112 protein-coding genes, 3 pseudogenes and 1 riboswitch (2 of these 116 only partly in view) are annotated in these 113,809 nt (G+C 59.4%); of the genes and pseudogenes, 29 read left to right on the top strand and 86 right to left on the bottom strand.

Features of this window, described 5'->3' with window-relative positions:
- On the bottom strand, positions 1–102 hold the beginning of the coding sequence (locus tag HP062_RS11500; protein ID WP_172791428.1) for a cobyrinate a,c-diamide synthase. 1,296 nt of this gene lie to the left of the window's left edge; only the first 102 of its 1,398 coding nucleotides appear in the window; its start codon is at positions 100–102; its stop codon lies beyond the left edge, outside the window.
- Between the two features lie 10 nt (positions 103–112).
- Positions 113–724 (bottom strand): cob(I)yrinic acid a,c-diamide adenosyltransferase, encoded by a 612-nt coding sequence (gene cobO / locus HP062_RS11505; protein WP_077749787.1) that lies wholly within the window; start codon positions 722–724, stop codon positions 113–115.
- A gap of 79 nt (positions 725–803) precedes the next feature.
- A riboswitch (cobalamin riboswitch) is annotated at positions 804–1,037 on the bottom strand.
- 155 nt (positions 1,038–1,192) lie between these two features.
- On the opposite strand from cobO, the gene HP062_RS11510 reads away from it, so the two are divergent.
- On the top strand, positions 1,193–1,777 hold the full coding sequence (locus HP062_RS11510) for a hypothetical protein (RefSeq protein WP_077749786.1): 585 nt from the start codon (positions 1,193–1,195) through the stop codon (positions 1,775–1,777).
- 67 nt (positions 1,778–1,844) lie between these two features.
- A complete protein-coding gene (locus HP062_RS11515) occupies positions 1,845–3,158 on the top strand; it encodes a sorbosone dehydrogenase family protein (RefSeq protein ID WP_077749785.1) in 1,314 nt (437 codons plus the stop codon).
- A 102-nt stretch (positions 3,159–3,260) separates the two neighbouring features.
- Here the strand turns inward: HP062_RS11515 and HP062_RS11520 are convergent, their stop codons facing one another.
- The 6 genes from HP062_RS11520 to HP062_RS11545 form a co-directional block, all read right to left on the bottom strand.
- Positions 3,261–3,914 (bottom strand): O-methyltransferase, encoded by a 654-nt coding sequence (locus HP062_RS11520; RefSeq protein WP_077749784.1) that lies wholly within the window; start codon positions 3,912–3,914, stop codon positions 3,261–3,263.
- A 22-nt stretch (positions 3,915–3,936) separates the two neighbouring features.
- Positions 3,937–4,473, bottom strand: coding sequence for a C40 family peptidase (locus tag HP062_RS11525; protein ID WP_172791429.1), 537 nt, complete (start codon positions 4,471–4,473; stop codon positions 3,937–3,939).
- A 219-nt stretch (positions 4,474–4,692) separates the two neighbouring features.
- Positions 4,693–5,319, bottom strand: a complete 627-nt coding sequence (locus tag HP062_RS11530; RefSeq protein WP_010456802.1) for a C40 family peptidase — start codon at positions 5,317–5,319, stop codon at positions 4,693–4,695.
- A gap of 214 nt (positions 5,320–5,533) precedes the next feature.
- A complete protein-coding gene (gene hda, locus HP062_RS11535; protein ID WP_010456804.1) occupies positions 5,534–6,238 on the bottom strand; it encodes a DnaA regulatory inactivator Hda in 705 nt (234 codons plus the stop codon).
- A gap of 230 nt (positions 6,239–6,468) precedes the next feature.
- Entirely contained in the window at positions 6,469–7,542 is a 1,074-nt protein-coding gene (locus HP062_RS11540) for an AI-2E family transporter (protein WP_010456806.1), read from the bottom strand.
- 38 nt (positions 7,543–7,580) lie between these two features.
- Positions 7,581–8,639, bottom strand: coding sequence for a DUF2066 domain-containing protein (locus HP062_RS11545; RefSeq protein WP_102595119.1), 1,059 nt, complete (start codon positions 8,637–8,639; stop codon positions 7,581–7,583).
- 383 nt (positions 8,640–9,022) lie between these two features.
- On the opposite strand from HP062_RS11545, the gene purM reads away from it, so the two are divergent.
- Genes purM through HP062_RS11560 form a run of 3 tightly spaced genes read left to right on the top strand, consistent with a single transcriptional unit; the run spans position 9,023 to position 11,453 of the window.
- Positions 9,023–10,081: a phosphoribosylformylglycinamidine cyclo-ligase gene (gene purM, locus HP062_RS11550; RefSeq protein ID WP_010456810.1), complete on the top strand. Its 1,059-nt coding sequence runs from the start codon at positions 9,023–9,025 to the stop codon at positions 10,079–10,081.
- Positions 10,081–10,731 (top strand): phosphoribosylglycinamide formyltransferase, encoded by a 651-nt coding sequence (gene purN, locus HP062_RS11555; protein ID WP_077749781.1) that lies wholly within the window; start codon positions 10,081–10,083, stop codon positions 10,729–10,731. Before purM ends, purN begins: the two co-directional genes overlap by 1 nt.
- A gap of 8 nt (positions 10,732–10,739) precedes the next feature.
- The gene (locus HP062_RS11560) at positions 10,740–11,453 is read left to right on the top strand and encodes a DUF3108 domain-containing protein (protein ID WP_077749780.1); all 714 of its coding nucleotides are present in this window, start codon (positions 10,740–10,742) and stop codon (positions 11,451–11,453) included.
- Between the two features lie 64 nt (positions 11,454–11,517).
- On the opposite strand, the gene HP062_RS11565 is transcribed toward HP062_RS11560, so the two are convergent.
- From HP062_RS11565 to HP062_RS11575, 3 genes are all read right to left on the bottom strand, one after another.
- Complete coding sequence (locus tag HP062_RS11565; protein ID WP_172791430.1) at positions 11,518–12,696, bottom strand: PLP-dependent aspartate aminotransferase family protein; 1,179 nt, start codon at positions 12,694–12,696, stop codon at positions 11,518–11,520.
- Positions 12,693–14,069 carry a pyridoxal-phosphate dependent enzyme gene (locus tag HP062_RS11570; RefSeq protein ID WP_010456817.1) on the bottom strand — a complete coding sequence of 459 codons (1,377 nt, stop codon included), beginning with the start codon at positions 14,067–14,069 and terminating at the stop codon, positions 12,693–12,695. Before HP062_RS11570 ends, HP062_RS11565 begins: the two co-directional genes overlap by 4 nt.
- 149 nt (positions 14,070–14,218) lie before the next feature.
- Complete coding sequence (locus HP062_RS11575; RefSeq protein WP_172791431.1) at positions 14,219–15,229, bottom strand: amidohydrolase family protein; 1,011 nt, start codon at positions 15,227–15,229, stop codon at positions 14,219–14,221.
- 142 nt (positions 15,230–15,371) lie between these two features.
- Here HP062_RS11575 and HP062_RS11580 point away from each other — a divergent pair, with 142 nt between their 5' ends.
- Complete coding sequence (locus tag HP062_RS11580) at positions 15,372–15,788, top strand: OsmC family protein (RefSeq protein WP_010456822.1); 417 nt, start codon at positions 15,372–15,374, stop codon at positions 15,786–15,788.
- Positions 15,789–15,849: 61 nt separating this feature from the next.
- The gene (locus HP062_RS11585) at positions 15,850–16,710 is read left to right on the top strand and encodes a pirin family protein (RefSeq protein ID WP_083376012.1); all 861 of its coding nucleotides are present in this window, start codon (positions 15,850–15,852) and stop codon (positions 16,708–16,710) included.
- 135 nt (positions 16,711–16,845) lie between these two features.
- On the opposite strand, the gene HP062_RS11590 is transcribed toward HP062_RS11585, so the two are convergent.
- The 4 genes from HP062_RS11590 to HP062_RS11605 all read right to left on the bottom strand — a co-directional run bounded on the left by HP062_RS11590 (position 16,846) and on the right by HP062_RS11605 (position 20,552).
- Positions 16,846–17,574 (bottom strand): dienelactone hydrolase family protein, encoded by a 729-nt coding sequence (locus HP062_RS11590; RefSeq protein ID WP_172791432.1) that lies wholly within the window; start codon positions 17,572–17,574, stop codon positions 16,846–16,848.
- A gap of 66 nt (positions 17,575–17,640) precedes the next feature.
- Complete coding sequence (gene htpG, locus HP062_RS11595; RefSeq protein ID WP_172791433.1) at positions 17,641–19,545, bottom strand: molecular chaperone HtpG; 1,905 nt, start codon at positions 19,543–19,545, stop codon at positions 17,641–17,643.
- 81 nt (positions 19,546–19,626) lie between these two features.
- Positions 19,627–20,079, bottom strand: coding sequence for a PaaI family thioesterase (locus HP062_RS11600; protein WP_172791434.1), 453 nt, complete (start codon positions 20,077–20,079; stop codon positions 19,627–19,629).
- On the bottom strand, positions 20,076–20,552 hold the full coding sequence (locus HP062_RS11605) for a PaaI family thioesterase (RefSeq protein WP_077749774.1): 477 nt from the start codon (positions 20,550–20,552) through the stop codon (positions 20,076–20,078). The genes HP062_RS11600 and HP062_RS11605 overlap by 4 nt, the downstream gene beginning before the upstream one ends.
- A gap of 157 nt (positions 20,553–20,709) precedes the next feature.
- On the opposite strand from HP062_RS11605, the gene HP062_RS11610 reads away from it, so the two are divergent.
- Positions 20,710–20,967, top strand: a complete 258-nt coding sequence (locus HP062_RS11610) for a hypothetical protein (protein ID WP_010456834.1) — start codon at positions 20,710–20,712, stop codon at positions 20,965–20,967.
- 68 nt (positions 20,968–21,035) lie between these two features.
- Here the strand turns inward: HP062_RS11610 and HP062_RS11615 are convergent, their stop codons facing one another.
- On the bottom strand, positions 21,036–21,437 hold the full coding sequence (locus HP062_RS11615; protein WP_010456836.1) for an MAPEG family protein: 402 nt from the start codon (positions 21,435–21,437) through the stop codon (positions 21,036–21,038).
- Positions 21,437–22,174 carry a DUF599 domain-containing protein gene (locus tag HP062_RS11620; protein ID WP_010456838.1) on the bottom strand — a complete coding sequence of 246 codons (738 nt, stop codon included), beginning with the start codon at positions 22,172–22,174 and terminating at the stop codon, positions 21,437–21,439. Before HP062_RS11620 ends, HP062_RS11615 begins: the two co-directional genes overlap by 1 nt.
- A 262-nt stretch (positions 22,175–22,436) precedes the next feature.
- On the opposite strand from HP062_RS11620, the gene HP062_RS11625 reads away from it, so the two are divergent.
- Positions 22,437–23,708, top strand: a complete 1,272-nt coding sequence (locus tag HP062_RS11625; RefSeq protein WP_172791435.1) for a hypothetical protein — start codon at positions 22,437–22,439, stop codon at positions 23,706–23,708.
- A 90-nt stretch (positions 23,709–23,798) separates the two neighbouring features.
- Here the strand turns inward: HP062_RS11625 and brnQ are convergent, their stop codons facing one another.
- The 10 genes from brnQ to sdhC all read right to left on the bottom strand — a co-directional run bounded on the left by brnQ (position 23,799) and on the right by sdhC (position 36,950).
- On the bottom strand, positions 23,799–25,112 hold the full coding sequence (brnQ, locus tag HP062_RS11630; protein WP_010456842.1) for a branched-chain amino acid transport system II carrier protein: 1,314 nt from the start codon (positions 25,110–25,112) through the stop codon (positions 23,799–23,801).
- Between the two features lie 464 nt (positions 25,113–25,576).
- The gene (sucD, locus tag HP062_RS11635) at positions 25,577–26,458 is read right to left on the bottom strand and encodes a succinate--CoA ligase subunit alpha (RefSeq protein WP_008148605.1); all 882 of its coding nucleotides are present in this window, start codon (positions 26,456–26,458) and stop codon (positions 25,577–25,579) included.
- Positions 26,458–27,624 carry an ADP-forming succinate--CoA ligase subunit beta gene (gene sucC, locus HP062_RS11640; RefSeq protein WP_008148602.1) on the bottom strand — a complete coding sequence of 389 codons (1,167 nt, stop codon included), beginning with the start codon at positions 27,622–27,624 and terminating at the stop codon, positions 26,458–26,460. The genes sucD and sucC overlap by 1 nt, the downstream gene beginning before the upstream one ends.
- Before the next feature lie 196 nt (positions 27,625–27,820).
- On the bottom strand, positions 27,821–29,257 hold the full coding sequence (gene lpdA, locus HP062_RS11645) for a dihydrolipoyl dehydrogenase (RefSeq protein ID WP_077749772.1): 1,437 nt from the start codon (positions 29,255–29,257) through the stop codon (positions 27,821–27,823).
- Positions 29,258–29,364: 107 nt separating this feature from the next.
- Complete coding sequence (gene odhB, locus HP062_RS11650) at positions 29,365–30,585, bottom strand: 2-oxoglutarate dehydrogenase complex dihydrolipoyllysine-residue succinyltransferase (RefSeq protein ID WP_010456848.1); 1,221 nt, start codon at positions 30,583–30,585, stop codon at positions 29,365–29,367.
- Positions 30,586–30,627: 42 nt separating this feature from the next.
- Complete coding sequence (locus tag HP062_RS11655) at positions 30,628–33,459, bottom strand: 2-oxoglutarate dehydrogenase E1 component (protein WP_077749771.1); 2,832 nt, start codon at positions 33,457–33,459, stop codon at positions 30,628–30,630.
- A gap of 259 nt (positions 33,460–33,718) precedes the next feature.
- The gene (locus tag HP062_RS11660) at positions 33,719–34,423 is read right to left on the bottom strand and encodes a succinate dehydrogenase iron-sulfur subunit (RefSeq protein ID WP_010456852.1); all 705 of its coding nucleotides are present in this window, start codon (positions 34,421–34,423) and stop codon (positions 33,719–33,721) included.
- Positions 34,424–34,434: 11 nt separating this feature from the next.
- A complete protein-coding gene (gene sdhA / locus HP062_RS11665; protein WP_008032662.1) occupies positions 34,435–36,210 on the bottom strand; it encodes a succinate dehydrogenase flavoprotein subunit in 1,776 nt (591 codons plus the stop codon).
- 3 nt (positions 36,211–36,213) lie between these two features.
- On the bottom strand, positions 36,214–36,582 hold the full coding sequence (sdhD, locus tag HP062_RS11670; protein ID WP_007945134.1) for a succinate dehydrogenase, hydrophobic membrane anchor protein: 369 nt from the start codon (positions 36,580–36,582) through the stop codon (positions 36,214–36,216).
- Positions 36,576–36,950, bottom strand: a complete 375-nt coding sequence (gene sdhC / locus HP062_RS11675) for a succinate dehydrogenase, cytochrome b556 subunit (protein ID WP_010456855.1) — start codon at positions 36,948–36,950, stop codon at positions 36,576–36,578. Before sdhC ends, sdhD begins: the two co-directional genes overlap by 7 nt.
- 363 nt (positions 36,951–37,313) lie before the next feature.
- On the opposite strand from sdhC, the gene gltA reads away from it, so the two are divergent.
- Positions 37,314–38,603, top strand: coding sequence for a citrate synthase (gene gltA, locus HP062_RS11680; protein ID WP_010456856.1), 1,290 nt, complete (start codon positions 37,314–37,316; stop codon positions 38,601–38,603).
- A gap of 998 nt (positions 38,604–39,601) precedes the next feature.
- Here gltA and HP062_RS11685 read toward each other — a convergent pair.
- From HP062_RS11685 to HP062_RS11695, 3 genes are all read right to left on the bottom strand, one after another.
- Positions 39,602–41,260: a cation acetate symporter gene (locus tag HP062_RS11685; protein ID WP_010456858.1), complete on the bottom strand. Its 1,659-nt coding sequence runs from the start codon at positions 41,258–41,260 to the stop codon at positions 39,602–39,604.
- Positions 41,257–41,568: a DUF485 domain-containing protein gene (locus HP062_RS11690; protein WP_010456859.1), complete on the bottom strand. Its 312-nt coding sequence runs from the start codon at positions 41,566–41,568 to the stop codon at positions 41,257–41,259. Before HP062_RS11690 ends, HP062_RS11685 begins: the two co-directional genes overlap by 4 nt.
- Before the next feature lie 272 nt (positions 41,569–41,840).
- Entirely contained in the window at positions 41,841–42,692 is an 852-nt protein-coding gene (locus HP062_RS11695) for a glycine betaine ABC transporter substrate-binding protein (protein WP_010456861.1), read from the bottom strand.
- 299 nt (positions 42,693–42,991) lie between these two features.
- On the opposite strand from HP062_RS11695, the gene HP062_RS11700 reads away from it, so the two are divergent.
- Positions 42,992–44,587 (top strand): beta (1-6) glucans synthase, encoded by a 1,596-nt coding sequence (locus HP062_RS11700; protein ID WP_172791436.1) that lies wholly within the window; start codon positions 42,992–42,994, stop codon positions 44,585–44,587.
- Between the two features lie 121 nt (positions 44,588–44,708).
- Here HP062_RS11700 and HP062_RS11705 read toward each other — a convergent pair whose 3' ends face one another.
- Positions 44,709–45,077, bottom strand: coding sequence for a hypothetical protein (locus HP062_RS11705; protein ID WP_010456864.1), 369 nt, complete (start codon positions 45,075–45,077; stop codon positions 44,709–44,711).
- Between the two features lie 224 nt (positions 45,078–45,301).
- Here HP062_RS11705 and HP062_RS11710 point away from each other — a divergent pair, with 224 nt between their 5' ends.
- Together HP062_RS11710 and HP062_RS11715 are read left to right on the top strand one after the other, a co-directional pair.
- The gene (locus HP062_RS11710) at positions 45,302–46,600 is read left to right on the top strand and encodes a serine/threonine protein kinase (RefSeq protein ID WP_077748649.1); all 1,299 of its coding nucleotides are present in this window, start codon (positions 45,302–45,304) and stop codon (positions 46,598–46,600) included.
- On the top strand, positions 46,593–47,381 hold the full coding sequence (locus HP062_RS11715) for a VacJ family lipoprotein (RefSeq protein ID WP_010456868.1): 789 nt from the start codon (positions 46,593–46,595) through the stop codon (positions 47,379–47,381). The genes HP062_RS11710 and HP062_RS11715 overlap by 8 nt, the downstream gene beginning before the upstream one ends.
- A gap of 189 nt (positions 47,382–47,570) precedes the next feature.
- Here HP062_RS11715 and HP062_RS11720 read toward each other — a convergent pair whose 3' ends face one another.
- A complete protein-coding gene (locus HP062_RS11720) occupies positions 47,571–48,485 on the bottom strand; it encodes a DUF808 domain-containing protein (RefSeq protein ID WP_010456870.1) in 915 nt (304 codons plus the stop codon).
- Positions 48,486–48,619: 134 nt separating this feature from the next.
- Here HP062_RS11720 and HP062_RS11725 point away from each other — a divergent pair, with 134 nt between their 5' ends.
- A complete protein-coding gene (locus HP062_RS11725; protein ID WP_083376004.1) occupies positions 48,620–49,228 on the top strand; it encodes a TetR/AcrR family transcriptional regulator in 609 nt (202 codons plus the stop codon).
- Positions 49,229–49,329: 101 nt separating this feature from the next.
- Here the strand turns inward: HP062_RS11725 and HP062_RS11730 are convergent, their stop codons facing one another.
- A complete protein-coding gene (locus tag HP062_RS11730) occupies positions 49,330–49,788 on the bottom strand; it encodes a transposase (protein ID WP_010456874.1) in 459 nt (152 codons plus the stop codon).
- A 209-nt stretch (positions 49,789–49,997) separates the two neighbouring features.
- Positions 49,998–50,438: a heme-binding protein gene (locus HP062_RS11735; RefSeq protein ID WP_010456876.1), complete on the bottom strand. Its 441-nt coding sequence runs from the start codon at positions 50,436–50,438 to the stop codon at positions 49,998–50,000.
- A gap of 267 nt (positions 50,439–50,705) precedes the next feature.
- On the opposite strand from HP062_RS11735, the pseudogene gcl reads away from it, so the two are divergent.
- The 8 genes and pseudogenes from gcl (at position 50,706) to HP062_RS11775 (ending at position 60,331) form a co-directional block, all read left to right on the top strand.
- A pseudogene (gene gcl, locus HP062_RS11740) lies at positions 50,706–52,480 on the top strand (glyoxylate carboligase).
- A 174-nt stretch (positions 52,481–52,654) separates the two neighbouring features.
- On the top strand, positions 52,655–53,437 hold the full coding sequence (gene hyi, locus HP062_RS11745; protein WP_010456880.1) for a hydroxypyruvate isomerase: 783 nt from the start codon (positions 52,655–52,657) through the stop codon (positions 53,435–53,437).
- A gap of 172 nt (positions 53,438–53,609) precedes the next feature.
- Complete coding sequence (locus tag HP062_RS11750; protein ID WP_010456882.1) at positions 53,610–54,500, top strand: 2-hydroxy-3-oxopropionate reductase; 891 nt, start codon at positions 53,610–53,612, stop codon at positions 54,498–54,500.
- A 153-nt stretch (positions 54,501–54,653) separates the two neighbouring features.
- The gene (locus HP062_RS11755; protein ID WP_102593828.1) at positions 54,654–55,934 is read left to right on the top strand and encodes a glycerate kinase; all 1,281 of its coding nucleotides are present in this window, start codon (positions 54,654–54,656) and stop codon (positions 55,932–55,934) included.
- Entirely contained in the window at positions 55,924–57,339 is a 1,416-nt protein-coding gene (pyk, locus tag HP062_RS11760) for a pyruvate kinase (protein WP_010456886.1), read from the top strand. The genes HP062_RS11755 and pyk overlap by 11 nt, the downstream gene beginning before the upstream one ends.
- 139 nt (positions 57,340–57,478) lie before the next feature.
- Positions 57,479–58,393, top strand: coding sequence for an urea transporter (locus tag HP062_RS11765; RefSeq protein WP_172792570.1), 915 nt, complete (start codon positions 57,479–57,481; stop codon positions 58,391–58,393).
- 21 nt (positions 58,394–58,414) lie between these two features.
- The gene (locus HP062_RS11770; RefSeq protein ID WP_010456890.1) at positions 58,415–59,239 is read left to right on the top strand and encodes an ion transporter; all 825 of its coding nucleotides are present in this window, start codon (positions 58,415–58,417) and stop codon (positions 59,237–59,239) included.
- A gap of 93 nt (positions 59,240–59,332) precedes the next feature.
- The gene (locus HP062_RS11775; RefSeq protein WP_172791437.1) at positions 59,333–60,331 is read left to right on the top strand and encodes a sulfate ABC transporter substrate-binding protein; all 999 of its coding nucleotides are present in this window, start codon (positions 59,333–59,335) and stop codon (positions 60,329–60,331) included.
- Between the two features lie 191 nt (positions 60,332–60,522).
- Here HP062_RS11775 and HP062_RS11780 read toward each other — a convergent pair whose 3' ends face one another.
- Complete coding sequence (locus HP062_RS11780) at positions 60,523–61,152, bottom strand: DUF5666 domain-containing protein (protein ID WP_172791438.1); 630 nt, start codon at positions 61,150–61,152, stop codon at positions 60,523–60,525.
- Positions 61,153–61,399: 247 nt separating this feature from the next.
- Between HP062_RS11780 and HP062_RS11785 the strand changes: the two are divergent.
- Positions 61,400–62,604: pseudogene (locus HP062_RS11785) on the top strand (MFS transporter).
- A gap of 113 nt (positions 62,605–62,717) precedes the next feature.
- Here the strand turns inward: HP062_RS11785 and HP062_RS31065 are convergent.
- Positions 62,718–62,869, bottom strand: a pseudogene (locus HP062_RS31065) (type II toxin-antitoxin system HicB family antitoxin); the annotation flags it as partial.
- A gap of 185 nt (positions 62,870–63,054) precedes the next feature.
- Here HP062_RS31065 and HP062_RS11790 point away from each other — a divergent pair.
- Entirely contained in the window at positions 63,055–63,774 is a 720-nt protein-coding gene (locus HP062_RS11790; RefSeq protein WP_172791439.1) for an SDR family oxidoreductase, read from the top strand.
- A gap of 52 nt (positions 63,775–63,826) precedes the next feature.
- Positions 63,827–64,714: a LysR family transcriptional regulator gene (locus HP062_RS11795; RefSeq protein ID WP_172791440.1), complete on the top strand. Its 888-nt coding sequence runs from the start codon at positions 63,827–63,829 to the stop codon at positions 64,712–64,714.
- A gap of 63 nt (positions 64,715–64,777) precedes the next feature.
- On the opposite strand, the gene HP062_RS11800 is transcribed toward HP062_RS11795, so the two are convergent.
- From HP062_RS11800 to ccmA, 10 genes are all read right to left on the bottom strand, one after another.
- On the bottom strand, positions 64,778–65,182 hold the full coding sequence (locus tag HP062_RS11800; RefSeq protein ID WP_010456904.1) for a hypothetical protein: 405 nt from the start codon (positions 65,180–65,182) through the stop codon (positions 64,778–64,780).
- Between the two features lie 14 nt (positions 65,183–65,196).
- Positions 65,197–66,399 (bottom strand): c-type cytochrome biogenesis protein CcmI, encoded by a 1,203-nt coding sequence (gene ccmI / locus HP062_RS11805; RefSeq protein ID WP_010456906.1) that lies wholly within the window; start codon positions 66,397–66,399, stop codon positions 65,197–65,199.
- Positions 66,392–66,865, bottom strand: coding sequence for a cytochrome c-type biogenesis protein (locus tag HP062_RS11810; RefSeq protein ID WP_010456908.1), 474 nt, complete (start codon positions 66,863–66,865; stop codon positions 66,392–66,394). Before HP062_RS11810 ends, ccmI begins: the two co-directional genes overlap by 8 nt.
- The gene (locus HP062_RS11815; RefSeq protein ID WP_083375996.1) at positions 66,862–67,398 is read right to left on the bottom strand and encodes a DsbE family thiol:disulfide interchange protein; all 537 of its coding nucleotides are present in this window, start codon (positions 67,396–67,398) and stop codon (positions 66,862–66,864) included. The genes HP062_RS11810 and HP062_RS11815 overlap by 4 nt, the downstream gene beginning before the upstream one ends.
- A complete protein-coding gene (locus HP062_RS11820; protein ID WP_145305782.1) occupies positions 67,395–69,383 on the bottom strand; it encodes a heme lyase CcmF/NrfE family subunit in 1,989 nt (662 codons plus the stop codon). Before HP062_RS11820 ends, HP062_RS11815 begins: the two co-directional genes overlap by 4 nt.
- 3 nt (positions 69,384–69,386) lie before the next feature.
- Positions 69,387–69,842, bottom strand: a complete 456-nt coding sequence (gene ccmE / locus HP062_RS11825) for a cytochrome c maturation protein CcmE (protein WP_010456913.1) — start codon at positions 69,840–69,842, stop codon at positions 69,387–69,389.
- The gene (ccmD, locus tag HP062_RS11830) at positions 69,839–70,015 is read right to left on the bottom strand and encodes a heme exporter protein CcmD (RefSeq protein ID WP_010456915.1); all 177 of its coding nucleotides are present in this window, start codon (positions 70,013–70,015) and stop codon (positions 69,839–69,841) included. The genes ccmE and ccmD overlap by 4 nt, the downstream gene beginning before the upstream one ends.
- Positions 70,012–70,767 carry a heme ABC transporter permease gene (locus tag HP062_RS11835; protein ID WP_010456917.1) on the bottom strand — a complete coding sequence of 252 codons (756 nt, stop codon included), beginning with the start codon at positions 70,765–70,767 and terminating at the stop codon, positions 70,012–70,014. Before HP062_RS11835 ends, ccmD begins: the two co-directional genes overlap by 4 nt.
- Before the next feature lie 76 nt (positions 70,768–70,843).
- Positions 70,844–71,512 (bottom strand): heme exporter protein CcmB, encoded by a 669-nt coding sequence (ccmB, locus tag HP062_RS11840; RefSeq protein ID WP_010456919.1) that lies wholly within the window; start codon positions 71,510–71,512, stop codon positions 70,844–70,846.
- Positions 71,509–72,144: a cytochrome c biogenesis heme-transporting ATPase CcmA gene (ccmA, locus tag HP062_RS11845; RefSeq protein ID WP_010456921.1), complete on the bottom strand. Its 636-nt coding sequence runs from the start codon at positions 72,142–72,144 to the stop codon at positions 71,509–71,511. The genes ccmB and ccmA overlap by 4 nt, the downstream gene beginning before the upstream one ends.
- Positions 72,145–72,341: 197 nt before the next feature.
- On the opposite strand from ccmA, the gene HP062_RS11850 reads away from it, so the two are divergent.
- Together HP062_RS11850 and HP062_RS11855 are read left to right on the top strand one after the other, a co-directional pair.
- Positions 72,342–73,916: a flagellar hook-length control protein FliK gene (locus tag HP062_RS11850; protein ID WP_077748637.1), complete on the top strand. Its 1,575-nt coding sequence runs from the start codon at positions 72,342–72,344 to the stop codon at positions 73,914–73,916.
- On the top strand, positions 73,913–74,242 hold the full coding sequence (locus tag HP062_RS11855) for an EscU/YscU/HrcU family type III secretion system export apparatus switch protein (RefSeq protein WP_010456924.1): 330 nt from the start codon (positions 73,913–73,915) through the stop codon (positions 74,240–74,242). The genes HP062_RS11850 and HP062_RS11855 overlap by 4 nt, the downstream gene beginning before the upstream one ends.
- Positions 74,243–74,358: 116 nt before the next feature.
- On the opposite strand, the gene HP062_RS11860 is transcribed toward HP062_RS11855, so the two are convergent.
- The 14 genes from HP062_RS11860 to flhA all read right to left on the bottom strand — a co-directional run bounded on the left by HP062_RS11860 (position 74,359) and on the right by flhA (position 88,699).
- Complete coding sequence (locus tag HP062_RS11860; protein WP_010456926.1) at positions 74,359–74,751, bottom strand: DUF2802 domain-containing protein; 393 nt, start codon at positions 74,749–74,751, stop codon at positions 74,359–74,361.
- Entirely contained in the window at positions 74,752–75,237 is a 486-nt protein-coding gene (locus HP062_RS11865) for a chemotaxis protein CheW (RefSeq protein WP_010456928.1), read from the bottom strand. It abuts the gene before it with no gap.
- An 89-nt stretch (positions 75,238–75,326) separates the two neighbouring features.
- Positions 75,327–76,223, bottom strand: coding sequence for a CheW domain-containing protein (locus tag HP062_RS11870; RefSeq protein ID WP_010456930.1), 897 nt, complete (start codon positions 76,221–76,223; stop codon positions 75,327–75,329).
- 1 nt (position 76,224) lies between these two features.
- Complete coding sequence (locus HP062_RS11875) at positions 76,225–77,013, bottom strand: ParA family protein (RefSeq protein WP_010456932.1); 789 nt, start codon at positions 77,011–77,013, stop codon at positions 76,225–76,227.
- Positions 77,014–77,056: 43 nt separating this feature from the next.
- Positions 77,057–77,947, bottom strand: a complete 891-nt coding sequence (gene motD / locus HP062_RS11880) for a flagellar motor protein MotD (protein WP_010456934.1) — start codon at positions 77,945–77,947, stop codon at positions 77,057–77,059.
- A gap of 15 nt (positions 77,948–77,962) precedes the next feature.
- The gene (locus tag HP062_RS11885; RefSeq protein WP_010456935.1) at positions 77,963–78,703 is read right to left on the bottom strand and encodes a flagellar motor protein; all 741 of its coding nucleotides are present in this window, start codon (positions 78,701–78,703) and stop codon (positions 77,963–77,965) included.
- The gene (locus HP062_RS11890; protein WP_083375993.1) at positions 78,703–79,854 is read right to left on the bottom strand and encodes a chemotaxis response regulator protein-glutamate methylesterase; all 1,152 of its coding nucleotides are present in this window, start codon (positions 79,852–79,854) and stop codon (positions 78,703–78,705) included. The genes HP062_RS11885 and HP062_RS11890 overlap by 1 nt, the downstream gene beginning before the upstream one ends.
- 50 nt (positions 79,855–79,904) lie before the next feature.
- Positions 79,905–82,136 (bottom strand): chemotaxis protein CheA, encoded by a 2,232-nt coding sequence (locus tag HP062_RS11895; RefSeq protein WP_083375992.1) that lies wholly within the window; start codon positions 82,134–82,136, stop codon positions 79,905–79,907.
- Positions 82,137–82,189: 53 nt separating this feature from the next.
- Positions 82,190–82,978 carry a protein phosphatase CheZ gene (locus HP062_RS11900; RefSeq protein ID WP_010456938.1) on the bottom strand — a complete coding sequence of 263 codons (789 nt, stop codon included), beginning with the start codon at positions 82,976–82,978 and terminating at the stop codon, positions 82,190–82,192.
- 22 nt (positions 82,979–83,000) lie between these two features.
- Positions 83,001–83,372, bottom strand: coding sequence for a chemotaxis response regulator CheY (locus HP062_RS11905; protein ID WP_003183998.1), 372 nt, complete (start codon positions 83,370–83,372; stop codon positions 83,001–83,003).
- A 167-nt stretch (positions 83,373–83,539) separates the two neighbouring features.
- Entirely contained in the window at positions 83,540–84,280 is a 741-nt protein-coding gene (gene fliA, locus HP062_RS11910) for an RNA polymerase sigma factor FliA (RefSeq protein WP_007894214.1), read from the bottom strand.
- Positions 84,277–85,107, bottom strand: a complete 831-nt coding sequence (fleN, locus tag HP062_RS11915; protein ID WP_003222917.1) for a flagellar synthesis regulator FleN — start codon at positions 85,105–85,107, stop codon at positions 84,277–84,279. The genes fliA and fleN overlap by 4 nt, the downstream gene beginning before the upstream one ends.
- Positions 85,108–85,223: 116 nt before the next feature.
- Positions 85,224–86,558, bottom strand: a complete 1,335-nt coding sequence (gene flhF, locus HP062_RS11920) for a flagellar biosynthesis protein FlhF (protein ID WP_083375991.1) — start codon at positions 86,556–86,558, stop codon at positions 85,224–85,226.
- An 11-nt stretch (positions 86,559–86,569) separates the two neighbouring features.
- Entirely contained in the window at positions 86,570–88,699 is a 2,130-nt protein-coding gene (gene flhA / locus HP062_RS11925; protein WP_010456941.1) for a flagellar biosynthesis protein FlhA, read from the bottom strand.
- A gap of 231 nt (positions 88,700–88,930) precedes the next feature.
- On the opposite strand from flhA, the gene HP062_RS11930 reads away from it, so the two are divergent.
- Positions 88,931–89,569 (top strand): hypothetical protein, encoded by a 639-nt coding sequence (locus HP062_RS11930; protein ID WP_172791441.1) that lies wholly within the window; start codon positions 88,931–88,933, stop codon positions 89,567–89,569.
- Positions 89,506–90,276: a YncE family protein gene (locus HP062_RS11935; RefSeq protein ID WP_172791442.1), complete on the top strand. Its 771-nt coding sequence runs from the start codon at positions 89,506–89,508 to the stop codon at positions 90,274–90,276. The genes HP062_RS11930 and HP062_RS11935 overlap by 64 nt, the downstream gene beginning before the upstream one ends.
- 139 nt (positions 90,277–90,415) lie before the next feature.
- Here HP062_RS11935 and HP062_RS11940 read toward each other — a convergent pair whose 3' ends face one another.
- The 26 genes from HP062_RS11940 to HP062_RS12065 form a co-directional block, all read right to left on the bottom strand.
- Positions 90,416–91,078 carry a hypothetical protein gene (locus HP062_RS11940; protein WP_042933033.1) on the bottom strand — a complete coding sequence of 221 codons (663 nt, stop codon included), beginning with the start codon at positions 91,076–91,078 and terminating at the stop codon, positions 90,416–90,418.
- 175 nt (positions 91,079–91,253) lie between these two features.
- A complete protein-coding gene (gene flhB / locus HP062_RS11945; RefSeq protein WP_083375988.1) occupies positions 91,254–92,393 on the bottom strand; it encodes a flagellar biosynthesis protein FlhB in 1,140 nt (379 codons plus the stop codon).
- 3 nt (positions 92,394–92,396) lie between these two features.
- Positions 92,397–93,182 (bottom strand): flagellar biosynthetic protein FliR, encoded by a 786-nt coding sequence (fliR, locus tag HP062_RS11950; protein ID WP_077748632.1) that lies wholly within the window; start codon positions 93,180–93,182, stop codon positions 92,397–92,399.
- A gap of 3 nt (positions 93,183–93,185) precedes the next feature.
- Positions 93,186–93,455, bottom strand: coding sequence for a flagellar biosynthesis protein FliQ (fliQ, locus tag HP062_RS11955; RefSeq protein ID WP_010456946.1), 270 nt, complete (start codon positions 93,453–93,455; stop codon positions 93,186–93,188).
- Positions 93,452–94,210 (bottom strand): flagellar type III secretion system pore protein FliP, encoded by a 759-nt coding sequence (fliP, locus tag HP062_RS11960; protein WP_010456947.1) that lies wholly within the window; start codon positions 94,208–94,210, stop codon positions 93,452–93,454. The genes fliQ and fliP overlap by 4 nt, the downstream gene beginning before the upstream one ends.
- On the bottom strand, positions 94,210–94,650 hold the full coding sequence (gene fliO / locus HP062_RS11965; protein ID WP_172791443.1) for a flagellar biosynthetic protein FliO: 441 nt from the start codon (positions 94,648–94,650) through the stop codon (positions 94,210–94,212). The genes fliP and fliO overlap by 1 nt, the downstream gene beginning before the upstream one ends.
- On the bottom strand, positions 94,651–95,109 hold the full coding sequence (fliN, locus tag HP062_RS11970) for a flagellar motor switch protein FliN (protein ID WP_042933032.1): 459 nt from the start codon (positions 95,107–95,109) through the stop codon (positions 94,651–94,653).
- Between the two features lie 65 nt (positions 95,110–95,174).
- Entirely contained in the window at positions 95,175–96,143 is a 969-nt protein-coding gene (gene fliM / locus HP062_RS11975; protein WP_010456950.1) for a flagellar motor switch protein FliM, read from the bottom strand.
- A 9-nt stretch (positions 96,144–96,152) separates the two neighbouring features.
- On the bottom strand, positions 96,153–96,650 hold the full coding sequence (fliL, locus tag HP062_RS11980; RefSeq protein ID WP_077748629.1) for a flagellar basal body-associated protein FliL: 498 nt from the start codon (positions 96,648–96,650) through the stop codon (positions 96,153–96,155).
- A gap of 209 nt (positions 96,651–96,859) precedes the next feature.
- Positions 96,860–98,236, bottom strand: coding sequence for a flagellar hook-length control protein FliK (locus tag HP062_RS11985; protein ID WP_172791444.1), 1,377 nt, complete (start codon positions 98,234–98,236; stop codon positions 96,860–96,862).
- A gap of 105 nt (positions 98,237–98,341) precedes the next feature.
- On the bottom strand, positions 98,342–98,689 hold the full coding sequence (locus HP062_RS11990; protein WP_169856641.1) for an Hpt domain-containing protein: 348 nt from the start codon (positions 98,687–98,689) through the stop codon (positions 98,342–98,344).
- 30 nt (positions 98,690–98,719) lie between these two features.
- A complete protein-coding gene (locus HP062_RS11995) occupies positions 98,720–100,426 on the bottom strand; it encodes a fused response regulator/phosphatase (protein ID WP_172791445.1) in 1,707 nt (568 codons plus the stop codon).
- Between the two features lie 5 nt (positions 100,427–100,431).
- A complete protein-coding gene (locus HP062_RS12000) occupies positions 100,432–100,737 on the bottom strand; it encodes an STAS domain-containing protein (RefSeq protein ID WP_172791446.1) in 306 nt (101 codons plus the stop codon).
- A gap of 210 nt (positions 100,738–100,947) precedes the next feature.
- Positions 100,948–101,397, bottom strand: a complete 450-nt coding sequence (fliJ, locus tag HP062_RS12005; protein WP_010456956.1) for a flagellar export protein FliJ — start codon at positions 101,395–101,397, stop codon at positions 100,948–100,950.
- A 6-nt stretch (positions 101,398–101,403) separates the two neighbouring features.
- Entirely contained in the window at positions 101,404–102,762 is a 1,359-nt protein-coding gene (gene fliI, locus HP062_RS12010) for a flagellar protein export ATPase FliI (RefSeq protein WP_077748627.1), read from the bottom strand.
- On the bottom strand, positions 102,752–103,552 hold the full coding sequence (fliH, locus tag HP062_RS12015) for a flagellar assembly protein FliH (RefSeq protein ID WP_010456958.1): 801 nt from the start codon (positions 103,550–103,552) through the stop codon (positions 102,752–102,754). The genes fliI and fliH overlap by 11 nt, the downstream gene beginning before the upstream one ends.
- Before the next feature lie 7 nt (positions 103,553–103,559).
- On the bottom strand, positions 103,560–104,579 hold the full coding sequence (fliG, locus tag HP062_RS12020) for a flagellar motor switch protein FliG (RefSeq protein WP_007894195.1): 1,020 nt from the start codon (positions 104,577–104,579) through the stop codon (positions 103,560–103,562).
- The gene (fliF, locus tag HP062_RS12025; protein ID WP_169856637.1) at positions 104,572–106,359 is read right to left on the bottom strand and encodes a flagellar basal-body MS-ring/collar protein FliF; all 1,788 of its coding nucleotides are present in this window, start codon (positions 106,357–106,359) and stop codon (positions 104,572–104,574) included. The genes fliG and fliF overlap by 8 nt, the downstream gene beginning before the upstream one ends.
- Positions 106,360–106,373: 14 nt before the next feature.
- Positions 106,374–106,703, bottom strand: a complete 330-nt coding sequence (fliE, locus tag HP062_RS12030; protein ID WP_010456962.1) for a flagellar hook-basal body complex protein FliE — start codon at positions 106,701–106,703, stop codon at positions 106,374–106,376.
- A gap of 130 nt (positions 106,704–106,833) precedes the next feature.
- Positions 106,834–108,213: a sigma-54 dependent transcriptional regulator gene (locus HP062_RS12035; protein WP_010456964.1), complete on the bottom strand. Its 1,380-nt coding sequence runs from the start codon at positions 108,211–108,213 to the stop codon at positions 106,834–106,836.
- Between the two features lie 5 nt (positions 108,214–108,218).
- Positions 108,219–109,424, bottom strand: a complete 1,206-nt coding sequence (locus HP062_RS12040) for a PAS domain-containing sensor histidine kinase (RefSeq protein WP_172791447.1) — start codon at positions 109,422–109,424, stop codon at positions 108,219–108,221.
- Positions 109,425–109,552: 128 nt separating this feature from the next.
- Positions 109,553–111,028 (bottom strand): sigma-54 dependent transcriptional regulator, encoded by a 1,476-nt coding sequence (locus tag HP062_RS12045; RefSeq protein WP_010456968.1) that lies wholly within the window; start codon positions 111,026–111,028, stop codon positions 109,553–109,555.
- 173 nt (positions 111,029–111,201) lie between these two features.
- Positions 111,202–111,498, bottom strand: coding sequence for a flagellar protein FliT (locus HP062_RS12050; protein ID WP_077748624.1), 297 nt, complete (start codon positions 111,496–111,498; stop codon positions 111,202–111,204).
- A gap of 10 nt (positions 111,499–111,508) precedes the next feature.
- On the bottom strand, positions 111,509–111,904 hold the full coding sequence (gene fliS, locus HP062_RS12055) for a flagellar export chaperone FliS (RefSeq protein WP_010456972.1): 396 nt from the start codon (positions 111,902–111,904) through the stop codon (positions 111,509–111,511).
- A gap of 128 nt (positions 111,905–112,032) precedes the next feature.
- The gene (gene fliD / locus HP062_RS12060) at positions 112,033–113,463 is read right to left on the bottom strand and encodes a flagellar filament capping protein FliD (protein ID WP_077748623.1); all 1,431 of its coding nucleotides are present in this window, start codon (positions 113,461–113,463) and stop codon (positions 112,033–112,035) included.
- A gap of 82 nt (positions 113,464–113,545) precedes the next feature.
- On the bottom strand, positions 113,546–113,809 hold the 3' portion of the coding sequence (locus HP062_RS12065; protein ID WP_010456977.1) for a flagellar protein FlaG. 102 nt of this gene lie beyond the right edge of the window; only the last 264 of its 366 coding nucleotides appear in the window; its start codon lies beyond the right edge, outside the window; the stop codon is at positions 113,546–113,548.

The raw sequence follows: 113,809 nt of genomic DNA on the forward strand, positions 1-113,809 counted from the left end.
ATTGCGGTGCAAACGGGCCAGCGCGGCGGTGACGGTGGTCTTGCCCTGACCGGAGGCCGGCGCGGCAATCAATACCGCCGGGCAATGACGATGACTATTCATAAAGTGCGGCTCACAACTCGACGCCTTTTTGCGCTTTGATGCCGGCCTGGAACGCGTGCTTGATCACGCCCATGTCGGTGACTGTGTCGGCCAGTTCGATCATCTCTGGCTTGGCGCCGCGACCGGTGACCACCACGTGCTGCATCGGCGGACGCGCCTGTAAATCACTGAGAACCTGATCGAGGTCGAGGTAGCCGTGCTTGAGGGCGATGTTCAACTCATCCAGCACCACCAGACCGATCGACGGGTCACGCAGCAGTTCCTGGGACACCGCCCATGCGGCCTCGGCGGCGGCGATGTCACGCTGGCGGTCCTGGGTTTCCCAAGTGAAGCCCTCGCCCATCACATGAAAACGCACCTGCTCCGGGAAGCGGCGGAAGAACAGCTCTTCGCCGGTGCTGTTACGGCCCTTGATGAACTGCACCACGCCGCACTGCATGCCGTGGCCCATGGACCGGGCGAGCATGCCGAAGGCCGAGCTGCTCTTGCCTTTGCCGTTGCCGGTCAGCACCAGCAGCAGGCCGCACTCGTTCGGGGAGTTGGCGATGCGTTCGTCGATCACCGCTTTTTTGCGCTGCATGCGCGCCAGGTGGCGTTCGTCACGATCAGGGGAATCAGTCATGGGGAGCTCTCCGTTGAGGCTGGATAACGGCGGGCAGGCACAAGAATAGACGGCAACAAGCCTGGCATCGCCCACCGTGATGCCGTTGGATGAATCAGGCCGGTCTCCGGGCTCATGAGCGGCTTGCGCCGGACTGCGCGCCTTCCCATATCGACAGTCGACACAGTGGCTCAAGACGCAGTCTTTACTCATTTACCGTTGCGGGGGCAGCGCCGGGATCATGACTCTTCGTCGCTTGAAGAGAGTCACTCACCGGCTTCCCTGTTTCACTCTGTCGGCTTCGCCACAGAGCACCTGAAACAAGCCGCGAAGGTTAGAGGGTTGGGGGGGGAGCGTCAATTGAAGACAGGGCACGGATTCTCGATAGACTGCCGCCCATCAATAACCTGACGTCAATCTTGCGCCATACTGCCAGCAGTGATATCAAAGCGCCATAAACCCAACAACACAATTACAAGGGTGAGCGACATGCAAGGCATGATCATCAGTAATCCGAAGCTGGAATTCCTGCGACCGGTGCTGGAACGCTGGTTTGACTGTATCGACCGCTTTAACGCCGTGCGCGGCGATAACGACACGCCTTATTGGTACGACGAGAAAGCCAACCTTGGCCTGCTCTGCGCCGCGGCCTGGATGGCGGAAATGGTCACGCTGCAACAAACGCCGACCCGTAAACAGAACGAAGAAGGCGAACGCAACAGCCGCGCCGACCTGTTTATCGCCACCGCCGAAGAACGCGCCTACCTTCAGGCCACTCAACGCTGGCCGAAGGTCAACAGCCTGAACCTGAGCCAGGCGCTGCAGGACATCACCAGCGACGCCAAACGCATCAGCTACGCCAGCGACCTGAAACTCGGCTGCCTGTTCGTTGCGCCACAAAAGGCCCAACAGAGCGCGACCCCGGAAGAACTCCAGGACATGGTCGACGACCTGCAAAAGGAACACAGCTGCGCCGTGGCCTGGTATTTCCCGTACGCCTATCGCAAGTTGCGCAACGAAGCCGGTCACTATCACCCCGGCATCGCCGTGCTGCTCAAGGAAGCCCGCGGCTGACCGGTTGAACCATCGCGCGTCTAAGCTTCTCTATGACTAAGTCAATGCATTCATAGGGAAGTCCAGCATGCGCAAGCCCCAGCTCGTTCTCGTCATCGCGCTCGCCGGAGGGCTCGCCGCCTGTGGTGAAACCTCCAGCCTGCAAGTCTCCGACGGCACCGGCCCGTCACCCAAGCTGCCCGAGCCGAACAAGACCCTGATCCCGACGGTGAATATCGCCCCGGCGATCGGCTGGCCGGAGGGTGCAAAACCCACCGCTGCGGCAGGCACTCAGGTAGCGGCATTTGCCGAAGGGCTCGATCACCCGCGCTGGCTCTACGTGCTGCCCAACGGCGATGTATTGGTGGCGGAAACCAATGCCCCTCCCAAACCCGATGACGGCAAAGGCATTCGCGGCTGGGTGATGGGCAAAGTCATGGGCCGCGCCGGCGCCGGCGTCCCTAGCCCCAACCGCATCACGCTGCTGCGGGACAAGGACCACGACGGCATCGCCGAAACCCGCACGGTGTTCCTGGAAAACCTCAATTCGCCCTTCGGCATGACCCTGGTCGGCAATGACCTGTATGTCGCCGATACCGACCGCTTGCTGCGCTTTCATTATGAAAATGGCGACACCGCAATCAAGTCGCAGCCGATCAAGGTGGTCGATCTGCCGGGCGGCACGTTGAATCACCACTGGACCAAAAACGTCATCGCCAGCAAGGACGGGAGCAAGCTGTACGTCACCGTCGGCTCCAACAGCAACGTCGGCGAAAACGGCCTGGATCAGGAGGAAGGTCGTGCGGCGATCTGGGAAGTGGATCGCGCCACCGGCAATCACCGGATCTTCGCCTCGGGGATTCGTAATCCGAACGGCTTGGCCTGGGAACCTCAGACCGGCGCCCTGTGGACGGCGGTCAATGAGCGCGACGAAATCGGCAGCGACCTGGTGCCGGACTACATCACGTCGGTGAAAGACGGCGGGTTCTACGGCTGGCCCTTCAGCTACTACGGCCAGCACGTCGATATCCGCGTCGAGCCGCAAAACCCAGATCTGGTGGCCAAGGCCATTGCTCCGGATTATGCGGTCGGCCCACATACCGCATCGCTGGGCCTGTCGTTTGCCGAGGGCAACACACTTCCCGCGCAATTCAAGGAAGGCGCCTTCATCGGCCAGCACGGCTCCTGGAATCGCAAGCCGCACAGTGGCTATAAAGTGATTTTCGTCCCGTTCGCGGGTGGCAAGCCGACCGGTCAACCGGTTGATGTACTGACAGGCTTCCTCAACGAAGATGAAAAAGCCATGGGTCGGCCCGTAGGCGTGGTGATTGATCAGCAGGGCGCTTTGCTGGTGGCCGATGATGTGGGAAACAAGGTGTGGCGCGTTTCGGCCGCTAAATAGCCACCGTGTAGGAGCGAGGCTTGCCCGCGAAGGCTGTAGGACAGGCAACATCAATGTTGGATGTGCCGACGCCTTCGCGGGCAAGCCTCGCTCCTACAAGGATCAGCGTTTACGACAGAGCGTGAGCCCATCACCCAACGGCAACAACGACAGATCCACACGCACGTCATTCTTCAAGGCGCGATTGAGCGCCTGGATGGCTCGGGTGTCTGCACTCTCGGGATTCTCCTCAAGCACCCGCCCACTCCACAGCGTGTTATCGAACACCGCCAGCCCGCCGACGCGCAGCAGACGCAGTGCATGCTCCAGATAGTTCGGATAGTTGGACTTGTCGGCATCAATGAAGATCAGGTCGAACGCCTCCGGCTGATCCAGCATAGCGAGCGTTTCCAGTGCAGGGGCCAGCCGCAGGTCAATTCGCTCGGCCAGCCCCGCTTCCTGCCAATAACGGCGTGCGATAGCGTTGTAGTCGCCGGGAATGTCGCAGCAAATCAGCGAACCGCCCTGCGGCAATGCAGCGGCCATGCACAGGGCGCTGTAACCGGTAAACGTACCGACTTCCAGCAAGCGCTTGGCACCAATGAGTTTGACCAATAACGCGAGGAACTGCCCCTGCTCCGGCGCTACCTGCCAGCGCGCCATTGGCATCGCCTGGGTTTCGTCGCGCAAGCGCTTGAGCAGCGGCGTTTCCCTCAGGGAAACGTCGAGCAGGTATTGATACAGGGCATCGTCGAGATTGAGAGTGCGAGCGGTCATGACAACCTCTTCGGACAGGACGCTACGGATTGCGCGCCAGGTGTTCAGGCTGCAGAACGCGCTTGGCGCTCAGATAAGCCTTCTGCCAGTAAGCCTTGGACAGGCTGTCGAGCTTCACCGTGCCGCCAGTGGCCGGCGCATGAACGAAGCGACCTTCACCGACGTAGATACCGGCATGACTGACCTGGGATCCGCCATTGGTGGCGAAGAAGATCAAGTCACCGGTTTGCAGGCCTTCCTTGCCGACGTTGGCCGCCTGCATGCTGATCATTTCTCGGGTGGTACGCGGCAGGGAAATACCGGTGACGTCATGGTAGACGTAACCGATCAGGCCGCTGCAATCGAAGCCCGAATCCGGCGTGTTGCCCCCCCAACGATACGGCGTGCCCACCAGGCCCAGCGCGCGGAACAGCACGTCTTCTGCCACGGGGGAAAAGGGTTGTGGGTTACCGAAAACAATGGGTGCACGAACCACCGGCGCAGGCGGCGGTGTGCGACTGGCGCAGGCGCTGAGCAGCGCTGCGAAGAACATGATTGCGAGGCGGGCCGACATCGTCATAAGCAGAACATCCTGATCTGGCTGCGGCTTTTTCTGCCGGGAAGGCAGAAAAGAAAACCGCCTGCGCAGGACGCAGGCGGTTTGCCATCAATAATAGATCTGGATTCTAGCGGCTATGGGCCAAACTTCAAGTAAGACTTTAAGTTCGCCTTACAAAGTGTCCGCCTACTTCGTTGCGAAGAGGTAGTTGTCGCCACCCACGTGGCGACAGGTTAAGCCTTATTTGCGTGCAGTGACCACGGTCGGAGCCATCGCGAGGGCGCGTTTGGCTTCGATGAAGGTCTTGCTCCAGTAGCTGTCGCCCAGGCTATCGACCCGGACACCACCGCTTTTGCGGCTGCTGGAATGGATGAACTGGTTGTCACCCAGGTAGATCCCGGCGTGACTGACACGACCACGACGACCATTGGTGGCGAAGAACAGCAGATCACCCGGCTTCAGCGCGCTGCGAGCTACCAGCGGAGCGTCGACGTTGATCATTTCGCGAGTGGAGCGCGGCAGGTTCATGCCGGCTTCTTCACGAAACAGATAACCGATGAAACCGCTGCAATCGAAGCCAGCCTCGGAGGTGCCGCCGAAACGGTAACGGGTACCGATCAGGGACATGCCACGCTCGAGGATGCTGTCAGCCAGAACCGGAAGCTGGTACGACTTGCCATCGGCGAAGTTTGCCAGTTCTTTATCGGTGGCTAGCTCTTCCTGGAAAAGAACGGAAGAAGACTGCGCAGTAACTGAATTCTTGACCTGCTGTTGTTGCTCTTGCTGAGTCACTGGGGAGTGGGCAGCGCAACCGAACAACAGGGTGACGAGTGCGAGAGGCACGAGGGGTGCGAAGCGCTTTAGCATGGGCACGACCGTGGCTGATAGTTGTAAAGAAGCCGAGACTATGCCCGCTATCATCCTCATTTGCAAATTCAATCGAACTTTATGTGACTTCCCGGTTTCGCGATTACATCTAAGCGCTTAAGCCCCATTTAGACACTCGCGCAGCCTGCACCCTGCAGGAAAGCGGATTTTCTGGCGCCTGAAATATGCCAAAAACCCCCGCCAAGCTTAGGTTTTACCAGCCTAGGGTTTCTTTCAGGAACGGAATCGTCAGCTTGCGCTGAGCTTGAAGGGAGGCCTGATCGAGACGCTCAAGCAGCTCGAAAAGCGCGCTCATGCTGCGGGTACCGCGAGTCAAAATAAAATGCCCGACTTCATCGGTCAGGTGCAGGCCGCGACGGGATGCACGCAGTTGCAAGGCGCGCAATTTGTCTTCGTCAGAGAGCGGACGCATCTGGAAGATCAGTGCCAGGGTCAGGCGCGATTTCAGGTCAGCCAGTTTCACCGGCAGTTCGCGCGGCGAGGTTGATGCAGCAATCAACAGACGCCGACCGCTGTCGCGCAGACGATTGAACAGATGGAACAACGCCTCTTCCCAATCCGCCCGGCCAGCCACGGCCTGCAAATCATCCAGGCAGACCAGTTCGTATTGTTCGAGGTTGTCGAGGATCGAGATGCCGCGGTCCAGCAGCTCGGCCAGCGGCAGATACACCGCCGGCTCCCCCAGTTGTTCGAAGCGCAGGCAGGCGGCCTGCAACAAGTGCGTGCGCCCTACCCCGTCCTTGCCCCAGAGATAAATCAGGCTTTCTGTCCAGCCGGCGTCGGCTTCGCATAGCCGCTCGACATAGCCGAGTGCAGCGGCATTGGCGCCTGGGTAGTAATTGATAAAGGTAGCGTCATCACGCAGACGCACACCTAGGGGCAGCTGAATCGGTTTCATGCTGACTGAACAGTTCCAAAGGAACCGTTAGTGGCCTCTGTGTAAAGTTTGCGAAGTTTATACCCGTGAGGCGGGTCGCACAATGCGACAGACCACAAGCAAAATCAAAGGTTTGCGTTAACGCCCTGGTTTCATGACAGTTTCTTTGGCGGCGCATGTGACAGCCGCGCGAGGGATACGGGCCGACCTGGCATGGAACCAGGCCGCCCGCCACAGGACTTCAACGACTCTTACAGCTCCGGTTCGTCGACACCACTGTAGATATCAGAATCCTTATACAAATCATGCACATGGCGCACCAGCACCATGATCACCGCCGCCACCGGCAACGCCAGCAACACGCCGGTAAAGCCGAACAGTTCGCCCCCCGCCAGAATCGCGAAGATCACCGCCACCGGGTGCAGACCGATACGATCGCCCACCAGCAACGGCGTCAGCACCATGCCTTCCAGTGCCTGCCCGACCATGAACACCGCAACGATGCCGATCATGGGATACAGATCGCCACCGAACTGGAACAGGCCGGCGATCAACGCCGCGCCGATCCCGATGACAAACCCCATGTACGGCACAATGGCCGCCAGGCCTGCGATCAGACCGATCAACAACCCCAGTTCCAGCCCCACCAGCATCAAGCCCGCAGCGTAGATCACGCCCAGCGCCAGCATCACCAGCAACTGCCCGCGCACAAATGCCCCCAACACCTCATGGCATTCGCCCGCCAGGGTCACGACGCGTTCTTCACGATCACGGGGAAGCAGGCTGCGGATCTTGGCCATCATCAGATCCCAGTCCCGCAGCAGGTAGAAACTCACTACAGGGATCAGCACCAGATTCGCCAGCCAACCGATCAACGCCAGCCCGGACGCCGTCGCCTGACTCAGCACCACCCCGACGATGTCGGTGGTCTGACCCATGTGTTCGCTGATCGCGGCCTTGAGCTTGTCGAACTTCCAGAAGTTATCCGACAGTCCGAATTTTGATTGCGCCCACGGCAGTGCAGTGTGCTGCAGCCAGTCAAGCATCTGCGGCGCCAGTTCATACAAGCGAAACAACTGCTTGGCGAGCATCGGCACCAGCACCAGCAGCAATGTGGTGAAGATCAAGGTGATCAGCGCAAACACCGCCACCACGCCCCAGGTGCGTGACAGACCGGCCTTTTCCAGCCGATCCACCAACGGATCGAACAGATAGGCCAGCAGCAACGCGACCAGAAAGGGCGTCAGGATCGGATGCAACAACCAGACAAACACGCAGAGCAGAACCACCCCACCCAACCAGAACCAACGCCGCGTATCCGCCATGTACCACTCCATATGCATCTATATAAAGAAAGAAAACCTTACCAACGGAATCTCAGCTGTGGCACCGGTGCCGGGGTTGGTGCAACGACCGGCGCCGCACCCTCGGCTGGCTGCGCAGGCGCTGCCGGTGCAGGCGCCTCACCGGCTGGAACTTCCTGCAACTTCGCGAGGGACAGCTGCGAACGTAACTGCTCGGCGCTGCCATTGACCCGATAGAGAATGCGCTCGCCATCAACCGTTTGCAGGCGCGCCCTAAAAGGCTCCAGCAAGCGTCCAAGGGCGGCGTAGCGTTCCAGGTTCATGCCCTGCACTTCCAGCAATTGTTCGCCCGAAGCGCCCGGCTTGACGACAAACCGCGGTGCCAGGCGTTCACTGACCGCCAGCATCACTGCATCGGCTACAGCAGCCTGATCCGCCCCTTGTACGCTGCCCGCCTCTTTCTTGTCGCCCAGCCACATGTTCCATTTGGCCTGCCACTGGCCACCCTCTTCCCGGGCATGCACCGCGAGCAAGGCATCGGCGTTGTAACGGTCCGAGGCAGCGCGCAACGGCGTTGCATCTGCCCCTTCAAGGTTGGGTGCCGTAGCCACCAGTTGCTCACTCAGGTCCGCCAACGGCAATCGCAACGGCAGACCACGATGCTGGGCTGCGCGACGCAACGGCGCGGCGCTGGACTGGCCATCGCCCACCAGGCTCGATCCCTCGGCGGAGTCGTTCAACCACCAACTCAGGATCGACGGCCGATTCGTCCCCCACAAAGACAACCCGGCGCGGCGCAAGGCTTGTTCGGTGCTGGCCGGGTCGAAATCGACTTTCAGCACTTCCGGCGGACCGGCGTCGAAACCGTATTGACTGATGATCTGTTGCGGGTCTTTGCGCAGCGCCGCCAACCCCGGACTTTGCGCAGCCTTGGGATCACCGGTCAGGCGCAGCACCAGGGTGTCCAGCGCGCGCTGGGTCGCCTGGTCGCGCTCCTCAGACGATTGACTGCTGACAGGCTCGCGCACTTGATACAGGCCTTTGACGGTTTCGGCATGACTCGCCAGGCTGACCAGTGAAAAACAGCCTGCAAATAAAAATCTGGAAAAAAAACGCATGGGAGATTCCTGACGACGAGAGCGGCTGGAACAGACCGCATGAAGATGATCGAGCAAGGCTGTGACCACATCCCTGCGCAAAACATTCACCACGATCTGACTAAGTTTTTCGCACTGTCATAACGATAGACGGTTAATCGCGATACCTTATACAGCCATCGAGGCGGCGACCAACACGGGCAATAAAGGTTTTTTTCAGCCGATATGCCCCTGCCGTCGGCGTGAGGATGGCCGCTGCCCTTCAAGCCTGATAAAATCGCGCGCCTTCGCAGACCGGCAACAGCCGGGCACCCTGAAATTCGTGCAAGGCGCTCGCCTTCGTTTATTTCAGCGGTCCCACTGGACTCGGTCGTTACCCCTGAATCCCCCTAAAGGCCTGGATCATGAGCAAGCAACCCTCCCTGAGCTACAAGGACGCCGGTGTAGACATCGACGCCGGTGAAGCATTGGTCGAACGCATCAAGAGCGTCGCCAAGCGCACTGCGCGCCCGGAAGTCATGGGCGGCCTGGGCGGTTTCGGCGCCCTCTGCGAAATCCCGGCCGGCTACAAGCAGCCCGTACTGGTTTCCGGCACCGACGGCGTGGGCACCAAGCTGCGCCTGGCGTTGAACCTGAACAAGCACGACAGCATCGGCATCGACCTGGTGGCCATGTGCGTGAACGACCTGGTGGTCTGCGGCGCCGAGCCGCTGTTCTTCCTCGACTACTACGCCACCGGCAAGCTGAACGTCGAAACCGCGACCCAGGTCGTGACCGGCATCGGCGCTGGCTGTGAACTGTCCGGCTGCTCCCTGGTCGGCGGCGAAACCGCTGAAATGCCTGGCATGTACGAAGGCGAAGACTACGACCTGGCCGGCTTCTGCGTCGGCGTCGTGGAAAAATCCGAAATCATCGACGGTTCGAAAGTCGCTGCCGGCGATGCCCTGCTCGCCCTGCCGTCTTCCGGCCCGCACTCCAACGGCTACTCGCTGATCCGCAAGATCATCGAAGTCTCCGGTGCCGATATCGAAAACATCCAGCTCGACGGCAAACCGCTGACCGACCTGCTGATGGCCCCGACCCGCATCTACGTGAAACCGCTGCTCAAGCTGATCAAGGACACCGGCGCGGTCAAAGCCATGGCCCACATCACCGGTGGCGGCCTGCTGGACAACATCCCGCGCGTACTGCCAAAAGGCGCCCAAGCCGTGGTTGACGTCGCAAGCTGGACCCGCCCTGCCGTGTTCGACTGGCTGCAAGAGAAAGGCAACGTCGACGAAAACGAAATGCACCGCGTGCTGAACTGCGGCGTGGGCATGGTCATCTGCGTGGCTCAAGAGCACGTTGAAACTGCCCTGAACGTCCTGCGTGAAGCCGGCGAGCAGCCATGGGTTATCGGTCAGATCGCCACCGCTGCCGAAGGCGCAGCCCAGGTTGAACTGAAGAACCTCAAGGCTCATTGATGTCCCAGACCTGTGATGTGGTGGTGCTGTTGTCCGGCACCGGCAGTAACTTGCAGGCCTTGATCGACAGCACGCGGACCGGCGACAGCCCGGTCCGCATCGCCGCGGTGATTTCCAACCGCGCCGACGCTTACGGCCTGCAACGCGCCAGGGACGCGGGTATCGACACCCGCTCCCTGGATCACAAGGCTTTCGAAGGCCGCGAAGCCTTCGATGCCGCGCTGATCGAACTGATCGACGCCTTCAACCCCAAACTCGTGGTACTGGCCGGTTTCATGCGCATTCTCAGCGCTGACTTCGTGCGCCACTACGCGGGTCGCCTGCTCAACATCCATCCCTCGCTGCTACCCAAATACAAAGGGTTACACACTCATCAGCGCGCGCTGGAAGCCGGCGACACGGAACATGGCTGCTCCGTGCACTTCGTCACCGAGGAACTCGATGGCGGACCACTGGTCGTACAGGCAGTAATACCGGTAGAGTTGCACGATTCGCCGCAGAGTCTGGCGCAGCGAGTCCATGTTCAGGAACACCTGATCTACCCGATGGCTGTACGCTGGTTTGCCGAAGGCCGTTTATCGCTCGGTGAGCAAGGTGCTTTACTGGATGGAAAGTTACTCGCGGCCAGCGGCCACTTGATTCGAAACTAGGAGATTTTATGCGTCGCGCCCTGCTCTTCGCTTGCGCTCTGTTTGCCCTGCCTTTCGCGCAGGCTGCAGACCTTCAACCTTTCTCCGCCAGCTACACCGCCGACTGGAAGCAGCTGCCCATGAGTGGCACGGCTGAACGCAGCCTGACCCAGGGTGCCAACGGTGTCTGGAAGCTCAGCTTCAAGGCCTCGATGATGATCGCCAGCCTGACAGAAGAAAGCACCCTGACCCTGGACAAGGACACGTTGCTGCCCCAGTCCTACCACTTCGAACGCGGTGGTCTGGGTAAAGCCAAGAAAGCCGACCTGGACTTCGACTGGACCAACAAAATGGTCACTGGCACCGATCGCGGTGATGCGGTCAAGATCCCGCTGAACCGTGGCATGGTCGACAAATCCACCTATCAGCTGGCCCTGCAACACGATGTGGCCGCCGGCAAAAAAAGCATGAGCTATCAGGTCGTCGATGATGGCGAAGTCGATACGTATGACTTCCGCGTGCTGGGTTCGGAGAAAGTCGACACCAAGGCCGGCCAGATCGATGCGATCAAGGTCGAGCGCGTGCGCGACCCGACGCAAAGCAAGCGCATCACCGTCCTGTGGTTCGCCAAGGATTGGGATTACCTGCTGGTTCGCCTGCAACAGGTCGAAACCGATGGCAAGGAGTACAACATCATGCTCCTCGACGGTACGGTCAACGGCAAGGCTGTCAAAGGCAGCTGATCCGGGCCTGAACAAAAATCCGGAATCCCTCAGGGATTCCGGATTTTTTTATGCCTGCCGAACGTCAAATCCGCGCCAGCGCCTGAGCCAGGTCAGCGCGCAGATCCTCGACATCCTCGACCCCCACGGACAAACGCACCAGCGCATCGCCGATCCCGAGTTGTGCACGGGTGTCTGCGGGGATGGTGGCATGCGTCATGATTGCCGGATGCTCGATCAGGCTTTCCACCCCGCCCAGGCTCTCGGCCAGGGCAAATATCTGCACATTTTCAAGGAAGCGTCTGGCGCCAGCCAGGTCGCTGTTCAGGTCGAGGGAAATCATCCCGCCAAATCCACGCATCTGCTGTCGAGCCAATTCGTGCTGCGGGTGCGACGGCAAGCCCGGATAGTAAACTCGTGCCACTTGCGGCTGACGCTCCAGCCATTGCGCAAGCTCCAGCGCGTTACTGCAATGACGCTCCATGCGCAACGCCAGGGTCTTCACGCCGCGCAGGGTGAGGAACGCGTCAAACGGCCCGGCGATGGCTCCTACCGCGTTCTGCAAAAAGCCCAGGCGCTCGGCCAGTTCGGAGTTCTGCCCGACCACCGCAATGCCGCCGATCACGTCGGAGTGGCCGTTCAGGTACTTGGTCGTCGAGTGCACCACGATATCGAAACCCAACTCCAGCGGGCGCTGGATCCATGGGCTGGCGAAGGTGTTGTCGGCGACACAGAGGATGCCGCGCTCGCGGCAGATACGCGCAATGGCGGCGAGATCAGAAAGGCGCAGCAAAGGATTGCTCGGCGTCTCGACACAGACCATCCGCGTGTCGTCCTGCAACGCCGCTTCGAAGGCGGACAGGTCGGTCAGGTCGACGTAGCTGAAGCGATGCCCGGCGCTGCGCTGACGGACTTTGTCGAACAGACGAAACGTTCCGCCGTACAGGTCGTTGCCGGAGACGATGTGCGCGTTGGCATCGAGCAGTTCGAGCACCGTGGAAATCGCCGCCAGCCCGGAGGCAAAGGCGAAGGCCCGGGTGCCGCCCTCGAGGTCCGCCACGCAACGCTCCAGCGCAAAGCGCGTCGGATTGTGCGAGCGGCCATAGTCGAGGCCCTTATGCACGCCGGGGCTTTGCTGCAAGTAAGTGGAGTTGGCGTAGATCGGCGGCATCAGCGCCCCGGTGGAAGGATCCGGCGTCTGTCCGGCATGGATCACACGGGTGCCGAAGGCGCGGAGCGCGCCGGATTCATCGTGCTGACTCATGTAAGCGATCTCCGTAAGTGATTAAGCAGGTCGACTCGCGTAATCAGGCCATGGAAGCCCGAGTCGTCGGCGATGATCGCCACCAGCCCACGATCGAGCTCCGCCTGCAGTTCGGCCAGACTGGCGTTTGCCGGCAGGGTTTGTAACTTGTCAGTCATGGCGCTGGCTACGGGCATGCGCAAGTGCGAAGCGTCTTCGTGCACGCCCAGCAGAATATCGGATTCGTCGATCACGCCGACCAGCCGCTTGCCGTCCGCCAGCACCGGCAATTGCGATACATCCGCCAGGCGCATGCGCTGGAAGGCGGTGAGCAGCGTGTCGTCGGGGCCGACGCTGATGACGCGGCCATCCTCGAAACGCCGCGCGATCAGGTCGCGCAGATCGCCGTAGCGCTTGTATTGCAGCAGGCCCTGATCGTTCATCCACTGGTCGTTGTAGACCTTCGACAGGTAACGGGTGCCGGTGTCGCAGACGAAGCTGACCACCCGTTTCGGCTCGGTCTGCTCGCGACAGTAACGCAACGCCGCCGCCAGCAAAGTGCCAGTCGAGGAACCGCCGAGAATGCCTTCGGCGCGCAGCAGTTGACGGGCGTGATCGAAGCTTTCCTCGTCGCTGATCGAATAGGCGTGGCGCACGCTGGAAAGGTCGGCAATCGATGGAATGAAGTCTTCGCCGATGCCTTCCACCGCCCATGAACCGGCCTTGCCAAGGGTGCCGCTGCGGCTGTACTCGGCCATCACCGAACCGACCGGATCGGCCAGCACCATTTCCAGGTTCGGTTGCACACGTTGAAAGAAGCGCGTCAGCCCGGTCAGGGTGCCGGCCGAACCGACGCCGACGACAATGGCATCCAGATCATGCTGGGTCTGTGCCCAGATCTCCGGCGCGGTGCTGCATTCGTGGGCCAGCGGATTGGCCGGGTTGTTGAACTGGTCGGCGAAGAACGCATCGGGTATCTCCTGCGCCAGCCGCGCCGCCACGTCCTGATAGTAATCGGGATGGCCCTTACCGACATCGGAGCGGGTGATGTGCACCTCGGCGCCCATGGCCTTGAGGTGCAACACCTTCTCGGTGGACATTTTGTCCGGCACCACCAGCACCACTCGATAGCCTTTGGCACGGCCGACCAGGGCCAGGCCGAGGCCGGTGTTGCCGGCGGTGGCTTCAACGATGGTGCCGCCGGGTTGCAGACGGCCATCGCGTTCGGCGGCATCGATCATCGCCAGACCGATGCGGTCCTTGATCGAACCGCCGGGGTTCTGTGATTCGAGTTTGAGAAACAGCGTACACGGGCCGGTATCGAAACGGCTGACGCGCACCAGCGGCGTATTGCCGATCAGTTCAAGCACGGCAGGGCGGGAGTCGTTTGGCATGTCGTTACCTCGCTGCGAGAATCCGCACTGGATGGACAGCAACCGGCATCGGGTCTTCGTGCGCCAGTCACCAGTAATGCCTCGCAAGGAACATAGGCAGGGAATGCGCTATCCGCAACCGTGCGCAGCCAACCGGTAGCGTCGCAGCCTTAACGGTTGCGCGGCAGAATCGACAGAAAATTGTCCCGCGCGACTTTTCTCGCCACCTGCTCAGGCAAGGCGTCGAGAAACGGGTCGAAGCTGCGCATTTCCTTACCCAGCTTGTTGAAACGTCCCACCACATCAGAGCCGAGCATGAAGCGATCCGGGAAGCGCTCCACCAGTCCCAGCCAGGCTTCAGAAGGCTTGCCCTGCTCATCCAGCAGGTAAGGCGTCAGCATGCTCCAGGACAGGTCGATGTACAGATTGGGGTAGGCCTCGAGCATTCGGCTCAGGGTCGGCAACAGAAAATCCAGTCGGGTTTGATGCCGATGGACCTCGGCGCTGGTGCCTGCGTGCGCCCAAATGAATCGTGTATGCGGATGATTACGCAACGGCTCCTCGACTTCCGACAGGTACAGCGGATTTTTCTCACGCTTGGAGGTGATGTTGGAGTGCAGCATCACCGGCAAGTCGTTCTCCGCCGCGAGGTGATAGATCCGCGTCATCGCTTCGTTGTTGGCCCGTGGCGTGTCGCCAGCGGTCAGCGCTGTCAGGTCATCGTGCCGGGTAAACACTTCGCCGATCCCCTGCCACAGCCCCGGATTGAGATCGAGCATTCGCTTGATGTGCGCTGCGGAGTTTTTGTCGTTGGGGTTGAAACCGGACAGGAACGGGTGAAAGCGCTGACGCTGCTCGGGGGTCAATTTGTTTACCGCTGCCGCGACGATCACATCCGTCGCGCTGTACCAATAGGCATCGGCGTCATCACCGGCGTAATAGCGCGGGCGCTTCGGTTCGTCTTCGTGCCATTTCTTCGCCACCGGGATCCCGGAAATCATCACATGATCAATGGCATTGTCGTCCATGGCCTTGAGCAATGTCGGCATGCCGGCGGTTTCCTGAAAAAAGTCCACGTAATGCAGGTGCGCATCGCTGTAGGCGTATTCGCGTGCATTGACGTAAGCACTGGATAGCGCCAGCAAACAGGCAAGGCTCAAACGGAACAGGGGCACGGGCATTCTCCGGGGGCAGGAAAGACGTAGACCTTTGCACACTCAAGACGGTTCAGCCGGTAAGAAAGTGGAACGCGCATCGTCAGGAATGCTCTATAACTTCGAGGTCTGTTTTGATCGAATGACTTTTTAGCCTGGGAGGCTCCCAATGACCGTTACCGTCAATACCGTTTCCGCCGAAGGTTTTCGCCACAGCGTCCAGATCGATGACCACGAGCTTTTTGCCGATGTGCCGACCACGTCTGGCGGCGAAGGCTCGGCCCCTGAGCCACACGACTACTTCGACGCGGCCCTGGGTGCCTGCAAGGCCCTGACACTGAAGCTGTACGCAAAGAAGAAAGACATTCCGCTGACCGGCGTCACGGTTGAAGTCAAACGTGACAACAGCGAAGAGCAGAAAGGCAAATATGCCCTGCACGTCAAACTGACCCTCAAGGGCGTGCTCACCGACGCCCAGCGCGACGAGTTGCACCGCGTGGCCGACCGCTGCCCGGTACACAAGCTGATGACCAGCACCGAGGTGAGCATCGAAACCCATCTCTCCGAAGGTGCCTTCAGCCAATAGCGGCAAGGGCTGCGCAAGCGGGTTATGCTCCACGCGTCACCCGCTCAGCCTGGAATGCACCATGAACACGCCACTCGTGATCCGCCCTCGCGCCGAAGATGTCGAGGGCCAACCGATTCTGCGCCCGCTGCCGTCAGCCAAATGCCGCAGCGTCGGGCCATTCGTCTTTTTCGACCACATGCTCGAAACCCGTTATGCGGCGGGAACAGGCATGAACATCCGTCAGCACCCGCACATTGGCCTGTCCACCCTCACGTATTTGTTCGAAGGAAAAATCCAGCACAAGGACAGCCTCGGCTCCGATCAGGTGGTCGATGCCGGCGATGTCAGCTGGATGACGGCGGGCAGTGCAATTGCTCACGTTGAACGCACGCCTGAAACCTTGAAGGAAAGCGGCTTCACGATGCACGGTTTGCAGGTTTGGCTCGCCTCCCCCAAGACGCAGGAACAGGGGCCCGGCCACTACAGCCATCATCCGGCGGCGACGTTGCCGGTCAGCGATAACCTTGGCGTGAAGATCCGCATGATTGCCGGGTCAGGCTTTTGCCTGGAATCGCCGGTGCCGGTGCTTTCTCCTACGCTGTATGCGGAATTGAACCTGCAAACGGCGACCACCTTGCTGATCCCGACCGAGCATGAAGAGCGGGCACTGTACGTGCTCAGCGGCGACGCACAGCTTGATGGCGAGCTGCTGGAGCCGCATGCGCTGGTGGTGCTGCCTGCCGGAGAGGAAATGACGTTGTTCGCCGAGAGCGACTGTCATGCCGTGCTGTTTGGCGGGGCACCGCTGGACGGGCCGCGGCGAATCAACTGGAATTTTGTGGCGAGCGATCCGGCGGCGATCGATGAAGCGCGACGACGCTGGGCGGCTGGGGATTGGCCGACGGTGCCGGGGGAAAGCGAGCGGATCGAGCTGCCTTAGCATCGTCGGTAGCAGTAACACCGCCATCGCGAGCAGGCTCACTCCTACAAGGGAGAATGCATTCCAATTGTAGGAGTGAGCCTGCTCGCGATGAGGTCGGCCCTGACACCGAAAGTGTCAGGGCGGAATCAGCTATCAGTCTTTAAAAACTTCATCCAGCAGATTGTGCATCGACGTAAACGCCCGAGCCGCCGTCTTCGCGTCATACATCATCTTGCCCGGCACATTCGCATGCGGGTCAGTAAACGAATGCACCGCGCCGCCGTAACTCAGCAGTTGCCAATCCACGCCCGCCGCATTCATTTCCTCTTCAAACGCCGGCAATTGCTCTTTCGGCACCAGCGGGTCGGATGCACCGTGCAACACCAGCACCGAGCCCTTGATGGTTTTAGCATCGTTGACGTTCGGCGTATCCAGCGTGCCATGGAACGAAACCGCCGCTTTTACCGGCGCCCCCGTGCGGGCCAGTTCCAGTGCGCAGCAACCGCCGAAGCAGAAACCGAAGGTCGCCAGTTTCGAGGTATCAACCGCCGCCTCGCCCTGCCCTTGCAACTGTTCGAACGCCGCTTGCATGCGCTTGCGCAGCAAGGCGCGGTCGTTCTTGAGCGGCATCATCGCTGCACCCGCCTCGTCGCCATTCTGTGGACGCACCGACTGGCCGTACAGGTCGGCGATCAACACCACATAACCCTTGGCCGCCACCGATTTGGCGATCTCCTCGGCACCGGCGCTGACCCCCATCCAGTTCGGCGCCATCAACAGACCGGGGCGCGGGCCTTTGTGGTCAGCATCGAACGCCAGACGGCTTTCATACGACTGGCCATCAAGCTGATAAGTGACGGAACGAACAGTGATTTGGCTCATGACTAACTCCCAGTAAAAGACACCAGAATGAAAAAACCCGCCGAAGCGGGTTTTTTTACAACTCGGTTAAACCGACAGTTCAACCAGCAGCTTGTTGAGGCGGCGCACATACGCGGCCGGGTCTTTCAAGCTGTCGCCGGCTGCCAGTGCCGCCTGATCGAAGAGAATGTGCGACAGGTCGCCGAAGCGCTCGTCGCTCTGCTCGTTGTCGAGTTTCTCGATCAGCGGGTGAGCCGGGTTGAATTCGAAGATCGGCTTCGAATCCGGAACCTTCTGACCGCTGGCTTCGAGGATCTGACGCATCTGCATGCCCAGGTCCTGCTCGCCGATGGCCAGGATCGCCGGGGAATCGGTCAGACGGTGGGAAACCCGTACTTCGGCGACGGATTCGCCCAGTGCAGTTTTCAGACGCTCAACCAGGCCCTCTTTGGACTTGGCGACTTCTTCCGCGGCTTTCTTGTCCTCTTCCGAGTCCAGGTTGCCCAGGTCCAGGTCACCGCGCGCCACGTCGACAAAGCTCTTGCCGTCGAAGTCGCTGAGGTAGCTCATCAGCCACTCATCAATGCGGTCGGTCAGCAGCAGAACTTCGATGCCTTTCTTGCGGAAGACTTCCAGGTGCGGGCTGTTTTTGACTTGCGCGTAGGTTTCGCCGGTCAGGTAGTAGATCTTGTCCTGACCTTCCTTGGCACGCGCCAGGTACTCGGCCAGCCCCACAACCTGCTCGCCTTCTTCACCCTGAGTGGAGGCGAAACGCAGCAGGCCAGCGATTTTCTCTTTGTTGGCGAAGTCTTCTGCCGGGCCTTCTTTCATGACCTGGCCGAAGTTCTTCCAGAAGCCTTTGTATTGCTCAGGCTCGTTCTTCGCCAGTTTTTCCAGCATGTCCAGAACGCGCTTGGTCAGGGCCGACTTCATGGAGTCGATGATCGGGTCTTTCTGCAGGATTTCCCGCGACACGTTCAGCGACAGGTCGTTGGAATCGACCACGCCTTTGATGAAGCGCAGGTACAGCGGCAGGAACGACTCGGCCTGGTCCATCACGAATACGCGCTGTACATACAGCTTCAGGCCTTTCGGCGCTTCACGCTGGTACAGGTCGAACGGAGCACGGGTCGGCACGTACAGCAGCGAGCTGTATTCGAGCTTGCCTTCGACCTTGTTATGGCTCCAGCTCAGCGGATTTTCGAAGTCATGAGCGATGTGCTTGTAGAACTCCTGGTATTCCTCGTCCTTGATCTCGGTGCGAGGACGAGTCCACAGGGCGCTGGCGCGGTTGACGGTTTCCCATTCAACTGCAGGCTTCTCTTCACCTTCGACAGCTGCCACTTCTTTCGGCAACTCGATCGGCAGAGCGATGTGGTCGGAGTACTTCTTGATGATGTTGCGCAGACGCCAGCCATCGGCGAATTCGTCTTCACCGGACTTCAGGTGCAGGACGATACGGGTGCCGCGCTCGGCTTTCTCAACGGTGGCAACTTCAAAATCGCCTTCACCTTTGGACGACCAATGCACGCCTTCGCTGGCAGCAGAACCGGCACGACGGCTGAACACGTCAACTTTGTCAGCGACGATGAAGGCCGAGTAGAAACCGACACCAAACTGACCGATCAGGTGCGAGTCTTTCTTCTGATCGCCAGACAGGTGTTTCATGAAATCAGCAGTGCCGGATTTGGCGATGGTCCCCAGGTGGGTAATCGCGTCTTCACGGCTCATGCCGATGCCGTTGTCTTCGAGGGTGACGGTCTTGGCGTCCTTGTCGAAGCTCACACGGATTTTCAGTTCGGAGCCACCTTCCAGCAGCTCAGGCTTGGACAGGGCTTCGAAACGTAATTTGTCGACAGCGTCAGAGGCGTTCGAGATCAATTCGCGAAGGAAAATTTCCTTGTTGGAATACAGCGAATGGATCATGAGGTGCAGCAGTTGCTTCACCTCGGTCTGGAAGCCCAGGGTTTCCTTTTGAGTTTCCACACTCATGGTCATCAAACTCCAATCAGATGGCAGTGGCCGCGACCTGAAGGGTCGGCGGCGGGTTGTCATCAGAGTTTGGGGCTGAGTTCAGGATTTCAAGGGCTCTTCAATTTTGAAATGGCCGCGGGCGGTGGCAATCGGCTCGGCTTCGGTGGTTTGCCAGGCTGTAATCGCCACGTTTGCCACGCGTCGGCCCTGGCGGCAAACCTGACATTTGGCCCAGGTATCGCGAAACTGCCCGGCTCGCAGGTAGTCGAGGGAGAAATCGATGATCTTCGGTACACCGGGCGAGCCGGTGAAAATCAGCAGGTGCAGCGCTGCGGACAGCTCCATGAACCCGGCGATCACCCCGCCATGGATGGCCGGCAGTAAAGGGTTACCAATGTTGTCCTTGTTGGCCGGCAAGCGAAACAGCAGCTCATCCCCGACACGGGAACACTCGATGCCGATCAGTTTGGCGTAAGGCAGCAGGTGCAGCAGCGAGGCATAGTCCCCCTGCGCGTGGGCTTGCTGGAGTTTCTCCTTGAAAGAGTCAGTCATTTCGCACCTCCGGCGATTGCACCGCCAAAACCCTTGGCGCCTTTGACGGCTTTGCCCATACGCATGAACGTGCCGACGACGTGGGCGATGGGCTGCTCGGGATCGTCCTGGTAGGCAAAGCCTCGGGCGAAGATCACGTCGGTTGTCACCCGGTAGCATTGGGCGAAACCGTAGACGTCCTTATGCGGCTCGGCGGCGTGCATGTAGTCGATGCGCAAATCGAGGGTCGGGCAGACTTCAAATTCGGGCAGGACGCAGAGGGTCGACATGCCACACGCGGTGTCCATCAGCGAGGTCAAAGCCCCGCCATGGATCACACCGGTCTGCGGGTTGCCGACGATTTGCGGGCTGTACGGCAGGATGACCGTCAGCCCTTCGTTGCTGGCGCTGTGAACCCGCAAACCCAACACCTGACAATGCCTGAGTGCCGAAAGAAATCGCGTCGCGCGCTCAAAAACGGGGTTTTCGGCCATGTGATAAACACTCTTCTTAATAGTCGGAAATCGTATTCGGCGTATTCGTAAAAGTTCCCGCAGGAATATTCTTATATATCTGAACGAATTGAGGAACTTAACCCTGTGGGCTGTGCTCGAAAGGCCAGTAGATATTTTCCATAAGGAGATACACCCCATGCGTAAGACTTTAGCTATTGCCTTGATGTTGACCGCTTCCCTCGGTCTCGCTGCTTGCGATAAAAAATCCGAGGACAAAGCTCAAGATGCTAACCAACATGCTGAGCAAGCTCAGGAAAAAATGGGCGAAGCTCAGGATAAAGTGAACGAAGCTGCGAAAGAAAACGCCGAAGCTGCCAAAGCTCAGGCCGAATCGAACAAAGCCGCTGTTCAAGAGTCGGCTCCAGCCGCTCCTGCTGAAGCACCTAAAAACTAAAACAGTTTTTAGCGTGATAAAAGAAAACCCGCCAAGTGCGGGTTTTCTTTTGTCTGTCATTCGAACCTTTAGAGCAAAACAGTTCTAAAAGTCGGACTAATCATCAACAGCAACGAACACACTAGTCCGACGATCCATACCAGGCTGCGCTGCCAGGCAAGATCCGCCCAATAGCACAGTAAATAAATGATTCGGGAAATCACAAAGATGATGGCCAGCGAATCGATCAGCCACCCCGCCGTCTGCGTGGTGTGCGCCATCAACACCCCCACCGCAAACAATATGAACGCCTCGAAGCTGTTTTGATGCGCCGCCACTGCACGGGCGCCGAAACCTGTGAGTTGCGCCTGTTGCTGACGCGGCAGGTGATTGTTGTAACCGCCCTGCTCTTTCATGGCCTTGGTCACGGGCATGCGGGCCACGTAGATCAGCAAGGCGCTGATAAACACGCACCAGAACGGAATACTCATCAAGCGGCCTCTTTATTGGCTTCGGGCAATGGCGCCTCTGTAGGGGTATAGACCATCACATCGAGAACGTCGGAATGAAACTCCCGGCGATACAACACCAGCACCACGCCAGCACTCATCAACATGAACAGCCATGGGCTGACGAACCAAGCCAGCATGGTCATGCCAAAGTAGTAAGAACGCAGGCCAAAGTTGAACTGGTTGGCCGCCATGGAAATTACCCGGGCGGCTCGGGCGGCGAAGGCTTTGCGCTCTTGTTCGGACACGTGACGTTCGCCAATCATCGGCGCCGACCCAATCAAAATGGCGGCGAAGTTGTACTGGCGCATGCACCAGCTGAAGGTGAAGAACGCATAGACAAACACCAGCGCCAGGCACAGTAACTTGATCTCGGACATCCCCTGCGACGCCTGTTGCACCATCGGAATATCCGCCAGCAACGACACGGCCCGTTCCGACGCACCGAGTACAGTGAGAATGCCAGCCAGGATAATCAGCGTGCTGGAGGCAAAGAACGAGGCGTTACGCTCCAGGTTGCCGACCACGCTGGCGTCGGCGATGCGGTTGTCGCGCAAGAGCATGCGGCGCATCCAGTCTTCACGGTACAGGTGCAGCACACTGGCCAGGCATGCGGTGTCGCGGCCCTTCCATGAGGCATAGCGGGTGTAACCGCCCCAGCAGATGACAAACCACAGCGCGGCAACGATGTGGATGATATTGGCGTGGATGAACGACATGCAGGTCCTTAAACGTGGGCTGAAGCTGAGTTTTCAATACGAATTGGCTGTGCAAGGCAACCACTACCTCTCGCGTTCAACGTTACATAAGCGCTTGTTCAATGCAAAGTCGAAAAAGGGCGCACTTCATTAAATTCTATCGATTGAACATCATCAATAGCTGTCATATTTGACAGCGATTCAGTCTTATTTTTACCGGTTAGCCTCCAAGGTATCGCTTGTAGCCTCTTGAACTTTATCAATCGGCACCTGGAGAATTCCTATGCTCAGCCCCCAAAAAAAATCAGCCGCGGCTCCTGATGAACAATGGCTTGATCCGTCTTTTGGGCAGGCTGGCGTAGCCTATCAATTTTCTGCAGGAAGTGACCCACTGCAAATTGTTTCCAGAAGACCCGACGAGAAGTTACTTCTGGCAGGCGGCGTCTACTGGGAAGGTCATCAAGACTTCCAGCTTGTACAACTGCTGGAAGATGGCAGCCGGGATCCTGATTTTGCGGATGACGGAATACTCAAGGGCGGGTTTAAGGTTGGATCTCGGGCCTCTCTACACGGCGCCCAACTTTACAAAGATGGGAAGATCCTGGTCATTGGTACACACCGCGACGATATTGAGTATCTTGCTTTCGCGCGTTTTCTCGAAAACGGCAAACCTGATTACACGTTTGGCGATGAAGGTCTGGTACTGAATCCCTACCCAACCCACTGGAGTAACCTGGCCGTTTCAACCAGACCCCATCTTTCAATGACTCAACCAACCTCCAACACTGCAATCGGTCCAAATGGCGAGATCATAATGGCGGGTTGGATGAGCATCTTTCGATACGACCCAGACGGCAAACTTGATCTGTCATTTAACGGAAGCGGCAGCATCAATGTCGATTTCGTCATCCATGCAGTCGGCGCGTCCGCTGATGGCGCCATTACTGTCGTCGGATCCAGCTCCGTAGGCTTTAGCCCTCAGAACGAAGGTATCGTCGCCCGCTTCAAAGCTGATGGAACTCCAGACAATTCCTTTGGGACGAGCGGCATCACGAAAATCCGCATCGACGAAGCCGATACAGTATTTTCAGGCCTGTTACTGCGCGAAGATGGCAGTACGTTCGTGACTGGCTCGTTGGACCGAACCCCGAACGATGTTTGGGGCAACGGCCGCCGGGGAGTGCTTGCAGCGTTTAATGGAAATGGTTGGCCGAATCTTGTTTTCAACGGTGGCAAAGCGGTGGTGTCCGAGTTGCCATCAAGCGCAGCCAACGCATGGTCTGACATTGGCGGAGACCCTGCACATGGAATTGTCGTCGTTGGCCTGTCAGGCGCGAGAAGCAGGGAGAGTACGCTGATCGCCCGTTATGAGGCTACGGGAAAACTCGACATCACGTTCGGCGACGAAGGCTTTCTGAATACCCGCTTTGGAAAAGATTACGAGTTCTGGAAGTCGGTGGTTGTGCAACCCGATCAAAAAATCATTGCTTCGGGTGATTGCCGGTATTTTTTTGACAGGGCGACTGTTGCGCGGTTTCTAGCCAACAGAGAGTAGTAACTGCTGATAAAAAAATGCCCCGTATCGATTGATACGGGGCATTTCTATAGAGACTCAAGACCCGCTTGTGGCGGGCCATGAAGCAACTTAAGCCAGCACTTCTTCGCGCTTGCCCAGCAGACGATCGCAAACCACCGCAACCACCAAGGTCATCACCGACGGCACCAGCCACGCCAGACCTTGCTCGCTCAGCGGCAGGTGGGACAGCTGAGCTGGCATCCAGTCCGCCAGACCCGCCCCCTTGAGCGCATCGATCATGCCGAAGATGAACGACACCAACATCACAGGGCCAACGATACGGCCCTGTTCATGCCAGAAGTCTTTGCAGAAGCTCAGCGCGACCAGGGCGATGCAGGGCGGGTAAATCGCCGTCAGTACCGGGATCGAGAACGCAATCAGCTTGGTGAGGCCCAGGTTGGACACAAACAGGGAGAACACGGCGAGGATGATGACCAATGTCTTGTAGGACAGTGGCAGCACACGGCTGAAGTATTCGGCGCATGCACACGTCAGACCGACCGCCGTGACCAGACAGGCCAGGGAGATCAGCACCGCCAGGAAACCGCTGCCCAAAGAACCAAAGGTGTGCTGAACATAGGCGTGCAACACCGCGGCACCGTTGGCTGCACCAGCCGCCACTTCATGGCTGCCGGAACCGAGACGAAACAGGCTGACATACACCAGCGCCAGGCCCACGCCGGCAATCAGCCCGGCAATGATCGCGTAGCGGGTGATCAGCGCTGGTGACTCGACGCCACGGGAGCGGATCGCGTTGACGATGACGATGCCGAACACCAGCGCGCCAAGGGTATCCATGGTCAGGTAACCGTTGATGAACCCTTGGGAGAACGGCGCCGCGACATACTCAGGCGTCGCCACGCCGATGTCACCGGCAGGCAGCGCGAATGCGGCGATGCCGAGTGCGGCCAGGGCGATGATCTTCAGGGGGGCGAGGAAACGTCCTACGGTATCCAGCAAACGGCCCGGATAGAGCGAAATGAAGAACACCAGCAGGAAGTACACCGAGCTGTAGAGGAACAGCGCCAGCGGGCTCTCGCCGGTCAGCGGCGCCAGACCCACTTCGAACGATACGGTCGCGGTACGCGGCGTGGCGAACAGCGGGCCGACCGCGAGGTAGCACGCAGCGGCCAGCAGGCCGCCGGCGATTTTGCCGATCGGGCTGCTCAAGGCATCCATCGCACCACCGACCTTGGCCAACGCAACCACGGTGATCACCGGCAAACCGACTGCCGTGATCAAGAAGCCTAGCGCCGCCATCCAGACATTGGGCCCGGACTGCAAACCGACGATAGGCGGGAAGATGATGTTGCCAGCCCCGACAAACAGGGCAAACGTCATAAAACCAAGTGCCAGGATGTCCTGACCTTTCAAGACTTTCATTAAGGAAATACCACACTACTGAATCGGAATTTAGAGAGGGATTTCCCTGAGGGGTGAGGGAAATGCTGTCGGTCCGTATAGGACTGACCCGTTTAGCGCGACGCTTCCTTGTGGGACGCAAACGCAAAAATGGCGGCTAGCCTAACGAATTTGCCCGACAAACGCACTGTTAAGGGGCGATCTATCCGATACGCGACATTTCCGTGTCGCGTTTACATATCTAATTTACCTAAGAAGAGCCCCGTGGCGAGGGAACTTGCTCCCGCTCGGCTGCGCAGCAGTCGTAAATCCATTGCATGCGGCGTACCAGACAACCTTCGACGGCCTGTTTTGGGGCCGCTTCGAAGCCCAGCGGGAGCAAGCGCCCTCGCCACAAAAAGCACTGCAAATATCTAAACACCAGAAACGACAAAGGCCACCCGAAGGTGGCCTTTGTTTGGTGAAGCGTCAGCTAAGCGCGAGGCTTATTTGATCGCCCAACCGGTCAGCTCGGACAATGCCTTGCCGATGTCTGCCAGCGAACGCACGGTTTTAACGCCTGCGTCTTCCAGGGCAGCAAACTTCTCGTCTGCAGTGCCTTTGCCGCCAGAGATGATTGCGCCAGCATGGCCCATGCGCTTGCCCGCAGGGGCAGTCACACCAGCGATGTAGGAAACAACCGGCTTGGTCACGTGTGCCTTGATGTAGGCAGCCGCTTCTTCTTCAGCCGAACCGCCGATCTCACCGATCATGACGATCGCTTCGGTCTTCGGGTCTTCCTGGAACAGCTTCAGGATGTCGATGAAGTTCGAGCCCGGGATCGGGTCACCACCGATGCCGACGCAAGTCGACTGACCGAAACCGGCGTCAGTAGTTTGCTTCACAGCTTCGTAGGTCAGGGTGCCGGAACGGGAAACGATACCGACCTTGCCTGGCAAGTGAATGTGACCTGGCATGATGCCGATCTTGCATTCGCCTGGAGTGATCACGCCTGGGCAGTTAGGACCGATCAGGACTACGCCCAGCTCGTCGCACTTAACTTTAGCGTCCAGCATGTCCAGGGTAGGAATGCCTTCGGTGATGCAGACGATCAGCTTGATGCCGCCGAAAGCAGCTTCCAGGATCGAATCCTTGCAGAAAGGAGCCGGAACGTAGATCACGCTGGCGGTAGCGCCAGTGGCAGCTACAGCGTCTTTCACGGTGTTGAACACTGGCAGGCCCAAGTGCTCGGTGCCGCCTTTGCCTGGAGTTACGCCGCCAACCATCTTGGTGCCGTATTCGATGGCTTGCTGGGTGTGGAAACTACCTTGCGAACCGGTAATACCCTGGCAGATAACTTTGGTGTCTTTATTGATCAGGACGCTCATTATTTGCCCTCCGCAGCTTTAACGACTTGTTGAGCAGCGTCGGTCAGGCTGGTAGCAGCGATGATGTTCAAACCGCTTTCTGCCAGTACTTTAGCGCCCAGCTCAGCGTTGTTGCCTTCAAGGCGAACAACAACCGGGATTTTCACGCCGACTTCTTTCACAGCGCCGATGATGCCTTCGGCAATCATGTCGCAACGAACGATGCCGCCGAAGATGTTGACCAATACTGCAGCGACGTTAGTGTCGGACAGGATGATCTTGAACGCTTCGGTAACGCGTTCTTTGGTAGCTCCGCCGCCCACGTCGAGGAAGTTGGCTGGTTTGCCGCCATGCAGGTTGACGATGTCCATGGTACCCATGGCCAGGCCAGCACCGTTGACCATGCAACCGATGTTGCCTTCCAGCGCTACGTAGTTCAGTTCGAACTTGGCAGCGTGCGCTTCGCGCGGATCGTCTTGCGACGGATCGTGGAAAGTCTTCAGCTTAGGCTGACGGTACATGGCGTTGGCGTCGATGTTGATCTTGGCGTCGAGGCAATGCAGATCGCCGTCAGCCTTGATCACCAGCGGGTTCACTTCCAGCAGCGCCAGGTCGTGATCCTTGAACAGCTTGGCCAGACCTACGAAGATCTTGGCGAACTGAGCAACTTGCTTGCCTTCCAGACCCAGCTGGAATGCCAGCTCGCGACCCTGGAATGGCTGGGCGCCAACCAGTGGATCGATCGTGGCTTTCAGAATTTTTTCTGGAGTGTCGTGAGCGATTTTCTCGATGTCCACGCCACCTTCGGTGGAAGCCATGAACACGATGCGACGGCTCGAACGGTCAACGACAGCGCCCAGGTACAGCTCTTTAGCGATATCAGTGCACGATTCAACCAGGATCTTGGTGACTGGCTGGCCATTGGCGTCAGTCTGGTAAGTCACCAGGCGCTTGCCCAGCCACTGCTGTGCGAATGCCTTGGCGTCTTCTTTGCTGCGAACCAGCTTTACGCCGCCCGCTTTACCGCGACCACCAGCGTGGACCTGGGCTTTGACAACCCACTCGGTGCCGCCGATTTTGTCGCAAGCTTCTGCTGCTGCTTCCGGGGTGTCTACTGCGAAACCCTGGGATACTGGCAGGCCGTACTCAGCGAACAGCTGCTTACCCTGATACTCGTGAAGATTCATGCTTATTACCGTCTTCGTTAGGTACTGCGCATTCGGTGCTGCACTTGTTCAAGTGCCGCACCACCTGTGACTGCTGCTTGCGTAGCCTTTCCGGACAACCGGTGCAGCTACGCAAGACTGCGTCCAGCGGATATTCCGCGGTGAGTCTTGCATGCAAGGCTCACGACGGGCCATACCGCCGTGGTTTCTTATTGTCTTAACGCTTCTTGCGGTTGGCGATGTGGATGGCGCCGCCATTCACAGCCAGAGCAGCTTCGTGCAAGGCTTCAGACAGGGTCGGATGGGAGAAAACCATCATGCCCAGGTCTTCAGCGCTGGTGCCGAACTCCATGCCGATCGCGCCCTGCTGAACCAGTTCTGCAGCGCTCGGGCCAATCACGTGGACGCCCAATACGCGGTCAGTCTTGGCATCAGCAATGACTTTCACGAAACCGCCGGTGTCGTTGGCTGCCATGGCACGGCCACTGGCTGCGAACGGGAAGGTGCCAACGTTAACTTCAACGCCTTCAGCCTTCAATACCTGCTCGGTCTTGCCGACCCACGCGATTTCCGGGTGAGTATAAATAACAGACGGGATCAGGTCATAGTTGATTTGGGCTTTGTGGCCCTTGATGCGCTCAACCACCATGATGCCTTCTTCGGACGCCTTGTGCGCCAGCATCATGCCGCGAACCACGTCACCGATCGCGTAAACGCCCGGTACGCTGGTGGCGCACTGGTCGTCAACGAATACGAAACCGCGCTCGTCGATGTTCACACCGCTGTCGGCAGCCAACAGTTCGGTGGTCACTGGACGGCGACCAACGGCAACGATCAGCTTGTCGAAGGTGATGTTCTGTTCGCCGTTGGCATCGGTGTAGTTCACCACGACTTCGTCGCCGTTCACTTTGGAACCGGTAACGCGAGCGCCCAGTTTGATGTCCAGACCTTGTTTGGTCAGGGTCTTGAAGGCTTCTTTGGAAACGGCTTCGTCAGCGGCTGGCAGGAACTTTTCCAGCGCTTCCAGGACAACCACTTGCGAACCCAGACGCGACCAGACAGAACCCAGTTCCAGACCGATGACGCCAGCGCCGATCACGCCCAGACGCTTGGGAACGGATTGGAATTCCAGCGCGCCGGTCGAATCGACGATGACGTTCTGGTCAACCGGAGCCGGTGGAATGTCGATCGGACGCGAGCCCGAAGCCAGAATCACGTTCTCGGCTTCGATGATTTCAACGGTGCCGTCTGGCTTGGTCAGCTCGACTTTCTTGCCAGCCAGCAGCTTGCCGTGGCCTTGCAGGGAAGTGACGCCGTTCGCCTTGAACAGGGTGGCAACGCCAGAGGTCAGGCCTTTGACGATATTGGCTTTACGGCCAACCATTGCCGCCACGTCCATGGTCACGCCAGCGTGATTGATGCCGTGGATCGCGAAGCCTTCTTTGGCTTCCTTGTACTTCCAGGAGCTGTCCAGCAGCGCCTTGGATGGAATGCAGCCGACGTTCAGGCAAGTACCGCCGAGGGCCAGTTTGCCTTCCTTGTCGGTGTATTTCTCGATGCAGGCAGTGGAGAGGCCCAGTTGCGCTGCTTTAATGGCAGCCACGTAGCCGCCAGGGCCCGCGCCAATCACTACCACGTCGAATTTCTGAGTCATAAAAAAGGTTCCCTTTTAGCAGCAAGCTTCAAGCCGCGAGCTGCAAGTTGAAGCCCATTCGCATGTTTTGCGCTTGAGGCTTGCAGCTTGCAGCTTGCAGCTGCTTTTTAGATATCCAGCAGCAAACGAGCCGGGTCTTCCAGCAGGTTCTTGATGGTAACCAGGAAGGTCACAGCTTCTTTGCCATCGATCAGACGGTGATCGTAGGACAGAGCGAGGTACATCATCGGACGGATCACGACCTGACCGTTGATCGCCATAGGACGCTGCAGAATGTTGTGCATGCCCAGGATGGCCGCTTGCGGCGGGTTGACGATCGGAGTCGACATCATCGAACCGAAAGTACCACCGTTGGTGATGGTGAACGTACCGCCGGTCATTTCGTCCATCGACAGTTTGCCGTCGCGAGCCTTCTTGCCGAAGGTGGCGATGCCGCCTTCGATTTCAGCCAGGCTCATCAGTTCGGCGTTACGCAGAACCGGTACAACCAGGCCGCGGTCGCTGGAAACAGCCACGCCGACGTCGGCATAACCGTGGTAAACGATGTCGGCACCGTCGATCGACGCGTTGACAGCCGGGAAGCGTTTCAGCGCTTCAGTGGCAGCCTTGACGAAGAACGACATGAAGCCCAGGCGCACGCCGTTGTGGGACTTCTCGAACAGGTCTTTGTACTTCGAACGCAGGGCCATGACTTCAGTCATGTCGACTTCGTTGAAGGTGGTCAGCATCGCCATGTTCGACTGGGCTTCTACCAGGCGCTTGGCCACGGTAGCGCGAACGCGGGTCATCGGAACGCGCTTCTCGATGCGGTCGCCAGCGGCGAACACAGGAGCAGCGGCAGCCGGAGCAGCAGCCTTGGCAGGCGCGGCAGCCGGAGCGGCTTTCTTGGCAGCAACGGCTGCAACCACGTCTTCCTTGGTCACACGACCGCCTTTGCCAGTGCCGGCAACGGAAGCGATGTTGATGCCGTTTTCTTCAGCCAGCTTGCGAGCAGCCGGTGCAGCAACAGGATCGTCTTCGCCTTCGGCGGCTGGCGCAGCAGCTTGTGCAGCAGCCGGAGCCGCGGCAGCAGCTGGAGCGGCAGCAGCGCCGCCCGCTTCGATGGAGCCCAGCACTTCGTCGGACAGAACGGTGTCGCCTTCGTTCTTGACGATAGCGCCCAGCACGCCGTCAGCGGTAGCCAACACTTCCAGCACAACCTTGTCGGTTTCGATGTCGACGATCAGGTCGTCACGCTTTACAGCGTCGCCCGGTTTTTTATGCCAGGTGGCAACGGTGCCATCGGCAACCGATTCCGGGAAAGTGGGGGCTTTGATTTCGATAGCCATTATCTGTGGGTCCTTAAATTCGGTTTCAGGTGCGCGAAGGCGTTAAACAGTAAAGGCGTCTTGCAGCAGTTTTTCCTGCTGCTCAGCGTGCATCGATGCATAACCACAAGCAGGTGCAGCAGAAGCATCACGGCCGGCGTACTCGAGAACGAGTGCCTTGTTGTGATTGCCCACGATGCGGCGCATGTGGTGCTGGCTGCAGTACCAGGCACCCTGGTTCATCGGCTCTTCCTGACACCAAACGATATGTTTGAGGTTGGTGTACGGAGCCAGGACTTCATTCAAGTCGTCCTCAGGGAACGGGTACAGCTGCTCGATACGCACGATGGCGATGTCATCACGACCTTCGGCACGGCGTTTTTCCAGCAGGTCGTAGTAGACCTTGCCGCTACACAGAACAATGCGCTCGACCTTTTTCGGGTCTTGGGCATCGATTTCCGGGATCACGGTCTGGAACGAACCTTCGGCCAGATCCTCCAGGGTCGATATGGCCAGTTTGTGACGCAGCAGCGACTTCGGAGTCAGAACGATCAATGGCTTGCGCAGCGGGCGAATCACCTGACGACGCAGCAAGTGGTAGATCTGGGCCGGAGTGGTCGGTACGGCTACCTGAATGTTGTGCTCGGCGCACAGTTGCAGGTAACGCTCCAGACGCGCCGACGAGTGCTCCGGCCCCTGACCTTCATAACCGTGCGGCAGCAGCATGGTCAGACCGCAAAGACGGCCCCACTTGTGCTCGCCACTGGTGATGAACTGGTCGATAACCACCTGGGCACCGTTGGCGAAGTCACCGAACTGGGCTTCCCAGATCACCAGCGCCTCAGGCGTGGTGGTCGAGTAACCGTATTCGAACGCCAGCACGGCTTCTTCGGACAGGAACGAATCGTACAGGTCGAAACGTGGCTGGCCCTTGTAGAGGTTTTGCAGCGGGACGTAGGTCCCCGCGTCTTTCTGGTTGTGCAAGACAGCGTGACGGTGCGAGAACGTGCCGCGACCGATGTCCTGACCCGTCATGCGAATCGGGTGACCTTCGAACGCCAGGGTCGCGTACGCCATGGTTTCGGCGTAACCCCAGTTGATCGGCAGGCCGCCGGCTTGCATCTTCTGACGGTCTTCGTAGATTTTCGAGACCTGGCGCTGAACCACGAAGCCTTCCGGGATTTCCAGCAGCTTGGCGGACAGTTCCTGCAAGGTTTTCAGATCGAAACGCGTGTCGTGACGCGCGGTCCAGGCGTGGCCCAGATACGGACGCCAGTCCACGAACAACTCTTTGTTCGGCTCTTTGACCAGGCTTTTTACAACATGCAGGCCGTTGTCCAGCGCGTTGCGGTATTCGTCGACTTTCGCCTGAACACGCTCTGCGTCGAGTACACCGCCCTGGGTCAGACGATCGGCGTACAGCTCACGGGTGGTGCGCTGCTTGGTGATCTGCTGATACATGATCGGCTGGGTGCCACTTGGCTCGTCGGCCTCGTTGTGGCCACGACGACGGTAGCAGACCAGGTCGATTACCACGTCACGCTTGAACTGCATGCGGTAGTCGATGGCCAACTGGGTCACGAACAATACGGCTTCCGGATCATCACCATTCACATGGAGGATCGGCGCCTGGATCATTTTCGCAACGTCGGTCGCGTACTCGGTGGAACGCGAGTCCAGCGGGTTGCTGATGGTGAAACCGACCTGGTTGTTGATCACGATGTGCACGGTGCCGCCGGTCTTGAAACCGCGGGTCTGCGACATCTGGAAGGTTTCCATCACCACGCCCTGACCGGCGAATGCCGCGTCACCGTGGATGGAGATCGGCAGAACCTTCTCGCCGGTAGGGTCGTTACGACGATCCTGACGGGCGCGAACCGAACCTTCGACCACTGGAGATACGATTTCCAGGTGGGACGGGTTGAAGGCCATCGCCAGGTGAACTTCACCGCCGGTGGTCATGACGTTGGACGAGAAGCCCTGGTGATACTTAACGTCACCGGAACCCAGCTCGACCTTCTTCTTGCCTTCGAACTCGTCGAACAGCTCGCGCGGGTTCTTGCCGAAGGTGTTGACCAGCACGTTCAGACGGCCACGGTGGGCCATGCCGATAACGATTTCCTTGGTGCCGTAGGAACCGGAACGCTGGATCAACTCGTCGAGCATCGGAATCAGGCTCTCGCCGCCTTCCAGGCCGAAACGCTTGGTACCCGGGTATTTGGTGCCCAGGTATTTTTCCAGGCCTTCGCCGGCGGTGACGCGCTCGAGCAGGTGGCTCTTGATGTCGGCGGAGTACGTCGGACGACCACGCACGCTTTCCAGACGCTGCTGGAACCACTGGCGCTGCTCGGAATCGGTGATATGCGTAAATTCAGCGCCGATGGTGCGGCAATATGTCTGCTGCAACGCTTCGTGAATTTCGCGTAGGCTCGCCTCCTCTTTGCCGATGAACAGGTCGCCGGCACGGAAGGTCGTATCAAGATCGGCATTGGTCAAGCCGTAATGATTGATCGACAGGTCTGCAGGTGCAGGACGCTGCCACAGCCCCAGCGGGTCAAGCTGGGCTGCCTGGTGGCCACGCATACGGTAGGCCTGGATCAATCGCAGCACTTCAACTTGCTTCTTCTCGTGCTCACTGCTCACGCTGCCGGCGGAAACCGGTTGGGCGCGGCGCTGGTTCTTTGCCAGCAAGACGAAATGATCGCGAATTGTGGAGTGCGAAACATCGGTGGCAGAGCTGCCGTCAATAGGCAGCTTCTGAAAGTAGGTGCGCCACTCTTCTGGCACAGCGTTAGGGTCGTGCAGGTAGAGCTCATAAAGCTCTTCCACATAGGCAGCGTTTCCACCTGAAAGGTAGGCGCTGTTCCACATGCGCTGCATCACGCTTTCTTGCATGCTTGGTCACCCTCGGTTAGGGGAACACCACCGGCGTCGACACCGAGCAAACTTGCAGAAGTCCGAATGCAGCGACCAAAACAAGCCACTTAGGATCACGCTGATAGTCCGGGTACCAGCCCGGATGCCCCTGCTTGTCTCATTTCTTCAAAATAAGAGCCGCAGCCTTGTAAGCTGCTGCCCAGGTTAAAACTACGGCGCCGGTTGAAGCCTGCGCCGTAGCATCTACGGGTACAGCGGTCTTGCAGTTACAGCTGAATCACACGCCGCTTTGCAGCAGCATGTTACGCACGTGACCGATGGCCTTAGTCGGGTTCAGGCCTTTCGGACAGACGTTGACGCAGTTCATGATCCCGCGGCAGCGGAATACGCTGAACGGGTCATCCAGCGAAGCCAGACGCTCGGCAGTCTTGGTGTCGCGGCTGTCTGCCAGGAAGCGGTACGCTTGCAGCAGTGCAGCCGGGCCCAGGAACTTGTCCGGGTTCCACCAGAAGGACGGGCAAGAGGTCGAGCAGCAAGCGCACAGGATGCACTCGTACAGACCGTCGAGCTTTTCACGCTCTTCCGGGGTCTGCAGACGTTCGATGGCCGGAGCCGGCGTGTCGTTCTGCAGGTATGGCTTAACCTTCTCGTATTGCTTGTAGAAGATGCTCATATCGACGACCAGGTCACGGATAACCGGCAAACCTGGCAGCGGACGAACAATCAGCTTGTTACCTTTTACGACAGAAGACAGCGGCGTGACGCAGGCCAGGCCGTTTTTGCCGTTGATGTTCATGCCGTCGGAACCGCAAACACCTTCACGGCAAGAGCGACGATAGGAGAAACCTTCGTCCTGCTCTTTGATCAGGGCCAGCACGTCCAGCACCATCAGGTCTTTACCACCGGTGTCGACCTGGAATTCCTGCATGAACGGCGCAGCGTCCTGATCAGGGTTGTAGCGATAAACACTGACTTGCAACATGGCGGCCACCCTTAATAAGTCCGAATCTTAGGTTCAAAAGTCGGAACAGTTTTCGGCGAGAAGTTCACGGCACGCTTGGTCACGCGCTTGTCACCCGGGAAGTACAGGGTGTGGCACAGCCAGTTTTCGTCGTCGCGATCTTCATAGTCTTCACGGGCGTGAGCGCCGCGGGACTCTTTGCGGATCTCTGCAGCGATGGCGGTGGCTTCGGCCACTTCCAGCAGGTTTTGCAGTTCCAGGGCTTCGATTCGAGCGGTGTTGAACGCCTGGCTCTTGTCGTTGATCTTGACGTTGGCGATACGGCCACGCAGATCAGCCAGCTGGGCGATACCCTTCTGCATGTATTCACCGGTACGGAATACACCGAAGTAGTTCTGCATGCAGCTTTGCAGTTCTTTACGCAGAGTGGCGACGTCTTCGCCTTCTGTACGCGAGTTCAGGCCATCGAGACGAGCCAGGGCTGCGTCGATGTCGGACTGGCGAGGACGGGCGTAATCAACGCCTTCCTTCAGGGTCTGCTCCAGGAACAGACCGGCCGCACGGCCGAATACCACCAGGTCGAGCAGCGAGTTGCCACCCAGACGGTTGGCACCGTGAACCGATACGCAGGCCACTTCGCCCACTGCGAACAAACCAGGAATGATCTGGTCGACGCCGTCGGCGTCCTGGGTGATTGCCTGGCCATGAATGTTGGTGGCAACGCCGCCCATCATATAGTGGCAGGTTGGAACGACCGGAATCGGCGCCACGGCTGGATCGACGTGGGCGAAAGTCTTGGACAGTTCCATGATACCTGGCAGACGACTGTGCAGAACTTCTTCACCGAGGTGATCGAGTTTCAGCATTACGTGGTCGCCATCCGGACCGCAACCGTTGCCGGCGATGATTTCTTTAACCATCGAACGGGCAACAACGTCACGACCTGCAAGGTCTTTGGCGTTCGGAGCATAACGCTCCATGAAACGCTCGCCGTGCTTGTTGATCAGGTAACCGCCTTCACCGCGGCAACCTTCAGTCACCAACACACCGGCGCCGGCGATGCCGGTCGGGTGGAACTGCCACATCTCAATGTCTTGTACCGGCACGCCAGCACGCAGAGCCATGCCGACGCCGTCACCGGTGTTGATCAGGGCATTGGTGGTGGACGAGTAGATACGACCTGCACCGCCAGTCGCCAATACGGTGGCGTTAGCGCGTACGTAGGAAGTTTCGCCGGTTTCGATGCAGATGACGATCATGCCGACAAAGGCACCGTCTTCGTTCTTCACCAGATCCACACCGTAGTATTCGTTGAGGAATACGGTGCCAGCCTTGAGGTTGGCCTGGTACAGGGTGTGCAGCAGTGCGTGACCGGTACGGTCGGCAGCGGCGCATGTACGTGCAGCCTGGCCACCTTTACCGAAGTCTTTCGACTGACCGCCGAACGGACGCTGATAAATGCGGCCCTGTTCGGTACGGGAGAACGGCAAACCCATGTGCTCGAGTTCGAAAACGGCTTCCGGGCCTACGGAACACATGTATTCGATAGCGTCCTGGTCACCGATGTAGTCGGAACCCTTGACGGTATCGTACATGTGCCAGCGCCAGTCATCGTTCGGATCTGCCGAGGCGATGGCGCAGGTGATGCCACCCTGGGCGGATACAGTGTGCGAACGAGTCGGGAAAACCTTGGTAACTACGGCAGTCTTGTGACCACCTTGTGCCAGTTGCAGCGCAGCGCGCATGCCAGCACCGCCGCCGCCAATGATGATGGCGTCGAACGAAAGCGTATTAACTGTAGTAGACATGAATCAGATACCCCAGAGAATCTGCACACCCCAGACGAAGTAAGCGAACATCGCAACGCCGCATACCGCCTGAAAAAGGAAACGTATTGCAGTTGCGGACTTGCCGAACGCCATTGGCGTCAGGTAGTCGGTCGCGATGGTCCACATGCCGACCCAGGCGTGAGCGCCGAGGGCAACGAGGGCCAGGAGACTGAAAATACGCATCCAGTTGCTTGCGAACAGTTCATGCCATTGGGCGTAGCCGATGCCAGGGTTGGCGACGACGTATCCGATCAGGAAAATGAAATAAGCCGCGAGAACGACCGCAGACACACGTTGTGCCATCCAGTCATAGAGGCCCGAACGGGACAGGTTCGTGACGTTAGTTACCATATCCAAACTCCTGCCAGAACGATTACCACCACGGAAACGGCGATAACGATTTTCGAGCCCAGTTTGCCGCCTTCAAGCGACTCGCCGATGCCCATGTCCATGATCAAATGGCGCACACCGGCAACCAGGTGATACAGCAAGGCGGACAGGATGCCCCAAATCACTAGCTTGGCTAGCGGACTGGTCAGACACGCTTTCACCTGACCGAAGCCTTCTTCCGAGTCGAGCGACTTGTCCAATGCATAAAGCATGATGGCCAGGCTGACAAAGAGGATGATTCCGGAGATTCGGTGAAGAATGGACGTGTAAGCAGTGACTGGGAGTTTGATGGTCCTTAGGTCTAGGTTTACAGGTCGTTGGCTATTCACGGCTTTTTTTCACACTGAAGAGCCCCTAACAATCAGGGCAAAGTTGTTGGGGAGTGCACTGGTCAGGTACCCACCACCCAGGGAGTGCGACCCCCAGTAAAGCAGGCCCAAAAGCCCCTGGCGGTCGGAGGCCGAGTATAGACAGTTAGGCTACTAATGACAACGCGTTCACCTTCCCCTAATAGCTCATTGCACAAGTTGGATAAAAGGCGTAAATGGCAGTCAATTTCGAGGAAAAAGTCCGGTTAAAGCCTTCTGGAGCAAGACTTTAGGCAAATTGACATTCGAATTTATCTCACTATAGTGGTGCGGGCCCTGCGTGGGGGGTCTGTCTGATGATTTCAAGCATAAATAGGAGGCCACATGGCTGACAAAAAAGCGCAGTTGATCATCGAGGGCGCAGCCCCCGTCGAGCTGCCCATTTTAACCGGCACCGTTGGTCCCGATGTTATCGACGTTCGGGGCCTGACGGCCACGGGCCGTTTCACCTTTGACCCTGGTTTCATGTCGACAGCTTCCTGCGAGTCGAAGATCACCTATATCGACGGCGACAACGGCATTCTGCTGCACCGCGGTTACCCGATCGAACAGCTCGCTGAAAAATCGGACTACCTGGAAACCTGCTATCTGCTGCTCAACGGCGAATTGCCGACCGCAGAACAGAAGGCCCAGTTCGTCAGCACCGTGAAGAACCACACCATGGTTCACGAGCAGCTGAAGACCTTCTTCAACGGCTTCCGTCGCGACGCTCACCCAATGGCCGTCATGTGCGGCGTAGTCGGCGCCCTCTCGGCCTTCTACCACGACTCCCTCGACATCAATAACCCGCAGCATCGCGAAATTTCCGCGATCCGCCTGGTTGCCAAGATGCCGACCCTGGCAGCGATGGTTTACAAGTACTCCATGGGCCAACCCATGATGTACCCGCGCAACGACCTGACGTACGCGGAAAACTTCCTGCACATGATGTTCAACACCCCGTGCGAGATCAAACCGATCAGCCCGGTACTCGCCAAGGCCATGGACCGGATCTTCATCCTCCATGCCGACCACGAGCAGAACGCATCGACTTCCACCGTACGTCTGGCCGGTTCTTCGGGTGCCAACCCGTTCGCCTGTATCGCCGCCGGCATCGCTGCACTGTGGGGCCCTGCCCACGGCGGCGCGAACGAAGCTGTTCTGACCATGCTCGATGAAATTGGCGATGTGTCGAACATCGACAAGTACATTGCCAAGGCCAAGGACAAGAACGATCCGTTCAAACTGATGGGCTTCGGTCACCGGGTCTACAAAAACCGCGACCCACGCGCTACCGTCATGAAGCAGACTTGCGACGAAGTGCTGAAGGAACTGGGTATCAAGCACGACAAGCAACTCGAACTGGCCATGCGCCTGGAAGAGATCGCGCTGACCGACCCGTACTTCATCGAACGCTCGCTGTACCCGAACGTCGACTTCTACTCGGGGATCATCCTCAAGGCGATCGGCATTCCAACCAGCATGTTCACCGTGATCTTCGCCCTGGCGCGGACTGTCGGCTGGATCTCCCACTGGAAAGAAATGCTCTCCAGCCCGTACAAGATTGGCCGTCCTCGCCAGCTGTACACCGGCTACGAGTCGCGTGACATCACCAAGCTGGAAGACCGCAAATAAGACCTGTCTTGCGATAACGTCTTAAGCTGTACCGGGAACGGCCTCTATTTATATAGAGGCCGTTTTTGTTTGTGCGGTCTCAGCGGCCTAGGGGCCGACTGGTATTTTGGTTGTGTACATATCCGTTTCTGCGGTAACGGCTACTTATGGTTTCGCTCATACCGCGAGTCCCTTTTTCAAACGCCAAAAGGGAACCAAAAGGCTTCGCCCCGGCGTACGGCGCCTCGCTGAGGCTCCGCGATCCCTCGCTACGGCGTCCATCAGGGGGCATCGCCTAAGGTCTGCCGAAGGGGCGAGAGATCAAGATCAAGATCAACGTCAAAAGCCAAAGCCAAAGCCAAAGCCAAAGCCAAAAGGATCACTGCTTTTGGAAAGCTTGCGTACATCCGCAAGAACAGGTCGGGTACAAGCCGCCTCGAAGGCAAGCCAGCTCCCAGAGGATTGAGGTACATCTGCAAGAGATTGGTCGGCTGTCAGGCCGCCTTCGCGGGCAAGCCTCGCTCCTACAAGAACTCAGCGTACAGCCTTTGATTCTCACCACTCATCAGGCCGAGCGTTAGCTCGCCTGCAGCTCTTGATCTTGATCTACCCGCCCCTTTCGGGAGGCTGAGTGGAGGTGTTCATCCGGGGAGTGGCGCGCAGCGCCGTTCGACGCAGTCGAACACGCTGCATGTAGGTCGTCGCGAAGCAGACCGGAGGGCAGTGTCCCCGGATGGATACCGGAGCGAAGGAACGCCGAGCCTTGGCGAGGGGCCGGACGCTTGGGGCGAGACTTTTTGGTTCCTTTTGTGGCGTTTGACAAAAGGGACTCGCCGTAAGGGCGAAACCATAAGTGGCCGTTACCGCAGGAATGGATATGTACACCCGAGAGAGACAGGCCGCCTTCGCGGGCAAGCCTCGCTCCTACACCAAATACCATCGCCAACAAAAAAAATGCCCCGATCTCTCGACCAGGGCATTTTTCGTTTAACGCAACTTACACAGACAAACCCGAAGCCTTAGTGAGAAACAGCCCCACTCGCCCCCAAACCGGTCTGCGAACGAACAAACTGCGGGAAGAACAGCGCACGCTCATTAACGCCAGCCGCCGACTTGTCAGTGATCGAGAAGAACCAGATCCCGATAAACGCAATGGCCATCGAGAACAGCGCCGGGTACTCATACGGGAAGATAGCCTTCTCGTGATGCAGGATCTGCACCCAGATGGTTGGACCCAGCACCATCAAACCAACCGCACTCACCAGACCCAACCAACCGCCGATCATTGCACCGCGAGTGGTCAGCTTCTTCCAGTACATGGAAAGCAGCAGCACCGGGAAGTTACAGCTCGCTGCGATGGAGAACGCCAGGCCCACCATGAACGCGATGTTCTGGCTTTCGAACAGAATGCCCAAGCCGATCGCCAGCACTGCCAAAGCGATGGTGGTGATTTTCGAGACACGGATCTCGTCCTTCTCGTTGGCCTTGCCTTTCTTGATCACGCTGGCATACAGGTCGTGAGACACCGCCGAAGCACCGGCCAGGGTCAAACCGGCAACCACCGCCAGAATGGTCGCAAACGCTACCGCCGAGATAAAGCCCAGGAAAATACTGCCACCCACCGCGTTGGCCAGGTGCACCGCCGCCATGTTGTTGCCGCCCAACAGCGCGCCAGCAGCATCTTTAAAGGCCGGGTTGGTGCTGACCAGCAGGATCGCGCCGAAGCCGATGATGAAAGTCAGGATGTAGAAGTAGCCAATGAAGCCGGTTGCATACAGCACGCTCTTGCGAGCTTCTTTTGCGTCACTCACGGTGAAGAAGCGCATCAGGATGTGCGGCAGGCCAGCGGTACCGAACATCAATGCCAGGCCAAGGGAGAACGCCGAGACCGGGTCTTTCACCAGACCGCCGGGGCTCATGATCGCTTCGCCTTTGGCGTGAACCTTGATCGCCTCGGAGAACAGTGTGCTGAAGTCAAAGTTGACGTGCTTCATCACCATCAGCGCCATGAACGAGGCACCGGACAGCAACAGCACAGCCTTGATGATCTGCACCCAAGTGGTCGCCAGCATGCCGCCGAACAGCACGTACATGCACATCAGGACGCCGACCAGGATCACTGCTACGTGGTAATCCAGACCGAACAGCAACTGGATCAGCTTGCCGGCCCCGACCATTTGCGCGATCAGGTAGAACGCAACCACCACCAGCGAACCGCAAGCGGACAGCGAGCGAATCTGGGTTTGCCCAAGGCGGTAGGACGCCACATCGGCAAAGGTGTACTTACCCAGGTTACGCAGGCGCTCGGCGATCAGAAACAGAATGATCGGCCAGCCCACCAGGAAGCCGATCGAGTAGATCAGGCCATCGTAGCCGGAAGTGAACACCAGGGCGGAAATACCCAGGAAGGACGCCGCCGACATGTAGTCACCGGCAATCGCCAGACCATTCTGGAAACCGGTGATCTTGCCGCCGGCCGCATAGTAGTCGGCCGCCGAGTTATTTTTCTTGGAGGCCCAGTAGGTGATATACAAAGTCGCGCCGACGAACGCCACGAACATCAGGATCGCGGCGACGTTCAGCGGTTGTTTCTGAACCGCGCCGGTCAGGGCTTCAGCCGCCCAGGCACCCGGTGCGAATGCTGCAACGCTCAATAGAGCCAATAGACGCCGGATCATTGCTGAGCCTCCTTGAGAATCAGATTGTTCAGGTCGTCGAATTCGCCATTGGCGCGTCGTACATAGATCGCTGTCAGGATAAAGGCCGAGAGAATCAGCCCGACACCAATCGGTATGCCCCAGGTAATCGAAGAATCGGGGCTGATTTTCGCTCCCAGAATATGCGGCCCGTAAGCAATCAAAAGGATGAATCCGGAGTAAAGCCCAAGCATGATCGCCGAAAGAATCCAGGCGAACCTTTCTCGCTTACTAACCAGCTCCTTGAAGCGCGGGCTGTTTTGAATCGAGAGGTAAATGCTGTCGTTCATTGTTTTTATCCTCGCAGCACAGATTAAAGTTGGAACGTTATCCACTCTATGCGGCTGCGGGGCAGGTTCCAGACGACCTTAGTATTAGAACGACATGACAGAATCGCCATTTTCTGGTGTGACGCAACTTTTGTAGGAGCCAGGCTTGCCGGCGAAGGCGTCCTCACGATCGCTTTCGCCGGCAAGCCTGGCTCCTACAAAAAAAAACAAAAGGCCCGTTGGCAATATGCCAAGGGGCCTTGAGAGGTGCTGACTAGAGCCGTCAGCTCAAATCACTTGATCCAGTCTGCAACGCGCTCAGGGTGTTTTGCCACCCAATCTTTCGCCGCGGCGTCAGGCTTGGCGCCGTCTTGAATCGCCAACATGACTTCGCCGATTTCGTCTTTCGAGGCCCACTGGAAGTTCTTCAGGAACTTGGCAACTTCCGGCGCCTTCGTGGCCAGTTCTTTGCTGCCGATGTTGTTCACGGTTTCAGCCGCGCCATAAACGCCTTTCGGGTCGTCCAGGAAGCGCAGTTTCCACTTGGCGAACATCCAGTGCGGTACCCAACCGGTCACAGCGATGGATTCGTTTTTCTTCTCGGCACGGGTCAGCTCGGCAATCATGCCGGCGCCGGAACTGGCCTTGAGTTGATACCCGGTCAGATCGTAATCCTTGATCGCCTGCTCGGTTTTAAGCATCACGCCCGAACCGGCGTCGATGCCGACGATGCGTTTTTTGAAGGTGTCGTCAGTTTTCAGGTCATCGATGGTTTTAGCCTTGACGTACTCCGGCACGATCAAGCCGATTTTTGCATCCTTGAAGTTCGGACCGTAATCGACGACTTGATCCTTGTTCTTGGTCCAGTATTCGCCGTGAGTCACCGGCAGCCAGGCGGACAACATGGCGTCGAGTTTGCCGGTGGCCACACCCTGCCACATGATCCCGGTGGCGACGGCTTGCAGTTTCACGTCATAACCCAGCTTTTGCTTGATCACTTCGGCGGCCACATGCGTGGTCGCGACGCTGTCGGACCAACCGTCAACGTAACCGATGCTCAGGGTTTTGCTCTCGGCATTGGCCATTGTGGAGCCAATCGCGAGCACCAGAGCGGCACCTGCGCCTAAAAGTCGTCGCATCTTCATCGTTACTTCCCCGAAAGTGCTGCGCTCGACGGGTGCCGAGTCGCGTCAACGTATTGTTATGGTGCACAGCGCCCCCATCACGCCCACCGCAAACTCGTTCGAACATCAGCGTGATTTTCCATGGGAGCACTGATGCCTCGATAATCAACCTGACGACAACCGGAACCTGTGCTGTCAGCGACCTCAAGGCATCGAGAAACGACATCAGAACGCCATTAATCACGAGCGCCTGGAGTGCGCCGACCAATCCGCCCGAACTTTGCATGTCAAAATCATGCAAGCCCCCTAGCGCGGGGCAAATGAAGGTAACATGCGCGGCTTTGCTCCCAGACGGCCTGACCATGCCCGCGACCTCCCGCTTTCCTTTTCTGGCTTATCTCTTCGCTTGTCTGCTGGGGCTGTTTGCCCTTGGCGGCTTTTGGTACGGCCTTGGCAAACCGGTGATTCTGCCGGACGTGGCCAGCGCGACGCACAAGCTGCAATGCGCCTCCTACACCCCGTTCGACAAGGACCAGTCGCCGTTCGACGTGCCGTTCAAGTTGCGCCCCGAGCGCATGGACGCCGACCTCGCGCTGCTGGCCAAAAGCTTCGAGTGCATCCGCACCTATTCCATGACTGGCCTAGAGGCGTTGCCCGACCTGGCGCGCAAGCATGGTCTGAAACTGATGATTGGCGCCTGGGTCAACAGCAACCCGGTGGACACCGAGAAAGAAGTCGACCTGCTGATCGCCTCGGCCAACGCCAACGCGGACGTGGTGACCTCGGTGATCGTCGGCAACGAAACCCTGCTGCGCAAGGAAGTCACGGGTGCGCAGCTGGCAAAGCTGATCAATAAAGTCAAAAGCCAGGTCAAGCAACCGGTGACTTACGCCGATGTCTGGGAGTTTTGGCTCAAGCACCCGGAAATCGCCCCGGCAGTGGATTTCCTGACCATCCATTTGCTGCCGTACTGGGAAGATGATCCCTCGAACATCGATGCCGCGCTGCAGCATGTGGCCGAAGTGCGTCAGGTGTTCGGCAACAAATTCGCGCCCAAGGACGTGGTGATTGGCGAAACCGGCTGGCCGAGCGAAGGCCGTCAGCGCGAAACCGCCCTGCCGAGCCGGGTTAACGAAGCCAAGTTCATTCGCGGTTTTGTCATCATGGCCGAGCAGCAAGGCTGGCATTACAACCTGATCGAAGCTTTCGACCAGCCCTGGAAGCGCGCCAGCGAAGGTGCGGTCGGTGGTTACTGGGGGCTGTTCGATGCCGATCGCCAGGACAAGGGCGTGCTGGCCGGTCCCGTGTCGAACGTGCCGTACTGGTCGCAGTGGCTGGCCGTTGGCGGTTTGATTTTTCTTGGCACGCTGATCCTTGGCGGGCGTGTACGCACCACCCGCGCTGCACTGGTGCTGCCGCTGCTCGGCGCACTGGCGGCGTGCTCGATTGGCGCCTGGGGTGATCTGGCGCGGGTCACGACGCGCTTTGCCAGTGAATGGTTGTGGGTGGCGTTGCTGACGGGGTTGAATCTGTTGGTGCTGGCGCATGCTGCATTGACGCTGAGCGCTCGTACCGGTTGGCGTGAGCGGGCGTTCAATGCACTGGAGCGTCGAGCAGGCTGGCTGGTCGCCGGAGCAGGTTTTGCGGCGGCGGTGATGATGCTTGAGCTGGTGATCGACCCGCGTTATCGCAGCTTTCCAAGTGTCGCCTTCATACTGCCTGCGCTGGTTTACCTGTGCCGCCCAGTGAGCGCGGCGCGCCGTGAAATCGCCCTGCTGACCTTCATCATTGGCACCGGCATTGCACCGCAGCTGTTCCGTGAAGGGTTGCAGAACCAGCAAGCCTGGGGTTGGGCGCTGGTGAGTGTTTTAATGGTGGCGATGTTGTGGCGCTGCTTGCGGGTTCGCAAGGCGTAATCTTCAGCGCAGCTAGGTGGCCTCTTCGCGCGCAAGCCACGCTCCCACAGGTTCGGCGAATACAGATGTTGTGTACGACGAAGATCCTGCAGGAGCGAGGCTTGCCCGCGAAGACGGACTATCAGGCGCTACGGGAGGCCCGGACCAGCCGCAACCCCGCAATCACTACCGCAAAAACGGCCAAGGTCGTGTTGTACAACGCCAGCGCCGGAAACCCGAACACCAGCGCCAGCACTGCCAGCCACCACCCTGCCCGGCCCGGCACCACAAACCCGATGATCGCAGCAGCCAGTGCAGCAAAGCCCAACACCTTGAAGTGAATCATCAAGCCCAGGTTCGAACGAATCTGGCATTCCCAGCGGCTCGCCTCGTCCACGCAGATGCCAACCCACTGCGCATCCTCCATAAAGCCATAACGCGCGCCATAACTGGCGGCCAGCCATAATGGCAGCAGAACGAGTAGCAGAATCACGGGCAGACGGCGGGACATGAAGCACTCCAATAAACGAAAACGGCGGCCAGCTTAATCCTCCGGCAGCGCTAAGCAAACGCGCGTAACAGATAATTAGTCACGAAATAGCTGCAAAGTGTATCGTCCAGCTACTATTGATCCGAAATTCGCCCAGATTGGTGCCGCAGCATGGCACTTTGGCGCAAACCCCGTGGTCATAGCCTGCGAACTTCATTCGGCACCTTCCTCTAAGGGATCTAGTCATGCTCCGTTCCTTGCGCTTCGCCGCCCTGTTTGGCGGCCTTATTTTGAGTGCGTCCGCACTGGCGGTCGATATCGACGCCGCCAGTTATGGCTACCCCTTGACCAACCCGTTCGAGGCGACCATTGCCACGACTCCGCCGGACCTGCGCCCGGAGTTACCGCTGGACGACGACATCGATCAGCAGACTCGCAGCGTGACTCTGCGCCCGGAGCGTGCATTCGAACTGCCAGACAATTTCTGGCCGGTCAAAAAGCTGACCTATCGTATTGCCACCCAGGACAAGGCTGCGCCGCTGATCTTCCTGATCGCCGGCACCGGTGCGCGTTATGACAGCAGCCTCAATGAATACCTGAAAAAGCTCTACTACAAGGCCGGTTATCACGTGGTGCAACTGTCGTCGCCCACCAGTTTCGACTTTATGAGCGCGGCCTCACGCTTTGCCACACCGGGTATCACCAAGGAAGACGCCGAAGACATGTACCGGGTGATGCAGGCCGTCCGGGCGCAAAACCCGCACGTTGCCGTCACCGATTACTACCTGACCGGTTACAGCCTGGGCGCGCTGGACGCGGCCTTCGTCGCGCACCTGGACGAAACCCGTCGCAGCTTCAACTTCAAGAAAGTCTTGCTGCTCAACCCGCCGGTCAACCTCTACACCTCGATCACCAACCTGGACAAGCTGGTCCAGACCGAGGTCAAGGGCATCAACAACAGCACCACGTTTTATGAACTGGTGCTGAACAAACTGACTCGCTACTTCCAGCAAAAAGGCTACATCGACCTCAACGATGCCCTGCTCTACGACTTCCAGCAGTCCAAGCAGCACCTGACCAACGAGCAGATGGCCATGCTGATAGGCACTTCGTTCCGCTTTTCGGCGGCCGACATTGCCTTCACCTCGGACCTGATCAACCGTCGCGGCCTGATCACCCCGCCGAAATACCCGATCACCGAAGGCACCAGCCTCACGCCGTTCCTCAAGCGTGCGCTGCAATGCGACTTCGACTGCTACATCACCGAACAAGTGATCCCGATGTGGCGCGCCCGCACCGACGGCGGCAGCCTGCTGCAACTGATCGACCAGGTCAGCCTGTATGCGCTCAAGGATTACCTGCACGACAGCCCGAAAATCGCCGTCATGCACAACGCCGACGACGTGATCCTCGGCCCTGGCGACCTCGGTTTCCTGCGCAAGACCTTTGGCGACCGTTTGACCGTTTATCCACTGGGCGGCCATTGCGGCAACCTAAATTACCGCGTCAACAGCGACGCTATGCTGGAGTTCTTCCGTGGCTAAATACCTCCTGCTTATCGCTGCGTTACTCTGTGCAGGCGTCGCCAATGCCGACAACAGCAAAGCCAACGCACCTGTCGTGGTCGACAGTGACGGTTTCAAGGAACCGCTGAGCAAACTCAAGTTCAACCCGGGGCTGGATCAGCGCGAGTTCGAACGTTCCACGCTCAATGCGCTGAACGTCTACGACCCGCTGGAAGAGTGGAACCGCCGGGTTTATCACTTCAACTACCGCTTCGACCAATGGGTGTTCCTGCCGGTAGTCGACGGTTATCGCTACATCACCCCGAGTTTCCTGCGCACCGGCGTGAGCAACTTCTTCAATAACATCGGCGATGTGCCGAACCTGATGAACAGCCTGCTGCAGTTCAAGGGCAAGCGTTCGATGGAAACCACCGCACGCCTGTTGCTCAACACCACCATCGGCATCGCCGGCCTGTGGGACCCGGCCACGGCCATGGGCCTGCCGCGCCAGAGCGAAGACTTCGGCCAGACCCTGGGCTTCTACGGTGTACCGGGCGGCGCTTATTTCGTGTTGCCGATCCTCGGCCCGTCGAACATCCGCGACACCGGCGGCCTGGTGGTGGACTTCAGCGCCGAATCGGCGATCAATTTCCTGAACGTCTCGGAAGTCAGCTCCAACCATCCTGAGGTCTGGGCCCTGCGCGGCGTCGACAAGCGCTACCAGAACAGCTTCCGCTACGGCCAGCTGAACTCGCCGTTCGAGTATGAGAAGGTGCGCTACGTGTACACCGAGTCACGCAAGTTGCAGATCGCCGAGTAATTTCATCGGCAACAAAAAAGGCCATTCGATTCGCGTCGAATGGCCTTTTTTATGAGGTCTCTCAAACACCAAAAAACCAATGTGGGAGCGAGCCTGCTCGCGATGGGGCCAGCACAGTCAACATCTATGCTGACTGAAACACCGCTATCGCGAGCAGGCTCGCTCCCACACTTGGAAAGTGCCCAGCTTCTAGCCTTTCAGTGTTTTCCAGATTTTGCTGGCGACCATCACACCCGCCAGCACCACAGCTCCGGCCACAATCCCCGCCACCGCATTCAGCAACGTCGGCACGATAAACCCGGCACCGCCCGCCCCTGCACTGACGCTTTCAATCCAGTGATGAACCACCGGCACCCCATGGGTCAGAATCCCGCCGCCCACCAGGAACATTGCTGCCGTGCCGATCACCGACAGGCCTTTCATCATGTACGGCGCTGCGCGCAGAATCCCGCCGCCGATGCTTTTGGCCATCTGCCCGGGCTTCTGGGTCAGCCACAGGCCGAGATCATCAAGCTTGACGATACCCGCCACCAGGCCATAGACACCGATAGTCATGACGATGGCAATACCCGACAGCACGATAACCTGCTGAGTCAACGACGCATCTGCCACGGTGCCGAGGGTGATGGCGATGATTTCCGCCGACAGGATGAAGTCGGTGCGGATAGCGCCCTTGATCTTGTCTTTCTCGAACGCCACCAGATCAACGGCCGGATCGGCCACGGCTTCGACCAGCTCGGCATGTTCGGCCTGATCTTCAGCCTTGCTGTGCAGGAATTTGTGGGCGAGTTTCTCGAAACCTTCGAAACACAGGTAGGCGCCACCGACCATCAACAGTGGGGTGACCAGCCACGGGATGAACACGCTGATCGCCAGCGCCGACGGTACCAGGATCAGTTTGTTGAGAAACGAGCCCTTGGCCACGGCCCAAACGACCGGTATTTCCCGTTCGGCACGCACGCCGCTGACCTGCTGGGCATTGAGCGCCAGATCGTCACCGAGCACGCCGGCGGTCTTCTTGGCGGCCATTTTGGTCATCAACGCCACATCGTCGAGAACGGCGGCGATGTCGTCGATCAGCATCAGCAAACTGCTTCCTGCCATAAATCAGGTTTCCTTCTTGAATGAATGCCGCGCAGCATAGCGCGACCGAGCGCCACACGGGGCATTCTTGAGCGCCGCGCGAGGCCGGTGATACCATGCGCAACCGCCAGAACAGGCAAGGAACCCCCTGGTTTATGAGCACTATCCGCGAGCGCAACAAAGAACTGATCCTGCGTGCCGCCAGTGAAGAATTTGCCGACAAGGGCTTCGCAGCGACCAAAACCAGTGATATCGCAGCCAAGGCGGGATTGCCCAAGCCCAACGTCTATTACTACTTCAAATCCAAGGAAAACCTCTACCGCGAGGTCCTGGAAAGCATCATCGAGCCGATTCTGCAGGCGTCGACGCCGTTCAACGCCGACGGTGTGCCCAGCGAAGTGCTGAGTGGCTACATTCGCTCGAAAATCCGCATCTCCCGCGACTTGCCTTTCGCCTCCAAGGTATTCGCCAGCGAAATCATGCACGGCGCCCCGCACCTCAGTGCCGACCTGGTCGAACAGCTCAACGGCCAGGCCAAGCACAACATCGACTGCATCCAGACCTGGATCGACCGCGGCCAGATCGCCCCGATCGACCCTAACCACCTGATGTTCAGCATCTGGGCCGCGACGCAGACCTATGCTGACTTTGACTGGCAGATCACGGCCATTACTGGCAAGGCCAAGCTGGATGAAGAGGACTATGAAGCGGCGGCGCAGACGATAATTCGGCTGGTGCTGAAGGGGTGTGAGCCGGATCAGTGAGACTGCGCTGCGGCTTATCGTCAGCAGTCTCACTCCTGCATTTGGAATGCATTCCCCTGTAGGAGTGAGCCTGCTCGCGATCGAGGCGATACGGTCCCAACTCAAACCCAAATCGCATCCCACAACGGATAATCGCCCAGTTTCTCCACCAGTCCAGCCCGCAACGGGTTGGCCACGACATACCTCGCCAACTTCACCAAATCCTCCTCCCGCCGAAGTGCCCGATCATGGAATCCTCTCTGCCAGAGGCTAATATTTCGACCGGTACGCTGCTTCACCGCTTTGGTACTCATCGACTTGGTCTTTTGCATCAACTCGCTCAAAGAGCCCTGCTGTAATTCAATCAACCAATGAAAATGATCGGGCATGACTACCCACGCCAGTGAGTTCGCCAAGCCTAGATTCTGCGCATTTCGAAATTGATCGACGACCAGCCTGCCCAAGGCAAAATCCTTGAAAACCGGGATCCTGTGAAGTGTATTGCTGGTTAACAAATAAATCCGGCTGGCTTCGGCATAGCGCCCGACTCGCAATCGGTGTGCAGCAGGTAAATCCGGCATTCCTTGCCTCCCATGATCAGGTCAGGAGAAGGCTAGTCCTGTGGATTAAGGAAGACGGGACAAACTTTTGGCTGGATGTGTCAGGTAGATAGCTATCGCGAGCAGGCTCACTCCTACAGGGGATTTGTGATGTTCAGACATTTTGTGTCCAACCCCGATCCTTGTAGGAGTGAGCCTGCTCGCGATAGCGATTAATCAGTCACCCCAAATCATGCCGTAACCCCCGCATCCGCCCTCAACCCCACCGCCTCGATCGCACTGATCGCGCACTGCTCGTCAACATCCGACAGATCCCCGCTGATCCCCACCGCCCCCAGCACATTCCCGTCCTGATCCCGAATCAACACGCCGCCCGGTGCCGGCACGACGCTGCCTTGCCCCAGGCTGTTCAGCGCGGCAAAGAATGCCGGTCGTTGTTGGGCGTCCAGCGCCAGCAGGCGTGAGCCTTTGCCGAGGGCGATGGCGCCCCAGGCTTTGCCGATGGCGACTTGCGGGCGCAGCAGGCTGGCGCCGTCTTCGCGCTGCAAGGTAATCAAGTGCCCGCCGGCATCCAGCACCGCGATGGTCAGTGGAGCCGCGGAGATAGCACGCCCAGCGGTGATGGCCTGATCGATCAGGTTGACTGCAACTTTCAAGGTTAAAGCGCTCATGGTGCCGTCCTCATTTTGTTATAGGGAAAGCCAGTGGACTGCGCGCTTGCGTCGCAGTCCGATGCAACAAATAGAACACAATGAGTTATTTTTTTGTATACAATAATTATCGAAAAGCGCCACATGCGACGAAAAGCCACAGTAGAACGGGCTTCCGACGAATGAAACAGTCGCTTGAGAAAATGGATTGACCTGCGCCGTCCGCCGTGAATACACTCTGCGCAAAGCCACTTGTATACAATTACAAAACGTAAGAGGCACAAAACCATGAGCAAAATGAGAGCAATCGAAGCCGCCGTTCTGGTGATGCGCCGTGAAGGGGTTGATACCGCTTTTGGCATCCCGGGCGCCGCGATCAACCCGCTGTACTCCGCCTTGCAGAAGGTTGGTGGCATCGATCACGTCCTCGCGCGCCACGTTGAAGGTGCCTCGCACATGGCCGAGGGCTACACCCGCACCAAGGCCGGCAACATCGGCGTGTGCATCGGCACCTCCGGCCCGGCCGGCACCGACATGGTCACCGGGCTCTACAGCGCCTCGGCCGACTCGATCCCGATTCTTTGCATTACCGGCCAGGCCCCCGCGCCCGTATGCACAAGGAAGACTTCCAGGCTGTCGACATCACCGCGATCGTCAAACCAGTGACCAAGTGGGCAACCACCGTCATGGAACCGGGCCAGGTGCCTTACGCGTTTCAGAAAGCCTTCTATGAAATGCGCTCCGGCCGTCCAGGCCCGGTGCTGATCGACTTGCCGTTCGACGTGCAGATGGCTGAAATCGAATTCGACATCGATGCCTACCAACCACTGCCGCTGGCCAAGCCAACCGCTAACCGTGTGCAAATCGAGAAGGCCCTGGCCATGCTCGATCAGGCCGAGCGTCCATTGCTGGTGGCCGGTGGCGGCATCATCAATGCCGATGCCAGCGAGTTGCTGGTGGAATTCGCCGAGCTGACCGGTATCCCGGTGATCCCGACCCTGATGGGCTGGGGCACCATCCCGGACGATCACCCGCTGATGGTCGGCATGGTCGGTTTGCAGACGTCGCACCGTTACGGCAACGCCACCCTGCTCAAGTCCGACGTGGTGTTGGGCGTCGGTAACCGTTGGGCCAACCGCCACACCGGTTCGATCGATGTGTACACCGAAGGCCGCAAGTTCATTCACGTCGACATCGAGCCGACGCAAATCGGCCGCGTATTCAACCCGGACCTGGGCATCGTCTCCGACGCCGCGGCCGCGTTGACCGTGTTCATCGAAGTCGCTCGCGAATGGCAAGCCGCCGGCAAGCTGAAAAACCGCAGCGCCTGGCTGCAAGACTGCCAGCAGCGCAAAGCCAGCCTGCAGCGCAAGACTCACTTCGACAACGTGCCGGTCAAGCCGCAACGGGTTTACGAAGAGATGAACCAGGTGTTCGGCAAAGACACCTGTTACGTCAGCACCATCGGCCTGTCGCAGATTGCCGGCGCGCAGTTCCTGCACGTCTACAAGCCTCGTCACTGGATCAACTGCGGCCAGGCCGGCCCGTTGGGCTGGACCATTCCGGCAGCACTGGGCGTGGTCAAGGCCGATCCGACCCGTAAGGTCGTGGCGCTGTCGGGCGACTATGATTTCCAGTTCATGATCGAGGAATTGGCGGTGGGCGCGCAGTTCAAGCTGCCGTACATCCACGTTGTGGTCAACAATTCGTACCTGGGGCTGATTCGTCAGGCCCAGCGCGGTTTCGACATGGACTACTGCGTACAGCTGTCCTTCGATAACCTGAACGCCCCGGAACTCAACGGTTACGGTGTCGACCACGTCGCGGTGGCCGAGGGCCTCGGTTGCAAGGCGCTGCGGGTGTTCGAACCGGGTCAGATCCAGCCTGCCCTGCGCAAGGCTCAAGAGCTGATCGAAGAGTTCAAGGTGCCGGTGATCGTCGAGATTATTCTGGAGCGCGTGACCAACATTTCCATGGGCACCGAGATCAACGCCGTCAATGAATTCGAAGACCTGGCGCTGGTCGGCAACGACGCGCCAACGGCGATTTCGCTGCTCGATTAACTGCTGATCGTTCCCACTGTGGGAGCGCGCCTGTGTGGCGAGGGAGCTTGCTCCCGCTGGGTCGCGAAGCGGCCCCAAAAGCTTTGCAACTGCTTCGCAGCCGAGCGGGAGCAAGCTCCCTCGCCACACAGGCTCGCACCCACAGGGGACTGCACAAATTTACGGGAGACCACCATGCCGCGTTTCGCAGCCAACCTGTCCATGCTGTTCACTGAGCAGGATTTTCTTGCCCGTTTCGAAGCGGCCGCCAAGGCCGGCTTCAGTGGTGTCGAGTACCTGTTCCCCTACGACTTCAGCTCTGCCGAGATCAAGGCCAAGCTCGACGCCAACGGCCTGACCCAAGTGCTGTTCAACCTGCCGGCCGGTGACTGGGCAAAGGGCGAACGCGGTATCGCGTGCCTGCCAGACCGGGTTGAAGAGTTCCGCGCCGGAGTCGATCTGGCAATCGCTTACGCAAAAGTGTTGGGCAACACCCAGGTCAACTGCCTGGCGGGTATTCGTCCACAAGGTGTCGACGATGCCACCGTGGAAAAAACCTTCGTCGCCAACCTCAAGTACGCCGCCGACAAGCTGCAAGCGGCGGGCATCAAACTGGTGATGGAAGCGATCAACACCCGCGACATCCCGGGTTTCTACCTGAACAACACGGCGCAAGCCCTGTCGATTCGCGAACAGGTCGGCAGCGCCAATCTGTTCCTGCAATACGACATCTATCACATGCAAATCATGGAGGGCGACCTGGCCCGCACCATGGCTGCGCACCTGGGCGAGATCAACCACATCCAGTTGGCCGACAACCCGGGGCGCAACGAACCGGGCACCGGTGAAATCAACTACCGCTTCCTGTTCGAACACTTGGACCGCATCGGTTATCAGGGTTGGGTTGGTTGTGAATACAAACCGCTGACCACCACTGAAGCGGGCCTGGGCTGGCTGAAAACCCACAACGCGATCTGACCTGATACCGCGTCATCGTTCTTCGCGGGCAAGCCTCGTTCCTACAGGATCAGGTTGATACGCAACAGGGCGACAGACACGTACCCGTAGGAGCGAGGCTCGCCCGCGAAGGCGTCCTCGCCGACACCCAAGAATTTTGCGAACAGAGCAATAAAAACAAGAGGAATTTCTCATGGCTAAAATCGGATTTATCGGCACCGGCATCATGGGCCACCCAATGGCGTTGAACCTGCAGAAAGCCGGTCACAGCCTGTTCCTGTCGGCGCACCACGACGCCGCCCCGGCCGACCTGATTGCCGGTGGCGCCGTCGCCCTGGCGAACCCGAAAGAAGTCGCCCAGGAAGCTGAAGTCATCATCATCATGGTGCCGGATACCCCGCAGGTCGACGACGTGCTGTTCCGCGCCGATGGCGTTGCGGCCGGCGTGGGCAAAGGCAAAATCGTTATCGACATGAGCTCGATTTCGCCGACGGCTACCAAGGCCTTCGCGGCCAAGGTCAACGAAAAAGGCGCTCAATACCTCGACGCGCCAGTGTCCGGCGGTGAAGTCGGCGCCAAGGCCGCGACCCTGAGCATCATGGTCGGCGGTGATGCCGATGCCTTCGAACGCGCGCTGCCGCTGTTCCAGGCCATGGGCAAGAACATCACCCTGGTCGGTGGTAACGGCGACGGTCAGACCGCGAAAGTGGCGAACCAGATCATCGTCGCGCTGAACATTCAGGCCGTGGCCGAAGCACTGCTGTTCGCCGCGAAAAACGGTGCCGATCCCGCCAAGGTCCGTGAAGCGCTGATGGGTGGTTTCGCCTCCTCGAAGATCCTCGAAGTGCACGGCGAGCGCATGATCAAAGGCACCTTCGACCCGGGCTTCCGCATCAGCCTGCACCAGAAGGACCTGAACCTGGCCCTGCAAGGCGCCAAAGAGCTGAACATCAACCTGCCGAACACCGCCAACGCCCAGCAAGTGTTCAGCACCTGCGCAGCCATCGGCGGCAGCAACTGGGACCACTCGGCGCTGATCAAGGGCCTGGAACACATGGCGAACTTCTCGATTCGCGATAAGTAAGCCCTGCCCAAAACCCTGTGGGAGCGAGCCTGCTCGCGAAAGCGGTTTCACATTCAACATCTATGTTGGCTGACACACCGCATTCGCTAGCAGGCTAGCCCCCACAGGGATCTGAGTTGCACCTTCAAATAACAAGAATTCCGGGAGCCCGCCATGTCGGTCGATCCGCAACAATTCCTGCGCGAGCTGTTCGCCACAGCCATCGACGCCGCCCATCCGCAGCAAGTCCTCGAAGCCCATTTGCCCACAGATCGCAGCGGTCGGGTGATTGTCATTGGCGCCGGCAAAGCCGCGGCCGCCATGGCGCAGGTGGTCGAGCGTTGCTGGCAGGGTGAAGTCAGCGGTCTGGTGGTCACCCGTTACGGCCACGGCGCCCCGTGCGAAAAAATCGAAGTCGTCGAAGCTGCTCACCCGGTGCCGGACGCAGCCGGTCAAGCCGTCGCCAAGCGCGTGTTTGAACTGGTCAGTAACCTGAGCGAAGACGACCGCGTGATCTTCCTGCTCTCGGGCGGCGGTTCTGCCCTGCTGGCCTTGCCGGCCGCCGGCATCACCCTCGCCGACAAGCAGTCGATCAACAAAGCTCTGCTCAAATCTGGCGCGACCATCGGCGAGATGAATTGCGTGCGCAAGCACCTCTCGGCGATCAAGGGCGGCCGCCTCGGCAAGGCCTGCTGGCCGGCCACTGTTTATACCTATGCGATTTCCGATGTGCCGGGCGACCTCGCCACGGTCATCGCCTCCGGCCCCACCGTGGCCGATCCAAGCACGTCGGCCGAAGCCCTGGCGATCCTCAAACGCTACGGCATCGACGTCCCTGCCTCGGTCCGAACCTGGCTGCAGAGCCCGGAATCGGAGACGGTCAAGCCCGGCGATCCGAGCCTGGCGCGCAGTCACTTCCAGTTGATCGCCCGCCCCCAGCAATCGCTTGAAGCGGCGGCCGTGAAAGCGCGCCAGGCCGGTTTCAGCCCGCTGATCCTCGGCGACCTGGAAGGCGAATCCCGCGAAGTGGCCAAGGTTCACGCCGGCATCGCCCGCCAAGTGGTCTTGCATGGCCAACCATTGGCGGCGCCCTGCGTGATTTTGTCGGGCGGCGAAACCACCGTCACCGTGCGCGGCAATGGCCGTGGCGGGCGCAACGCCGAGTTCCTGCTGAGCCTGACCGACAGCCTCAAAGGCCTGCCCGGTGTCTACGCCCTGGCCGGTGACACCGACGGCATCGACGGTTCCGAAGACAACGCCGGCGCGATCATGACCCCGGACAGCTACGCCCGCGCCGCCGCCCTCGGCCTGAGCGCCAGCGACGAGTTGGACAACAACAATGGCTACGGCTATTTCGAGGCGCTGGACGCATTGATCGTCACCGAGCCGACCCGCACCAACGTCAACGACTTCCGCGCCATCCTGATCCTCGAGAGCCCTAACAATGACGCCTGATAAAAAGGTCAAAATCCTCGCCACCCTTGGCCCAGCCACCGACGGGATCGATGACATCCGTGAGCTGGTGCAGGCCGGGGTCAACATCTTTCGCCTGAACTTCAGCCACGGCGATCACGCTGACCACGCGCAGCGATACCAGTGGATTCGTGAAGTCGAGCGCCAGCTCAATTACCCCTTGGGCATTCTGATGGACCTGCAAGGCCCGAAGCTGCGGGTCGGCAAATTCGCCGAGGGCAAGGTGCAACTGCATCGCGGCCAGGCCCTGCGCCTGGACCTCGACCCGACGCCGGGCGATCAGCGCCGGGTCAACCTGCCGCATCCGGAAATCATCGCCGCACTCGAGCCCGGCATGGACCTGCTGCTGGACGACGGCAAGCTGCGTCTGCGCGTGGTCACCAAATACGCCGACGCCATTGACACCACGGTGCTCAACGGCGGCGAACTCTCGGACCGCAAAGGCGTGAATGTGCCCCAAGCGGTGCTGGAACTGAGCCCGCTGACCGCCAAGGATCGCCGCGATTTGAGCTTCGGTCTGGAGCTGGGTGTGGACTGGGTTGCGCTGTCGTTCGTGCAGCGTCCTGAAGACATCCGCGAAGCCCGCGAACTGATCGGCGACAAGGCGTTCTTGATGGCCAAGATCGAGAAGCCATCGGCGGTGACTCAGCTGCGGGAAATCGCCGAGTTGAGCGATGCGATCATGGTCGCTCGCGGTGACCTGGGCGTGGAAGTGCCGGCGGAAAGCGTGCCGCAGATTCAGAAAAACATCATCAGCCTCTGCCGCGAACTCGGCAAACCGGTGGTGGTGGCGACGCAGATGCTCGAATCGATGCGCTTCTCCCCGGCCCCGACCCGCGCCGAAGTCACGGATGTGGCCAACGCCGTGGCTGAAGGGGCCGATGCGGTGATGCTGTCGGCGGAAACCGCCTCGGGCGAGTACCCGCTGGAAGCCGTGCAAATGATGAGCAAGATCATTCGCCAAGTGGAAAACGGCCCGGATTATCAGGCGCAACTGGACGTGAGCCGGCCGAAGGCCGAGGCGACGGTTTCCGATGCGATCAGCTGTGCGATTCGTCGCATCAGCAACGTGCTGCCGGTGGCGGTGCTGGTGAACTACAGCGAGTCCGGGACGTCGAGCCTGCGTGCGGCGCGGGAACGGCCGACGGTGCCGATCCTGAACCTGACGCCGAACCTGCAGACCGCACGCCGCTTGACCGTGGCGTGGGGCGTGCACTCGGTGGTCAATGACAGGCTGCGGCAAGTGGATGAAGTGTGTTCGACGGCGCTGGAGATCGCGCAGGCCCAAGGCATGGCGCAACGCGGGGATACCTTGTTGATCACGGCCGGTGTGCCGTTTGGGCAACCGGGGTCGACTAACTCGTTGCGTATCGAGACCTTGATTTAGCGTCCTTACCGGCCTTTTCGCGGGCAAGCCTCGCTCCTACAGGATTTGCGTGATCCCGATATTTGGCACGATGCAAACCCTGTAGGAGCGAGGCTTGCCCGCGAAGAACGATTACTCGCTCCTCCTGACTCACAAAAAAATGCCTGCCAACCACTTCAACACCCACTGCCCCGATTGGGCGACTGCCCTGCTCAATGGTTTCAGCCAGATCTTCCTCCAGCGCCATCCGCTGTTTGGTCTGCTGTGCCTGTTGGCGATTCTTTTCACCGCACCTACCCTGCTCGGCGGTGCGCTGCTGGGCGGCGTCGCCGGGTTGCTCACCGCGCAACGACGCGGTTACGCCAAGGCCGATCGTCAGGCCGGACTGTTCAGTTACAACGGTGTCTTGCTCGGTCTTTTGCTGAGCCTGTATTTCCCTTGGTCAGCACTGTTGCCGCCGCTGATCATTGCTGCGGGCGGACTGAGTGCGATGCTGACTCAGCAATGGCTCAAACGCGTCCGGCTCAGCCATTACCTGCCTGCCTATACGGCGCCCTTCGTTGGATTGGGCTGGATGCTTCTGTGCTTCGCCACTCCCTCGACAAAAGCGCATCTGATCGAAATCAACACGCTGAACATGCTCGCCGCACCGCTGAAAGGCTTCGGCCAGGTGATGTTCCTCGGTCATCCGCTGGCCGGGGCGATGATTGCCGTGGGTTTGCTGATCGCTGATCGTCGCGCCTTTTGCTGGGCGTTATTGGCGTCTGTCGCGGGCATGGGCTGGAGCCTGTTGCATCACGATTTCTATACCGCATTGATCGGCCTCGGCGGCTATAACGCCGTCCTCACCGCCCTCGCCTTGAGCTCGCTGCGCCAGCAGCCGTGGCTGCCGCTGGCTGGCATCGCATCAGCGTTGTTGCTGACGCCGGTGTTTTCCGCCATCGGCCTGCCGACGCTGACCGCGCCGTTCATCCTCGCCTGCTGGCTGGTCCGCACGGTTGTTCAACTGCTCGGCATCACCGCTGTCACCCGTGCGCCTTGCACTATTGAGGAGAATCAACCTAGGCTTCGCTGATCATTGGTTCAGGCGGTATCCATGGACAGCAGCAAAAACTGGCGTGAAGAGCTTTACGTCATGGTTTTCCAGAGCGACACCAAGGCGGGGCGGCGCTTCGACGGCATCCTGCTGTTGATCATCCTTGCCAGCATCGTGATTGTGATGCTCGACAGCATCGACACGGTCCACAAGAACTACGCCGACGTGCTGGCGTACATCGAGTGGGGCTTCACCGTCATCTTCGCCATCGAATATGGCTTGCGCCTGTACTGCTCGCCCAAGCCGTTGCGCTATGCGTTTAGCTTTTACGGGCTGGTGGATCTGCTGGCGATCGTGCCCGGTATCCTGGCGCTGTATTACGCCGATGCGCAGTACCTGCTGATCATCCGGATCATTCGGATGCTGCGGATTTTCCGCGTGCTCAAGCTCAGCCCCTACCTCAAGCAAGCCAACTATTTGATGTCGGCGCTGCGCGGCAGCAAACAGAAGATCGTGGTGTTTCTGGTCAGCGTCTGCACGCTGGTGACGGTGTTCGGCACGTTGATGTACGTGATCGAAGGCCCGGAACACGGCTTCACCAGCATTCCCAAAGGCATCTACTGGGCGATCGTCACGCTGACCACGGTGGGCTTCGGCGACATCGTGCCCAAGACGCCACTGGGCCAGGTGATTTCATCGCTGGTAATGATCACCGGTTACTCGATCATCGCCGTGCCGACCGGTATTTTCACCGCCGAACTGGCCAATGCCATGCGTGGTGAACAGCTGCAACACGACTGCCCGGTGTGCAAGAAAACCAGTCACGAACACGGTGCGGCATTCTGCTCACGGTGCGGCAACGCTCTGTTTAAGAAACGGGAATAAGCAAAGAGCTTTTTAATCTTTAAGGGTCTATGCGAGCCCGGCTATAGTCGCTGGCAAATTGCCTCACTTTTAAATCAGAACAAGGACTGCGCAGTGAAAAAACTCTTTGGCGCTTCACTTCTGGCCGCTGGCCTGGCATTGACCAGCGTGGCTCAGGCCGCACCGACCCTGCTCAACGTTTCCTACGACGTGATGCGCGATTTCTACAAGGACTACAACACTGCGTTCCAGAAACACTGGCAAGCCGAGCACAACGAGAACATCACCCTGCAAATGTCCTTCGGCGGCTCCAGCAAACAGGCGCGTTCGGTGATCGATGGCCTGCCGGCTGACGTCATCACCATGAACATGGCCACTGACATCAACGCCCTGGCGGACAACGGCAAACTGATCCCGGAAAACTGGGTCACCCGCCTGCCGAACAACAGCGCACCGTTCACCTCGGCCACCGTGTTCATCGTCCGCAAAGGCAACCCGAAAGCCCTGAAAGACTGGCCCGACCTGCTCAAGGACGGCGTGCAAGTGATCGTGCCGAACCCGAAGACCTCGGGTAACGGTCGCTACACCTACCTGTCTGCCTGGGGGTATGTGCTGAAAAACGGCGGTGACGAGAACAAGGCCAAGGATTTCGTCGGCAAGCTGTTCAAGCAAGCGCCGGTGCTCGATACCGGCGGCCGTGCCGCGACGACCACGTTCATGACCAACCAGCTCGGTGACGTGCTGGTGACCTTCGAAAACGAAGCGGAAATGATCGCCCGTGAGTTTGGTCGTGACCAGTTTGAAGTGATCTACCCAAGCGTCTCCGCTGAAGCCGAGCCGCCGGTGTCGGTGGTCGACAAAACCGTCGACAAAAAAGGCACCCGCGCCGCGGCCGAGGAATACCTGAAGTACCTGTGGTCCCCGGAAGGTCAGGAAATTGCAGCGGCCAACTACCTGCGTCCGCGTGACCCGGCGGTGCTGGCCAAGTACACCGATCGCTTCCCGAAAGTGGACTTCCTGTCGGTGGAGAAGACCTTTGGTGACTGGCGCACCGTACAGAAGACCCACTTCAATGATGGCGGGGTCTTTGATCAGATCTACAGCGGACAGTAATTCCTGAGCCCAACGAGAAAGGCGACCTGAGAAGGTCGCCTTTCTCGTGGTCGAACACAAAACCCAAGTTCACTGAAGATCCTCTGTAGGAGTGAGCCTGCTCGCGATAGCGAAGTGTCATTCAACATTGATATCAACTGACATTCCGCTATCGCGAGCAGGCTCACTCCTACAGGGTTTTTGCCCTGCCTTCACATCGGTGGGGTAACGCCATCCTTGCCCGCCGAGATCGATTGCGCAGTCAGTGTCCCGTCTGCACTTTGGGTGACGAATGTCACGATCTTCACCCCCACCTTCAGCAAACTCCTGTCCCCCGGCATCAAATTCACGATCGGCACATCCTCCGGCACCAGGATCTTCTGCTGCCCGCCCTTGTAGTTGACGGTCAACATCCGGCCATTGCTGACCACCAGATCGCCCACGCTGCCATTGGTCATGCTGCTGCCCTTGACCAGATCGAACGGCCGATGCCCGTCGCCGCTGCCCGCCAGTTCCGGTGGAAAGACGTGGACTTCCAGCGCCTTCAAGGTGCCATCGTCTTGCGGAATGGCCGCCGATCCAACGTAGCTGCCGGGTTTGATGTCTTCGATATTGGCCAGGGTAACGGCGCGGACTTTGGTGTCGTTGGTCAGGTTGATTACCACGTTTTCGCCAGTGTTGACGTGGACTTTCAAGACGTCGGGGCTGACCCCGGTGATCTCGCCGCGCACGCCAATGCGCAGGCCCGGCGCGTCGGCGGCCTGGGCCAGACCTGCCGTGACCAGGCCGACCAAGGTGACCACTGAAGCACCGCGTACAAGGTGACGAAACATCGCATTCATGGAAGTGCCTTCCGGTTATGAATCGTGAAGGAGAACATAAGCACGCTATCGAACAGGATGTAAGTGAATGTATCATCGGAGCTCGATATTTTGACGCAAGGTTTATCGATGGACAGCACTCCTGTCCGTCACTCCTGTCCGTCACTCATTCCGCAAAGGAATGATTGCTATCACTCCAATCCCTCTTCTGCCGGATCCGATACCTCTTTAGCCTGCGCGCATTCCTTTCTGTTCAGCGAGACACGTTATGAACCCAGCGACTCAGGTGCCCCACGGCACCGCGACAATGACCAAAGGCATGGTGCTGCTGTTCGCCTTCTGCTGCGGCGCGATTGTGGCCAACATCTACTACGCCCAGCCGATCATCGGCCTGATCGCGCCGGACATCGGCCTGACCAGCACCATGGCCAGCCTGATTGTTTCGCTGACCCAGATTGGTTACGCACTTGGCTTGTTCTTCCTGGTGCCGCTGGGCGATCTGCTGGAAAACCGTCGACTGATGATCATCACCACCGTGGTGGCGATTGCCAGCCTGTTGGGCGCGGCGTTTACCGATCAGCCGAATGTGTTTTTGCTGATCTCGTTGCTGGTGGGTTTCAGTTCGGTGTCGGTGCAGATCCTGATTCCGCTGGCGGCGCACCTCGCGCCGGAAGAGTCACGCGGTCGGGTCGTCGGCGGGATCATGGGCGGTTTGCTGCTGGGATTCTGTTGGCGCGGCCGGTGTCCAGCGTCGTGGCGGACCACTTCGGCTGGCGCGCGATGTTTGTGATCGCGGCGGCGTTGATGGCGGCGATCAGCATCGTGCTGGCGTTGACCATTCCCAAGCGTCAGCCGGATCACAGCGCCTCTTATGGCCAGTTGCTCGGTTCGCTATGGACGCTGCTGCGCCAGCAACCGGTGTTGCGTCAGCGCGCGTTCTACCAGGGTTGCATGTTCGCCACGTTCAGCCTGTTCTGGACCGCCGTGCCGCTGGAGCTGGCGCGCAATCACGGCCTGTCGCAAACCCAGATCGCGATCTTCGCCCTGGTCGGCGCCATCGGTGCGATCGCCGCGCCGATTGCCGGTCGACTGGCCGATGCCGGCCACACCCGCATCGCCTCCTTGCTGGCCCTGCTGTTCGCCAGCCTGAGCTTCCTGCCAGCGTTCATCCATCCGGTCTACAGCGTCATCGGTCTCGCGGTCACGGGCGTGGTCCTCGACTTCTGCGTGCAAATGAACATGGTCCTCGGCCAACGCGCGGTCTACGCCCTCGACGCCAAAAGCCGCAGCCGCTTGAATGCGTTGTACATGACCAGCATCTTCATCGGCGGCGCGTTCGGTTCCTCGGTGGCCAGCGCAGTGTATGAGCATGGCGGCTGGCTGTGGATCGTGATCGTGGGCAGCGCGTTCCCGCTGTTGGCGTTGTTGCGGTTTTTGAGTGTTTCGCCGAAGGCTGCGTTGGCGGCTGCATAAGGTCAAAAAGCATCGCGGGCAAGCCACGCGCCCACAGGAATCTGGCTTGCTCGTGACTGATGTGCGACTGATGTTCCGCACTTCAAATCTTGTTCACCTATGGCGGCACCGGAAGATCCAGCCCCTGCTTCCATTTGTTGCAGAAGTATCTGCACGATTTCGACAGCTGCGTCGTATGCCTCCTCGAACGTATCCCCGGCAGCCACAGCACCCGGGATATCGGTATTTGAATACCCACTCGACCCTCATTCCCCCAAGCACGAATCCTATAACTTCACCTGAGCGCATTTCGCCCCTGCGGTCAGGATGGATCTCACCTGATTCGTTACCGCCAAGGCCAACCCGGATTACACTCAGCGTCCAAAGCCTGAAGCGATGCTGGATGCGATTCGCGGCTGACCCGTTCAACGGCCGCCCGCCCCGGCGGCCTGTGCTTTCAAGGAGTGTGCAATGACTCGACGTACCTTTCTCATTACCGGTGCCAGCAAAGGCATCGGTCGGGCAGTGGCCGAACATCTGGACCGTGCGGGGCATCGGGTGGTCGGGATTGCCCGGACCCCGGACCTGTCGTTCCCCGGCATTCTGTTTCAGTTGGATTTGAGCGACAGGGCGCTGACCCAGGAAGTGCTGGCGGATCTGTCCAGGACGTATGAATTTGATGGGCTGGTCAACAACGTCGGCCTGGTTCGCCCGCAAGTGTTGGGCGAAATCGACCTCGACACCTTTGATGACGTGATGCGGGTCAACCTGCATTCGGCGTTGCAGGCCACTCAGGCGTTGCTGCCAAATATGCGCGCCAAGGGCTGGGGTCGAGTGGTCAATATTTCCAGTCTGACTGTACTCGGCATCACCCAGCGCACGGCCTACGCGGCGGCCAAGGCGGCGTTGATCAGCTTCACCCGCTCCTGGGCGCTGGAACTGGCGCAAACCGGCGTGACCGTAAATGCCGTGGCGCCGGGGCCGACCGAGACCGAGCTATTTCGCGCCAACAACCCGCCGGGCAGCGAAGGTGAAGCTCGGTATCTGGCGGGTGTGCCGATGGGACGACTGGGGCAGCCACAAGAGATCGCGGCGGCCATTGCGTTTTTGTTGTCCGAGCAAAGCGGGTTTATCACCGGGCAGACCTTGTTTGTCGACGGCGGCTCCTCCATAGGCAAAGCCGCGTTCTGACTCGCCCCCACTGGGGTCTCGACAGTATTTAGAATCGCAAAAAGGACTTGAGATGGACCGCCTCGGCGCAATGGAAACCTTCGTCTACGTGGTGGAAACCGGCTCGTTTTCCGCCGCCGCCCGGCGCCTGAATATCGGCCAGCCCGCCGTGTCGAAAACCATTGCGCAACTGGAGTCGCGTCTCGCGGTTCGACTGCTGTTGCGCTCGACTCGCGGCCTGACGCCCACCGAAGCCGGGCTGGCCTTCTTCGAACGCGCCAAGCGCGCCATCGAAGAAGCCAATGAGGCCGACAACGCAGCACGCGGCGCCGCCAGCGGTCTGACCGGCAACCTGCGGATCTGTGCTGCCGTGACCTTCGGCCGACTGCACATCGTTCCGCACCTCGGACCGTTTCTCGATCAGAACCCGGACCTGAACATCGACCTGATGCTCGATGACCGCAACGTCAATCTGGTCGAGGAAGGCATCGACATCGCCCTGCGCATGGGCACCCTGAGCGACTCCGGCCTCACCGCTCGTAAAATTGCCGAATGCCGGCGCGTCGTGCTGGGCACCCCCGCCTATTTCGAAAAACACGGTGAGCCCACTTGCCCGACCGACCTGAGCAACCACCAGGCAATCGCCTACACCTTGGGTGGCGGTGGCAACTGGCAGTTCAGCAACGGAACAGATGAGCAGTCAGTCATCATCAGCGGGCGAATCCGCGTCAACGCCGCCGAAGGCCTGCGTGCAGCCGTGCTCGCTCATCAAGGGCTGACCCTGGCGTCGGAATGGATGTTTGCGCCGGAACTGACCAACGGTGCGGTCAGGGAAGTGATGAAGGAGTGGGCCCTGCCGAATCAGGACCTGTGGGCGGTATTTCCCACCGGCAGAATGGCCAGCGCGAAGGCTCGGGCGTTTGTGGAGTTTGTGCAGGGGTTGATGGCCAAGGAGACCTGAATCACCGGGGATCCTTGCAAACCCCAGACAGCAAAACGGCGATCCGAAGATCGCCGTTTCTGTTTATTCCCCGAATTGCCGCCCCAACCCACCCGGCACACCATGGATATTGGTCTCTTCCCATGGCCCGTCCGGGCTGATCGACCGGCTCCAGCCGTTGTTCCAGCGGTAGTAGGTGCGCTGGCGGTAGAAGGTGTTGGGCTGGTCATCAAGCACGTACACGCCAAGCTTGGCATCCCAATGGCTGTTGCCACCCGGTGGCGGCGCGAAGCTGGCGGAGGTGCGTGGCAAAGGTTTGGCGGGCTTGGCCGGAATGCTCGGCTTGCTCGGTGTCGGTGTGGGGGACGGCGTCGGACGCGGCTGCGACGGCGGGATCGGTGGCAGCCGTTCAGGCGGCTGCGGTTGGACCACACAAGCGCTTAACCCCAAAACCATACTGAGCAGGGTGATACGAGCGATGGTGGTCATAGTGGCGTTTCCTGTCATTTATCCGGGCTGTCGATGGTCAGTTTTTGCGCTGCGGTGGTGCTGCTGGCCAGGGGCTGGCTGCGACCGATCCATTCGCCGGCAGTCGGTTGGCCGGCGCGGGAGACGCGCGCAACCAGTTGGACTTCAGGGAAGTTCGACAGTTTCAACTGCGGCATCATTGCGTCGGCATCGCCCAGTTCGACGGTGGCCGGCAGATCGGCCACGGTCAGGCGTTTGGCGGCCAACGGGGCCGGTGGACCCGAGGTGGCGCGGGCGAAGATGAACACGCTGTCGCCGGGCTGGACCTTGGCTTTGAGCTCAGGTGCCAGATCGACGGTGACCTTAAGCTTCGCTGCCGCTTTGGCCACTGGAGCCTGGGCGACTTTGCCGCCGCTGGCTTCGAGTTTCTCGGTGGCTCGCGTGATCCCGCCTTGCAGCGCGGCACGGGAACTGTCCTCCGGCGGCAGTTGCGCCAACAGGCGATTCCAGTAGTCGATGGCGTCCTGATACCGCTGGCTTTCAAACGCCGCGATGCCCAGCAGGCCAAGGCTGGTGACTTCTTTCGGATCGGCTTTCAGTGCTTCGTCAGTCAACGCCTGAATCTTGTCCGACCACTTTTTGCCATCGGCGAAGTACTGGGCCTGGGCCCATTGGCCGAGCAGTTCCGGCTGACGACCGGCCAGGTTCACCGTGCGCTCGAAGATCTTCGCCGCGTCTCCCGGACGGTCCTGAGCCATGTAGGTGCGACCGAGGAAGTACAAGCCTTCAGCCGAATCCGGCTGTGCCGCGACCGCGCGCTCCAGACGCTGGGTCATCTCTTCCATCGACTGCGGCGCCTGGGCGAATTCGCGAGTCAGTTCAACCTTGTCGCTGGCACCGTAATGCAGGTACAAGCCAAGCCCAAGGACCGGCACCAGAATCGCCGCCAGCAAGGGCAACGGTTTGCCCAGGCGTGCCACGCGCGGTGCCTCGACGCCTTCGGTGTCGGCGAGCAACTCACGGGCAGCTTCGGCGCGACCGGTTTCCAGTTGCGCCGCGTTGAGCACGCCCTCCTCCTGCTCGGTTTGCAACTCAGCCACGCGCTCCTGATACAGCGCAACGTTCAGGGCAGTACGATCCTCTTCAAGCTGTGCACGACGGCCACGCAAAACGGGGATCAGCAGAAAACTCAGGGCAACCAGAAGCAGCAGACCTGCAGCGAGCCAGAAATCAATCATTCTTGGTTTTATCCAACAGGTGGTCGAGGCGCTCACGCTCCTCGGCAGAGAGCTCATCCTTGGTGTCAGCGCGCTGCACGCGACGACGGCGGACGATCACGGCGATGATCACAAAACCGCCCAGCAACAGGCCGGCGGGGCCGAACCAGAGCAGAGCGGTCTTGGCGTTCAGAGCGGGTTTGTAGCGGACGAAATCACCGTAGCGATCAACCATGAAGTCGATGATCTGCTGATTGTCCTTGCCCTCGCCCAACATGCGGAAAATCTCTTTGCGCAAGTCGGCGGCGATCGGTGCGTTGGAATCGGCGATGTCCTGGTTCTGGCACTTGGGGCAACGCAGCTCTTTGGTCAGCTCGCGAAAACGCTCGCGATCGCCTTCTTTGGCGAACTCGTAGGTGTCAATGGCGGCGTGGGCAACACCGGCCATGCTCAAACCCAATACAAGGGCGGCTATCCAGCGCTTCATGGTTTGGCCTCATCGACCAGCGCCTGATACCGGGCCGCCAGTTTTTCGCGCCAGACCTGTTCGTCGATCACCCCGACGAACTTGTCGCGGATGATGCCTTTGGCGTCGATGAAAAAGGTTTCCGGGGCGCCGTAGACACCGAGGTTCAGGCCCAGCGAGCCGTCCGCGTCACTGATCCCCAACTGGTACGGGTTGTGGAACTCCACCAGCCACTTCTTAGCGTCGGCGTTGACGTCCTTGTAGTTGATGCCATAAATCGTTACGCCCTGCTGGGCCAGCTTGTTCAATACCGGATGCTCGACCTTGCAGGCGATGCACCAGGTGGCCCAGACGTTGACCAGCGCCGGTTTACCGAGAATGTCGGCCTTGGTCAGGGTCTTGTCGCCTTCCACGGTCGGCAGGGAAAACGCCGGGAACGGCTTGCCGATCATCGCCGAAGGCAACTCGGCCGGGTCCAGGTACAACCCGCGATACAGGAAAACAGCCACCACCAGAAAAATCGCCAGTGGCAACAGCATTAACCAACGTCTCATGCAGTGGCTCCCGACATACCGAGTGCTTCCCGCACGCGGCTTTTTACCTTGACCCGATAACGGCGATCCAGCGCCGCCAGCAACCCACCGAAACCTGTCAGCAGCCCGCCGAACCAGATCCAGCGCACAAACGGCTTGACGTGCACGCGCACGGCCCAGGCGCCATCGCCCAGCGGTTCGCCAAGGGCGACGTAAATGTCACGGGTGAAACCGGCGTCGATCCCGGCTTCGGTCATCACCGAGTTCTGCACGGTGTACAGGCGTTTTTCCGGGTGCAACACGCTGACTTCCTTGCCGCCCTTGATCACCCGGACGGTGCCCTTGTCGGAGGTGAAGTTCGGGCCTTCGTAGTGCTTGGCGCCTTCGAACACGAAGTGATAACCGGCCAGGTCCATGGACTCGCCCGGCGCCAGGCGCAAATCGCGTTCGGCACTGTTCTGGCTCGACAGCACGACGCCAAGGGCGCACACGGCGATGCCCAAGTGCGCGATCTGCATGCCCCAGTAGCTGCGGGTCAGGGTCGGCAGGCCTTTGATCAGGCCTTTGTGGCGGGTCTTGTCGAGGATGTCGCGCACACCGGCCAACAGCACCCAGGCCGCGAGCATGAACGTGGCGAGCACCGCCCAGTTGAAATCGCCATAAGCGACGCCGGCCACCACGGCCAACGCGGCACTGCCAAGCAACACCGGGGTGAGCATGCTCATCAGCCATTTGACCGGGGTGTCTTTCCAGCGCACCAGCATGCCGACGGCCATCACCATCATCAGCAACGCCATCAACGGAATGAACAGCGCGTTGAAGTATGGCGGGCCGACGGACAGCTTGGCGCCGGTCATCGCATCAAGGATCAGCGGATACAAGGTGCCCAGCAGAATCATCGACGCCGCCACCACCAGCACCAGGTTGTTGCCCAGCAGCAGGGTTTCCCGGGACCACAGGTTGAAGCCGACGTGGCTTTTCACCACCGGGGCGCGCAGGGCGAACAGCGTCAGCGAACCGCCGACCACGAACAGCAGGAAAATCAGGATGAACACACCGCGCTCCGGGTCGGAGGCAAAGGCGTGAACCGAGGTCAGCACGCCGGAACGTACCAGGAACGTACCGAGCAAGCTCAACGAGAACGCGGCAATGGCCAGCAATACGGTCCAGCTTTTGAACACGCCACGTTTTTCCGTGACCGCCAACGAGTGAATCAGCGCCGTACCGACCAGCCAAGGCATAAACGAGGCGTTTTCCACCGGGTCCCAGAACCACCAGCCGCCCCAGCCGAGTTCGTAGTAGGCCCACCACGAACCCAGGGTGATGCCGATCCCGAGGAAAGCCCAGGCAACGATGGTCCATGGACGCGACCAGCGCGCCCACGCCGCATCAAGACGACCGCCCATCAGCGCCGCGATGGCGAAGGCGAAGGCCACGGAGAAACCGACGTAACCCATGTACAGCATCGGTGGGTGAACGATCAGGCCGATGTCTTGCAGCAACGGATTGAGGTCGGCGCCATCGCTGGGCACTTGCGGCAGGATGCGCTTGAACGGGTTGGACGTGAGGATCAGGAACAGCAGGAAACCGGTGCTGATCATGCCCATCACCGCCAACACCCGGGCCAGCATCACTTGCGGCAACTGCCGGGAGAATACCGACACCGCAAAGGTCCAGCCGCCGAGGATCAAGGCCCAGAGCAGCAGCGAACCTTCGTGAGCGCCCCACACCGCGCTGAACTTGTAGTACCACGGCAAGGCGCTGTTGGAGTTGCTGGCCACGTAGGCGACGGAAAAGTCATCAGCCATGAACGCGTAGGTCAGGCAACCGAAGGCGAATAGCAAAAAGGCGAACTGGCCCCAGGCCGCTGGTTGCGCGAGGCTCATCCACAAACGATCACCGCGCCAGGCGCCGAGCAACGGCACGATGGCCTGGACCAGCGCGAAACACAGCGCCAGGATCATGGCCAGGTGGCCGAGTTCAGGGATAAACAGTGCGGATGTCATCGATCAACCCTCCTTCACGGGCGTTGGAGCAGATTGACCGCTGTCTTTCAAAGCCTTGGTCACTTCCGGCGGCATGTACTTTTCATCGTGCTTGGCCAGCACTTCGTCGGCCACCACCACGCCGTCGGCGTTCAGTTTGCCCAGCGCCACGATACCCTGCCCTTCACGGAACAGGTCCGGGAGGATGCCGCGGTAGCTAATGGTCACGGACTTGTTGAAGTCGGTGACGATGAATTTCACGTCCAGCGAATCGCCGGAACGTTGCAGCGAGCCCTTCTCGACCATACCACCGGCACGGATGCGCGTGTCTTGCGGGGCTTCGCCGTTGGCGATCTGTGTCGGGGTGTAAAACAGATTGATGTTCTGCTGCAGGGCGCTCAGGGCCAGGCCGACGGCAGCGCCGACACCCACCAGGATCGCGAGAATGATGATAAGACGCTTTTTGCGCAGCGGATTCACTTGCCGTTCTCCCGGCGCAAACGACGCGCCTCTTGTTGCAGATACCGCTTGCGGGCCAGGATCGGCGCCGCCACGTTGAGGATCAGCACCGCCAGGCAGATGCCATAGGCTGACCAGACATACAGGGCGTGATGGCCCATGGCGAGGAAGTCGCCGAATGAAGCAAAACTCATCGAACGGCCTCCAGACTGTTCTGCACTTCAGCTTTCACCCAACTGGCCCGGGCTTCGCGCTTGAGCACTTCAAGGCGCATGCGCAGCAACAGCACCGCGCCGAAGAAACAGTAGAAACCCAGCACCGTCAGCAACAATGGCAGCCACATCTCGGCGGGCATCGCCGGTTTTTCGGTGAGGGTGAAGGTCGCACCCTGGTGCAGGGTGTTCCACCACTCCACCGAGTATTTGATGATCGGGATGTTGATCACGCCGACAATCGCCAGCACCGCGCAGGCCTTGGCCGCACTGTCACGATTGCTGATCGCGTTGCCCAGCGCAATGAGACCGAAGTACAGGAACAGCAGAATAAGCATGGACGTAAGTCGCGCATCCCAGACCCACCACGAGCCCCACGTCGGCTTGCCCCAGATCGCGCCGGTGACCAGCGCCACGGCGGTCATCCAGGCACCGATGGGCGCCGCGCATTGCAGGGCGACATCGGCCAGTTTCATTTTCCAGACCAGCCCGACGATGCCGCACACTGCCAGCATGACGTAGACGGACTGCGCCAGCATGGCGGCCGGAACGTGGATATAAATGATGCGAAAGCTGTTGCCTTGCTGGTAGTCAGGCGGCGCGAAGGCCAGGCCCCAAACGACACCGACGCCGATCAGCAGCACTGCGGCAATGCTCAGCCACGGCAGCAATTTGCCACTGATGCCGTAAAACCATTTGGGCGAGCCGAGCTTATGAAACCAGGTCCAGTTCATTACTGTTTCCATCACGGTTGCTCTTCGCTATGAAGAGCCAAAGGGTCTTTACTGATCAAAAAATGACCAGACCTCATTATTCGCCGACGCTGATCTTCAGGCCAGCAGCTATTGCAAACGGTGTCAGGGTTATCGCCAGGGCGGTCAGGCTACCAAGCCACAAGAGATAACCGGTCGCCGGCATGCCCTGCAGGGCCGCCTGCAAGGCGCCACTGCCGAGAATCAACACCGGGATGTACAGCGGCAGAATCAGCAGCGCCAGCAACAGGCCGCCTCGCTTCAATCCCACCGTCAGGGCTGCGCCCACCGCACCGAGCAGGCTCAGCACCGGTGTACCCAGCAATAAAGAAAGCAGCAACACCGGCAGACAGGCGGTTGGCAAACCGAGCATCAATGCCAGCAGTGGAGCGAGCAAAACCAGTGCCAGGCCAGAGAAGGCCCAGTGTGCCAGTACCTTGGCCAAAACCAGAAGAGGCAGGGGGTGCGACGAAAGGACCCACTGTTCCAGCGATCCGTCCTCGAAATCACTGCGGAAGAGCCCGTCCAGCGAGAGCAGGACCGATAAAAGTGCCGCGACCCACACCAGTCCCGGAGACAAGGTTTGCAACAATTGAGACTCGGGACCGACCGCCAACGGGAACAGCGAAACGACGATCGCGAAAAAAACCAGCGGATTGGCCAGTTCAGCCGGACGACGGAACAGCAGACGGGACTCACGGGCGACCAGCAGGCCGAAAACACTCATACGGCCCACTTCCCCAGGTCGATATCGCGATAGCTGGCCGGCATCCGGCTCAGCGTGTGGTGAGTGGTCAGCACCACCATGCCGCCGCGCTCACAGTGGGCGGCCAGGTGTTCTTCGAGTTGCGCCACGCCTTGTTTATCGAGCGCGGTGAACGGCTCGTCGAGGATCCACAGCGGCGGACTGTCGAGGTACAGGCGCGCCAATGCCACACGGCGTTTCTGCCCGGCGGACAACGTATGGCAGGGAACATCCTCGAAACCGCGCAATCCGACATCGGCCAGCGCTTGCCAGATCGCCTCGTGGGGAGCCGGTTGATGCAGGGCGCAGAGCCAGATCAGGTTCTCCTCCGGCGTCAGCAAGTCCTTGATCCCGGCGGCATGGCCGATCCACAGCAGGTTGCGCGCCAGTTCAAGGCGCTGATCGTTCAGCGGCTTACCGTTGAGCAGCACTTGACCGGCGGTCGGCTGCATCAGGCCGGATAACAGACGCAAGAGGCTGGTCTTGCCGCTGCCGTTGGGGCCACTGATTTGCACCATTTCGCCACTGGCCAGTCTCAATTCGAGATTTTCGAAGAGCAGCCGAAGGTCTCGCTCACAAGCAAGGGCAACGGTTTGCAGGACAGGACTGGTCAAGAGATCACGGGCCTTTTGCGGTTCAAGTCGGCGGCGGAGCGGCCGCTAAAGAGATGCAGCATAGATGCATTGGCGGCCTGTTCTAGAGAGCTGCGTCAAACAAATGCAATGTTTTCGCCACTCCCCGAAGGACGGGCGGCATTATACATGCCATACCCTACTCTAAAGAGTGCATTTTCCTCAGGTTGTGACCGCGTATGACAGGCGAAATGAACATCCTCCCGGTACCGCAGACCACGCCCGCGACTTCGCGGCCGCTGGTAGTGAGCGGCGATCTGCTCAAGCTGCTGTCGCCGATGGAGGGCCTGATCACCCCCGGCCAGACCGCCAAGGCTGAAGTGCTGTCGCTCAAGCAGGCCGATCAGACCTTTCAACTGTTGCTTAAAGTCACCCTCGACAGCGGCCGCCAGACCACGGTCCAGGCCACCAGCACCCAGCCGCTGCCCCAAGGCACCAGTCTGGCGATCACCCAACCGTCAGCGGGCAATCTGGCGATCACGGTGCAACAGGCCATTGCTTCCAGCGTCGCCACCCTCACCCGCATCGACACCGCGCAATTGCCGGTCGGGACGTTGTTGCAGGGCAAAGTGCTGACCTCGCAAGTGCTGCCGCAGGTGCCGGGCCAGCCGACGGTGTTTCGTTCGATGGTGAGCCTGCTCAACACCGCGTTGAGCGGCAGCACGCTGAGCATCGACAGTCCGACGCCGCTGCGCATCGGCACGCTGTTGAGTGCCTTGGTGCAGGACACGCAAACGCTGAAGTTCGTGCCGTTGAGCAACCGTCAGGAGCAACTGGCGATCACCCAGCAATTGGTCAGTCAGCAGAGCCGCCAAGGCTCGCTGGATGGTTTGATCAAGCTGCTGCAAAACCTGCCTCCATCGGATCAGACCTCCAGCGACCTGCGGGCCGCGGTGGAAAAACTGCTGGCCGGTTTACCGGACGTTCAGCAACTGAGTACGTCAAAAGGCCTCGCTCAGGCGCTGGCCAATAGCGGGCTATTCCTCGAAGCGAAATTGCTGACCGGGCAAAATCCGACACTGGCGCCCGACATGAAAGGCGATCTGCTCAAGCTGATTGCGCAATTGACGCCAGGGCTGCCGGCCAACACCAATCTCAATGCGATCATTGCCGCCAACACGCTGGTCCAGTCCATGCCGAGTTTCGTGCGCAGCGCCCTCGGCATGCTCGGCCAGGTCAGCGCCAAGCCGTTGCCGACCAGTTTCCCGCTGCCCGAACGGCTGCTGCAAAGCCAGGACGGTGAAAACGATCTGGAGCATTTGCTGCGTCTGGCTGCGGCGGCGGTCTCGCGCCTGCAAAGCCATCAGTTGTCGAGTCTTGAGCAGACTGGCGTCACTGATGATGGCCGCCTGCTCAGCACCTGGCAGCTGGAAATCCCCATGCGCAACCTGCAGGACATCGTGCCGCTGCAGGTCAAGTTCCAGCGCGAAGAAGCGCCGGAGAAAGAACAACCCCATGAACGCCGGGACGAACGCGAACCGAAGCAGCAACTGTGGCGCGTGGACCTGGCGTTCGACATGGAACCGTTGGGCCCGATGCAGATTCAGGCGCAGCTGATCAAGGGCAGCCTGTCCAGCCAGCTCTGGGCTGAACGGCCGTACACCGCCAGCCTGATCGAAAGCAATCTGGCTGCACTGCGCCAGCGCTTGCTGGACTCCGGGCTGAACGTCGGCGATCTGGATTGCCACCTCGGTACACCGCCACAAGGCCCACAAACCCGCCTCGAACAACGCTGGGTCGACGAAACCGCATGAGAAACCCCAACACCCCACGCCAGGCCATCGCCCTCAAATACGACGGCACCCACGCCCCTACCCTCACGGCCAAAGGCGACGAAGCACTGGCCGAAGCCATTCTGAAGCTTGCCCGTGATTATGAAGTGCCCATCTACGAAAACGCCGAGCTGGTGAAGCTGCTGGCGCGGATGGAACTGGGGGAAAGTATTCCGGAAGAGTTGTACCGCACGATTGCCGAGATTATTGCGTTCGCGTGGAATTTGAAGGGCAAGTTTCCGGCGGGGCATGATCCGGAGGCGACCATGGTTGAGAAGGACATCACTGATCGCGGTGACGACTACTGATCGTTCCCACGCTCTAAGTGGGAATGCAGCCCGTGACGCTCTGCGTCACATTCAACAGCGGAATGCGGAGCGTCCCCAGAGATCGTTCCCACGCGGGGAACGATCTCTGGCAGGCGTCAGTTCTTGTGAAGCTTGCGCATCAACTCCGCCTCAGCCTGGGTCAACCCGCAGGACTGAGTCAGTTCATCAACGGTAGCCCCCATGCCGACCAGGCGCGCCGCCTGGGCAAACGACAGGCTCGACGGATCGCGCTGTTCCAGTTGGGCCAGTTTGTCCGGCAAGGGACTGACGACGGCGCGCAGTTCGTGCAGGTCTTCACCCATGCGCACGTTGCCGCTTTGATAGTCGTCGACGCGTTTGGCCAGGTCCTTGATGCGCTGATCGCGCAGCGCATCACCCTGGGCCTGTTGCGCGGCAATTTGCCGTTGAGCGCGAATGTACGCCAGAAACATTGCCAGCGTGCCTGCCCAGAAAAGGAACAGGACAATGACCGCTACCTCAAGAATCAATCAGATGTTCTCCAGGTCCGACCATTCTTCTTCGCTCATCATCTTGTCCAGTTCGACCAGGATCAGCAGTTCATTGTTCTTGTTGCACACGCCTTGAATGAACTTGGCGGACTCTTCGTTACCGACGTTTGGCGCGGTTTCGATTTCCGACTGACGCAGGTAAACCACTTCGGCCACGCTATCGACCATGATCCCGACCACTTGCTTGTCGGCTTCGATGATGACGATACGGGTGTTGTCGCTGATCTCGGCATTCATCAGGCCGAAGCGCTGACGAGTGTCGATGACGGTGACCACGTTGCCGCGCAGGTTGATAATGCCCAGCACGTAGCTCGGGGCACCCGGGACCGGGGCGATTTCGGTGTAACGCAGGACTTCCTGAACGCGCATCACGTTGATGCCGTAGGTTTCATTGTCCAGTTTGAAGGTTACCCATTGCAGGATCGGATCTTCGGAACCTTTTGCATTCGTCGCTTGACTACTCATACCCTGACCCCTCGAAAAACCGCTTCTGGCGGTGTGTGTTCTGTGTGGCGGCATTCAACAATGCCGTCGCATACTTGTTATGTCGGCAGCTATGTCGGTTTGTGTAGCGGCTTGCTGCCGCCCATGTGCTTTGCCCCACCGCTGGCGATCAACTCGGCCAGGGCGGAAACGTCCAGCAGCGCACACATGTGCTCAATCACCGTGCCGGCGAGCCATGGCCGCTGACCTCGATGACTTCTCCATTTGATTTCGTTCGGGTCCAGGCGCAACGAGCGGCTGACCTGATGCACCGCCAGCCCCCACTCGTAGCCCTGAACCGAAATAACGTATTGCAGCCCTTGGCGGAAATCGTCGCGGTAGCGGTCGGGCATGACCCACCGCGCGGTGTCCAGGACTTTCAGGTTGCCGGCCTGACTCGGTAGGATCCCGAGGAACCATTCGGGCTGGCCAAACAGCGGCGTCAGCTCGTGACCGGCCAGCGAATAAATCGAGCCCAGGCACACCAGCGGCACCGCCAGGGTCAACCCGGCGACATCGAACAGCAGGCATTCGAACGGCTCGGCGGCCCACGCCGGGCGACCGTCGGTTTCCACCGGTGGCGGCGTGTTGCTCGGCGGCAGATGGACTTCGACCAGCGGCGGCACCAGGGTTTGCAGCAACGGTGCGAGGGTCGAGACCGGCGCCAGAATCGGTGCCGGCGCATCTTCGATCACCACCGGGGCTTTTGCGACCGCAGCGACCACTGGCGCGACGACAGGCGCAGCTGCCACAACGGACTTCTGCGCATCACGCGCCTGCTCTTCAAGCACGGCTGCCTGGAACTCGTCCAGCGCAGCCTCAACCTCTACCGCTTCAACAACCTCGATGACTTCAGCCACCGCTTCCACTTCCAGCGGCAACTCTTCAGTCGCTTCCATCAGCAGGCTGTCCAGATAAGACTGGAGCGCCAGTTGCGGACGCGAGGTGATTTTCACCGGCCGATTCATCTCAGGCCACCTGCGGGACAAGTTGTGCCGCCAGCAAATGCTTGAGCAAGGCGCGATAAGCGAGAACCCCACGGCTCTTGCCGTCGAATTGCGAAGGCGTCAGCCCGGCCCGGCTCGCATCCCGCAGGCGCGTGTCGATCGGGATGTAGCCTTGCCAGATTTCTTCCGGGTATTTGTCGCGCAGCACGCGAAGGGTCCCGAGGGACGCTTGGGTGCGGCGGTCGAACAAGGTTGGAATGATGGAGAACGGCAAGGCCACTTTGCGTGAGCGGTTGATCATCGCCAGTGTATTGACCATGCGCTCCAGACCTTTGACGGCCAGGTGCTCGGTCTGCACCGGAATCACTAATTGCTGGCTCGCCGCCAAGGCATTGACCATCAGTACGCCGAGCAACGGCGGGCTGTCGATCACGGCGTAATCGAAGTCCTGCCACAGTTGCGCCAGGCTCTTGGCAATCACCAGGCCCAAACCACTCTGGCCCGGCGACTGACGTTCAAGCGTGGCCAGAGCGGTGCTCGACGGCAACAACGAGATGCGTTCGTCGCTGGTCGGCAACAGCAACTGCCCGGGCAAGCCTTGCGGCACGCTGCCCTTGTGCAGGAACAGGTCGTAGCTGCTGTGCTCCAGGCTGTCGGGATCGTAGCCGAAGTAGCTGGTCATCGAGCCGTGCGGATCGAGATCGACCACGACCACACGCTTGCCCGCCTCGGCCAGCAAGCCGGCTAAAGCGATAGAGGAAGTGGTTTTACCAACACCACCCTTTTGATTGGCAACGGCCCAGACTCTCATTCGGATTGTTCCTCCCGGTCGATATGCTCGACCGAGAAATAGCTCAACGTGTTAATGCAGGTGACGGAGAATTGACGGCGCTCTCTCGTACCGGCGACTTGACCGGGGTCGGTGCAGTTTGTGTGCCAGCACGCTTCAACGCGGCATCCGGTTGCGCATGGGCGGTCCCGGTGCCGGTGAGGCTGCGACGTACATCAAGATTTCGCGACACGACCAGCACCACGCGACGGTTACGCGCCCTGCCCTCAGCGGTGGCGTTGTTGGCCACCGGCTGGAACTCGCCGTAACCCACCGACGCCAGGCGGCCAGGGTTTACGCCCTGCATCGCCAGCATGCGCACGATGCTCGCCGAACGGGCCGAAGACAGCTCCCAGTTGGTCGGGTATTGCGCGGTGCGGATCGGCTGATCGTCGGTGAAGCCTTCGACGTGGATCGGGTTGTCGAACGGCTTGAGGATTGCGGCCACCTTGTCGATGATATTGAACGCCATGTCACTGGGCATCGCATCGCCGCTGCCGAACAACAGGCTGGAATTGAGTTCGATCTCGACCCACAACTCGTTGCCGCGCACGGTCATCTGATTGGACTTGATCAAGTCGCCGAATGCCGCGCTGATGTCATCGGCAATGCTTTTCAATGGATCACTGGCACCGGCCACACCGGCATCGACCTGCTCGCTGTCCTTGACCAGGGGCTTGGCCGGGGTCACGGTCTTCGGCCGCTCTTCACCGATCGGGATCGGCTTGAGGGCGCGATCGCTGTCGGTAAACACCCCGATCAGCGCCTCGGAAATGACTTTGTACTTGCCCTCGTTGATCGACGAGATCGAGTACATGACCACGAAGAATGCGAACAGCAACGTGATGAAGTCGGCGTAGGAAACGAGCCAGCGTTCGTGATTGACGTGTTCTTCAGGTTGCCGACGACGAGCCATAGTCCGTTACTCCCATCAATCCATGAAGCCCTGAAGCTTCAACTCAATAGAGCGAGGGTTTTCACCTTCGGCGATCGACAGGATTCCTTCCAGCAACATTTCGCGATAACGCGACTGGCGCAAGGCAACGGACTTGAGCTTGGCGGCAATCGGCAGCAACACCAGGTTGGCACTGGCCACACCGTAGATGGTGGCGACGAAGGCGACGGCGATGCCGCTGCCCAGTTGCGTCGGATCGGCCAGGTTGCCCATGACATGGATCAGGCCCATCACCGCACCGATGATGCCAATGGTCGGCGCGTAGCCGCCCATGCTTTCAAAGACTTTGGCCGCTTCGATGTCGCGGGCTTCCTGGGTGTAGAAATCCACTTCCAGAATGCTGCGAATCGCTTCCGGCTCGGCGCCGTCGACCAGCAGTTGCAGACCTTTGCGCGAGTAACTGTCAGGTTCGGCATCGGCCACCCCTTCCAGACCGAGCAGGCCTTCCTTGCGCGCGGTCAGGCTCCAGTTGACGACGCGGTCGACGCCACCGGCCAGGTCAACGCGAGGCGGAAACAGAATCCAGCCAATGATTTGCATGGCACGCTTGAAGGCGCTCATCGGTGATTGCAGCAATGCCGCGCCGATAGTCCCACCGAGTACGATCAGCGCCGCCGGGCCGTTGGCCAATGCGCCGAGATGACCGCCTTCAAGGTAGTTGCCGCCAATGATGGCGACAAACGCCAAGATGATCCCGATAAGGCTTAGAACATCCATCAGATACACGCCTCGACCAAGTGCCTGCCAATATCGTCCAGACCGTAGATCGCGTCGGCGAGGTCGGCTTTGACGATGGCCATCGGCATGCCGTAGATCACGCAGCTGGCTTCATCCTGAGCCCAGATCGCGCTGCCGCCCTGCTTGAGCAGGCGCGCGCCTTCACGACCGTCGGCGCCCATGCCGGTCAGTACGACCGCCAGAACTTTGTCGCCGTAGGACTTGGCTGCCGAACCGAAGGTGATGTCCACGCACGGTTTGTAGTTCAGACGCTCGTCGCCCGGCAGGATTTTCACCGCGCCACGGCCGTCGATCATCATTTGCTTGCCACCCGGCGCCAGCAGCGCCAGGCCCGGACGCAGAATGTCGCCATCCTCCGCTTCCTTGACGCTGATGCGGCAGAGCTTGTCCAGACGTTCGGCGAAGGCCTTGGTGAAGGCGGCCGGCATGTGCTGGATCAACACGATCGGGGCCGGGAAGTTGGCCGGCAACTGGGTCAACACCCGTTGCAGGGCAACCGGACCGCCCGTGGACGTACCGATAGCCACCAGTTTGTAGGCTTTGCGTTTTGGTGCGGGCGACGACTGTCCGGACGATGCCGGGGCCGATGCCGGGGCGTAGCTACGCGCCGGCATCGGTGCCGGAGCCGGACGCGCAGGCGTGCTGCTGCCGTAACTGCTGACGCTCGAAGGCGCAGGCGTCGGGGCTGGCGCGGCGACCGGGGCCGGTGCGCTGTAGGTGCTGGCACGACGGTTACTGCGCGAGATGCTGAGAATTTTCTCGCACAGCAGTTGCTTGACCTTCTCCGGGTTACGGGAGATGTCTTCGAAATTCTTCGGCAGGAAATCCACCGCGCCGGCGTCCAGCGCATCGAGGGTTACCCGAGCGCCTTCGTGGGTCAGCGAGGAGAACATCAACACCGGGGTCGGGCAACGCTGCATGATGTGCCGCACTGCCGTGATGCCATCCATCATCGGCATCTCGTAGTCCATGGTGATCACGTCTGGCTTGAGGGCCAGCGCCTGATCAATCGCCTCTTTTCCGTTGGTCGCAGTACCGACGACCTGGATATTCGGATCCGCTGAAAGAATTTCCGAGACGCGGCGGCGGAAAAACCCCGAATCGTCCACCACCAGGACTTTGACTGCCATAAACACTCCGTTAGGACGGAGCGAGGCTTAGTCGCCCCGCTCCACCAGAATCAAATACGCCGTGCGGCGTAACGCTTGAGCATGCTCGGAACATCGAGAATCAGCGCGATGCGACCGTCACCGGTAATGGTGGCGCCCGACATGCCCGGGGTTCCCTGGAGCATTTTGCCCAATGGCTTGATGACCACTTCTTCCTGGCCCACCAGCTGGTCGACGACGAAGCCGATCCGCTGAGTACCCACCGAAAGGATCACCACGTGGCCTTCGCGCTGCTCTTCGTGAGCGGCGGAGCTGACCAGCCAGCGCTTGAGGTAGAACAATGGCAGAGCCTTGTCCCGCACGATCACCACTTCCTGGCCGTCCACCACGTTGGTGCGCGACAGGTCGAGGTGGAAGATTTCGTTGACGTTCACCAGCGGGAACGCGAACGCCTGGTTGCCGAGCATGACCATCAGCGTCGGCATGATCGCCAGGGTCAACGGGACCTTGATGACGATCTTCGAGCCTTTGCCCTTGGTCGAATAAATATTGATGGTGCCGTTGAGCTGGGCGATTTTGGTTTTCACCACGTCCATGCCCACGCCGCGTCCGGAGACATCGGAAATTTCGGTCTTGGTCGAAAAACCCGGCGCAAAGATCAGGTTGAAGCAGTCGGACTCGCTGAGGCGATCCGCGGCATCCTTGTCCATCAACCCTTTCTTCACGGCAATGCCGCGCAGAACATCGGCGTCCATGCCCTTGCCGTCATCGGAGATGGACAGCAGGATGTGGTCGCCTTCCTGTTCTGCCGACAGGATCACCTTGCCGCTGCGAGGTTTGCCCATCGCTTCGCGCTCGGCCGGCTCTTCAATGCCGTGGTCGACCGAGTTGCGCACCAAGTGGACCAGCGGATCGGCCAGGGCCTCGACGAGGTTCTTGTCGAGGTCGGTTTCTTCGCCGACCAGCTCCAGGTTGATCTCTTTCTTGAGCTGGCGAGCCAGGTCGCGAACCAGGCGCGGGAAGCGCCCGAAGACTTTCTTGATCGGTTGCATCCGGGTCTTCATGACCGCGGTCTGCAGGTCGGCCGTGACCACGTCGAGGTTCGACACAGCCTTGGACATGGCTTCGTCGCCGCTGTTGAGGCCCAGACGGACCAAGCGGTTACGCACCAATACCAGTTCGCCGACCATGTTCATGATTTCGTCGAGACGCGCGGTATCAACCCGCACGGTGGTCTCGGCTTCACTGGCCGGTTTTTCCGGTGGCGGCGCGGACGGTGCGCGGGCTGGAGCCGGTGCAGCGGCAGCCGCCGGTTTCGGCGCTTCGCCTTTCGGCTCGGGAGTCTTGGCAACCGGTTTCGGTGCAGCAGCCTTGGCGGCTGGAGCAGCCACCGCAGCACCTGTGCCGACTTCAGTGAATTTGCCTTTGCCATGCAATTCGTCGAGCAGCGACTCGAACTCGTGATCGGAGATCAGATCACCACCGGCCGCTTTCGCGGTTGGCGCAGCCGAGGCGGGTACGGCGGCAATGGCCGACTCCAGCGCGTCCACCGCAAAGTTGCCCTTGCCGTGCAACTGGTCGAGCAGTGCTTCGAATTCGTCGTCGGTAATATCAGAGCTGTCGCCGGCCGCTTTCGGAGCAGCCGGTGCAGTGGACGGTGCCACCGCGTCGACGGCGAACTGGCCTTTGCCATGCAGTTGATCGAGCAACGACTCGAACTCGGCATCGGTGATTTCGTCGCCGGCCGCCGAATCGGTAGCCGCCACTGGAGCAACCGCCGGCGCTTCGGCTTGAGCCTTGACGGCGTTCAGCGAGTCCAGCAATTGCTCGAATTCGTTATCAGTGATGTCGCCCGATTCTTCAGCAGCAGGTGCTTCGACCACTTCAGCAACCGGTGCGGATTCATCAGCCGTTTGCGGCTCGGCCAGACGGGCCAGTGCCGCGAGCAATTCAGGCGTGGCAGCCGTAATCGGGCTGCGTTCGCGGACCTCGGTGAACATGCTGTTCACCGCATCCAGCGCTTCGAGAACCACGTCCATCAGTTCCGAGTCGACGCGACGCTCACCCTTGCGCAGGATGTCGAACACGTTCTCGGCGATGTGACAGCACTCCACCAGCTCGTTGAGCTGGAGGAAGCCGGCGCCCCCTTTTACAGTGTGAAAACCGCGAAAAATTGCATTGAGCAAGTCCGCATCATCCGGTCGGCTTTCAAGCTCGACCAGCTGTTCGGACAGTTGCTCTAGAATCTCGCCGGCCTCAACCAGGAAATCCTGAAGGATCTCTTCATCGGCGCCGAAGCTCATTAAGGGGGTGCTCCTGAGGTCTAAAAACCTAAAAAACCTAAAATGCTAAAACTCTAAAATCCTAGGCTGGATAACAAATCGTCCACATCGTCCTGACCGGACACAACGTCTTCTCTTTTATCGGCATGAATCTGCGGACCTTCACCCTGAGAGAGATGTTTTTGCGGATCTTTTTCAGCGAGCATCGCTTCACGGTCATGTTCGATACCCGCAAAGCGGTCTACCTGACTGGCCATGAGCACAAGCTTGAGCAGGTTGCTTTCAACTTCGGTGACCAATTGGGTCACGCGTTTGATCACCTGACCGGTGAGGTCCTGGTAATCCTGGGCCAGCAATATGTCGTTGAGGTTGCTCGACACCGTGCGATTGTCTTCGCTGCTGCGTGTCAGGAAACCGTCGACTCGCCGGGCCAGTTCGCGAAACTCTTCAGCCCCGACTTCGCGACGCATGAAGCGCCCCCAGTCGGTGCTCAATGCCTGAGCTTCAGTGCTCAGGCCATTGACCAGCGGCGTGGCGTTTTCCACCAGGTCCATGGTGCGGTTGGCCGCAGCCTCGGTCAGCTTGACCACATACCCCAGGCGCTCGGTGGCGTCCGTGATCTGCGACACTTCCTCGGCTTGCGGCATGTTCGGGTCAATCTGGAAATTGACGATCGCGCTATGCAGCTCGCGAGTGAGCTTGCCCACTTCCTGGTACAGGCCGCGGTCACGGGTCTGATTGAGCTCATGGATCAGTTGCACAGCGTCGCCGAACCTGCCCTTTTCAAGGCTTTCGACCAGTTCGACCGCGTGTTTTTTCAGGGTCGATTCAAAATCGCCCAGTGAAGATTCGTTATGCTCCATAGCTCCCCCGTGGCGCAGTGGATCAACCGATGCGTTCGAAAATCTTCTCGATTTTTTCTTTCAACGCCTGGGCCGTAAAGGGTTTGACCACATAGCCGTTAACACCGGCCTGGGCTGCTTCGATAATCTGCTCGCGCTTGGCTTCGGCGGTCACCATCAGCACCGGCAGGTGCTTGAGCTTTTCATCGGCGCGCACGTGACGCAGCAGATCGATACCGGTCATGCCAGGCATGTTCCAGTCCGTTACCAGAAAGTCGATGCTCCCGCTGTTGAGAACCGGAATGGCAGTAGTGCCATCGTCGGCCTCGACCGTGTTGGTGAACCCAAGGTCACGCAACAGGTTTTTTATGATCCGCCGCATCGTTGAGAAGTCATCAACGATGAGGATTTTCATGTTCTTGTCCAATTCGACCTCCAAGCAGTCTTAAACGCGCCCAGCACCTGGACGCGCCATTTCAATCAATCCGGCAATGCACTCGATGACTGTCTGGAGCACAACAGATCGCGACCGGTGCAGTTCAACACCCCACCGGCCTCGTTCGCAGTGCCCCCACACTGCCTTCAGCGCGCTCGCCACTCCCCCAAACGCCCCCGCAAACGGGCCGCGCACTGGCTATGTAACTGGCTGACCCGCGATTCGCTGACCCCCAGGACCTCACCGATTTCCTTGAGGTTCAGCTCTTCGTCGTAGTACAGCGCCAACACCAGTCGCTCACGCTCCGGCAAATTGGCAATCGCGTCCGCCAGCGCGGCCTGGAAGCGTTCATCTTCCAGATCGCGTGACGGCTCCAGATGTGCACTCGCGCCATCCTCGTGCAGCCCTTCGTGTTCGCCGTCCTGCAACAGATCGTCGAAACTGAATAACCGGCTGCCCAGGGTGTCGTTCAAAATCCCGTAATAATCGTCGAGACTCAATTGGAGTTCGGCCGCAACTTCATGATCTTTAGCGTCTCGACCGGTTTTAGCTTCAATCGAGCGAATTGCGTCACTAACCATGCGGGTATTGCGGTGAACCGAGCGTGGCGCCCAGTCACCCTTGCGCACTTCATCGAGCATCGCGCCGCGGATTCGAATGCCCGCGTACGTCTCGAAACTCGCGCCTTTGCTGGCGTCATATTTGGTCGATACTTCCAGCAGGCCGATCATCCCGGCCTGGATCAGGTCTTCAACCTGAACACTGGCCGGCAGACGCGCCAGCAAGTGGTAAGCAATGCGTTTGACCAGTGGCGCGTAACGCTCGATCAGCTCGTACTGCGCGTCACGTGCCGACTTCTTGTAGAGGTTGTAGCCACTGGCTGTCATAGGACGGGTCCTGCGGTCTGTTGCACGAGGCGCTCGACGAAAAACTCTAGGTGCCCACGCGGGTTGGCAGGCAGCGGCCAGGTGTCGACCTTCTGCGCGATGGCCTTGAACGCCAGGGCGCACTTGGAACGCGGGAAGGCTTCGTAGACGGCACGCTGTTTCTGCACGGCCTTGCGCACGCTTTCGTCGTAAGGCACCGCGCCGACGTATTGTAAGGCGACGTCAAGGAAGCGGTCCGTGACCTTGGTCAACTTGGCGAACAGGTTGCGACCTTCCTGCGGGCTCTGGGCCATGTTGGCCAGGACGCGGAAGCGGTTCATGCCGTAATCGCGGTTCAGCAGTTTGATCAGCGCGTAGGCGTCGGTGATCGAGGTCGGCTCGTCGCACACCACCAGCAAGACCTCTTGCGCTGCGCGGACGAAACTGACTACCGAGTCACCAATACCTGCAGCGGTGTCGATCACCAAGACATCGAGGTTGTCGCCGATATCGCTGAAGGCCTGGATCAGGCCGGCGTGTTGAGCCGGGCTCAGATGAACCATGCTCTGTGTGCCGGACGCGGCCGGGACAATGCGAATACCGCCGGGGCCCTGCAACAGAACGTCGCGCAGCTCACAGCGGCCTTCGATCACGTCGGCCAGGGTACGTTTGGGTGTCAGCCCCAAGAGGACGTCGACGTTCGCCAGCCCCAGATCGGCGTCCAGCAGCATGACGCGCCGGCCGAGCTCAGCTAGAGCCAGGGACAAGTTCACTGACACGTTAGTCTTCCCGACGCCACCTTTGCCGCCGGTCACCGCGATCACCTGTACGGGATGCATGCTGCCCATGTTATTTCTTTACCTTGTCTTGCATAGACGGAGGCCACATTACTGGCTGCGCGCTCAATAACTGAACAATGCATGGCAGACCATCGATGTAGGTACAAAAACGGTTCATTAGCACCTCAGCCAACCTGCTTGGTCGGGCTGTGGTAAATATCAGCGAACATGTCAGCCATGGCTTCTTCGCTGGGTTCTTCTTGCATTTGCACGCTGACGGCACGACTGACCAACTGATGACGACGCGGCAGATGCAAATCATCCGGAATACGCGGGCCATCGGTCAGGTAAGCCACCGGCAATTCATGACTGATCGCCAGGCTCAACACCTCGCCCAGACTTGCCGTTTCATCCAGTTTAGTCAGGATGCAGCCAGCGAGCCCGCAGCGCTTGTAACTGTGATAAGCGGCCGTTAGAACCTGTTTCTGGCTGGTGGTTGCCAGAACCAGATAATTTTTTGACTTGATGCCCCGTCCGGCCAGGCTTTCGAGCTGCATGCGCAGGGCTGGATCGCTGGCCTGGAGGCCGGCGGTATCGATCAGCACCACGCGCTTGCGCAGCAAGGGGTCCAGCGCCTGCACCAGAGATTGGCCCGGATCGACGTGGGTTACCGACACGTTGAGAATCCGGCCCAGGGTCTTCAATTGTTCCTGAGCACCGATACGGTAGCTGTCCATGCTCACCAGCGCGATGTTTTGCGCGCCGTATTTGAGCACGTAGCGGGCCGCGAGCTTGGCCAGGGTGGTGGTCTTGCCCATGCCGGCAGGGCCGACCATGGCAATCACGCCGCCCTCTTCCAGTGGTTCGACTTCCGGTGTGGCAATCATCCGTGCCAGGTGCGCCAGTAACATGCGCCAGGCCTGACGGGGTTCGTCGATGTCGGTAATCATCGCCAGCAAGTCGCGGGACAACGGGCCGGACAGGCCGATGCGTTGCAGGCGACGCCAAAGATTGGCCTGGGCTGGACGGCTGCCTTGCAGCTGATTCCAGGCCAGGGAGCCGAGTTGTACTTCCATCAATTCGCGCAGGCTGTTGAGTTCGAAACGCATCGAATCGAACGCCCGCGGATCGACGCCGCCAGCGGCAGGTGCCGGGGTTGGTGCCGAGCGACGAGGTTCGGCATACGTCGGCTCGATCAGCGGCTCGGCGGCGGTCAACGGCAGGCCGGCGAACAACTGGCGATTGGTGGTCTTGTCGCCTTCGGTTTCGCCTTCGCCACGCAGGCTCAATTCGGCCTGGGCGGTGACGATCCGCGACTGGGTCTTGCGCAGCTCATCCTCGAGTTCCATGTTCGGAACACGCGGGGCCAGCGCCGACAATTTGTAATCCAGGGCAGCCGTCAGCTCGACACCACCGGCGATCCGGCGATTGCCAATAATGGCGGCATCAGCGCCCAGCTCATCACGAACCAGTTTCATGGCCTGACGCATATCGGCGGCGAAAAAACGCTTAACTTGCATAAACCACTACCTCAGCCGTTGGGCCCTACTGTCGCAACGATGGTCACTTGCTTGTTGTCAGGAATTTCCTGGTAAGCCAACACATGCAAACCCGGCACTGCCAGTCGGCCGAATCGCGACAGCATCGCGCGAACCGGACCGGCTACCAGCAGAATCACCGGTTGACCTTGCATTTCCTGACGCTGCGCCGCATCGATCAACGAACGTTGCAGTTTCTCAGCCATGCTTGGCTCCAGCAGAACACCCTCTTCCGAGCCTTGTCCTGCCTTCTGAAGACTATTGAGCAATATCTGTTCCAACCTTGGCTCCAGCGTGATAACTGGTAGCTCGGAGTCAGTCCCTACAATGCTTTGGACGATTGCGCGGGATACGCCGACGCGCACCGCGGCCACCAAAGCGGCAGTATCTTGACTCTTGGCAGCATTGTTGGCGATGGCCTCGGCGATGCTGCGAATGTCCCGCACCGGCACCTGTTCGGCCAACAACGCTTGAAGCACCTTGAGCAACTGCGACAGCGAGACCACACCCGGCACCAGCTCTTCGGCCAGCTTCGGCGAGCTTTTGGCCAGCAATTGCATGAGTTGCTGGACTTCTTCGTGACCGATCAGTTCGCTGGAGTGCTTGTACAGAATCTGGTTCAAGTGCGTCGCCACGACCGTACTGGCGTCCACCACGGTGTAACCCAGCGATTGCGCCTGGGCACGCTGGCTGATTTCGATCCAGACCGCTTCCAGGCCAAAAGCCGGATCTTTGGCGGTTATGCCGTTGAGCGTGCCGTAGACCTGCCCCGGGTTGATCGCCAGTTCGCGATCCGGGTAAATCTCGGCTTCTGCCAGGATCACGCCCATCAGGGTCAGGCGGTAAGCACTCGGGGCCAGGTCGAGGTTGTCACGAATGTGCACAGTCGGCATCAGGAAGCCCAGGTCCTGGGACAGCTTCTTGCGCACGCCCTTGATCCGCGCCAACAACTGACCACCCTGATTGCGATCCACCAGAGGAATCAGGCGATAGCCGACTTCCAGCCCGATCATGTCGATCGGTGTCACGTCGTCCCAACCCAGTTCCTTGGTTTCCATCGCGCGAGCCGGCGATGGCAGCAGCTCCTGTTGACGCTTGACCTCTTGCAGGGCCTGAACCTTGACCACGTTCTGCTTCTTCCAGAACAGGTACGCGCCGCCAGCAGCCAGGGCCGCCATGCTGAGAAAGGAGAAGTGCGGCATGCCGGGCACCAGGCCCATCACTGCCATCAAACCCGCCGCCACGGCCAACGCTTTCGGCGAGGCGAACATCTGCCGATTGATTTGTTTGCCCATGTCTTCCGAACCGGAAGCACGGGTCACCATGATTGCCGCCGCTGTCGACAACAGCAGTGATGGCAATTGCGCCACCAAACCGTCACCGATGGTCAACAAGGCGTAAACCCGGCCGGCATCACCAAAGGTCATGCCGTGCTGGAAGATACCGACCGCCATGCCGCCGATCAGGTTGATGAACAGAATCAGCAGGCCGGCGATGGCGTCACCGCGCACGAATTTGCTGGCACCGTCCATCGAACCGTAGAACTCGGCTTCCTGGGCGACTTCCATCCGGCGCAGTTTGGCCTGGTTCTGGTCGATCAGGCCGGCGTTCAAGTCGGCGTCGATTGCCATTTGTTTGCCGGGCATCGCATCGAGGGTGAAACGTGCGCTCACCTCGGAAATCCGCCCGGCGCCCTTGGTCACCACGACGAAGTTGATGATCATCAAGATCGCGAAAACTACGATACCAACCACGTAGTTACCGCCGATCACCACCTCGCCGAAGGCCTGGATCACCTTACCGGCGGAAGCATGACCGTCCTGTCCGTGGAGCATCACCACTCGGGTGGAGGCCACGTTCAGCGCCAGTCGCAACAACGTTGCCACCAGCAGAATGGTTGGGAACACTGCAAAATCCAGCGGCCGCAAGGCGTAGACGCAAACCAGCAAGACGACAATCGACAACGCGATGTTGAACGTGAAAAACACGTCCAGCAGGAACGGCGGGATCGGCAACATCATCATTGCCAACATGACCAGCAGCAACAACGGCACACCCAGGTTGCCCCGACTTAAGTCGGCAACGTTTGTGCGTGCGGTGCTGAGTAACTGAGAGCGATCCACCGGTTTTCCCCGTTCCTTTAAAGCAAACTTTTGACGCCTGAAGCAGGCGCAGAGCGGCTACTGCAAGAAGCCTTCCAACTTTTGCCGGAGCGGGGAATACGTAGTGGATTGCAGGCGCAACCTTTGTGACCACTGATCCAAAAAGCATTCGTACCTGTTAGTTCTGACAGTAGCCGTGTGCCGCGCATTGACCTTCAATGAAAGACCAATCGCAGCGACAGGAATTGCCCCATGAACAACACACGCACGTCACTGACTGCACCGTCGGTGAAAGTTAATCTCGACACTCTCGACTGGAAAGACACCGGAATCAGGCTTGCCTCCCGCGAAGACTTCTTTCCCTACAATGGGGTGAACGTAACCATTGCCGACCCGTGTTTAGCCTCAGACAACGAACTGGAGCTACTGCTCGACGACAAAGTCATTGCTCGACACATCATCACAACTGCGGATGCCGGATCGCCTTTGATGATCCATGTGAAACCCGAGGACCTCACCGAAGGCCGACATGAACTGAGCTATCGAGTAAAAATCAACAACCAGCCATTTCAAACATGCGAGCAACGCGCAGAGATTCACGTTGCACTCAGGTCTCTGACAGACCTGCGCCTGGAAAAGGTGACCTCCCGTCACCACGGCCCATTTGCGCAGATCCAGATAAGCTACCCGCACGCTGCCCCCTGGCGACGCGGGCGAACGACAATATACAGATGGTCCAGGGCATCCACGGCCTCACCCTCAACCGGGATGCTTCACGGCTGTATTTCGTTCAATCCCCGGATGGCAGCGTCAGTTATGTCCGCGCAATGGATACCCGTACTCAGACAATCGTTCACAGCTACTCACCTGAAACGGGAGGCGAAACGTTAGGTGGCTTAAGCCCGAACGGTGACCATGCTTACGTCAACAGTCGTTACTCGAATTACATTTGGGAGATCGACACTAAAACTCACGACATCAAGAAAGGCGCCGACCTCGAATCCGGCTCACCTTATATGGTGGTGAGTTCAAGCAGCGAACGTCTCTATGCCTGTAACACACTGGGAATCAATGGGTACTTGAAAGCAGTCGATACAAGCACTCAGTCCATTGTCCTGTCGCTGCCGATCAATCCGTGGCCTTTTGGCCTCGCTATCAATTCCAGCGGTTCGCGTGTGTACCTTGCCCACGGGGGCGACGCGGAGTCGGACTCCGATCCAACCGCTATTGACGTCATTGACACTGAAAAATTGAAAACTGTCGCAAGAATACCGATCACTGGATCTGCCTACTCGATGGCCCTGAACCAGGACAGTACTCGCCTTTATGTGGCCGATATCAGTGCTAGCGAAATTGCGGTAATTGATACGGCTACCAACAAAATCATCAATGTTGCCTGGAGCGAAAAATCGCCGAGACATGTGTCGGTGAGCGCCGACGGCAAGCACCTCTATGTCGTTACGTTTACCTCCGCGTTCATCTGGGTTCTGGATGCTGTAAGCCTGGAGGTTATCCAGAAAATCGATACAGGAAAGAACAACCTGAGAGAGGTGCTTGCGCGGCCTGACAACGGCATCTTTGTGCTTTATTTCTATTAGAACCCCAGGATAAAAGCCTACTCACCTGCAGTTTTCCAACTGCAGGTCTCCCTTCGCAACTTTTGCGCAGGGAGGTTCGAAACAGAAGGGCTCACGTCAGCGGTCGTCAGGCACAAAAACATCACACACCAGCGCTCAATCATCCCGCCGTCAGAATCTGCGCCTCACGGATGGCACCGAAATCAAGCGTTCTGCCAACCATGTACCGTGTACCTTTATTCATCTGCAATCCCTCCGCCTCCACCAACTCCTCCAAGGCATAGCCAAGTATGACGACTGTCCCCGGCGCAAGGGAATCACCCGCCATGTTGTGCCCCAGCAACAGGTCTAATGCCCATTGAAATTTAATGACCGGCAAATCACTCACCAGAATCGGGCGTTTTTTCGAATGGCGATAATCTACTGTGGCGACCACTTGCAGTTGCCCATCGACAAATGAGAATTCAGGTTTGTGAGGGCGTCGCTGCAAGACCCCGGCGGACCACTGATCGTTGTAGTTTTCTGGATCCGTAAAAAGGCGGCACAACTCCTCTGTGCTACCGATTTTTCCGGCCGAATCTTCTAAATAGTTGAAGCTGTCATGGCTGGCGAACCCTTCCAACGAGGGCCTGATGGCATTTTTTGGAAAGTTTAAATATCCAGGTATATGAGCATTGGCCATCTGCACAAAACACGCGAAATCCAGCGACATTCTGAATGTGACCGAATAACCGATAGCGCTTTCTGTCGGCTTATCCTTCAGAACACCCGAAACAAACTTCAACTCCATACCCTGCAGTTTTCGATAGAGACGCTCGGTCATGATTATTCCCTCTAGAACAGACGCAAACACCAATCCTTGGCGCTCCAGTCGAATGATCAGAACACCACTGCAAGGACGTTGATCGGGAGAATTCCCACGGGTATGACAGCGCAAGCGGGTGCTGACCGTCTACTGTCAGAACTAACAGGGTTGCAGAGTTTTCAGATGAACGGGATCAGGAATCACGCCGCAGATCCGGTGGGATCGGCAAGTTGTCCTTCAGCGGATCCGGGCGCTTGCCCTTGCCCGCGCGGTACTGGCGGATCTGGTAAACGTAGGCCAGCACCTGAGCGACCGCCAGGTACAACCCACCGGGGATTTCCTGCTCCAGTTCCGTGGAGTAGTAGATCGAACGCGCCAGGGCCGGCGATTCGAGCAGCAGCACATTGTTGGCCACGGCGATTTCACGAATTTTCAAGGCCAGAAAGTCACTGCCCTTGGCCAGCAGCACCGGCGCGCTGCCCTTGTCGGGATCGTACTTGAGGGCGACGGCGTAGTGAGTCGGGTTGGTAATCACCACGTCGGCCTCAGGGATGGCCGCCATCATCCGCCGCTGCGACATCTCGCGCTGCAACTGGCGAATGCGCTGTTTGACCTCCGGCCGCCCTTCCTGATCCTTGTGTTCGTCACGCACTTCCTGCTTGGTCATCAGCAGTTTCTTGTGGCTTTCCCACAGCTGCACCGGCACGTCGACGGCAGCGATGATGATCAGCCCGCAAGCCATCCACAAAGTGCTCCAGCCGACCACTTGCAGGCTGTGAATGATCGCCATGTCCAACGGCTCATGAGCAATGCGCATCAGATCGTCGATGTCGGCAGACAACACCGCCAGCGCCACGAACAGCACGATGAAAAACTTCGCCAGGGCCTTGAGCAGTTCGACCAGCGCCTTGGCCGAGAACATTCGCTTGAGCCCCGCACCGGGGTTCATGCGACTGAATTTCGGTGCCAGGGAGCCTGCCGCGAACAGCCAGCCACCGAGGGAAATCGGGCCGATCAACGCGGCCAGCAACAAGGTGATCATCACCGGCTGAATCGCCAGCAGGGCGATCTGCCCCGAGTGCAGCAGGAAGGCGCCCATGTTGCGCTGATCCAGAATCACCTCCCGCGACAGCGTGAAGTTCATGCGCATCAGCTCCATCATGTCCTGCGCCAGGGCTCCACCGAAAATCAGCAGCCCGCCAGCGCCGGCGAGCATGACAGCCAGGGTGTTGAGCTCCTTGGAGCGCGCAATCTCGCCCTTTTCCCGGGAGTCCTTTTTACGTTTCTCCGTGGGGTCTTCTGTTTTGTCCTGACCGCTTTCGCTCTCAGCCATGACTCAGCGCGCCCGTGCCAGTTCGCGTAACAACTGCAAGGCCTCGGAGGCCAGCGGTTGATACTGATTGATGATGTCCGCCAACCCGACCCAGACGATGAACAGCCCGAGCACCAGGGTCAGCGGGAAACCGATGGAAAAAATGTTCAGTTGCGGCGCGGCCCGGGTCATTACGCCGAACGCAATGTTGACCACCAGCAACGCGGTGATCGCCGGCAGTACCAGCAACAGTGCAGCACCCAGAACCCAGCCCAGCTTACCGGCCAGCTCCCAGAAATGATTGACCATCAAGCCACTGCCCACCGGCATCGTGGTGAAGCTTTCGGTCAGGACTTCGAAGACCACCAGATGGCCATTCATGGACAGGAACAACAGCGTCACCAGCATGGTGAAGAACTGCCCGATCACCGCCACCGAGACGCCGTTGGTGGGGTCGATCATCGACGCGAAGCCCATGCCCATCTGAATGGAGACGATCTGCCCCGCCACCACGAACGCCTGGAAGAACAGCTGCAAGGAGAAACCCAGCAACGCACCGATGAGGATCTGCTCGGCTATTAGCAGCAGCGCACTCAGATCCAGCGCATTGATCGGCGGCATCGGCGGAAGGCCCGGCGCAATCACCACTGTGATCGCCAGGGCGAAATACAGGCGCACGCGAGTGGGCACCAGGGTTGTGCCGAACACCGGCATGACCATCAGCAAGGCGCCGATGCGAAACAGCGGCAACATGAACGTCGCCACCCAGGTACTGATCTGGGTATCGGTCAGCTGCAGCAGCGACGGCATGGTTTAGCCGATGACCTGAGGAATATTGCCGTACAGCTGCAGGATGTATTCCATGAACGTCTGCACCAGCCACGGGCCGGCGACGATCAGCGTGACCAGCATGACCAGCAAGCGCGGCAGGAAGCTCAGGGTTTGTTCGTTGATCTGCGTGGCGGCCTGGAACATTGCCACCAGCAGGCCCACCAGCAGACTCGGAATCACCAGCACAGCCACCATCATGGTGGTCAGCCACAGCGCTTCGCGAAAAATGTCTACCGCCACTTCCGGCGTCATGGCGACACACCGCCGAAGCTGCTTGCCAGGGTGCCGATGATCAACGCCCAGCCATCCACCAGCACGAACAGCATGATCTTGAACGGCAGGGAAATGATCAGCGGCGAGAGCATCATCATACCCATGGCCATCAACACACTGGCCACGACCAGGTCGATGATCAGGAACGGAATGAAGATCATGAAGCCGATCTGGAACGCGGTTTTAAGCTCGGAGGTGACGAAGGCCGGCACCAGAATGGTCAGCGGTGCCTGATCCGGCGAAGCGATGTCGGTGCGCTTGGACAGGCGCATGAACAGCTCGAGATCGCTGCTGCGCGTCTGCGCCAGCATGAAGTCCTTGATCGGCACCTGGGCCTTGGCCACGGCATCCTGAGCGGTGAGTTTCTCCGCCAGGTACGGTTGCAAGGCGTCCTGATTCACCCGGTCAAACACCGGCGCCATGATAAACAGGGTCAGGAACAGCGCCATGCCGGTGAGGATCTGGTTCGACGGCGTCTGCTGCAGGCCCAGGGCCTGACGCAGGATCGAGAACACAATGATGATCCGGGTGAAACTGGTCATCAGCATGACGAACGCCGGGATGAAACTCAGCGCGGTCATGATCAGCAAAATTTGCAGGCTGACCGAGTATTCCTGAGCGCCATTGGCGTTGGTACCCAGGGTGATCGCCGGGATCGACAACGGATCGGCGGCGAACGCCAGCGGCGCGACCAGCATCAGGGCCAGCGTCAAGACGATGCGTAACGCACCCATTACTTCTTATCCTTCTGATCCTTGCCGAGTATCTTCAACAGATGCTGGGCAAACTCCGGGGTCGCTTTCTCGGTGGTGGTCGGCACTTCAATCGACTCTTTAAGCACATGCAGTGCAGTGATCGTGCCGGGGCTCAGGCCAAGCAAGATCTGCTCATTGCCGACTTGCACCAGCATCAAACGGTCGCGGGGGCCCAAGGCACGGGAACCGACAATCTCGATCACCTGCCCCTTACCGGCCGGCCCGGCCTGCTGGACCCGGCGCAGCAGCCAGGCGAGGAAGAAGATCAACCCCAGCACCAACAGCAAACCGAAGACCAACTGCGTCAGTTGCCCGGCCACACCGCTACTGACTGCCGGCGCGGCCGCCGCCGTCGCAACCGGCTCGGTGGCCAGAACGCTGAACGGCAACGCCAATAAAAACCCCAGAACCCTCTTCACTTAGCGCAGCTTCTTGATACGTTCGCTTGGGCTGATCACGTCGGTCAGGCGGATGCCAAACTTCTCGTTGACCACAACCACTTCGCCGTGGGCGATCAGCGTGCCGTTGACCAGCACGTCCAGCGGCTCACCGGCCAGTCGGTCCAGCTCGATCACCGAACCCTGGTTGAGTTGCAGCAGGTTGCGGATGTTGATGTCAGTGCTGCCCACTTCCATGGAAATCGACACCGGAATGTCGAGGATCACGTCGAGGTTCGGACCGTCCAGGGTGACCGGGTCGTGGTTCTTCGGCACGCTGCCGAACTCTTCCATCGGCAGACGGTTAGACGACGAGCTGCCGACGTCAGCGGCCAGCAAGGCGTCGATATCGGCCTGGCCGGCATCACCGGTTTCTTCCAGGGCGGCAGCCCATTCGTCAGCCAGTGCCTGGTCGTCCTGGGCGTTCATATCGTCGTTCATCATTTGTCCTCGGCGGGCAACTGCTCAATCAAGAGCAGCCAATTAATAGGGGGTTGGAGCGCCAATCAGCGGCGCTCGATCGGCTCGATCACCTGCAACGCAAGGTTGCCTTTATGCGAGCCCATCTTGACCTTGAAGGCCGGCACGCCGTTGGCGCGCATGATCATCTCTTCCGGCATCTCGACCGGGATCACGTCACCCGGCTGCATGTGCAGGATGTCGCGCAAACGCAACTGGCGACGGGCAACTGTGGCACCGATCGGCACGTCGACGTCCAGGACGTCCTGGCGCAGGGCGTTGACCCAGCGCTCGTCCTGATCGTCCAGATCCGACTGGAAACCGGCGTCGAGCATTTCGCGCACCGGCTCGATCATCGAGTACGGCATGGTCACGTGCAGGTCGCCGCCACCCCCATCGAGTTCGATGTGGAAAGTGGACACCACCACCGCTTCGCTCGGGCCGACGATATTGGCCATGGCCGGGTTCACTTCCGAGTTGATGTACTCGAAGTTCACTTCCATGATCGCCTGCCAGGCTTCCTTCAAATCGACGAAGGCCTGCTCCAGCACCATGCGCACCACACGCAGCTCGGTGGGGGTGAATTCACGCCCTTCGATCTTCGCGTGACGGCCGTCGCCGCCGAAGAAGTTGTCCACCAGCTTGAACACCAGTTTGGCGTCGAGGATGAACAACGCGGTGCCGCGCAACGGCTTGATCTTGACCAGGTTGAGGCTGGTCGGCACGTACAGCGAGTGCACGTATTCGCCGAACTTCATCACCTGCACACCACCGACGGCAACGTCCGCCGAGCGGCGCAGCATGTTGAACATGCTGATGCGGGTGTAGCGGGCGAAACGCTCGTTGATCATTTCCAGGGTCGGCATGCGTCCACGGACGATGCGATCCTGGCTGGTCAGGTCGTAGCTTTTGACGCTGCCGGGTTCGGCAGCGTTATCGGTCTGTACCAGACCATCGTCGACGCCATGCAACAGCGCATCGATCTCATCCTGGGACAGCAGGTCCTGCACGGCCATGTCGTGTTCCTACTGCAGTACGAAATTAGTAAAAAGCAGCTGTTCGATAACCACTTTGCCGAGTTCTTTCTGCGCCACTTCCTGGACGCTGGCCGTGGCCTTCTGACGCAACATCTCCTGGCCAACCGGGGTCGCCAGCGTGGCGAAGTCCTGGCCGGAGAACAGCATGACCAGGTTGTTGCGGATCACCGGCATGTGCACTTTGAGCGCTTCCAGATCAACCTGATTACGGCCTTGCAGGGTGATGCTCACCTGCATGTAGCGCTGGCGACCGTTCACGTTGTAGTTGGCCACGAAAGCCGGGGCCATGGGCTCGAAAATCGCTGGCTGCTTGCCGACCACAGCGGTTTCGGCGGCGACAGGCTTGCTCTGGGCACTGTGCATGAAGAACCAGGTCGCCCCCACGGACATGCCGACCGCCAGCAACAGGGCCACCACGATCGCAATGATCAGCTTGACCTTGCCTTTGGTTGCGGGTTCTTTTACTACTGCGTCGCTCTTCGCCATGCCAATAATCCGTCACTATTCGGGTTTTCACAGTCGCACGGCAAGGCAAGAGCAAGTGTTATGCCAGAAGTGTCGAGGAGGTATGGGAGACAGCGAAACGCAATCAATTGTAGGAGCGAGGCTGCCCGCGAAACAGGCGCCGCGGTTTATCAGCCATACCGCGTCATCATTCTTCGCGGGCAAGCCTCGCTCCTACAGGAGAGGTGTGATCAGGCGTAGTAGTCGACCGCGCTGGAGCCGATCACGCTGGTAGCGGTTGCCGCCACTTCGGCGACGGCGGTTGCGACCTCTTCATCCATGGAGTCAAGACGACCTCCATTGGCGCTGGTCCGACCGCCCTGCCCCTGCTGAGCCTGATCCTGGCCCTGGCCTTGCCAGCCACGGGATTGATCGGACACATTGACGTCGACCTGGCCCATGCCCTGTTGCGCGAACATGTCACGCAGGCGTTGCATCTGACTGTCCAGCGCTTCACGAACGCTTGGATGGGCGCTCATGAAGGTAACCTGGGTCTGCTGGTCGGGAACCATGTTCACCCGGATATCGAGACGCCCCAGTTCAGCCGGTTGCAACTGGATGTCGGCCGCCTTGAGGTTGGCGCTGGAAAGGTACATGACGCGGTTGACCACTTCCTCGGTCCAGCCGCTCTGATGCATGGCGATCGGTTGGTTGACCGGCAAGGCATTGGCGGTTTTCGGGGTGGCCGCCTGGGTCAGTGCCGCCAGACGGTTGGCGAAGTCATCGACACGGGTATCGCTGCTGGCGGACGTCAAATCCTTGAGGCCGCTATCAATCAGACCGCTGAAGGCTTTCTCGCCGCCCTGACTGGTGCTGTCCTTGTCGGCTTGCACGTCGAGCATGCTGGCCATGCCGGCGGCAAAGTTCTGCGCCGCCGTCAGCTCACCGTCAGCCTGGGTCTGGGCAGCCGTGGCTTTGGACTGGGCCTGGCTGCTGGCAGATACGTGGCCGCTCTGCTCCATGGCCATGCGCACGGCGGGCAATGCGTCGAGCGGATCAGCTTCGGGATCAAAATCGCCGTCAGTGGCCGCCTCCACTGGCACAGACGCGGCAACAACGGCGGCGGCAACCGGCGCTTCAGCCTGCGGCTGTGCGGTCGTGACAACTGGCGCAGCTGTTTGCGCGGCCGGTACGGTTACCGACGGCTGTACTGCCTGCATCAACGCAGGATCAAGGGCCGGGTCGAGGCTCGGATCGACAGGCGCCGTATCGGCGACCGGCGTTTCAGCCGTCTCGGGTTGGTTGTCGCTGGCAGCTGTGTCATCGGTCGGCGCCGGTTTATCGGCGGGCAAGGAATTGCCGCTATCGGCAACCGCCCGTTCCGGGGCGGCAGGCTTGTCAGTGCTGACATCCGGTTTGCCGTGGGTTTTCGAGGCATTTTCGGTAGCCGGTTTAGCCGCTTTATCGGCGACCACAGAAGGCTTGTTCCGGGCTTGATCGGCGTAAACATCAGCGAAGCTGGACGCCTTGCCCCCTGGCTCAGCGGCCAGCGCCGGGGTATTGGCGGAGGCGACTTGAGTCTTGGCCGTCGCGGCGGCCTGAAGAAGCGAATGGGGGGTAACGGGCATAAAACGGTCTCCGCTGCACTGGGATCGTAGGTACAGTTGAGTGAGTTGATTGCAAAGGTCGAGCCAGTTCGGCTCGACAAAGGTTAAAAGCGCCGGACGGTTGCGTCAGTCAGCAAGAGAGCGCTGTCGCTCCGCCTCATACAGCGGTCGGATAATGGCGAATTCGCCGTCGATTTCCCCGACCAGCTTTTCAATACCGGCGAGGCTTTTTTGCTTGGCGCGTTGCTCAAGCTCATTGCACAGCTCAGCGAGACGAACGGCCCCCATATTGCTGCTGCTGCCCTTGAAACTATGGGCGGTGCTCATGAGTTGCGCGGCATCTTCAGCCTCTCGCAACACGCACAAGCGCTTTTCGGAATCGGCAATGAAAGTATCCAGCAACATCGGATAATCACCCTCCATGACTTCTTGCAGCGCGCTCAGCACGGCACGGTCCAGATGTGTGTCAGCCACTTGCTCACTCCTTGATCAAGAATGGGTGAATTATGCCAGAGCCTCCCAGAAAAACTCTACGCGAGCACTACGACCATCGTCGGACCAGCTCGCGCTACGGCTCAATTGGCGGATCAGACTGACGCCGCGCCCCGACAGACGGCCACCGTCGACGGGACGCTCCATTACCCGCGCCACATCGAAACCTTTGCCACTGTCTTCGACCCGCACAATCAGGCTGCCGCCCTTGCCCGTCGGCACGATCTGCAAATGCACCCGCACAAAGCCGTCCTGCAACGCCTCCAGCCGCTCATTGCGCGTTTGATAATAGCGCGCAAAACCCGAAGCATCGCGCTTGAGGCTTGAATCCAGCCCCAGCACGCCGTGCTCAAGGGCGTTGGAATACAGTTCTGCCAACACGCTGTGGAGCGCCCCACTCTGAGCCCGCAGACCATGGACCTCAAGCAACAATTGCAACAGGTACGGCAGCGGATTGAAACGTTTGAGTGTCGCGGCGCGAAACTCGAAACTCACCGACCAGTCCAGCGGACACGACTGGCCGCTGTCGGAATACACCGGCGCCGGAGGGCTCAATTGCTCGGCCTCCAGCAGACTGATCTCGACCATGCTCACATCATCGCGGGCCTCGCCACGAAAATCCCGCAGTGCCAGCTCGATGTCCTCGAACAGCGCGTCTGGCTGACGATTGGCCGCAAACACCTGATGCAAGCGCTCTACACCGAACAACTGATCGTTGGCATCGCAGGTATCGATGACCCCGTCGGAGAGTAGAAACACCCGATCACCAACGGCCATCGGAAACACTTCGGTGCGGTCATTGAAGGTTTGCGGGCTCAGTATGCCCAACGGCAAATGCCGCGCCGTCAACGGCGTGCGCTCACCGCTGACGATGTTGTGCAGATAACCGTCCGGCATCCCGCCGTTCCAGACTTCCACCGAGCGTCGCTGAAAGCTCAGGCACAGCAAGGTGGCACAGCAGAACATGTCCACCGGCAGGATGCGCTTGAGCTTGGCGTTCATCTCACGCAGGGTTTCAGCCAGGCCATACCCTTTGGCAGTCATGCCATAGAAGACTTCAGCCAAGGGCATGGCGCCCACCGCGGCCGGCAGCCCGTGACCGGTGAAATCACCCAGTAGCACATGCATGTCGCCGGCCGGGGTGAACGCCGCCAGCAGCAGATCGCCGTTGAACAGCGCATAAGGCGATTGCAAGTAGCGGATGTTTGGCGCACTCAGGCAGCCCGAATGCGCCACCTTGTCGAATACGGCCTTGGCCACTCGCTGCTCGTTGAGCAAGTAGTCATGATGTTTGGCGATCAGGTCACGCTGCTGTAGCACCGTGGCCTGCAACCGGCGCAAGCGATCCATGGCCTTGATCTTGGCGGCGAGGATCACCTGGTTGTAGGGCTTTGCCAGAAAGTCGTCACCACCGGCCTCCAGACACCGGGCCAGGGCCTCGCTTTCGGTCAGCGAGGTCAGGAAGATGATCGGCACCAGGGTTTCCCCGGCCAGCGCCTTGATCTGTCTGGCCGCTTCGAAACCGTCCATGACCGGCATCATGGCGTCCATCAGAACCAGGTGCGGCCGCTGCTGGCGAAACGCTTCGACGGCTTCGGCACCGTTGGCGGCCGTCAATACCTGGTGGCCCTGACGACGGACAATGCTCGACAGCAGCATGCGATCGGCCGCGCTGTCTTCGGCGATGAGGATGGTCAGCGGTTCAAGCGACGGCTGCATGGCGGTCAAGTGATGTCGAACAGCTTGTCGAAATTGGAGATGGCGAGGATCTTGCGCACATCTGAATTGCTGTTAACGACGCGAATATCGGAACTGTCGCCACCGGCGTGATCACGGAGCAGAAGCAGCATCCCCAGCGCCGAGCTATCGAGATACGTGGCCCTCCTTAAGTCCACCACAACAGATTCCGGTTTTTTTTCGAGTTTCTCGTAAGACTCGCGAAACTCCTGATGCCGACCAAAATCGAATCGTCCCTCGATCGAAATCGTCAGCTTTTTCCCATCCGGAGATACATCTGTAACAACTGACATTTATCGGCTTCCTTGTCATGGGTAAACGTACGTGTACAAGGTTTAGCACTTGGCGGAGATGGGAGCAAGGCGGGAAGTTGTCACGCCTGTCAGACCGCCTTCGCGGGCAAGCCTCGCTCCTACGGGTTATGCGTCCACATTACTCGCAAACGACACAAAACCTGTAGAGCGTGGTTGGCCCGCGAAGAACGGTAACGCGATCCCACTGATTCAATACGGATCATGCCGCGGCAACCGCTGGGACAATTCGTCCAGCAGCTTCTGCTCGCGCTTGTCTTCGAGCTTGCGCGCCTCGTCCATGTAGCGTTGTACAAGTTTGCGCAAACCTTCGACCCGGGCAAACGCCTGCTGCCAGGACTCGCGCGCCTTGTTCAGGTTGTTCTGGTGCCAGTTCAGGCTTTGGCGCTGCTGATCGATGGCGGTGCCCAATTGCGCAAGAAATCCCTGATAGCCAAGCAACCACTGGCCGGAAACGCCAGTGCTACCGCGCACAATCCATTGTTCCTGGTATTCGAGGCGGAAGTTTTCGAGGTCGGCGAGCTTGCTTTCCGCCACACGAACCTGGCCCTGGAAGTGCCCGAGGCGCATGACCGCGGTTTTTTCGGCCTTTTCGGCCATTTCCACCACGGGTGCCAGACGTGCCGCGCGGCTCAGGGCCATGGCCGGTTAGCCGCCCGCTGCCGGAGCGAAGATCGAGGCGAGGTGGTTTTCGCTGGCGCCCATGCCGATGTTGTCGTTCAAGCCCTGACGCAGATAAGTGGTCATGGCGGGCTGCAAGGAAATCGCGACGTCGGTTTCACGATCACCGCCCGGCACGTAGGCACCGACGCTGATCAAGTCGCGGCTCTGCTGATAGCGCGACCAGTACTGTTTGAACATCTGCGCCCGGGCCATGTGCTCGGGGCTGACCACCGACGGCATGACCCGGCTGATGGAGGCTTCGATATCGATGGCCGGGTAATGACCTTCTTCGGCCAGGCGCCGGGACAGCACGATGTGCCCGTCGAGCACGCCTCGCGCCGAGTCGGCAATCGGGTCCTGCTGGTCATCGCCTTCGGACAACACGGTGTAGAACGCGGTGATTGAACCGCCACCCTTCTCGGCGTTACCGGCCCGCTCCACCAGTTTCGGCAACTTGGCGAACACCGACGGCGGATAGCCTTTGGTCGCGGGCGGCTCGCCAATGGCCAGGGCGATTTCCCGCTGGGCCTGGGCGAAACGGGTCAGCGAGTCCATGAGCAACAGGACGTTCTTGCCCTTGTCGCGGAAATACTCGGCGATTCGCGTGCAGTACATCGCGGCGCGCAGACGCATCAGCGGTGCATCGTCCGCCGGCGAGGCGACGACCACCGAACGCTTGAGCCCTTCTTCACCGAGGATGTGCTCGATGAATTCTTTAACTTCACGACCCCGCTCACCGATCAGCCCGACCACGATAATGTCGGCCTCGGTAAAGCGGGTCATCATGCCCAGCAGCACGGATTTACCGACCCCGGTACCGGCGAACAGACCGAGACGCTGACCGCGACCGACCGTCAACAAACCGTTGATGGTGCGAATGCCCACATCGAGCGGTTCACTGATCGGTTCACGCTTGAGCGGGTTAATGGTCGGGCCGTCCATCGGCACCCAATCTTCGGCTTTCATGCCGCCCTTGCCATCCAGCGCACGGCCGGCGCCGTCCAGCACCCGCCCGAGCATGCTCATGCCCATCGGCAAGCGGCCAGTGTCTGCCATAGGCACCACACGGGCACCGGGCGCAATGCCGGCGACGCTGCCGACCGGCATCAGGAACACCTTGCTGCCGGAGAAACCCATGACTTCGGCTTCGACCTGCACCGGTTGATAACTGTCGTCGTTGATGACCATGCAGCGGCTGCCCATTGCTGCGCGCAAACCTTCGGCTTCGAGGGTCAGGCCCACCATGCGCAGCAGACGGCCTTCGAGGATCGGCGCCCCCGCCAGCGTAGTGACCTCGGCGTAACTGCCCAGGCGCTTGGCGAAGCTGGTGCGGTCAAGGCGCATCTGGTTCGTCCAGCGTCGGCTCGACCGCAGGTTTTTCGTCGACCGGCAGTTCCAGGCTCAGATCCGGAGCGGCCGGGTGCAAGGCCTGGTCATGCAACTGATCGAACAGCTTGGCCATGACTTGGGCGACGCGGGTTTCAACGGTGGCGTCAATGCGACTGTGTTCGGTCTCGACCCGGCAACCGCCGGGCAGCAGGGATTCGTCTTCGACGATGCGCCAGGTTTCTTCATGGCGCTCGCGCAGGGCTTTGACCTGTTCGAAGTCCTGCGGATTGATGTGCAGCCGCACGTTACCCACGCCCAGCGGCAAGAGCTTGAGGGCTTCGCGCATGACGTGTTCGATTTGCGTCGAATCGATGGCCAGTTCGCGCTGAATCACCTGTTTGGTGATGTGCTGCACGAGGTCGACCAGGGATTTCTCGATCTGGGTGTCCTGCTCGGCAATGGGCTCGAACAGGTTGGCCATCAGCTGTTCCAGGCCGGCAACCTTCGGCGCCAGGACGGCTTCAGCTTCCTGACGGACCTTGAGTGTGGTGCTGTGGAAGCCTTCTTTCTCGCCGATGGCGAAGCCTTCGTTGTAAGCCTCCTGACGGATGCTTTCGAGTTCTTCGAGGGTCAGTGGCTGGACTTCATCCAGCGGCACTTCTTCCATTTCCGGCGGTTCGGGCTCGGGTTCCGGCTCGGGCTCCGGCACAAACGGATCGAAACTGGGCAACGCCCAGACATCGAAACCGGCGACGGCCTTGCCTCGGATCAGGTCGGTCTGGGACTCATCATGTTTGGACGACATAGTGACCTTAGATCATCTCTTCGCCGCCCTTCCCGCCGAGAACGATTTCTCCGGCTTCGGCCATACGGCGGGCAATGGTGAGGATTTCTTTCTGCGCGGTTTCCACGTCGCTGACGCGCACCGGGCCCTTGGCCTCGAGGTCGTCGCGCAACAGTTCGGCCGCTCGTTTGGACATGTTCTTGAAGATCTTTTCCTTGACGCCTTCGTCCGAACCCTTGAGGGCCAGCACCAGCACGTCGGAGGACACTTCACGCAGCAACGCCTGAATCCCGCGGTCGTCGACATCGGACAGGTTGTTGAACACGAACATGAGGTCTTCGATCTGACCGGACAGGTCTTCGTCGACTTCGCGGATCGAGTCCATCAGCTGGCCTTCGATCGAGCTGTCGAGGAAGTTCATGATGTCGGCCGCACGCTTGATGCCACCCAGGGTGGTGCGCGAGGCATTCGAGTTGCCGGAGAACTGCTTCTCGAGAATCTGGTTGAGTTCTTTCAGGGCCGCTGGCTGCACGGTGTTCAGCGAGGAGACCCGCAGAATGATGTCCAGACGCACCTTGTGGTCGAAGTTGCCAAGCACTTCACCAGCCTGATCCGGGTCGAGGTAGGCCACGACGATCGCCTGGATCTGCGGGTGCTCGTAACGGATCACATCGGCGACGGCGCGCGGTTCCATCCACTTCAGGCTGTCGAGGCCGCTGGTGTTGCCGCCCAGCAGGATGCGGTCGATCAGGCCGTTGGCCTTGTCTTCGCCCAGTGCCTGGGTGAGCATTTTGCGCACGTAGTCGTCGGAGCCGACGCCCAGGCTGGTCTGGTCGCCGACGATGTCGACGAACTCGCTCATGACCTGTTCGACCTGCTCGCGATGGACGTTGCCCATCTGCGCCATGGCCACGCCGACGCGCTGGACCTCTTTGGGCCCCATGTGGCGCAACACCTGGGCAGCATCGGTCGAACCCAGGGACAGCAGCAGAATCGCGGCTTTGTCGACCTTGGTCAGTTTGGCGGCAACGGCTCGGTTATCACTCATCTGCGTTAATCCACTCTTTCACGACCTGGGCCACGCGACCCGGATCTTCTGCCACCAGACTCTTGATTGCATTCAACTGTGCGTCATAGCCTTCGCTCGGGCTCGGCAGCAGGATGCTTTGCGGACCACCGAGGCTGACGCGGTCGTTGCCCAGTTCGCCGTCCAGGCCGCCCATGCCACCGAGTTCCACGTCGCTGCCAATGCCGGCCAGTTGCTTGCCTTTGCCGCCACCGGTGATGTTGTTGAGCACCGGACGCAGCACACCGAACACCAGCACCAGGATGAACAAGACACCCAGCACTTGCTTGACGATGTCCCAGAACCAAGGCTGGGAGTAGAACGGAATATCGGCAATCACTTCACCGCGCTCGGCGGAGAATGGCATGTTGATCACGCTGACGCTGTCACCCCGGCTCGCGTCGAAACCGACGGCGTCCTGCACCAGGCGAGTGAAGCGCGCCAATTCATCGGCGCTCCACGGCGCACGGGTGGTCTCGCCATTGGCGGCGTTGATCTTGACCTGATCATCCACCACCACCGACACCGACAGGCGATTCAAACGGCCCTGCTGTTGTTTGGTGTGGCTGATCGAACGGTCGAGTTCGAAGTTCTTGGTGGATTGTTGACGCTTGTCCGCCGGATACGGTGCCAGCATCGGCTGGCCGGTGGCCGGGTCCATGATTTGCTGACCGTTGGCATCGATCAACGGCTGGCCTGGCTGAACCATACCGGCTGCCGCGGTGCTGCCACCGGTGGTCTGCGGCGCGGAAGCTGGCGATGGCGGCTGGTTGCTCAGGGCACCCGGCACACCTTGCGGGCCATTGCTGGCAGTGCGTTGTTCGTTGACCGACTGCTCGCTGCGCAACGCCGGTTGATCCGGGTTGAACTGCTCGGAGGTCGACTCGACAGCGCTGAAGTCCACGTCGGCCGAGACTTCGGCTTTGTAGCGGTCGTTGCCCAGCACCGGTTGCAGGATATTGTGCACGCGCTGGGTCAGCATGCTTTCCATGCGACGGCTGTAGTCAAATTGCTTACCGGCCATGGTCAGTTCGGAATTTTCCGCCTGATCCGACAGCAGGTTGCCCTTCTGGTCGACCACGGTGATCTGGGATTTGCTGAGTTCGGGAACGCTGGTCGCGACCAGATTGATGATCGCCACCACCTGACCCGGCTCCAGCGAGCGGCCGGAATACAGTTCAACCAGCACCGAAGCGCTTGGCTTGCGTTCGTCACGCACGAACACCGAGCTTTTCGGAATCGCCAGGTGCACGCGAGCGCCCTTGACGTTGTTCAGGCTGGAAATGGTCCGCGCCAGTTCGCCTTCGAGGCCGCGACGATAACGGGTCGCTTCCATGAACTGGCTGGTCCCCAGGCCCTGGTCCTTGTCGAGGATTTCAAAACCGATGTTGCCATCGCTGGGAGTGACACCAGCGCCCGCGAGCTTGAGCCGTGCACGGGACAGGTCTTCGGCCTTGACCAGCAAGGCACCGGAGTTGGGTTCAACAGTGTAGGGAATATCGGCGGCGGCCAGGGTATCCATGACCTGCTTGGCGTCCATACCGGCGAGGCTGCCGTACAGAGGCCGGTAGTCCGGCTGCTGCGACCACAGCACCACGGCAAAACCAATCGCCACGCTCGCAGCCAGGCCGACCAACAGGCCCACCTGACGCAACATGGTCATCTCGGAGAGGTTTTCCAGGAAGGACAACCCGAACAGCGGCGGTTTGCCGTCTACTGGGGTGGCCTTGGCCGGAACGTTATCGGCGACTGCTTCTGCCATGACTCAATTCGTCCTTAAACCGGCATCTGCATGATGTCTTGGTATGCCTGAACCAGCTTGTTTCGCACTTGGGTCAACGCTTGAAAAGACACGCTGGCCTTCTGCGAGGAAATCATGACATCCGTCAGGTCGACGCCACTTTTGCCGATCTCGAAGGCACTGGCCAACTGACTGGACGCTTGCTGGGTGTCGTTCACTTTATTGACAGCCTGACCGAGCATGTCGGAAAAGCTGCTGCCACCCAGTTCAGGGACTGCGGCAGTCGATTTAGGCGCAGACATGGCATCCATTTGCATGGAGCGCATGTCCAGCATCAACCGATTAAATTCAATACCTTGGCTCATGGTCTACTCTCGTTGGCGACCCGCAATTTTTTGACACTCACTCGGCGGGTAGTGAGGTGTTAGCAACAAGGGTGCCAGCTCCGTGGCTGCTCTGAACAAAAGCGTTTCCCGGGCTTTGTTGGCGAACGAATCAAGTCGCGAACAAATAAGCTTCCACATCCATCCCGGCATCGCGCATCTGCGCCAGCTTGTAGCGCAAGGTGCGTGGGCTGATGCCCAATCGCTCAGCCGCTTCTTTGCGACGGCCGCGCTCGGAACGCAAGGTGTCGATGATCATCTGGAATTCACGGCGACGCAGGTCATCACCCAACGCCCCGGCCGATTCAGCCTCGACCTCCACGACCCGCACCGGCGCCAACGCCGGCAACGGCGCGCAAGCCACCGGTCCGGACAGGCAGAAATCCTGGGGCTGGATCAAACCACCCTGCTGCAGAATCAAGGCGCGCTGGATCGCGTTATCCAGTTCACGCACGTTGCCCGGCCACGGATAACCGATCAGGCACGCCTGCGCCTCGGGCGACAGTTTCGCCGCGGCATGCTTCATTTTATTGACGTGTTTGGCCAGCAGACGCTCGGCCAGCGGCAGGATGTCGGCGGTACGCTCGCGCAGCGGACGCCAGGCCAGCGGAAATACCGACAATCGATAGAAGAGATCTTCACGGAACCGCCCCGCCGACACCTCACCGGACAGGTCACGGTTGGTGGTCGCCACGACCCGTATATCCAGGGAGATCGGCTTGCGTGCGCCGACCCGTTCGACTTCACGCTCCTGCAACACCCGCAGCAATTTGGCCTGGAGCCCGAGGGGCATTTCAGAAATTTCGTCGAGCAGGATCGTTCCGCCATCGGCCTGCTCGAACTTGCCGGCCTGCGCCGCGATGGCGCCGGTGAATGAACCTTTTTCGTGACCGAACAAAGTGGCTTCGAGCATGTTGTCGGGGATCGCCGCGCAGTTGATCGCAATGAACGGCTGACTGGCGCGATGGGAATGCTGATGGATATAACGCGCCAACACTTCTTTACCGGTCCCGGACTCGCCGGAAATCAATACCGTCGAATCGCTGCGCGCGACCCGCGCGGCCAGTTCCAGCAATTGCACACTGGCCGGCTCGAAGGCGATCGGCCCTTCGCTCTCGGTCGCACCGAGCGTGCCCAGTGCGTGCCGCGCCACGAGGTCGAGCAAGGCTTTGGGCTCGAACGGCTTGACCAGATAATCCGCCGCGCCCTGTCGCATCGCATCGACGGCCCGCTCGACCGCACCATGAGCGGTCATCAGCAACACCGGCAATTGCGGCTGACGCGTTCGCAGCAAACCGAGCAGTTGATGGCCGTCCATGCCTGGCATATTGACGTCGCTGATCACCAGGCTGAAGGCCTCATTGCCGACCGTCGCGAGCGCCTCTTCCGCCGAACCGACGGCCGTGTAATCGTGCCCCGCGAGCAGCAGCGTATCGGCCAGTGCTTCGCGTAGCGCGCGGTCGTCCTCGACCAGTAAAACCTTGATTGCCATGTCCTTCACTCCGCTCCCTGAGCGTTAGGCTGTTCACCGGAAAAAAGCGGCAGGATGACCTGCGCGCAGGTGCCGCGACCCGGCCGCGAGCGCAACTGCAATTCTCCCTGATGAGCACGGGCCACGGCCTTGACCACGGTCAGGCCCAGGCCAGTCCCGGTGGTTTTAGTGGTGAAAAACGGCTCACCCAAGCGCGCCAGTACTTTGCCGTCGATGCCGCTGCCGTTGTCACTGATGCACACCCGCAGGTTGTTTCCCCTGGCATAGAAATGCACTTTCAAGCGGACATCACCGGCACTGGCCTGAACGGCGTTCTCGATCAGATTAAGGATTGCGCCGACCAAGGTGTCGCGGTTGCACAGCAGTTCACCGGCATGACTGTCGCACTGCCAGCGAATCGGCAAATCCTGAACATGAGTCAATGCCGCCGATTGCAGCGACTGCATCAATTGCTTGGGCGTGACGCGGTCGGTCAACGGCAGCTCGCCGCGCGCGAACACCAGCATGTCGCGAACCTGATGTTCCAGCTCATGCAACCGCTCTTTCAGGCGCCCGGCAAAACGTTGCTGCGTGGCGACCGGCAATTCCTGCTCAGTCAAATGACTGGCGTAGAGCAACGCGGCGGACAACGGCGTCCGAATCTGATGGGCCAGCGAGGCGACCATTCGGCCGAGAGACGACAGGCGTTCGTGGCGAGCCAGTTGATCTTGCAGATGACGGGTTTCGGTCAGGTCGTTGAGCAACACCAACTGCCCGGGCTCGGCATCCAGCGAACGAGTGGCGATCGACAGACGTCGACCGTCCTTCAGAGAGATTTCGTGACCGTCGTCTTCGCGAGGAGCAAAGCAACGGGCAATGACATGGCGCCAGAGCTCGCCTTCGAGGGGCAGGCCGAGCAACTCGCAGGCCGCCGGGTTGGCTTCACGCACAATGCCCTGGGCATCGATGACGATGACGCCGCCAGGCAACAGATCGAGGAGGTTTTGCAGACGGTTGGCCAGACGTTCCTTTTCCGCCAGCTCTTGCATGCGCTGAGCGCTGACCACCGCCAGCTCACCCTTGAGCTCGGTGACCCGGGCTTCCAGCATGCTGTAGGAATCAGTCAGCTGGCTCGACATCTGGTTGAACAGCGAGAACGCCTGCTCAAGGCCAAGCCGGCTTGCCTGCTCTACGGACGACGGTTGCCCCGAAGCATCAGGGACAGGAGACATCTGGGCGGCTTGGGGCATCGTGCTCTCTCGCTAGGCTGACCGTCAGTTAAACGGAACGTTGCGAGGGATGTAGCAATACCCGTGCCTAAAAAAAATCGCCTACAAATGAACGACTTGAAAAACAGGCGTCAATCATCCGCCTGTTCATCACCGTCACGACGGCTCATGCCGTACTTGCGCATCTTCTCCACCAGCGTGGTACGACGAATACGCAGGCGTTCTGCGGCACGCGCCACGATCCCATTGGCATCATCCAGCGCCTGCTGAATCAAGCCCTGCTCCAGACCACCGAGGTAGTCTTTGAGGTCCAGACCTTCCGGCGGCAGCATGGCGTTGGCGGTGAAGTCCGGGGTATGACCGTTGATGGCCACCCGCTCTTCAAGATCACTGCGCAGGCTGTCGACCAGTTGCTCGTCTTCATCATCGACGTAGCGGAATTTCTTCGGCAGCTCGACCACGCCGATCACCCCGTAGGGGTGCATGATCGCCATGCGTTCCACCAGGTTGGCGAGTTCGCGAACGTTGCCCGGCCAACCGTGACGGCACAGCGACATGATCGCCGCCGAGTTGAAGCGGATCGAACCGCGCTTCTCGTGCTCCATGCGCGAGATCAACTCGTTCATCAGCAACGGGATGTCTTCGACACGTTCGCGCAGCGGCGCCATCTCGATCGGGAACACGTTCAGGCGGTAGTACAAGTCTTCGCGGAACGTGCCGATCTCGATCATGCTTTCGAGATTCTTGTGAGTCGCCGCAATGATGCGCACGTCGACACTCTGGGTCTTGTTGCTGCCCACGCGCTCGAAGGTGCGCTCCTGCAACACGCGCAGTAACTTGACCTGCATCGGCAACGGCATGTCGCCAATTTCGTCGAGGAACAGGGTGCCGCCATTGGCCAACTCAAAACGCCCGGCGCGGCTGGTGATCGCCCCAGTGAAAGCGCCTTTCTCGTGGCCGAACAATTCGCTTTCCAGCAACTCGGCCGGGATCGCCCCGCAGTTGACCGGAACGAACGGCGCGTCACGACGCTTGGAGTGGTAGTGCAGGTTGCGCGCGACCACTTCCTTGCCGGTGCCGGACTCGCCAAGGATCAGCACACTGGCGTCGGTATCGGCCACTTGCTGCATCATCTGACGGACGTGCTGAATCGCCCGGCTGGTGCCGACAAGACTACGGAAAAGGTTGGGTTCGCGATGACGACCGCGCTCGCGGGCCTGGTCGTACATCTCGCGATAGACCTGCGCACGGTGCAGCGAGTCGAGCAATTTGCTGTAGCTGGGTGGCATTTCGAGGGTCGAAAGCACTCGGCGACGCTGGTCTTCAGGCAAGTCAATGGAAGAATTATCGCCCATTAACAAAACCGGAAGGAACTCATCCCAGGTTGCGAGTGTCTTTAACAGGCCCGGAAGTGCGCCAGGAGCATTGACCGTCCCGATGAGGACACAGATCACTTCACGACTTGAGGACAAAGAGCCGACAGCCTGCTGCCAGTCATGGCTACCGCAGGGTAAATTTTCTTCGCCAAGAAAATTTAAAATCACCGCCAAATCGCGGCGGCGGACGCTATCGTCGTCAATCAGCAGAATTTTGGTTTCACGCCACATGCAATAGCAACTTCCCTAGTCAACTCAATGCCCAAAATGAGGGGGCAAGCTAGACGCTTGCAGACACGTTATGCCTGTAGACGACTGAAATCTGGTACCAGCCACTAGTTAAGTCAAAAAACCGTGCACAGTCAAATTTATGGCGCACTATGTTTGGATTAACTGAGGGTTAATTAACCAAACAGATGGTAAACCTTTGCCGCGCTCTGTGCTTGATGGATCTGCGACATCTCGTCGACTATCGCCTGGCGCTCCCCTGTCGCCGCCTCCAGAAGCTGTTTATACACGCCCAGCAACTCCTCAAGGTTGTCGCGCAACGCGACCTCATCCACCGAAGCTTCACTCAAGACGTCTTCCATGCAGCAACGGCAAGCCAGGTCCAATTCACTAATGGCCTCCCAGTTGCGCTCGGCCAATGCACCGACGAGGGCATCGCGGGTTAGTTCGATTCGCTGCAAGACAAGACTCATGGTGATCTCCTTAAAACTGCGGACCCGGCGCGGCAATGGCATCCCAACCGTCTTTGACCGTGCGAAGCAGGTCGGCGACTTCGTCGAGGATTTTTGGATCGGTCTTGATATTGGCTTCAGCCAGACGCTTCATCATGTAGGTATAGAGATTATCCAGCTCGCCTACCGATTCAGCCTGATTTTCCAGATCCAGACCTTCACGCAGACCGCCGATGATGCCGATGGCCTTGCCGATCAGAACGCCCTTGTTCGGAATGTCTTTGCGTTCCATCGCGCCCCTGGCTTGGGCTATGCGATCCAGTCCGCCTTCCATAAGCATCTGAACCAGACGATGCGGGCTGGCTTCGGAAGTCTGCGCCTGAGCGCCAATCTTCTGGTATTGGCGAAGGGCTAACATTGGATTCATGTTGTACCTCATCAGAAATCTGTGGTTCGTATAACCAGTGTATCGACGACGCGTCAAAAAACTTTAGATCCAAAAACAAAAAGCCCGGAGCGCTCTAAAACGCTGCCGGGCTTTTGGCGGTTCGAGTGTTACGAGTTCTTCTGCTGCGCTGTCATCGCCTCAAACATCGAGGTGATGTTACTGGCTGTCGCTTTCAGCTTGCCGACCAGAGTATCCATGTCGTTGTACTTTTTGGTCAGCACCGCCGTCAGGGTCTCGATTCGGCGATCCAGGGCCGCCTGGTCATTGGACAGCTTTTTCTTGGTTGAATCCAGACTCTTGGCGCGCGCGTCCAGGATAGAGTCGACTGCTTTGCCATTGACGGTTTTACCTTCGGTGTAAGGCTTGATCGCGTTGTTCATACGCTCAATCAGACCGTTGGTACCCGTGAACAGTGTCTGAACCTCACCGCCCAGCTTCTTGTCGTTCATTGCAGTGTTGAACTTGGTGCTGTCAAAGTCCAGTGCGCCGGTCTTCTGGTTGGTGGTGATACCCAACTGGGAAAGCACAGTCAGCTTGTCGCCCGCACCGGTCTGCGACAGCGGGCCCCGCAAGGAATCCAGAATCGAACGTGGCAGCGGGTCACCGGTCAGCGCCGCGGAAACGGTCAGCTTGCCATCGTCATCCAGGGACGGCTTGGTCAACGAAGTCACAGCGTTGGCGACGGCGTTGTAAGCATCGACGAATTTCTGGATCGACGCCTTCAGACCATCATTGTTGGGCGCAACGGTGACGGTCGACTTGCCGGTGGTGAGCAAATTCAGGCTCAACCCGGAGATCGTCTTGTCGATGGTGTTGGACTTGCTGGTCATCGCCAGACCGTCGACGCTAAACACCGCATCCTGGGCCGGAGCACCAATAGCCCCCGAAGAAGTGGCCGTCGGCGGGGTGACCATCGGGGCGGTCCCATCGATTTCCAGACCGGCAATACCGCTGGCGGAAATGTCGGAACCCGCACCAGTCGTCGTGGAACCCAACACCAGACGCGAGCCGAAACTGTCGGTCACAATGTTGGCGCTCAAGCCACTGGACTGGTATTGGCTGTTGATCGAATCACGCACCGATTGCAACGTGGCGCCTGCACCCACAGTTACCGGATAGCTTTTGCCATTTTGGGTGATGGTCAGCGTGCCAGCAGGGATCGCACTGGTTGTACCACCGGCAAATGCAGCGGAAGCCACTTTCGATGAGGTGGCCAGGCTAGTGATGTCGACCACGTAGTTACCGGCGACAGCCGCGTTACTGGACGTAGCGGTCAGCACTTTTACATCGGACGACGTCGCGGCAAAACCCGTGAACTGAGGGGTTGTCGTACTACCCAGATCGGTAAGCGCTTTCTGGAACGTGGCCAACAGCGACTTCAAGGTACCAATCCCGGAAATACTCGCCGAGTTAGTGGCGGTTCCACGATCGATCTGACCTTGCTTGGCCGCTTTGTCAGCGTTCACCAAGGCTTTGACGATAGCACCAGTATCAAGGCCGGAACCTAAACCTGTGCCCGGTAGAATTGGACTTGCCATGTGAAACTCCCTTCAGTGTGTCGCCGGCCTTTTGACCACTACAACGCCCAAAAGAACATAGCAACAAAATTCGTGCCAGTTGTCAGGCTTTAGCGCTGAACAACAGGCTGCTTGCATCATTCAAACTATTGGCCAGTTTCAAGACCTCTTCGTTGGGGATCTGACGGATCACCTCACCAGAGTCGCTGGCAATCACTTTTACCACAACCTTGCCTGAAGGCTCGTCAATCGAGAACTCCAGATTACGCTTGACCGACTGAACGAACTTTTCGATTTCCTGAACGGCCATCTTCAGTTTTTCCTGCTCGGTTAAGCCGCTTTTACCTTCATCCTTGACAGCAACCAC

Source organism: Pseudomonas sp. B14-6, from assembly GCF_013260315.1.
Lineage (GTDB): Bacteria > Pseudomonadota > Gammaproteobacteria > Pseudomonadales > Pseudomonadaceae > Aquipseudomonas > Aquipseudomonas mandelii.

Excerpts from the sequence above, each read along its gene's own strand:
- cobO (WP_077749787.1), bottom strand. The coding sequence starts at position 724 with ATGACTGATTCCCCTGATCGTGACGAACGCCACCTGGCGCGCATGCAG.
- HP062_RS11510 (WP_077749786.1), top strand. The coding sequence starts at position 1,193 with ATGCAAGGCATGATCATCAGTAATCCGAAGCTGGAATTCCTGCGACCG.
- HP062_RS11515 (WP_077749785.1), top strand. The coding sequence starts at position 1,845 with ATGCGCAAGCCCCAGCTCGTTCTCGTCATCGCGCTCGCCGGAGGGCTC.
- HP062_RS11520 (WP_077749784.1), bottom strand. The coding sequence starts at position 3,914 with ATGACCGCTCGCACTCTCAATCTCGACGATGCCCTGTATCAATACCTG.
- HP062_RS11525 (WP_172791429.1), bottom strand. The coding sequence starts at position 4,473 with ATGACGATGTCGGCCCGCCTCGCAATCATGTTCTTCGCAGCGCTGCTC.
- HP062_RS11530 (WP_010456802.1), bottom strand. The coding sequence starts at position 5,319 with ATGCTAAAGCGCTTCGCACCCCTCGTGCCTCTCGCACTCGTCACCCTG.
- hda (WP_010456804.1), bottom strand. The coding sequence starts at position 6,238 with ATGAAACCGATTCAGCTGCCCCTAGGTGTGCGTCTGCGTGATGACGCT.
- HP062_RS11540 (WP_010456806.1), bottom strand. The coding sequence starts at position 7,542 with ATGGCGGATACGCGGCGTTGGTTCTGGTTGGGTGGGGTGGTTCTGCTC.
- HP062_RS11545 (WP_102595119.1), bottom strand. The coding sequence starts at position 8,639 with ATGCGTTTTTTTTCCAGATTTTTATTTGCAGGCTGTTTTTCACTGGTC.
- purM (WP_010456810.1), top strand. The coding sequence starts at position 9,023 with ATGAGCAAGCAACCCTCCCTGAGCTACAAGGACGCCGGTGTAGACATC.
- purN (WP_077749781.1), top strand. The coding sequence starts at position 10,081 with ATGTCCCAGACCTGTGATGTGGTGGTGCTGTTGTCCGGCACCGGCAGT.
- HP062_RS11560 (WP_077749780.1), top strand. The coding sequence starts at position 10,740 with ATGCGTCGCGCCCTGCTCTTCGCTTGCGCTCTGTTTGCCCTGCCTTTC.
- HP062_RS11565 (WP_172791430.1), bottom strand. The coding sequence starts at position 12,696 with ATGAGTCAGCACGATGAATCCGGCGCGCTCCGCGCCTTCGGCACCCGT.
- HP062_RS11570 (WP_010456817.1), bottom strand. The coding sequence starts at position 14,069 with ATGCCAAACGACTCCCGCCCTGCCGTGCTTGAACTGATCGGCAATACG.
- HP062_RS11575 (WP_172791431.1), bottom strand. The coding sequence starts at position 15,229 with ATGCCCGTGCCCCTGTTCCGTTTGAGCCTTGCCTGTTTGCTGGCGCTA.
- HP062_RS11580 (WP_010456822.1), top strand. The coding sequence starts at position 15,372 with ATGACCGTTACCGTCAATACCGTTTCCGCCGAAGGTTTTCGCCACAGC.
- HP062_RS11585 (WP_083376012.1), top strand. The coding sequence starts at position 15,850 with ATGAACACGCCACTCGTGATCCGCCCTCGCGCCGAAGATGTCGAGGGC.
- HP062_RS11590 (WP_172791432.1), bottom strand. The coding sequence starts at position 17,574 with ATGAGCCAAATCACTGTTCGTTCCGTCACTTATCAGCTTGATGGCCAG.
- htpG (WP_172791433.1), bottom strand. The coding sequence starts at position 19,545 with ATGAGTGTGGAAACTCAAAAGGAAACCCTGGGCTTCCAGACCGAGGTG.
- HP062_RS11600 (WP_172791434.1), bottom strand. The coding sequence starts at position 20,079 with ATGACTGACTCTTTCAAGGAGAAACTCCAGCAAGCCCACGCGCAGGGG.
- HP062_RS11605 (WP_077749774.1), bottom strand. The coding sequence starts at position 20,552 with ATGGCCGAAAACCCCGTTTTTGAGCGCGCGACGCGATTTCTTTCGGCA.
- HP062_RS11610 (WP_010456834.1), top strand. The coding sequence starts at position 20,710 with ATGCGTAAGACTTTAGCTATTGCCTTGATGTTGACCGCTTCCCTCGGT.
- HP062_RS11615 (WP_010456836.1), bottom strand. The coding sequence starts at position 21,437 with ATGAGTATTCCGTTCTGGTGCGTGTTTATCAGCGCCTTGCTGATCTAC.
- HP062_RS11620 (WP_010456838.1), bottom strand. The coding sequence starts at position 22,174 with ATGTCGTTCATCCACGCCAATATCATCCACATCGTTGCCGCGCTGTGG.
- HP062_RS11625 (WP_172791435.1), top strand. The coding sequence starts at position 22,437 with ATGCTCAGCCCCCAAAAAAAATCAGCCGCGGCTCCTGATGAACAATGG.
- brnQ (WP_010456842.1), bottom strand. The coding sequence starts at position 25,112 with ATGAAAGTCTTGAAAGGTCAGGACATCCTGGCACTTGGTTTTATGACG.
- sucD (WP_008148605.1), bottom strand. The coding sequence starts at position 26,458 with ATGAGCGTCCTGATCAATAAAGACACCAAAGTTATCTGCCAGGGTATT.
- sucC (WP_008148602.1), bottom strand. The coding sequence starts at position 27,624 with ATGAATCTTCACGAGTATCAGGGTAAGCAGCTGTTCGCTGAGTACGGC.
- lpdA (WP_077749772.1), bottom strand. The coding sequence starts at position 29,257 with ATGACTCAGAAATTCGACGTGGTAGTGATTGGCGCGGGCCCTGGCGGC.
- odhB (WP_010456848.1), bottom strand. The coding sequence starts at position 30,585 with ATGGCTATCGAAATCAAAGCCCCCACTTTCCCGGAATCGGTTGCCGAT.
- HP062_RS11655 (WP_077749771.1), bottom strand. The coding sequence starts at position 33,459 with ATGCAAGAAAGCGTGATGCAGCGCATGTGGAACAGCGCCTACCTTTCA.
- HP062_RS11660 (WP_010456852.1), bottom strand. The coding sequence starts at position 34,423 with ATGTTGCAAGTCAGTGTTTATCGCTACAACCCTGATCAGGACGCTGCG.
- sdhA (WP_008032662.1), bottom strand. The coding sequence starts at position 36,210 with ATGTCTACTACAGTTAATACGCTTTCGTTCGACGCCATCATCATTGGC.
- sdhD (WP_007945134.1), bottom strand. The coding sequence starts at position 36,582 with ATGGTAACTAACGTCACGAACCTGTCCCGTTCGGGCCTCTATGACTGG.
- gltA (WP_010456856.1), top strand. The coding sequence starts at position 37,314 with ATGGCTGACAAAAAAGCGCAGTTGATCATCGAGGGCGCAGCCCCCGTC.
- HP062_RS11685 (WP_010456858.1), bottom strand. The coding sequence starts at position 41,260 with ATGATCCGGCGTCTATTGGCTCTATTGAGCGTTGCAGCATTCGCACCG.
- HP062_RS11690 (WP_010456859.1), bottom strand. The coding sequence starts at position 41,568 with ATGAACGACAGCATTTACCTCTCGATTCAAAACAGCCCGCGCTTCAAG.
- HP062_RS11695 (WP_010456861.1), bottom strand. The coding sequence starts at position 42,692 with ATGAAGATGCGACGACTTTTAGGCGCAGGTGCCGCTCTGGTGCTCGCG.
- HP062_RS11700 (WP_172791436.1), top strand. The coding sequence starts at position 42,992 with ATGAAGGTAACATGCGCGGCTTTGCTCCCAGACGGCCTGACCATGCCC.
- HP062_RS11705 (WP_010456864.1), bottom strand. The coding sequence starts at position 45,077 with ATGTCCCGCCGTCTGCCCGTGATTCTGCTACTCGTTCTGCTGCCATTA.
- HP062_RS11710 (WP_077748649.1), top strand. The coding sequence starts at position 45,302 with ATGCTCCGTTCCTTGCGCTTCGCCGCCCTGTTTGGCGGCCTTATTTTG.
- HP062_RS11720 (WP_010456870.1), bottom strand. The coding sequence starts at position 48,485 with ATGGCAGGAAGCAGTTTGCTGATGCTGATCGACGACATCGCCGCCGTT.
- HP062_RS11725 (WP_083376004.1), top strand. The coding sequence starts at position 48,620 with ATGAGCACTATCCGCGAGCGCAACAAAGAACTGATCCTGCGTGCCGCC.
- HP062_RS11730 (WP_010456874.1), bottom strand. The coding sequence starts at position 49,788 with ATGCCGGATTTACCTGCTGCACACCGATTGCGAGTCGGGCGCTATGCC.
- HP062_RS11735 (WP_010456876.1), bottom strand. The coding sequence starts at position 50,438 with ATGAGCGCTTTAACCTTGAAAGTTGCAGTCAACCTGATCGATCAGGCC.
- hyi (WP_010456880.1), top strand. The coding sequence starts at position 52,655 with ATGCCGCGTTTCGCAGCCAACCTGTCCATGCTGTTCACTGAGCAGGAT.
- HP062_RS11750 (WP_010456882.1), top strand. The coding sequence starts at position 53,610 with ATGGCTAAAATCGGATTTATCGGCACCGGCATCATGGGCCACCCAATG.
- HP062_RS11755 (WP_102593828.1), top strand. The coding sequence starts at position 54,654 with ATGTCGGTCGATCCGCAACAATTCCTGCGCGAGCTGTTCGCCACAGCC.
- pyk (WP_010456886.1), top strand. The coding sequence starts at position 55,924 with ATGACGCCTGATAAAAAGGTCAAAATCCTCGCCACCCTTGGCCCAGCC.
- HP062_RS11765 (WP_172792570.1), top strand. The coding sequence starts at position 57,479 with ATGCCTGCCAACCACTTCAACACCCACTGCCCCGATTGGGCGACTGCC.
- HP062_RS11770 (WP_010456890.1), top strand. The coding sequence starts at position 58,415 with ATGGACAGCAGCAAAAACTGGCGTGAAGAGCTTTACGTCATGGTTTTC.
- HP062_RS11780 (WP_172791438.1), bottom strand. The coding sequence starts at position 61,152 with ATGAATGCGATGTTTCGTCACCTTGTACGCGGTGCTTCAGTGGTCACC.
- HP062_RS11790 (WP_172791439.1), top strand. The coding sequence starts at position 63,055 with ATGACTCGACGTACCTTTCTCATTACCGGTGCCAGCAAAGGCATCGGT.
- HP062_RS11795 (WP_172791440.1), top strand. The coding sequence starts at position 63,827 with ATGGACCGCCTCGGCGCAATGGAAACCTTCGTCTACGTGGTGGAAACC.
- HP062_RS11800 (WP_010456904.1), bottom strand. The coding sequence starts at position 65,182 with ATGACCACCATCGCTCGTATCACCCTGCTCAGTATGGTTTTGGGGTTA.
- ccmI (WP_010456906.1), bottom strand. The coding sequence starts at position 66,399 with ATGATTGATTTCTGGCTCGCTGCAGGTCTGCTGCTTCTGGTTGCCCTG.
- HP062_RS11810 (WP_010456908.1), bottom strand. The coding sequence starts at position 66,865 with ATGAAGCGCTGGATAGCCGCCCTTGTATTGGGTTTGAGCATGGCCGGT.
- HP062_RS11815 (WP_083375996.1), bottom strand. The coding sequence starts at position 67,398 with ATGAGACGTTGGTTAATGCTGTTGCCACTGGCGATTTTTCTGGTGGTG.
- HP062_RS11820 (WP_145305782.1), bottom strand. The coding sequence starts at position 69,383 with ATGACATCCGCACTGTTTATCCCTGAACTCGGCCACCTGGCCATGATC.
- ccmD (WP_010456915.1), bottom strand. The coding sequence starts at position 70,015 with ATGAGTTTTGCTTCATTCGGCGACTTCCTCGCCATGGGCCATCACGCC.
- HP062_RS11835 (WP_010456917.1), bottom strand. The coding sequence starts at position 70,767 with ATGAACTGGACCTGGTTTCATAAGCTCGGCTCGCCCAAATGGTTTTAC.
- ccmB (WP_010456919.1), bottom strand. The coding sequence starts at position 71,512 with ATGAGTGTTTTCGGCCTGCTGGTCGCCCGTGAGTCCCGTCTGCTGTTC.
- HP062_RS11850 (WP_077748637.1), top strand. The coding sequence starts at position 72,342 with ATGACAGGCGAAATGAACATCCTCCCGGTACCGCAGACCACGCCCGCG.
- HP062_RS11855 (WP_010456924.1), top strand. The coding sequence starts at position 73,913 with ATGAGAAACCCCAACACCCCACGCCAGGCCATCGCCCTCAAATACGAC.
- HP062_RS11865 (WP_010456928.1), bottom strand. The coding sequence starts at position 75,237 with ATGAGTAGTCAAGCGACGAATGCAAAAGGTTCCGAAGATCCGATCCTG.
- HP062_RS11870 (WP_010456930.1), bottom strand. The coding sequence starts at position 76,223 with ATGAATCGGCCGGTGAAAATCACCTCGCGTCCGCAACTGGCGCTCCAG.
- HP062_RS11875 (WP_010456932.1), bottom strand. The coding sequence starts at position 77,013 with ATGAGAGTCTGGGCCGTTGCCAATCAAAAGGGTGGTGTTGGTAAAACC.
- motD (WP_010456934.1), bottom strand. The coding sequence starts at position 77,947 with ATGGCTCGTCGTCGGCAACCTGAAGAACACGTCAATCACGAACGCTGG.
- HP062_RS11885 (WP_010456935.1), bottom strand. The coding sequence starts at position 78,703 with ATGGATGTTCTAAGCCTTATCGGGATCATCTTGGCGTTTGTCGCCATC.
- HP062_RS11890 (WP_083375993.1), bottom strand. The coding sequence starts at position 79,854 with ATGGCAGTCAAAGTCCTGGTGGTGGACGATTCGGGGTTTTTCCGCCGC.
- HP062_RS11895 (WP_083375992.1), bottom strand. The coding sequence starts at position 82,136 with ATGAGCTTCGGCGCCGATGAAGAGATCCTTCAGGATTTCCTGGTTGAG.
- HP062_RS11900 (WP_010456938.1), bottom strand. The coding sequence starts at position 82,978 with ATGGAGCATAACGAATCTTCACTGGGCGATTTTGAATCGACCCTGAAA.
- HP062_RS11905 (WP_003183998.1), bottom strand. The coding sequence starts at position 83,372 with ATGAAAATCCTCATCGTTGATGACTTCTCAACGATGCGGCGGATCATA.
- fliA (WP_007894214.1), bottom strand. The coding sequence starts at position 84,280 with ATGACAGCCAGTGGCTACAACCTCTACAAGAAGTCGGCACGTGACGCG.
- fleN (WP_003222917.1), bottom strand. The coding sequence starts at position 85,107 with ATGGGCAGCATGCATCCCGTACAGGTGATCGCGGTGACCGGCGGCAAA.
- flhF (WP_083375991.1), bottom strand. The coding sequence starts at position 86,558 with ATGCAAGTTAAGCGTTTTTTCGCCGCCGATATGCGTCAGGCCATGAAA.
- HP062_RS11930 (WP_172791441.1), top strand. The coding sequence starts at position 88,931 with ATGAACAACACACGCACGTCACTGACTGCACCGTCGGTGAAAGTTAAT.
- HP062_RS11935 (WP_172791442.1), top strand. The coding sequence starts at position 89,506 with ATGGATACCCGTACTCAGACAATCGTTCACAGCTACTCACCTGAAACG.
- HP062_RS11940 (WP_042933033.1), bottom strand. The coding sequence starts at position 91,078 with ATGACCGAGCGTCTCTATCGAAAACTGCAGGGTATGGAGTTGAAGTTT.
- flhB (WP_083375988.1), bottom strand. The coding sequence starts at position 92,393 with ATGGCTGAGAGCGAAAGCGGTCAGGACAAAACAGAAGACCCCACGGAG.
- fliR (WP_077748632.1), bottom strand. The coding sequence starts at position 93,182 with ATGCCGTCGCTGCTGCAGCTGACCGATACCCAGATCAGTACCTGGGTG.
- fliQ (WP_010456946.1), bottom strand. The coding sequence starts at position 93,455 with ATGACGCCGGAAGTGGCGGTAGACATTTTTCGCGAAGCGCTGTGGCTG.
- fliP (WP_010456947.1), bottom strand. The coding sequence starts at position 94,210 with ATGGGTGCGTTACGCATCGTCTTGACGCTGGCCCTGATGCTGGTCGCG.
- fliN (WP_042933032.1), bottom strand. The coding sequence starts at position 95,109 with ATGAACGACGATATGAACGCCCAGGACGACCAGGCACTGGCTGACGAA.
- fliM (WP_010456950.1), bottom strand. The coding sequence starts at position 96,143 with ATGGCCGTGCAGGACCTGCTGTCCCAGGATGAGATCGATGCGCTGTTG.
- fliL (WP_077748629.1), bottom strand. The coding sequence starts at position 96,650 with ATGGCGAAGAGCGACGCAGTAGTAAAAGAACCCGCAACCAAAGGCAAG.
- HP062_RS11985 (WP_172791444.1), bottom strand. The coding sequence starts at position 98,236 with ATGCCCGTTACCCCCCATTCGCTTCTTCAGGCCGCCGCGACGGCCAAG.
- HP062_RS11995 (WP_172791445.1), bottom strand. The coding sequence starts at position 100,426 with ATGCAGCCGTCGCTTGAACCGCTGACCATCCTCATCGCCGAAGACAGC.
- HP062_RS12000 (WP_172791446.1), bottom strand. The coding sequence starts at position 100,737 with ATGTCAGTTGTTACAGATGTATCTCCGGATGGGAAAAAGCTGACGATT.
- fliJ (WP_010456956.1), bottom strand. The coding sequence starts at position 101,397 with ATGGCCCTGAGCCGCGCGGCACGTCTGGCACCCGTGGTGGAAATGGCC.
- fliI (WP_077748627.1), bottom strand. The coding sequence starts at position 102,762 with ATGCGCCTTGACCGCACCAGCTTCGCCAAGCGCCTGGGCAGTTACGCC.
- fliH (WP_010456958.1), bottom strand. The coding sequence starts at position 103,552 with ATGTCGTCCAAACATGATGAGTCCCAGACCGACCTGATCCGAGGCAAG.
- fliG (WP_007894195.1), bottom strand. The coding sequence starts at position 104,579 with ATGAGTGATAACCGAGCCGTTGCCGCCAAACTGACCAAGGTCGACAAA.
- fliF (WP_169856637.1), bottom strand. The coding sequence starts at position 106,359 with ATGGCAGAAGCAGTCGCCGATAACGTTCCGGCCAAGGCCACCCCAGTA.
- fliE (WP_010456962.1), bottom strand. The coding sequence starts at position 106,703 with ATGAGCCAAGGTATTGAATTTAATCGGTTGATGCTGGACATGCGCTCC.
- HP062_RS12035 (WP_010456964.1), bottom strand. The coding sequence starts at position 108,213 with ATGGCAATCAAGGTTTTACTGGTCGAGGACGACCGCGCGCTACGCGAA.
- HP062_RS12040 (WP_172791447.1), bottom strand. The coding sequence starts at position 109,424 with ATGTCTCCTGTCCCTGATGCTTCGGGGCAACCGTCGTCCGTAGAGCAG.
- HP062_RS12045 (WP_010456968.1), bottom strand. The coding sequence starts at position 111,028 with ATGTGGCGTGAAACCAAAATTCTGCTGATTGACGACGATAGCGTCCGC.
- HP062_RS12050 (WP_077748624.1), bottom strand. The coding sequence starts at position 111,498 with ATGAGTCTTGTCTTGCAGCGAATCGAACTAACCCGCGATGCCCTCGTC.
- fliS (WP_010456972.1), bottom strand. The coding sequence starts at position 111,904 with ATGAATCCAATGTTAGCCCTTCGCCAATACCAGAAGATTGGCGCTCAG.
- fliD (WP_077748623.1), bottom strand. The coding sequence starts at position 113,463 with ATGGCAAGTCCAATTCTACCGGGCACAGGTTTAGGTTCCGGCCTTGAT.